Here is a 112,317-nt window from a genome sequence, read left to right as displayed (position 1 = left end):
ACGAACCGATCGCCGGTCGCGCCCGGCTCGATCGTGCTGAGTACGAGGTCGGTCTCGAAGGAGGCCCAGTCCGGGTCGACGTTCGTGACGACGCTGGTGACCTCGATCGCCGATCCCAGCGAACGGTCGACGCTGGAGCGCAGCAGCTCATGCAGCTCGTAGTAGCCGGGGCACACGATCGTCGCCGTGAGGATCGACTCGGCTTTGCGACTGCGCTCGAGCCGTCCGCCGACGTGCATCGCGATGTAGGCGATCTCGTCGTCGTGGATCGGCGTTCCGAGACGGTCGTGCAGGCCGCTCGCGATCGACACGGCCACCTCGAAGATCATCGGATACGACGTCTTGAGAGAGCGCGTGAGCGGATTCCGGGTGAGGGCGCTCTCCTCGGCGCGGCGCAGCAGGTTCTGCACGTGCAGGGCAAGGCGCAGCACGAAGGTCTCATCGACCAGGTCGACCTGGAAGTCGTCGGCCGCTCTCGTGATCTCGGCGCGGACGGCTGCCTCGACGTCCGGGTCGACACCGCTGCGAGCGACGTCACCCGCGGCGTCCTCTCCCGGCGCGACGATGCGGGTGAGCACGAGAGACGCGAGGTGGCCGCTGTCTCCGTCGCCGAGCGCGACGGAGAAGTGCTCCTGGGCGAGGCGGGCGATGACCGCACCGACCCTCGGGATCTCCTCCCTCGCGCCGGTGGGCCCGGCCTCGAGAGCATGCCCCGCGGCGACCCGCTCGGCGGCGATCGCGATGTGGAGCAGCACGTCCGAGATCGCGAGCTCGTTGACGTAGTAGCCGAGTTGTCCGAGTTCGCGCACCAGCTCGGACTTGAAGGGTCCGACCGAGCGCGCGGCGACGGCGCTGCCGGAGAGTGCTCGGCGGAAGGTCTCGGGGTGGAACGACGCGGCATCCATCTCGTCGTGCGCCAGCCGGCTGAGGAGTCGACGCTGCGCCGTCTCGTTGCCTCGCAGGCGCACGATCTCGCGATCGCGCTCGAGGGTCAGCTCGGTGCCGTCGAGCAGGCCGCGGACCCGGGCGAGGTCGGACTCGAGCGTCGCCTCGCTGACGTGCAGCTCACCGGCCATCTCGAAGACGTCGACGCCCTGCGGCACATCGAGCAGAGTGCGGACGATGCCGTGCAGCCGATCCCGCGGCGCCGACTCGCCTCCCTGGCGGGTGCGCAGCGCATCACGCGCCGCTGACCCCGCGCGATAACCGGCCGGTCCCGACTCGACGGCATCCGCACCTCCCGTGCGGGCGTTCAGCGCCACGACATACGAGCGGATGCTGCGCGGGGTGACCCCGAGCTGATCGGCGAGGCTCGCGGCCGTCGCCCAATCGCCCTGTCGGAGGAGGGTCGAGAGGAGCTGGTCCTGGCGCTGACGCGACATGATCCTCCCCCTCCTCCGTGCCGACTGCACTGTCCTGACGTGACTTCCATGATGTCAGTAAGCGCGTGGCCCCGCTCCGAAACCGATGTTCCGCAGGGGCGGAAAGGAACCTGTTGGCGAGAGCGAGCGCCAGTTCCCAGACTGTTCTCAGGAAAGGTAGTGGGCATCGATGAAGATCCTCGTGGTGTGCGGCGCCGGCGCGTCGAGCACATTCGTCGCACAGCGACTGCGCAGAGCAGCCTCCGACGCCGGTCTCGAGTGGGACGCGGCGGCCGGCATGGAGTACTCGGTCACCGGCGGCGATCACGATCTCATCCTCGTCGGCCCTCACCTCGCCGACCGTCTCGACGCGATCCGTGACGCGACCCTCGTGCCTGTGGCCGTCCTCCCGGAGGACGTCTTCGCCGACCGCGACGGCACCCGCACTCTCGCGCTCGCCCGCTCGATCCTCGCCGACGCCAGGACCACCCCGAAAGGAACATCATGACCGTCTCCCGCACCGTACGCATCGGCTCATCCCACGGACTCCACGCCCGCCCCGCGAAGCTGTTCGCACAGGCGGCCAAGGACTCCGGCATCCCGGTGACCATCGCGAAGGACTCGGGCAAGGCTGTCAACGCGGCCAGCATCCTCGGCGTGATCGCCCTCGCGATCGAGCACGGCGACTACGTCACCCTCACCGCAGACGGCGACAGCGCCGAGAACGTGCTCGACACGCTCACCGAGCTGCTGACGACCGACCATGATCAGGACGCCGGCGCGTGAGCGAGCTGCGAGGAGTCGGCATCGGTCTCGGCGTCGCCCAGGGCGTCGTCGTGCGGATGACCGAGGCGCTGCCCGCTCCGGACAACACACCCAGCACGCAGGGCGTGGATGCCGAGCGCGCCAGGGTGCGTGAGGCGGTCGCCGCGGTGGCTCAGGAGCTGACCGCCCGAGGCGAGACGGCCGGTGGCTCGGCGCAGGAGGTGCTGGAGGCTCAGGCGATGATCGCCGAGGACCCCACACTGCAGGACGAGGTCGACGCCAGGATCGATGACGGCGCCACCGCCGAGTGGGCCGTGCACGATGCGTTCGCCGGCTTCCGCGCGACGCTCGAGGCGGTCGGCGGCTACCTCGGCGAGCGCGCGGCCGACCTCGACGACATCGCCCAGAGGGTGCTCGCCCGTCTCCGCGGCGTCGACGCGCCGGGCGTGCCCGACCCCGGGCATCCGTTCGTCCTCGTCGCCCGCGACCTCGCTCCGGCCGACACGGCTCTGCTGAACCTCGACCAGGTGCTCGCCCTCATCACCTTCGACGGCGGGCCCACCTCGCACACGGCGATCCTCGCCCGCGAGAAGGGCATCGTCGCGATCGTCGGCGCCGCCTCGGCATCCGCTCTCACCACCGGCCAGTCCGTGATCGTCGACGCGGCCGCCGGCATCGTGACGCTGGATCCGACCTCTGACGAGAAGGAGCGCGCCGAACAGCGCGCCGCCGCCCGACGCTCCGCGGACGACGCTCCACTGACTCCCGGCGCCCTCGCCGACGGCACGCTGATCCCGCTGCTGGCGAATCTGGGGAAACCTGCAGACGCATCCGATGCCGTCGAACGCGGGGCTGAGGGCGTCGGGCTGTTCCGCACCGAGTTCCTGTTCCTCTCGTCGGCCCAGGCGCCGACCGTCGAGCAGCAGCGCGAGTCGTACCGCGAGCTTCTCGCGGCCTTCCCGGGCAAGAAGGTCGTCGTGCGGATGCTGGATGCCGGGGCAGACAAGCCTCTGGCCTTCCTCAACGACGCGCACGAGGAGAACCCGGCGCTCGGGCTCCGCGGCCTGCGCGCCCTCCGCGCGAGCGAGGACATCCTGCGCGAGCAGCTGACCGCTCTCGCCGAGGCGGATGCCGCGACCGAGGCCGACCTGTGGGTCATGGCGCCCATGGTCGCGACCGTCGAAGAGACCGAGTACTTCACCGCGCTCGCCCGCGAGTACGGCCTCAAGACCGCCGGCGTCATGGTCGAGATCCCGTCCAGCGCGCTGCTCGCCGACCGGATCCTCGCGCATGCGGACTTCGCATCGATCGGCACGAACGACCTGACGCAATACACGATGGCCGCCGATCGCATGCTGGGTTCCGTCGCCGGATTCCAGGACCCCTGGCACCCGGCTGTACTCCGACTCGTGCGCGAGGTCGGTGCCGCCGGCCAGCGCCTCGGCAAGCCCGTGGGCATCTGCGGTGAGGCCGCCGCCGACCCGATGCTCGCGGTCGTGCTCGTCGGCCTCGGCGCGACGAGCCTCTCGATGGCCCCGTCCGCGCTCGCGGACGTGCGGCACACGCTCTCCACCCGAACCCTCGACGAGGCCCGCAACCTCGCCGAACTGGCACTGGCTGCAGACGACGCCGCCGGAGCCCGCCTCGCCGTGGCCGATGCCACAGCAACCCTCCCCCCTCACCAGAAAGAGACGACATCATGACGACGACGTCACCGGCCGCCACGAAGGCAGGCGGCCTCCGAACGGGCGTGCAGCGCTTCGGCACGTTCCTGTCCGGAATGATCATGCCCAACATCCCTGCGCTGATCGCGTGGGGCATCATCACGGCGTTCTTCATCCCTGTGGGCTGGACGCCGAACGACCAGCTCGCGACGTTGGTCGGACCGATCATCCACTACCTGCTGCCGATCATCATCGCCTACACCGGTGGAACGATCGTCTACAAGACCCGAGGTGGCGTCGTCGCGGCGATCGCCGTCATGGGTGCCATTGCGGGATCGGACTACCTGATCGCCCAGGTGAACGCGACCCTCCCGGACGACAACCAGCTCGGCCAGATCCACATGTTCATCGGCGCGATGATCATGGCTCCACTGGCTGCGTACACGATGAAGTGGCTCGACTCGCTGTGGGACGGCAAGATCAAGTCGGGCTTCGAGATGCTCGTGAACATGTTCTCGGCCGGCATCTGGGGCTTCGTCATGGTCGTCATCGGCTTCTACCCCGTCGCATGGCTCGTGAACGGGCTCATGAACGTCCTCTCCACCGCCGTGAACTGGCTCGTAGAGACGAACCTGCTTCCGCTCACCAGCATCCTCATCGAGCCGGCCAAGGTGTTCTTCCTGAACAACGCGATCAACCACGGTGTGCTCACGCCGCTGGGCACGCAGCAGGCGGCGGAGGACGGCAAGTCGATCCTGTTCCTGCTCGAGGCCAACCCCGGCCCCGGCGTGGGTCTGCTGCTCGCGTTCACGCTGTTCGGCATCGGCGCTGCGCGCGCCTCCGCTCCGGGCGCCGCGGTCATCCAGTTCTTCGGAGGCATCCACGAGGTCTACTTCCCCTTCGCGCTGATGAAGCCCGTCCTGATCCTCGCGCTCATCGCGGGTGGCATGACCGGCGTCACCACGAACATGCTGTTCGGAACAGGTCTGATCGCTCCAGCCGCGCCGGGAAGCATCATCGCGGTGCTCGGGCAGACCTTCCGAACGGACTATCTGGGAGTGATCCTGTCGGTCGTGCTGTCTGCGGCCGTCACCTTCATCATCTCGATGCTGATCCTCCGCGCGAGCCGCAAGAAGGATCTGGCCAAGGAAGACGCGTTCGCCGCAGCAGTGGCACAGACCGAGGCCAACAAGGGCAAGTCCTCGGACGCGCTGAGCGGACTCGCCGCGGGCGCGGCAGCCACCGGCGCAGGCGTGGCCACCGACCGCCGTATCGCGAACATCGTGTTCGCCTGCGACGCCGGCATGGGCTCGTCGGCGATGGGCGCGAGCGTCCTGCGCAACAAGTTCAAGAAGGCCGAGATCGACGGCGTCACGGTCACCAACCAGGCGATCGCGAATCTCGACGGCAGCGCCGATCTCGTGATCACGCAGCAGCAGCTGACCGACCGCGCGAAGGCGCAGTCGCCGAACTCGATCCACGTGTCGGTCGACAACTTCATGAACTCTCCGAAGTACGAAGAGGTCGTCGAGATGGTGCGCGAGCAGCGCGACTCCGACGCGTGACAGACCGGGCGGGGCGGGTGCCACGGCATCCGCCCCGCCCCCACATTCTCAGAAAGAAGGAATCACCATGAGCGTTCTCACCCTCGGCCAGGTCCGCATCCACGCAGGCTCCGCCACCCAGGAGGCAGCACTCCAGGAGGCGACCGACATCCTCGTGTCTGCCGGTGCCGTCACTCCCGCCTACGTCGACGCGATGCGTCAGCGCGAGGCGACCGTGTCGACCTACATGGGCAACGGCCTGGCGATTCCGCACGGCACGAACGACACGAAGGATGCGATCCTCGGATCCGCCCTTTCGGTCGTGCGCTACGACGGAGGCGTCGACTGGGCGGGTGAGCCCGCGACGTTCGTGGTGGGCATCGCCGGTCGCGGCGACGAGCACCTCGAGATCCTCTCGCAGATCGCGATCCTCTTCTCCGATGAGGATGACGTCGCCAAGCTGAACGCCGCGCAGACCCCGGACGAGCTGTACGCACTCCTCTCGGCGGTGAACGACTGATGAAGGCCGTCCACTTCGGAGCGGGCAACATCGGCCGCGGTTTCGTCGGCCTGCTGCTGCACGAGGGCGGCTACGAGGTCGTCTTCTCGGACGTCGCCGACGCCCTGGTCGACGCGATCAATGCGGTCGACTCGTACACCGTGCACGAGGCCGGTCCCGGCGGCACCGATCACGTCGTGACCGGGTTCCGCGCGGTCAACAGCAGGACGGACCCGGATGCCGTCGCCGACGAGGTCGCGACCGCCGACGTCGCCACCACCGCCGTCGGGCCGACCGTGCTCCGTTTCGTGGCTCCGACGATCGTCGAGGGCCTTCGCCGACGCTCCCCCGATGCCGCCCCTCTGCAGGTCATGGCGTGCGAGAACGCGATCGGCGCGACCGACACCCTTCGCGGCGAGATCGAGAAGGCGGCCGGAGCGGATGCCGCCGAGCTGCTCTCGCGCGCCGTGTTCGCGAACACGGCCGTCGACCGCATCGTCCCCGGCCAGCCCGCGGACGGCGGCGTCGACGTCACGGTCGAGCCCTACTTCGAATGGGCGATCGAGTCCGGCGGCTTCGGCGGCACGCTGCCGAGCATCCCCGGTGCGCACTTCGTCGACGACCTCGCTCCGTACATCGAGCGCAAGCTCTTCACCGTGAACACGGGACACGCGGCCACGGCGTACTTCGGTGCCCGCGCCGGCATCGAGCGCATCTCGGATGCCCTCGCCGACCCCGACATCGCGGCTCGCGTATCGGCGGCCCTCGAGGAGACCTCCGCGGTCCTGGTGGCCGAGCACGGGCTCGACCCCGCCGACCTCGCCGAGTACCGCGCGACGATCCTCGACCGGTTCCGCAATCCGTTCCTCGTCGACACCGTCCAGCGGGTCGGTCGCCAGCCGTTGCGCAAGATCTCTCGACACGAGCGGTTCATCGGACCCGCCGCGATGGCCGCCGAGCGGGGGCTCTCGACCATCGCCCTCGTCGGCGCCGTCACCGCAGCACTCGAGTTCGAAGAGCCCGACGACGAGCAGGCCGTCGAGCTGCAGGAGCTCCTACGCACCGAGGACGCTCTCGCGTTCACCTCGCGCGCGACGGGCCTCGACCCCGAGCATCCGCTGTTCCCCGCGATCCGCGACGCGGTGGTCTCGCGCCAGACGGCACTGCACGCCTCCTGACGAACGGCCGGCGGCCGACCGCCGCTCGCTCTCTCCTGCGCCCCCTGCCGATACGATCGGCAGGGGGCGCAGGAGCAAGCACGGAGAGGTGCGAGGCAGCATGAGCAGGTACGCGATCATCGGCGCAGGACCGTCTGGGCTCGCCGCCGCGCGGGCTCTCACCAGACGCGGTATCGGCATCGACGGCTACGAGGCCTCGCGCGGCGTCGGCGGGCTGTGGGACATCGACAACCCCCGCAGCACGATGTACGAGTCCGCGCATCTGATCTCGTCACGCACCACGACCGAGTTCGCCGAGTTCCCCATGCGGACGACGGTCGACTACCCCGGTCACCGGGCACTGCGGCAGTACTTCGAGGACTACGCCGAGCACTTCGGCCTGACCGGTTCGTTCCGGTTCGAGACGACGGTCACCCGACTCGAACCGCGCGACGGCGGCTGGGATCTCACCAGCGTGAGTCCAGACGGCGAGCACACGCAGTGGTACGCGGGGGTCGTGCTCGCGAACGGCACCCTCGCCCGGCCGAACATCCCGACCTTCACCGGCTCCTTCAGCGGCGAGTCGATGCACACCAGTGCCTACAAGTCGCCCGCGCAGCTCGCCGGCAAGCGGGTTCTCCTGATCGGCGCAGGCAACTCCGGGTGCGACATCGCGGTCGATGCCGTGCACCATGCCGCCTCTGTCGACATGAGCGTGCGGCGCGGGTATTATTTCGTGCCGCGCTACCTCTTCGGCAGGCCGAGCGACACCCTGAATCAGGGCCGCCCGCTGCCCGCCCGTCTCAAGCAGGCCGTCGACAGCAGGGTGTTGCGGGCCTTCACGGGCGACCCCGTGCGCTTCGGCTTCCCGAAGCCCGACTATCGCATCTACGAGTCGCACCCGATCGTGAACACAATGGTGCTCAACCATCTGGGCCAGGGCGATCTGCGCATCCGGCCCGACATCGACCGCTTCGACGGACCGACCGTGCGTTTCCGCGACGGCACGGCCGACGACTACGACCTCGTGCTCCTCGCGACCGGCTACACGCTGGACTACCCGTTCGTCGATCGGAAGCACCTCCAGTGGCAGGGTGCCGCTCCCCGACTGTTCCTGAACGTCTTCCCCGCCTCGTTCAACGGCCTGTACGTGATGGGCATGATCGAGGCCTCGGGCATCGGATGGCAGGGCCGCTACGAGCAGGCTGACCTTCTCGCCGGCTACCTGGATGCCGTGGAGCACGACGCGACGAACGCGGCACGCTTCCGCGAGCGGGTGACCACCCAGCCGTGGCCCGACCTCACCGGCGGTTACCGGTACCTGGGTCTCGATCGGATGGCCTACTACGTGAACAAGGACGCCTACCGAGGTGCCGTGCGTCGCGAGCGGCACGCGCTCGAGAACCCCGCGCCGCGCAGTCGCGGGTGATCGACGACCCCGAGGCTGTTCACATACACAGGCCCTACCCTTGATCACGTGCAGAAGAAGCGTGGCCGTCGCGTCGTCAAGGTGATCCTCTGGGGGCTCGTCGCAGTCCTCGTCCTCGGAATCGGCGGCATCGTCGCCTGGAGCCAGATCGGCGTGATGCCCGCCGAGAAGGCGCCTCTGGCGAGCGTTCGCGAGAACTCCGCCATCCACGTCGAAGATGCCGAGCAGGGCATCGTGATGACCCCCGCCGACGGCGAGTCCGAGGTCGGCCTCGTCTTCATCCCCGGGGCCAAGGTCGATCCCTGGGCGTACGCGCCGATCCTGCAGAGCCTCGCCGAGGAGGGCGTCACCGTGGTGATCACCCGCCCGTGGCTGAACCTCGCATTCTTCGACCTGCGCGGGCTCGACGCCTTCACCTCCGCTGCGCCCGACATCGACGACTGGGCGATCGGCGGACACTCGCTGGGCGGCGTGCGCGCCTGCCAGCTCGCGGCCGACACCGAAGCTCTGGTGCTCTTCGGGTCGTACTGCTCGAACGATCTCTCCGACACCGACCTCGCCGTACTGAGCATCTCGGGCAGTGAGGACGGGCTGTCGACCCCCGAGAAGATCGCTGCGGCCCGCGACATGCTCCCCGCCGACGCCGAGATGGTCGAGATCGACGGGGCGTCGCACGCCTCGTTCGGAGACTACGGTCCACAGGCCGGTGACGGTGAGCCGACGATCACCAGCGACGACATGCACGCGCAGGTGGCCGAGATCCTCGACCCGTTCCTGGCGGGGATCCCCCAGGGCTGATCCGCCACCGCACATGCTGTCGTGCGCAGCAGGTGATCACCCCAGGATGCGGTCCAGCAGCGGATGCAGGTGCCTGGTGCCGAGCACCCGGGATGCCGTCTTCGCGCCCGCGGTGAGCGACGCAGCCACGTCGAGACCGGCCAGGCGGGCGTCGAGGACACCCGCGAGGAACGCATCACCCGCGCCGTTGGTGTCGACCACATCGACGGGCACCGCTGCCACCCGGTGTTCCACGCCCTCCGCATCGACCGCCAGCGCTCCCTCGGCACCGAGGGTGCAGACAGCCAGCGAGGCTCCCCCGCTGATGCACGCCCGGAGGAACGCCACGGGGTCGGAGAGGCGGTCCGCGTTGCAGAACACTGCGTCTGCGGCCGCGAGGAACGGCCGGTGGAACTCGGCCGCGCCGTCGTAGTCGTGCACGTCGACCCAGATCGGCTTCCCTGTGCCACTCGCCAGGGGCAGGATGCGCAGAGGTTCGGCGGCGAGATCGAGCACGATGACGTCGGACGCCCCCATCGCGGACTGCAGCGCCGCGTCGTCGGCGCCATCCGTCGCCGACGGAACCGCCACATAGAGCGATACGCGTCCGCCCTGTCGCGTCATGAGGTTCAGATGCCGCTCGGTGGCATCTCCCGCGACCCACCGAGCGTCCACCCCCGCCTGTTCCAGCGCGGCGCGCACCCTCTGCCCCGGCTCGTCAGCGGCGGTCAGGGCGTACAGCGTCGTCGGGCGACCGAGAGCCGTCAGGCTCAGCGCCTTCCCCGCGCTCGTTCCTCCGACGGTCTCCCAGCTGTCTTCCGCGAACTGCATGTGCGGCACCGGCTCGGGGAGCCGATCGAGCACGACGATCGAGTTCCACGACGCAGGGCCCGCGATGAAGACGGAGGCGGTCACACGGATCCTGGGCTCTCGCAGATCAGACGTCGAAGCCCTCGGCGATCATCTCGACGAGCTCCTCGCGCTCCTCGACGGGCAGGAAGGCTCCCGCCGCGGCGTTGAACTGGAAGGTCTCGAGATCGTCGAGGTCGTACTCGAACGTCTCCACCAGATTCGCGAGCTCGCGCGTGAGCGACGTGGCGCTCATCGTGCGGTTGTCGACGTTCACCGTGACGGCGAAGCCGAGCTGGTACAGCAGATCGAACGGGTGGTCGGCGAGCGTGTTGCCCCACGCGGCGATCGCCCCGGTCTGCAGGTTCGACGACGGGGAGAGCTCGAGCGGGATCTCGCGGTCGCGCACCCAGCGCGCCAGGTCACCGAACTGCACCTGCACCTCGTCGCCCTCCTGGGTGATGACCTGCAGATCCTCTGCGATGCGCACGCCGTGACCGAGGCGCAGCGCACGCCCGTCGATGAGCGCCGAGCGGATCGAGTCGAGTCCGGCAGCCTCGCCCGCGTGCACCGTGACCGGGAAGAAGCTGTCGGCGAGATGGTCGAATGCCGCGCGGTGGTTCGACGCGGGGAAGCCGTCCTCGGGACCGGCGATGTCGAAGCCGACGGCTCCGCGTCCGCGGAAGCTCACTGCGAGCTCCGCGATCTCACGTGACCGGTCGGTGTGGCGCATGGCGGTGATCAGCTGGCCGACGCGGATGCTGTGACCGGCCCGATCCGCGGCATCCTCGCCCTCTTCGATCCCCTGCTGCACGGCCTCGACGGTCTGCTCGAGCGTGAGCCCACGGGTCAGATGCTGCTCGGGAGCCCAGCGCACCTCGCCGTAGATCACGCCGTCCTTGGCGAGGTCCTGGACGAACTCCCGGGCGATGCGGGTGAGCCCCTCCGTCGTCTGCATCACGGCCGTGGTCAGATCGAACGTCTTGAGGTACTCGACGAGCGAGCCGGAGTCGCTCTTCTTCGCGATCCAGGTGCCGAGCGCGGAGGGCTTCGACGCCGGCACCTCGAGGCCGATCGCATCCGCCAGCTCGATGATCGTCGACGGGCGCACGGCGCCGTCCAGGTGGTCGTGCAACGACACCTTGGGCAGGCTGCGCAGGGATGCTCCCTGGATGGTGACATCACCGTTCGCGTCGATCGACATCGGGTTCCTCTCGGTCGCGGAGTAGCTCAGTCCAGGCTACCGGTCAGCGGATCACGCCGTGATGCGCTCCCGCACGATCGGCCCGCGCTCCGGAGCCACGTCGCCGACCGCCCACGAGCCCTCCAGCGCCTCGAGCGCCCGGGGGAACCGCGCCTCGTCTGCCGCGGAGAGCGTGAACAGGGGCTGTCCGGCCACGACACGGTCGCCGGGCTTCGCGTGCAGGTCGATGCCCGCCTCGAAGACCACCGGGTCCTCGGCCCGCGCGCGTCCGGCGCCGAGACGCCAGGCGGCGATGCCGAACGGCAGCGCATCCATCTGCGAGACCACGCCGTCGGCCGGGGCCGTGACGACGTGGGTCTCCCGAGCCGTCGGCAGCGGTGCATCGGGGTCGCCGTCCTGCGCGCGGATCATGGCCTTCCAGCTGTCCATCGCTCGTCCGTCGTCGAGAGCGGCCTCGACATCGGCATCCGGCTGCCCCGCGAGCGAGAGCATCTCGCGTGCCAGGGCGATCGTCAGCTCGCGGACGTCCGCGGGGCCTCCACCGGCGAGGACGTCGACGGACTCGCGGACCTCGTTCGCGTTGCCGATGGCGAAGCCGAGCGGCACGTTCATGTCGGTGAGCAGGGCCGTGGTCGCCACGCCGGAGTCGGTGCCGAGCGCGACCATGGTGCGCGCGAGCTCGCGGGCGCGATCGATGTCCTGCATGAAGGCGCCGGAGCCGAACTTCACGTCGAGCACGAGTGCGTCGGTGCCTTCGGCGATCTTCTTCGACATGATGCTCGAGGCGATCAGCGGGATCGCCTCGACTGTGCCGGTGACGTCGCGCAGCGCGTAGAGCTTCTTGTCGGCGGGGGCGAGACCCGAGCCCGCCGCGCAGATCACGGCGCCCACGTCGCCCTGCATCTGCGCGAACATCTCTTCGTTGCTGAGGGCGGCGCGCCAGCCGGGGATCGACTCGAGCTTGTCGAGCGTGCCACCGGTGTGACCCAGGCCGCGTCCGGAGAGCTGAGGCACCGCGACGCCGAACACGGCGACGAGCGGCGCGAGCGGCAGGGTGATCTTGTCGCCGACGCCTCCGGTGGAGTGCTTGTCGACGGTCTTCTTGCCGAGTGTCGCGAAGCTCATCCGCTCCCCCGACGCGATCATCGCGTCGGTGAGCACACGGATCTCGTCACGCTCCATGCCCCGCTGGAACACCGCCATCGCGAACGACGCCATCTGCGCATCCGACACGTAGCCGCGGGTGTAGGCGTCGACCATCCAGCGCAGCGCCTTCTCGGGCACCACGCCTCCGTCACGCTTGGCACGGATCACATCGACGGCGTCGAAGGGCTCAACGCTCATCGGGCGTCCTCCAGGTCTCGGGGGCCGAACGCATCCGGCAGTACTTCATCGATCGTCCGGATGCCGGAGACGGTCTCCAGCAGCATCCCGGGCATCGCGTGTTCGTAGAGCAGCTGACGGCAGCGGCCGCACGGCATGATCGTCTGCCCGTCGTTGTTGACGCACACGAAGGCGACGAGCTGGCCGCCGCCCGACATGTGCAGATCTCCCACGAGCGCGCACTCGGCGCACAGGGTGACTCCGTACGAGGCGTTCTCGACGTTGCAGCCGGCGACGATGCGTCCGTCCCCCACGAGGGCGGCCGCGCCGACCCGGTATCGGGAGTACGGCGCGTACGCCTTCGTCATGGCGTCGGTGGCGACCTGACGGAGCTCGTCCCAGTCGATGTCGGTCATGTCTCTCCTAGGACTTGATGTACGGCTTGCCGCTGGCCGCAGGCCCGCGGATCTGACCGGCGAACCCGGCGACCGCGAGAAGCGTGACGACATACGGCAGCATCAGCATGAACTCGCCCGGGATCGGGGTCTTGAGGATCGACAGCAGGTTCTGCAGGTTCGTCGCGAAGCCGAAGAGCAGAGCGGCGAGTGTCGCGCGGATGGGATCCCATCGTCCGAAGATGACCGCGGCGAGGGCGATGAAGCCGAGCCCCGCCGTCATGTCCTTGCCGAACTGCGGCACCGACACGAGCGTGAAGTACGCGCCTCCGATGCCGGCGATCGCGCCGGCGAGCAGGACGTTCCAGAACCGCGTCGCGTTCACCTTGATGCCGACGGTGTCTGCGGCCTGCGGGTGCTCGCCCACGGCGCGAAGACGGAGTCCCCACTTGGTGCGGTAGAGGCCCCATGCCACGACGGCGACGGTGATGAACATGAGGTAGACGATGAACGTCTGGTTGAACAGCACGGGTCCGATGATCGGGATGTCGCTGAGCAGCGGGATCTCGATGCGGCTGAAGCGCACGGGCGTGTTGAGCGCGGCCTCATTCGGTGCGAGGAGCGCGCCGTAGAGGAACCCGGTGAGACCGCTGACGAGCACGTTGAGCACGACACCGACGATCACCTGCTCTACGAGGTACTTGATGGCGAACGCGGCGAGCACCGCGGCGACGAGGACACCGCCGAGCATCGCGCCCAGCAGACCGATGAACGGGCTGCCGGTGATGCTCGAGAGCAGCGCGGCCGAGAACGCACCGAGCAGCAGCTGACCCTCGATCGCGACGTTCACGACACCGGCGCGCTCTCCGATCACACCGCCGAGGGCGCCGAACACGAGCGGCACCGACAGTGAGACCGCGCCGAAGAGCAGGCTGCTGACGGGCACGAGTCCTCCGGCACCGGCCCACACGAGGAAGCCGAAGACCGCGATCACGCTGAAGGCGATGACGAGCCAGATCGACGGCTTGCGATACGACCACGCCCGCAGGAACGCGAGAACCGACAGCACCGCCAGAATCGCGATGACGACCCAGCTCGTCGGGCCCGTCGGCAGCGCCACGTCAGGAAGCGCGAACGGCGAGGACGGGTCGTTGAGTCGGAACGCGCTGGTGCCGCTGCGGGGCACGAGCAGGAACAGGAGCGCCAGCAGCACGGTGGCTGCGGCGAGGACGATCGGCGCCTTCAGGTGCCGCTCGCGCACGGTGGCGAGCTGCACGGTTCCGTCGGCGGCTTCACTCTGGACGAGGGAGGTCATGCGGTCACCGCCTTCTTCGCGGCCTTGGCTCTCGCCTTGGCTGCCTTCTCCGCATCGGTCTTGGGCAGGAAGAACACGGCGCGCAGCAGCGGCGGCGCGGCGATGAACAGGACGACGAGCGACTGCACGACGAGCACGATGTCGACCGGGATGTCCTGCGCCTGCATCGAGAACGATCCGGCCTTCAACGCTCCGAACAGGATGCCGGCGGCGAACGTGCCCCAGGCGCGACTGCGTCCGAGCAGCGCGACGGTGATGGCGTCGAAGCCGATGCCCGCGTCGATCGTCTCGGTGATGCCCGTCGTGACCGCACCCTGGATCTGGTTCATACCCGCGAGGCCCGCGAGCCCACCGGCGAGGAGCATGGCGTACACGTAGACACGCTGCACGCTGATTCCGGCCGCGCGGGCGGCGTGCGGGTTCTCGCCGACGGCGCGCATCCGCATTCCGAGCGACGACCGCTCGATGAGCCACCAGACGAACAGCGTGGCGATGATGACGATGACGAATCCGAGGTCGAGCAGCGGGAACTGCGGGCCGAGCAGTTCGGGGAACTGCGCGCTCTCGGGAGTGGCGTAGCCGAGAGCCTGGTTCGTGCCCGGCTTCTGGAGCAGACCGGGGGTGCGGATCATCCACAGCAGCAGGTAGTAGGCCACGTAGTTGAGCATGATCGTGAGGATCACCTCGTGGGCGCCGGTCCGTGCCTTGATCAGACCGGCGATCGCTCCCCAGAGCGCGCCACCGGCGATGCCGGCGATCAGGGTCACGGGGATGTGCAGCCAGAACGGCAGGTCGAGCTGGAACGTCAGGAGACCTGCGACCGCGACACCGATGAGCATCTGGCCGCGTGCACCGATGTTGAACAGGCCGACGCGGAACGCGAGCGCCACGCCGAGACCTGCCGCGATCAGAGGCGCGGCGAAGCCGAGGGTGTTCGTCAGCGGGCGGATCTGCGCGGCGAAGTCGGCACCCCGCGCGTTGAAGATCGCGCCGCGGAAGAGCGCCTCGTATCCGTTGTAGACGGCGTTCCAGACGGCCGCGATCGTGTCGCTCGGCCTCTGGAAGAAGTAGCCGGAGGCAGCGAGCACGTCCTCATTCGTGAGGGCGATGAGGATGCCGCCGACGACCAGCGCGAGGAAGATCGCCAGGATCGTCGTGACGGCACTGCCTCGGAGCATCTCCTTGAGGATCACGTTGCCGCGCGGGGGCGGCGGCACATCGACGGGATCGCGGAGGGTCGTGGTGGTGTTCACCGAGAGCTGGTCGCCCGGATCCCCGGTGCCCTGGCCGCCGGCCTGTGGCGTCGTACCGCTCATGCGGCCACCTCTCCCTCGGCGGCGCCCGCCATCATCAGACCCAGCGTCTCACGCGGGGTGTCGCCGGGAACGATCCCGACGATCGTGCCTCGGTACATGACCGCGATGCGGTCGGCGAGAGCTGCGACTTCGTCGAGCTCGGTCGAGACCACGACCACGGGGATGCCCGCGTCGCGCGTCTCGACGATGCGCTTGTGGATGAACTCGATCGAGCCCACGTCGACTCCGCGGGTCGGCTGAGCCGCCACCAGCAGTCGGAGTTCGCGGCTCATCTCACGAGCGATCACGACCTTCTGCTGGTTTCCGCCGGAGAGAGTCCCGGCCGGTGTGTGCGGACCCTGCGCCCGGATGTCGTACTCCTTGATGCGCGCGTGTGCGAACTCCTCGAGTGCTGCGCGGCGCAGTGTGCCGCCGCGGCTGAACTCGGGGTCGCCGGAGCGATCGAGGATGAGGTTCTCGGCGACGGAGAAGCCGGCGACGAGGCCGTCTTCCGTGCGGTCCTCGGGGACGAAGCCGACACCGGCGTCCAGGATCGCTCGTACGCTCTTGCCGACGAGTTCGGTGCCGTCGAGGGTGATCGATCCTTCGACGCGCGCGGCCAGGCCGACGATGGCCTCGACCAGCTCGGTCTGTCCGTTGCCCTGCACGCCGGCGACGGCGAGGACCTCGCCGGGGCGAACCGTGAAGTCGACGTCGTCGACGACGATCGCTCCGGCAGCGGTCAGAACCCGCAGCCCCTTCACCTCGAGGCCGCCGTCGCCCAGACGCGGCGCTTCCTTGTGCACGGTGAGCTCGACCGCACGGCCGACCATGAGGGAGGCCAGCTCGGCGTTGGTCGCGGTGGGCGATGCCTCACCGACGATGCGCCCGAGGCGCACGATCGTGATGGTGTCCGCGACCTCGCGGACCTCCCGCAGCTTGTGGGTGATGAAGACGATCGCGGTGCCCTCGTCGCGGAGCTGGCGCATGATGCCCATCAGCTCGTCGGTCTCCTGCGGGGTCAGCACGGCGGTGGGCTCGTCGAAGACGAGCACCTTCGCGTCGCGCGACAGCGCCTTGATGATCTCGACGCGCTGCTGCACGCCGACGGGCAGGTCGCCGACGACGGCGTCGGGATCGATGTCGAAGCCGAAGCGTGCGGCCACCGAGCGCACGTGCTCCCGCGCCTTCGCGATGTCGAGCGTGCCCGCACCCTTCGTCTGCTCGTGGCCGAGCATGACGTTCTCAGCGACGGTGAAGACGGGCACGAGCATGAAGTGCTGGTGCACCATGCCGATGCCGGCGTTCATGGCGTCGCCGGGGCCGCGGAACCGCTGGACGACGTCGTCCAGCAGGATCTCGCCCTCGTCCGCCTGGTACAGGCCGTACAGGACGTTCATCAGGGTGGACTTGCCTGCGCCGTTCTCGCCGAGCAGAGCATGGATCTGCCCCGGTTCGACGACCAGGTCGATGTGGTCGTTGGCGACGAGGGTACCGAATCGCTTGGTGATGCCGCGAAGTTCGAGCTTCATATCTGCACCTTATCCAGAAGTGTCATCCAGAAGAGTCTGAAGAATCCGGGCGCATCGCGCGGGGATCGCCCGGGTGCGCCGTGAAAGTCGTCATGGTCCGTCCACGGCGCGGGGNCTGATTGCACCACTCGCCCCGCGCTGGAACTGTATGACTTACGGGGAGTTCGGGGACTCCACCGTGATGTCGCCGGCGATGATCTGCTCCTGCAGAGCGGCGATCTCGTCGAGCAGGCCGTCGGGCAGGTCGCCCTCGAACGAGCCGAAGCCCGAGAGCTTCACGCCCTCGTTCTCGAGCGTGCCGATGTACGGAGCCGGGTCGAAGTCGCCCTTGGAGGCTGCGATCGTCGCATCCTCGACGGCCACGTCGATCGCCTTCATGATCGAGAAGAGCGTGACGTCGGCCACCGACTCGTCAGCGACGGCGAGGTCGCTGTCGACGCCGACCATCAGCGTGTCCTTGCCGCTGTCGGCGATCGCCGCAGCCGCGCTCTGGTAGATCGGTCCACCGACCGGGAGGATCACGTCGACGCCCTGGTCGAGCACGCCCTGAGCGGTCTGCTTGGCCGTGTCGTTCGCGTCGAAGCCGCCGGTGAAGGAGCCCTTCTGCGTGGCGGTGTCCCAGCCGAAGACCTCGACGGAAGCGGACTTGTCCTCGTTGTACTTCTCGGCACCGAGCTGGAAGCCGTCCATGAACACGGCGACCGACGGGATCTGCATTCCGCCGAAGGTGCCGATCTTGTTCACGCCCGCCTGAGCCGACCATCCGGCCGCGGCGTAGCCACCGAGGTAGGCGGCCTGAGCGGTGTCGAAGACGAGAGGCTTGATGTTCGGAGCATCCGTGGTGCCGTCGAAGTCGTTGTCGGCGTAGTCGTCGATGATCGCGTAGTTGATCTTCGGGTTGGCGAGTGCCGACTCGACCGTCGCGGCGGACAGCTTGAAGCCGACCGAGACGATGAGGGAGCAGCCCTCGGAGACCGCGGTCTCGAGGTTCGGTGCGTAGTCGTTGTCGTTGGCCGACTCGAACTCGAGCGGCTTGACGCCCAGCTCGTCGGCGGCACGGTCCATGCCCTCCTTGGCGGACTGGTTGAACGACTTGTCGTTCCATCCGCCGGCGTCGGAGACGAGGCAGGGCAGGAAGTCGGAATCGACAGCCGCGTCCCCGTCGCCGCCCGATTCGGTCGGAGCCTGGCCACAGCCGGCGAGTGCGAAGACGACGCCGGCGGCGATGGTCGCGCCGAGCAGCTTCTTGGTGGTGGAGATGGTCAACTCATGCCTCCTGAACGGTGCCGCGGCCCTCGCGGATCGATCAAAGTTACCCAGTGTTTCGACTTTTGTGCATGCCCGCAGGCGAGCGGCAATCGAATGGTTACAAACCTGAAACCAAGACGGCGGATGAGCGGGCGGCCGTGCTCATCAGAGCACGTCGCCCTGTCCCGTGAGCTTGAGCGACTCGACGACGCCCTTGACCCGTTGCGCGTGCTCGACCGTGGTGACCAGCAGCGCGTCGGGGGTGTCGACCACGACGATGTCCTTGACGCCGACGAGGCTGATCACCCGTGAGGTCTGGCTGACGAGGATGCCGCTCGCCGCATCCGACAGCACGCGCGCGTTCGGCCCGAGAACGGCCAGGTCGTTCTTGCGCCCGTTGTTGATGAGCTTGGTCAGCGATGCGAAGTCACCGACGTCGTCCCAGTCGAAGTGGCCGGGCACGACGGCGAGGCGTCCTCGGCGGGCGGCGGGCTCGGCCACGGCGTAGTCGATCGCGATCTTCTTGAGCCCCGGCCAGATCCGATCGACGGCGGGGCCGCGGAGCTCGCGGTCGTCCCATGCCTCTGCCAGCTCGATCAGCCCGGCGTGCAGAGCGGGTTCGTTCTCGGCCAGCTCCTCGAGGAGCACGCTCGCCTTGGCGATGAACATGCCCGCGTTCCAGAGGTAGCCGCGGTCGGCGAAGTACGCCTTGGCCGTCTCGAGGTCGGGCTTCTCGACGAAGCTCTCGACGAGCGCGGCTTCACGGGCGCCGTCGACGACGAGCTCCGGCCCTTTCTTGATGTAGCCGAACCCCACCGCGGCCTCGGTCGGCGAGATGCCGATCGTGCAGATGTACCCCTCCCGCGCGACCTCGACGGCATCGCGCACGGCGAACTCGAACACCCGGGTGCTGCGGATCACGTGGTCGGCGCTGAACGAGCCGATGATGACGTCGGGGTCGCGGCGATGCAGGATCGCCGCGGCGAGCCCGATGGCCGCGGCGGACTCGCGCGGCTCCGACTCGAGGAAGACATTCAGATCAGCGATCCCCGGCAGCTCGGCCTCCACCGCGGCGCGGTGCGCCCGACCTGTGACGACGGCGATGCGGTCTGGGCCCGCGAGCGGCTCGAGACGGTCCCAGGTGTCGCGCAGGAGGGAGTGGCCCGAGCCGGTGAGATCGTGCAGGAACTTCGGTGCGTCCGCCCGTGAGAGCGGCCACAGCCGACTGCCGATCCCGCCCGCCGGGATCACTGCGTAGAAGTCCTGGATCGGCTGGCTCATGCAGCCCAGCGTATCGGGGTGTTGCGACGGCCACGCCGAGCCCCAGTATGGTCATGCCATGGCCCCCTCCCCCACACGGCGCCCCGCTCTGCTTCGTCGCGCCACCGCCGCCGTCGTCATCGTCCTGGCCGCAGCCGTCCTCGTCCCCACCTCCGCATCCGCCGCCGGCGGCGTCGCAGGCGAGGTGTTCTCCCTCACCAACGCACAGCGCACGCAGGCCGGCCTCCGCCCTCTGATCTCTGATCCGGCGCTCGACGCCGCGGCAGCCGAGTGGGCACGGCATCTCGCGTCGACGTGCACCTTCGAGCACAGCACCTCGCAGTGGCGCAGCACCCGCGTCGCGGCATCCGGATGGATCGCGACCGGCGAGAACATCGCAGCGGGGCAGCCGGATGCGTCGTCCGTGATGACGGCGTGGATGGGCTCCGCAGGGCACAAGGCCAACATCCTCGACAGCCGCTACACCGGCCTCGGCGTGGGATACGCGACCGGATCGTGCTACCGCTCGTATTGGGTGCAGATCTTCGGGATCGGATCACCCGTCAAGAAGCTCCCCGGTGGCGCCGGCGACCTCACCTCCGATCGCAACGCCGACATCGTCGCGCGTACAGCGAGCGGCTCACTGGTCCTGTATCCCGGCACCGGGAAGAGCGGCCTGGCGAGCCCGATCACTCTCTCGGCGACGTGGGGCGCACGGACCTTCACGACGCTCGGCGACTTCACCGGCGACGGCATCCCCGACCTCGCCAGGGTCGAGGCGAACGGCAGGCTGATGCTCTACGCCGGCGACGGCCGGGGCGCGTTGCGCACACCGACGCAGATCGGCACGGGGTGGTCGGCCTTCACGCAGCTGATCGGCGGGATCGATTTCAACGGCGACCGGCTGCCCGACATCATCGCCAAGACGACGACGGGTGCGCTGAAGCTCTACAAGGGCAACGGCAAGGGCGGCTTCCTGTCCGGAGGCGGAGCGCAGATGGGCAGCGGCTGGAACGCGTTCGACTCGATCTCGCACGCGGGTGACTTCTCCGGCGACTCCCGCGGCGACATCATCGCTCGCAAGACCTCGGACGGGACTCTGTGGCTCTACCCCACCACGGGCAAGGGGACCTGGGGCAAAGCGGTGCGCATCGGCACCGGGTGGCGGTCCTTCACCGCGATCTTCGGCGGCGGAGACCTCAACGGCGACGGCGCTCCCGACGTGGTCGGCCGAGCGTCCGACGGAACCCTGTGGCTCTACCCCGGCAACGGACGCGGCGGGTTCCTGGCGCGCCAGACGATCGGGAGCGGCTGGAGCACGATGGCTCAGATCGGCTGATCGCGGTCATCCGAAAGTCTCGACATCGAGATACTTAGGTTCCCCTTCGTCGCCCACCGGCGTCTCCCGGGAATAGGATGGTGTCCGATCGGCCGTGCCTGAGACAGCAGGCTCACGCTTGGAAGACGCATCGCACGCGACCGAGTCACATCGATCCAGGGAGGACGACCGTGTCCACAAGCGCTCGCTTGACACCGTCGATTTCGGAAACCACTTCCAAGACGCCCCGCGGCACCCTCTACCGGGGCCGCGAAGGCATGTGGTCGTGGGTGCTTCACCGCATCACCGGAGTCGCCATCTTCTTCTTCCTGTTGGTGCATGTGCTCGACACTGCACTCATCAGGGTGTCGCCCGAGGCGTACAACGCCGTCATCGGAACCTACAAGAACCCGGTCATGGCCCTCGGTGAGGTCGTGCTGGTCGCGGGCATCGTGTTCCATGCGATGAACGGCCTGCGCATCATCGCGGTCGACTTCTGGTCGAAGGGCGCCAAGTACCAGCGCCAGCTGTTCTGGGGCGTGCTCCTGGTCTGGGGCATCATCATGGCCGGCTTCGTGCCGCGCCACCTCATGCTCGCGTTCGCCGGCTTCGGAGGAGGACACTGATGACCGCTCAGACCGTCGCAGCCCCCGTCCGCCGTCAGCGCGGATTCAACCTCGAGAAGTGGGGCTGGCTCTTCATGCGCGGCTCCGGCGTCGTGCTCGTCGTGCTGATCTTCGGCCACCTGTTCATCAACCTCATGGTGGGCGAGGGCATCCACGCGCTCGACTTCGCGTTCATCGCGGGCAAGTTCGCCACGCCGTTCTGGCAGTGGTGGGACGTCATCATGCTCTGGCTGGCACTGATCCACGGCGCCAACGGCATGCGGACGATCGTGAACGACTACGTCACGAACACCACGGCTCGCAAGGCGCTGACCTGGGCCCTCGGCCTGGCCGCAGCTCTGCTCATCATCCTCGGCACGCTCGTCGTCTTCACGTTCGACCCGTGCCTGGGAGTGGAAGAGACGAGCACGCTGTGGGACACGTGCCAGGCGCTGGGCAAGTAGAAGAGAAGGCATACGAGAAGTGACTACCGAGACCCAGGATTCCGTCGTGCGCGACGGAGTGCACTACCACCAGTTCGACATCGTCATCGTGGGCGCCGGTGGCGCCGGCATGCGGGCGGCCATCGAGGCCGGCCCCGGCGCGAAGACCGCGGTCATCTCCAAGCTCTACCCGACGCGTTCGCACACCGGTGCGGCGCAGGGCGGCATGGCGGCTGCGCTCGCCAACGTCGAGGAGGACAGCTGGGAGTGGCACACCTTCGACACGGTCAAGGGTGGCGACTACCTCGTCGACCAGGATGCTGCGGAGATCCTCGCGAAGGAGGCGATCGACGCGGTCATCGACCTCGAGAACATGGGTCTGCCCTTCAACCGCACCCCCGAGGGCAAGATCGATCAGCGTCGATTCGGCGGCCACACCGCCGAGCACGGCAAGACCCCGGTCCGCCGTGCGTGCTACGCGGCCGACCGCACGGGCCACATGATCCTGCAGACGCTGTTCCAGAACTGCGTCAAGCTCGGCATCAACTTCTTCAACGAGTTCTACGTGCTCGATCTGCTGACGGTGAAAGATGCCGACGGCAAGACGCAGGTCTCGGGCGTCGTCGCCTACGACCTGTCGACCGGCGAGCTGCACGTCTTCCAGGCCAAGGCCGTGATCTTCGCGACCGGCGGTTTCGGCAAGATCTTCAAGACGACCTCGAACGCCCACACCCTCACGGGCGACGGCGTCGGCATCGTCTGGCGCAAGGGCCTCCCCCTCGAGGACCTCGAGTTCTTCCAGTTCCACCCCACCGGACTCGCCGGTCTCGGCATCCTCCTCACAGAGGGCGCTCGCGGTGAGGGCGCGATCCTGCGCAACGCCTCGGGTGAGCGCTTCATGGAGCGCTACGCCCCGACCATCAAGGACCTCGCTCCCCGCGACATCGTCGCTCGCTGCATGGTCCAGGAGGTCGCAGAGGGCCGCGGCGCCGGACCCCACAAGGACTACGTGCTGCTCGACTGCACGCACCTGGGCGCCGAGGTGCTCGAGACCAAGCTCCCGGACATCACCGAGTTCGCCCGCACGTACCTGGGCGTCGACCCGGTCGTCGAGCCCGTGCCGGTCATGCCGACCGCCCACTATGCGATGGGCGGCATCCCCACCAACAACAACGGCGAGGTGCTCGCCGACAACGACACGGTGGTCCCCGGTCTCTACGCCGCCGGCGAGTGCGCCTGCGTCTCGGTGCACGGAGCCAACCGACTCGGCACCAACTCGCTGCTCGACATCAACGTGTTCGGCAAGCGCTCCGGGCGCAACGCGGTCGAGTATGTCAAGACCGCGGAGTTCGTGCCGCTTCCCGAGAACCCCGCCGGGTTCGTCTCGGGGATGCTCGAGGACCTGCGCAACAACCAGGGCACCGAGCGCATCGCCGTTCTCCGCAAGGAGCTGCAGGACGAGATGGACAAGGGCGCGCAGGTGTTCCGCACGCACGACTCCCTCCAGCACGTCCTCGGAGTGATCGCCGAGCTGCGCGAGCGCTACAAGAACGTGCACGTCGACGACAAGGGCAAGCGCTTCAACACCGACCTGCTCGAGGCGGTCGAGCTGGGCTTCCTGCTCGACATCGCCGAGGTCGTCGTCTACGCCGCGCAGAACCGCGAGGAGAGCCGCGGTGGTCACATGCGCGACGACTTCCCGACGCGTGACGACGAGAAGTACATGAAGCACACCATGGCGTACCTGACCGGCGACCCGCACTCCTCCACCCCGAGCGATCACATCAAGCTCGACTGGAAGCCCGTCGTGTTCACGAAGAACGAGCAGGGCGAACTCAACTACCCGCCGATGGAGAGGAAGTACTGAGCATGTCCAACGCCATCGCTGAGGCCCCCGCCGACACGACGGAGGAGGCTGCGATCCAGTCCTTCATCGTCACGTTCAACATCCGCCGGTTCGACCCCGAGGTCGACGCCGAGCCGCACTGGGTCGACTACGACGTGGAGCTGTACTCGACCGACCGCGTGCTCGACGCGCTGCACAAGATCAAGTGGGAGGTCGACGGCTCGCTCACGTTCCGCCGGTCCTGCGCCCACGGCATCTGCGGTTCCGACGCCATGCGCATCAACGGCCGCAACCGGCTCGCCTGCAAGACGCTGATCAAGGACCTCGACATCTCGAAGCCGATCTACGTCGAGGCGATCAAGGGTCTGCCGCTCGAGAAGGACCTCGTCGTCGACATGGAGCCGTTCTTCGCCTCGTACCGCGAGGTGCAGCCGTTCCTGGTCGCGAACTCGGCGCCCGCGAAGGGCAAGGAGCGCGTGCAGTCGATCGCCGATCGCGAGATCTTCGACGACACGACCAAGTGCATCCTCTGCGCCGCGTGCACGTCGTCGTGCCCGGTCTTCTGGACCGACGGACAGTACTTCGGCCCCGCCGCGATCGTGAACGCGCACCGCTTCATCTTCGACTCCCGCGACGACAACGCCGCGGTGCGTCTCGACATCCTCAACGACAAGGAGGGTGTGTGGCGCTGCCGCACCACCTTCAACTGCTCCGAGGCATGCCCGCGTGGCATCGAGGTCACCAAGGCCATCGCCGAGGTCAAGCAGGCGGTTCTCCGCGGTCGTCCCTGATCTCCGCGCACTGACGACGACGGGCGGGCTCCTTCACGGGAGCCCGCCCGTTCTCGTCATGTGGATAGGGTGAGGATGTGTCTGATCCCGCCGGTGCCGAGAGCGAGCCCCGCCGCCTCGACGCGGCCGTCGAACGGGCCACCGCGCTGACGCAGCGCACACTCGGGCTGTTCCCCGTGCGGGTCTGGCGACATTTCCTGCAGCACAACGGCTTCCTGCTCGCTGCGGGTGTGAGCTATCAGGCCCTCTTCGCGATCTTCGCGGCGATCTATCTCGCCTTCGCGATCGCGGGCCTCTGGCTCGGCGGCAGCACCGAAGCGGTCGACGCGATGATCGACATCATCAACAGCTACATCCCGAACCTGATCCAGGACGAGGGCGGGGTGTTCACCCCGCAGCAGGTGCGGGAGATCGCGGTCAGCACCACCGGGCTCCTGAGCATCACCGGTCTGATCGCGCTCGGAACCGTGATCTGGACGGCCATCGGCTGGGTCACGTTCTCGCGCCGCGCGACGCGCGACATCTTCGGTCTGCCGCCCGACCGCCGCAGCTACGTCATCCTGAAGGCGCGGGACCTGCTGGCCGCGCTGATCTTCGGGGCCTCACTGCTCGCGGGCTCCCTGCTCAGCTCCGCCAGCGCGGTCGCACTGAGCTGGATCCTCAGCCTGCTCGGATGGGGATCCGCGCTCGACGGCCTGACCAGCATCCGCATCGGCACCGTGCTGGTGTCGTTCGCGCTGCTGTCGGGCGCACTCGCGGCGATGGTCCGATTCCTCACCGGCACGTCCCTCCACTGGGGAACGATCTGGCCCGGCGCCCTCCTCGGCGGCGGCGCGATGACGATCCTCCAGTTCGGTGCGGGATTCCTGCTCAGCTACACGCCGACGAACCCCCTGCTCGCCACGTTCGCGATCTTCATCGGCCTCCTGCTGTGGTTCCGCGTCAACGGCGTGGTGATGCTGGTGGCGTCCTCGTGGATCGCGGTCGCCGCTCAGGACAAGGAGATCCCGCTGCTGTCGCAGACCGAGGCGGAACGACGGCTGGCCGAGCATCAGACTCTGCTGTCGGCCGCACGGATCCGCATGCGCGACGCGCACGCCGCCCGCGAGGCCGCCCCGTGGTATCGGGCCTGGCAGGCGGAGAGAGCTCTGCGTGCGGCTGAGCGAGAGCTCGCGGAGATCGAAGCATCCGCTCCCCCGCCCATCGACGAGAGCTCTCCCCTCGCCCAGCGTCTCCTCGCGGAGCTGCAGCGCCCGTCGAAGGATGTCGGCGGCCCTCGTTAGGCTTGTGATCATGCCTCATCTGCGTATCGCCTCGGTCAATGTCAACGGAATCCGAGCGGCGGCTCGCAACGGCATGAGCGGCTGGCTCGATGCGGCCGACGTCGACATCCTCACACTTCAGGAGGTCCGCGGTCAGGACGAGCATCTCGAGGCCGCCCTCCCCGGCTGGACGTTCGTACACGACGAGGCCACGGCCAAGGGCCGTGCCGGTGTGGCGATCGCGAGCCGTACTCCTGCCCTGGCCACCCGCACCGACTTCGGCGACCCCGACTTCGATTCGAAGGGCCGCTGGATCGAAGCCGACTTCCTGATCGGCGACCGCCCACTCACGGTGGTCAGCGCCTACGTGCACAGCGGCGAGGCCGACACTCCCAAGCAGGACGAGAAGTGGAAGTTCCTCGACGCGTTCGGTGTGCGGTTGGCCGAACTCGGCCACGACGACGACGCGCTCGCCCTGGTCACCGGCGACCTGAACGTCGGGCACCGCGAACTCGACATCAAGAACTGGCGCGGCAACCGCAAGAAGGCCGGCTTCCTGCCCCGCGAACGCGGGTACTTCGACCGGTTCCTCGGTGCAGCCGGCGAGACCGTCGAAGGCGTCGACGGCTCCACCGGCACCGGACTCGGCTGGGTCGACGTCGGACGAGCCTTCCACGGCGAGGTCGAGGGTCCGTACACCTGGTGGTCGATGCGCGGACAGGCGTTCGACAACGACTCCGGCTGGCGCATCGACTATCACCTCGCCACGCCGTCGCTCGCAGAGCGCGCCACCGCTTACCATGTGGCTCGTGCGGCCGCCTACGACCAGCGGTGGAGCGACCACGCGCCGGTCGTCGTCGACTACACCTACTGAGAGCGCCCCGGCGGGCGTCAGGCGGTGAGAAGCGACACGACCAGCACGGCCGCCACCGCGAGGTATCCGAGCATGCACCACAGGTAGGCCGATCCCCGGCGTGCACGAGGAAGAACGAGCGGAAGCGCCACGGCGAGAAGCAACCCGGTGCCGAGCGCGAGCACGGTGCCGAAGATCAGTCCGTACCCGTGCGGATCAGCCGATGCCGACCCGAACCGGCTGCTCAGAGCCACCCAGACGAGAGCCACGAAGGGGATGCCGAAGAAGACGGCCAGCACCAGCCCGATGATCCGGGTGATCGCCTCACCCCGTGTCATGGGGTCCGCAGAGCGACTCGTCATGAGGCGAGTCTGCCCGGCGGGCTCACCGACCACCACCGCCCGCATAGGATTGATACCGTGACGAAACCTCGCCTCTACTCAGGAATGCAGCCCTCCGCCGACTCTCTGCAGATCGGCAACTACATCGGGGCACTCCTGCAGTGGCGGGACCTGCAGAGTTCCTACGACGCCTACTTCTCGGTGGTCGACCTGCACGCGCTCACCGTCGCGCAGGACCCGGCAGAGCTCCGCGAGAAGACGCGACGCACCGCCGCCCAGTACATCGCCGCAGGCATCGAGCCGTCGCTGTCGACGCTCTACGTGCAGTCGCACGTGCGCGCCCACGCCGAGCTCGCCTGGATCCTCTCCACCATCACCGGTTTCGGCGAGGCCGGACGGATGACGCAGTTCAAGGACAAGTCGGCGCGATACGGCGCCGACGCCACGAGCGTCGGCCTGTTCACCTATCCCGTGCTGATGGCTGCCGACATCCTGCTCTATCAGACCGACGTCGTTCCGGTCGGTGACGACCAGAAGCAGCACGTCGAGCTCACCCGCGATCTGGCCGAGCGCTTCAACTCGCGCTTCGGTGAGACGTTCGTCGTGCCGCGCCCGGTCATCCAGAAGGACACCGCGCGCATCTACGATCTGCAGAACCCGACCTCGAAGATGTCGAAGTCTGCCGAGAGCGACGCGGGCGTGCTCTGGATGCTCGACGATCCCGCCAAGTCGGCGAAGAAGATCATGCGCGCGGTGACCGACAACGAAGGCTCGGTGCGCTTCGACCGCGAGAACAAGCCGGGCGTCTCCAACCTGCTGACCATCTACGCCGCCCTGTCCGGGCGCCAGGTCGCCTCGATCGAAGACGAGTACGCGGGTCGCGGGTACGGTGACTTCAAGAAGGGGCTCGCCGAGGTCGTGGTGAACGAGTTCGAGCCGGTCCGGGCTCGCGCACTCGAGCTCTTGGATGACCCGGCCGAACTCGATCGGATCCTCGCGGCCAACGCCGCCAGGGCGGATGCCGTCGCCGATGCGACCCTCGCCGCGGTGTACGACCGGGTCGGACTGCTTCGTCGCGTCTGACAGCGGCCCTAGGATGGGGGCGTGACTGATCCGCAGCTGCCCCCGTCCGGTGCCGTTCCTCCCGTGCCCCCCGCACCCGAGCCCGCCGCCCCGCAGCCGCCCGTCGCACCGCCCGCAGGCGCGCCGGCACCGCCGACGTATACGCCGGCGCCGCCCGCATACCCGCAGGCTCCGCCCGCGTCCGAGCCGACACCTCCCGCGTACCCGCAGGCTCCCCCGACGACCGAACAGGCACCGCCGGCTGTCCCGCAGGCTCCCCCGGCATACCAGCAGGCGCCTCCGACCTATCAGCCGGCATCGCCCGCCTACCAGCAGGCTCCCCCGGCGTACCAGCAATCACCTCCGGCGTACCAGGTCGGCGCGCCGGCTCCGCAGGCCGCCCCTCCCGGCGCCTACCAGGTACCAGTGGGCGGGTATGCGGCTCCGTCAGGCAGCTACCAGACGCCGCCGACCGAGCAGAAACGTTCAGGACTTCTCGGCATCCTCGCTCTGGTCTTCGCGATCATCGCCGCCGTGGTCACGCCGATCATCGCCGGTGCCGCCGGGTTCGAGATCGGCCACCGGATTCCCGGCGGGCTCGACACGACGGATCCCGACTTCCTCTCGATCCTCTCCCCCGCACGCGATCAGGTGCTGTGGGCCGAGATCGCGTTCTGGACCGGCACCATCCTCGGCATCGCGGCGATCGTGATCGGCATCGTCGGCATCCGCAAGAAGCAGGGGCGCGGCGCGGGCATCGCGGCTCTCGTGGTCGCCGTGCTCGGTCCGATCTTCTTCTGGGTCGTGTTGCTGGTGACGATCTCGGCGGGTACCGCGGCGGGTTTCCTGCCCTAGCTGCAGCACCTCGCGGCAGACGCCGTCGCTCCGGCGTGGATCAGCGCGGAGCGTGGTGCTTCTGCTGCGCGGCCAGCAGCCCTTCGGCGACCAGGAGCTCGACGGCATCCGCCGCATCCGACACGAGGATCGGCAGGTTCGCGCGCTCGTCCTTGCCGAAGGGCGAGAGCACCCAGTCAGCCGGATCCTGGCGTCCGACCGGTCGGCCGATGCCGACGCGCACTCGGGGGAAGTCGGGAGTGGTGATCGCGCGGGCGATGTCGCGGACCCCGTTGTGCCCTCCGTGGCCGCCGCCCGTCTTGAGCTTGACGGTGTCGAAAGGGATGTCGAGCTCGTCGTGCACGACGATGATCTGCTCGGGCGGCACCGAGTAGAACCGTGCCAGCGCGGCGACCGGGGTACCGGAGACGTTCATGAAGGTGTTCGGCTTGGCGAGAACGAGCTTGTCGCCCCCGGGGCGCAGCCAGGTCTCGACGACGCGAGCCCCGCCCTTGTGTTCGCGGAAGCTCTCTCCACGCCGCGATGCGAGCTCGTCGATCACCATCTGACCGATGTTGTGCCTCGTCGCCTCGTATCGCGGGCCGGGGTTGCCGAGCCCCACCACGAGCCAGGTGGATGCCATGTCCTCGTCCTCTCGGATGCGGGCACCGTGCGGTTCCCGGGTCAGAATACGACAGAGGGGGCGCGATCTGCTCGCGCCCCCTCTGTGATGCAGTCAGCTGTGAGCTGCGCCTGCGGAGATCACTCCGCGGCGGGCTCCTCTTCGGCAGGAGCCTCGTCGGCTCCGGCCTCGTCCTCTTCGAGCGACTCCTCGGCCGGGATCGCGATCGCGACGACGAGCACCTCGGGGTCGGTCAGCAGCGTCGAGCCCTTGGGGAGCGTGACGTCGGCGGCCGTGATGTGCGCGCCCTCTTCGAGACCCTCGACCGAGACCTCGACGTTCTGCGGGAGGTGCGTGGCCTCTGCCTCGATCGACAGGGTGTTCGCGTCCTGGTTGACGATCGTGCCGGGAGCCGGCTCACCGGTGACGATGACGGGAACGTCGATCGCGACCTTCTCGCCCTTCTTCACGACGAGCAGGTCGATGTGCTCGATGATCTGGTGCACGGGGTCCTTCTGGACGTCCTTGACCAGGGCGAGCTGGGCCTTGCCCTCGATGTCGAGCTCGAGCAGCGCGTTGGCGCGGCGGATGATGAGCGAGACCTGGTGGCCCGGCAGTGCGACGTGCACGGGCTCGGTGCCGTGACCGTAGATGACGGCGGGGATCTTGCCTGCAGCGCGCAGACGACGGGCGAAGCCCTTGCCGAAGCTCTCGCGGAGCTCGGCCTTGACCTTGGTGTCTTCAGACATGGGGTTCTCCTTCGGGACACGCAGCGACAGCTACGCGGTGGTCTTGGAATTGTTCTCGAACGCAGACACGTGAGGAAAGCCACCGGGCTTGCTTCGCCGCGTCGATAACGGATGCCAGCGCACGCGCGGAAGCATCCCTCGCCGAGGTACTCCTCTCATGGTACCGGATGAGCCGGTAGGCTGAGGACACCGATTCCCTCTCTGCAGAACACGGAGTTCCCTCATGCTCGACGGCGTCTTCTTCTCCCACGCGATCGCCTGGCTCATCGGTGCGATGACCGTGTGCGCCGCCGGATTCACCTTCGCCGCGCTGTTCATGCTCGGCCGCTCGGGCTACCGCAAGGACTGATCAGTCCGGATCGGGGATCATCGTCGGGCAGCGATGCGCCGTCCGGCGACACACGGGAGCAGCACCCCGTGGGCCGCGATAATCTGGATGCATCCCTTTCTTCTCGATCTAGGAGCCATCTGTGCCCGAAGCATCAGCGAACATCGGAGTCGTCGGACTCGCCGTCATGGGGTCGAACCTCGCCCGCAACCTCGCCAGCCGCGAGGGCAACACGGTGGCGATCTTCAACCGCAGCTACGAGAAGACCGAGACCCTCGTCTCCGAGCACCCTGAGGCCGGCTTCATCCCGGCCACGACGTACCAGGAGTTCGCAGACTCGCTCCAGAAGCCGCGCACCGCGATCATCATGGTCAAGGCCGGCCGCCCCACGGATGCCGTGATCGACGCGCTCGTCGAGGTCTTCGAGCCGGGCGACATCATCGTCGACGGCGGCAACGCCTACTTCCCCGACACCATCCGCCGCGAGAAGGCCGTCCGCGAGACCGGCATCAACTTCGTCGGCGCCGGAATCTCCGGTGGCGAAGAGGGCGCACTCACCGGCCCCTCGATCATGCCCGGCGGCTCGGACGAGTCCTGGATCACCCTCGGCCCGATCCTGAAGTCGATCGCCGCGGTCGCCGAGGGCGAGCCGTGCGTCACGCACGTCGGCCACGACGGCGCCGGCCACTTCGTCAAGATGGTGCACAACGGCATCGAGTACGCCGACATGCAGCTGATCGCCGAAGCCTACGACCTCATCCGCCGCGGTACGGGCAAGTCCCCCGCCGAGATCGCCGAGATCTTCGCCGAGTGGAACAAGGGCGAGCTCGAGTCGTACCTGATCGAGATCACCGCCGAGGTGCTACGCCAGGTCGATGCCGAGACCGGCAAGCCGCTCGTCGACGTCATCCTCGACCAGGCCGGCGCCAAGGGCACCGGCGCATGGACCGTGCAGACCGCGCTGTCGCTCGGTGTTCCCGTCTCGGGCATCGCCGAGGCCACGTTCGCCCGCTCGCTGTCGTCGCACCCCGAGCAGCGCGAGGTCGCCGGTTCTCTCCCCGGTCCCGACGACGCGTTCACCGTCACCGACGAGGCCGCCTTCATCGAAGACGTGCGTCTCGCGCTCTACGCCTCGAAGATCGTCGCCTACTCGCAGGGCTTCGACGAGATCCGTGCGGGTGCGGCCGAGTACGGCTGGAACATCGACCTCGGCGCGATCAGCAAGATCTGGCGCGGCGGCTGCATCATCCGCGCCCAGTTCCTCAACCGCATCGCCGACGCGTACGCCGCAGAGCCGGGCCTTCCCGTGCTGCTGACGGCTCCGTACTTCACCGAGGCCATCACCCGCGCACAGGCGCCGTGGCGTCGCGTCGTGGTCGCGGCTGCGCAGGCCGGCATCCCGGCCCCGGCGTTCTCGTCGTCGCTGTCGTACTACGACGGCATCCGCGCCGACCGCCTCCCCGCTGCACTCGTGCAGGGCCAGCGTGACTTCTTCGGTGCGCACACCTACAAGCGCATCGACAAGCCGGGCACCTTCCACACGCAGTGGTCGGGCGACCGTACCGAGATCGAAGCCGAAGACACGCACTGAGCGCGTCCGAGACATGACGAAGACCCCGGCGATCGCCGGGGCCTTCGTCGTCTCATGTGCCGTCCGTCACCTCGTGATGTCCTGCACCGTGCCCTTCGTGAGCCTGAGCCGTCGCGTCGCCCGGCGTGCGACGGCCGAGTCGTGCGTGACGACGATCATCGTGATGCCCTCGGCGCACAGCCCTTCGAGCAGGGTGAGGATCTCGTCGCGCATGCTCTCATCGAGGTTGCCCGTCGGCTCGTCGGCGAGCAGCACGCGAGGGCGCTTCACGATCGCCCTCGCGATCGCCACGCGCTGCTGCTGACCGCCGGAGAGCTCGGTCGGCAGGTGGTCTCCGCGGTCGTCGAGACCGACGTGGGCGAGCGCCTCGACGACGCGCGCAGCCCGCTCGGCGCGGGTCAGATCGGTGGGCTCCAACGCCATGTTCACATTCTCGGCGGCCGTCAGCGTCGGGATCAGGTTGAACCCCTGGAAGACGAAGCCGATCTCCTCGGCGCGGATCCGACTCAGTTCCCGCGCGGATGCCGAGGCCAGCTCGATGTCGCCGAGCTTCAGCGAACCGGACGACGGCTTGTCGAGCGCGCCGAGCATCTGCAGCAGGGTCGACTTACCTCCTCCCGTCGGGCCCTGGATCGTGACGAACTCGCCCGGGTCGATCGTCAGGTCGACGCCCGTGAGCGCCTTCACCGTGCGCCCCTTCTGCGTGTAGGTGCGGGTGACATCCTGCGCGCGGTGCAGCGGCGCCGTGGCGTCCGTGCCGTTCGCGGCAGGAGCGATATCTGCGATGGTCATGTCCGTGTCTCCTTGTCTGTGACGTGTGTTCGCGAGTCCGTCAGGCGACGGAACGCAGTGCCTCGGCCGGGCTCAATCGCGCCGCCCGCCATCCGCCGAACGCTCCGGCGACGAGGCCGCCGAGCACGGCGAGGCCGACCGCGGCAACGAGCACCCACGGGGTGAACGGCGCCTGAAGCACGATGTCGGCCGCCTGCTGCGTCTGGAACATGCCGCCGCCTCCCGTGGGGCCGCCACCCATTCCTCCGGGGCCGCCTTCCGCGTTGCCTGCGGCTGCAGCGGCGACCGTCGGCTTCACGAGGTTGATGACGACGATCCCGGCGATTCCGAGCACCAGGCCGACGGCGCCGCCGATCAGGCCCTGCACCATCGACTCACCGGCGACCTGGCGCACGACGCGCCCGTTCGACCAGCCGATCGCCTTGAGCGTGCCGAACTCGCGGGTGCGGCGAGAGACGCCCGACAGCGTGAGCAGCACCGAGAGCAGCACCGCCACCGCGAGGACGATGATCGAGAGCCAGGTTCCGAGGTTCGTGATCAGCGACGTCGCGCTCGAGAGCGAACCCGAGACGGTCGAGGCGAGCTCGGACTGCGACGTGATCGTGGCATCCGGGAGCTCGTCGCTGAGTGCCGCTTGCACCGCGTCGATGGATGCCGCGGACTCGGCCTGCACGTACACGGTCGAGATGACGTCACCCGCGCCCGAGAGCTCCTGGGCCGTATCGAGGGGCAGGTACACGTTGGCCGCGGTGTCGGCGGAATCGGACGTGGATGCCACGATGCCGACGACCTCGACATCGGAGCCTGCGACGTCGATCGTGTCGCCGACGGTGATCTCGTTCGTGGTCGCGTAGGTCGCGTCGACCAGGGCGACGAGCGCCCCGGAGTCATCGCTGTCGAGAGCACGGCCGTCGCTGACCGCGACAGAGGCGAGGGGCCCGACGGAGGTCACGGCGGGGTCGATGCCGAGGACCGTGAACGAGTCGACGCCGAACGAACCGCCGCCGGCACCGTCCGTGCCGCCCTGAGGAGGAGCCTGACCCTCGGTCGGTGCGGTGCCCTCGGTCGCGCCGTCCTGTGCGCCGAACCCGCCGCTGGGGAGCTCACCCGAGAACGTCGAGTTGGTGAGGCTGAGTGCTGCGGATGCCGCAGTGACCCCATCCGTCGAGGTCACGGTGTCGAGCACGGACGACTCGAGCGTTCCGCGCATGAAGTCCGTCATCAGTGTCGACTGGCTGAGCGTCGTCGTGTCGCCCTCCGTGGCGCCGTCGTCAGAGCCGAAGTCGAAGCGCTGTCCGCCTCCCTCCCCCGGTTCCGCCGCGGCACCCGTGACGGTGAGGTCGGTGCCGACGCCGTAGACGGATTCCAGCGCCTGCGCCTGCGCGTCGCGCACACCCGCCGTGAGGGCGTTGACGATGATCACCAGGGCGATCGCGATCGCCAGTCCGATCGCGACGATCCACGTCTGTTTCTTGCGGCCCGCCAACTCTCGCCGCAGATATGTCCCGTACATGTGTCTCCTTCCGCCGCGCCGTTCGCGGGCCGATCATGACGCTAAGAAGCGGAGTTTTGCGAGATCGAGGGACGAGTGATGAGAAACCTATGCGGCGAGAACCTCACAGGAGACGCATAGCGCGCTCCATAGAAACCCCATAGGTGATTCCGCAGAATGTACTCATGAGCACCGATCTCCCCGAACTGCGCCGCCCCGACGGCTCGCCCCTGCGCATCCTCGCCGTCGATGACGAGCAGATGCTCACCGATCTGCTCGCGATGGCTCTGCGCATGGAGGGCTGGGAGGTGCGCACCGCGTCCTCCGGCCTCGAGGCTCTGCAGGTCGCGCGCGAGTTCGAGCCGGATGCCCTCGTCCTCGACATCATGATGCCCGACCTCGACGGCATGGCCGTGCTGCGCCGCCTCCGTGAGGCGGGCAGCCTCGTGCCCGTGCTCTTCCTCACCGCGAAGGATGCCGTGGGCGACCGGGTCGCCGGCCTCACCGCCGGCGGAGACGACTACGTCACGAAGCCGTTCAGCCTCGAGGAGGTCATCGCTCGCCTGCGGGCGATCATCCGCCGCACGGGCCACGCGACCGCCGACGACGGCCAGTCGATCCTCCGCGTCGCCGACCTCACGCTCAATGAGGACAGCCACGAGGTCGTCCGCGACGGCACCGAGATCGAACTGACCGCGACCGAGTTCGAACTGCTCCGCTACCTCATGCGCAACGAGCGACGGGTGCTCTCGAAGGCGCAGATCCTCGACCGCGTCTGGAGTTACGACTTCGGCGGCAAGTCCTCGGTCGTCGAGCTGTACATCTCGTACCTGCGCAAGAAGATCGACGCCGGACGCACACCCCTGCTGCACACGGTGCGAGGCGTCGGATACATGATCAAGGCGCCTCAGTGAGCAACACGGGGATGACCCGACGGCCGATGAGTCTGCAGACCCGGCTGATGACGGCCGTGATCGGGTTCGTCTCGATCATCCTCGTGATCGTCGCCGTGATCACCAGCGCGACGCTCGGCGCGACCCTGGAACGCCAACTGGAAGATCGACTGAACGGCTATTCCCTCGACGTCGCGAAGCTGGTGAGCCGGGTGCCGGCCCAGATCGCGACCATCGACTACGTCGTCGACGGCACAAACCCTGTGCCCGGCATTCTGCTCGCCGTGTCCAGCTCCGAAGGCGGCACCGGCGGGGTCGTCTTCCCCGATACGAAGGGACAATGGAGTGGAGTGTCTCAGACGCTGACGAGCGCCGACCTCGACCGCATCGATGCGGCGCTCGGCGGGCGCGCGAGCGCTACCGTGACCTTGGACGACTTCGGTTCGTATCTCGTCGTCGTGAGGCAGGCCCCCAACGGAGTGAACGTCGTGACGGGCCTGCCCCGCACCGAGATCCAGAACCAGTTGGCGACTCTTCTCACCGTGATCGCTCTGGCGACCATCGGCGGATTGATCCTCCTCGCGCTCACGACGGCGATCACGATCCGCGTCGGACTCAGACCGCTGAGGGCGGTGGCTGCGACCGCCACGCGCGTCGCGAACCAGCCGCTGGACCGAGGCGAAGTGCAGATCACCGAACGCGTGCCGGCAGCCGAAGCCGACCCTCGTACCGAGACCGGTCTCGTGGGGGCGTCGCTCAATACCCTCCTCGACCATGTGAACACCTCGCTGGCCGCCCGCCAGAAGAACGAGGAGCGGATGCGGCGGTTCGTCGCCGATGCGAGCCACGAGCTGCGCACGCCGCTGTCGTCGATCCGCGGATACTCCGAGCTGTCGCTGCGCGCTCTGAAGCAGCAGGGCGGGGAGGCGGCGATCGAGGGCACCACGACGTCGCTCGAGCGCATCCAGGCCCAGTCGCTGCGGATGACCCGCCTCGTCGAGGATCTGCTCCTGCTCGCCCGTCTCGACGAGGGTCGGGAGCTCGTGTACGGCACGGTCGACCTGACCCAGCTCGCCCTGGAGGGGCTCTCCGACGCTCGTCCGACCGCTGTGGACCACCACTGGAACATCGAAGCGCCGGACGAGCCCATCGTCATCGTCGGCGACGCCGGACGGATGCACCAGGTCGTCGCGAACCTCCTCGCCAACGCCAGGACGCACACCCCCGCCGGAACGTCGATCACCCTCAGTGTCGCCCGCGAAGGCGACGAGGCCGTGCTGCGGGTGCACGACAACGGGCCGGGCATCGACCCCGGAGTGCGCGACGAGCTCTTCGCCCGGTTCGCCCGAGGAGACAGCTCACGAGCCCGTCAGACCGGAGGAACCGGCCTCGGCCTCGCCATCGCGAAGGCGATCGTCGAGGGTCACGGCGGTCACATCACCGTAGCCAGCGAACCCGGCGACACGACCTTCACCGTGCGCATCCCGGTCAGCCCCGCTGCGGGCGCAACCGACTGACGTCACGGCCTGATCGCGCGTACCTCCCGCCCGTCTCAGTAGCCGGCGAAGGCGTCCGTCGTGAGGGAGCGGGCCTTCTGCAGGGCAGGGGCGAGGTCGGCGATCAGCCGCGGTGGGCCTGAGATGAACGAGTGACGCGTGGCCAGATCGGGCACGTAGCGCTCGAGGTGCTCCGCGTCGAGGCGCGCTCCCTGAGCCCAGGTCCAGTGGGCGGGAAGATCCGCAGGCTCGTCGCGGGTGAAGACGATCACACGGGCTCCGGTGGCGGCCAGCTCGTCGCGGAAGGCGAGCTCGGAGCTGTCGGATGCCACATAGACGAGCACCACGTCGCGCTGCTGCGCGGTGACCTGAAGCTGACGCAGCTGTGACACGAAGGGCGTCACACCGATGCCCGCGGCCACCATCAGCACCGGCGTCTCGGCGCGAGGGAGCAGGAAGTCGCCCCAGGTGCCGGTCACCGCGAGCGCGGCCCCGGGCTCTGCTGCGGCCAGAGCGCGCTTGTAGCTCGATGGATGCTTCTGATCGCCGTTCTTGTAGGCGATGCGCAGCGTCGGCAGGTCGGCCGGAGCCGAGACGATGCTGAACTCACGACGGGTGCCTCGTGCATCCGGTCGGTGGTGCGGCACGTCGAGTTCGAGGTACTGACCGGGGAGGAAGCGCACCTTCCCCTTCGCGCGGAACGTCAGCTCCTGCGCGGTCGGGGTGATGAACTGCCGCTTCTCGAGCACGAGGCGCACGGATCCCCGCAGGGCGAAGGCGAAGGCCAGCAGGTTGCCGATGAGCAGGGCGCGCTCCTGGCCGAGCGTGAAGAGCCCGGCCACCTCGATCGGCCAGCCGGCGAGGATGCCGACGAGGGCGGCGACCGAGAACTGCTGCCAGCGCCGTGGCGGCAGCGTGAGGGGCTCCGACAGCATGAACGCGCCCAGGAACAGGAACGGTGACTGCAGCACCGCGAACGAGAGCGCGGATCCGAGGTCGAACGCGATCGCGAACTCCTGCGCCTGCACCGCCTGCCGCAGCACCGACACGGCGATCGCGACGACGAGGAAGATCACGACGATCCGCACCTTCTCGGTGCGCCACAGCACGGCGAGTCCGAGGATCGCCACGGGGATGAAGAGCGACGGCGTGCCCACCCACCACGACGAAGACGTGCCGAGCCACTCGAAGGCCCCGAACGAGCCGAGGATCGACACGACGGCGGCACCGAAGGCCGCCGGGTTGAGGATGTGGCGTCCGCGCCATGCGATCAGGTACTTCGACAGGCTCGCGACGGCGCCGGCGATCGCGAGTCCGAGCAGTGCTGTCGGTTCGAGCCCCGGCCTGAGCACGAAGAGCAGAATGAGCGCAGTGACGAGCGACGATTCGATGCGCCAGGGCAGACTCAGGATGCGCTGAGCCACCGCATCCACCAGCGAGATCACCACCGCGAGCACGACGAACGACGCGACGATCTCGAGAGGTGTCGGCGAGACGATCACGCCCAGCGCCGACAGCACGAGGGCGATGAGCGCGAGGGCCGCGAGGGAGAACAGCACCAGGCGGTACATCGACATGCCGCCGAGCAGTGCGAGCACGCGCTGCCGGAGGGCGGTGAGGGAGGTGATCACGGGTCTACTCTTCCCTAGTTCTGACGGGTCAGGGGCGTGCGGTGAACAGTTGTGCGGGGCATCCGGGCGAGCGTTCTGCGCGGCCGTCGGTCGACATTCGCACCCACTCCACTCCCCAGGATGCGGCGAGCTCAGGCCCGCCGTCGAAGAACAGGGCGGTGGCGACGGCATCCGCTCTCATCGCATCGGGCGCGATGGCCCAGGTCGCCGCCCAGGTGCGCACGGGGATTCCGGTGCGGGCGTCGAGCACATGGTGGAGTCCTTCGCCCCATGCGCGGCGGTTGACCGCCGAGGCGCACAGAGCCGCATCCTGCAGCTCGATGACGCCGATCGCCTTGGTCGCGTCATACGGATGCTCGAGACCGATGCGCACCGCGCTTCCCCGCACCCGCATGTCACCGCCCGCGTCGACGACGAGGTCGCCCGGCACGTGGGCGAGCGTCTCGGACACGAGGTCGACGAGGCGGCCCTTGCCGAGTGCGCCGACGTCGAGGAGCACCGGATCGGATGCCATGGCCTCCCCCGCCGTCCAGCGGAGGCGTTGCGTCCAGCCGGCCGGCGCTGCGACCGGATCGCCGGCGATGAGCGAGTACGACGCGTCATAGCCGAGCGCTGAGAGGCTGTCGGCGACGAGCGGATTGACCGCGCCTGCGGTCGCCTGAGAGAGCTCTCGATAGGCATCGAGCATCGCTCCGGCATCCGGCGACGAGATGGATCCGCCGTCGCGTCCGACGCGGGTGACCGCGGAGTCCTCCCGGAACCGGGACCACTCCCGATCGAACCGAGAGATCTCGGCGACGACGAGCTGTCGTTCGTCGGCGCCGAGCTCAGCCGATGTCTCGATCTCCCAGGTCGTGCCGATCGCGTCGAAGCGCCAGATCGCCATGGCCGTGTCAGGCGCCTCAGGCGGCGGCCTGCTCCTTGATCGAGTCGACGGCCTCGTTGAACCCGCCGCTCGTGAGCGACGAGCCGGCGACGCGGCTGACGTTCAGGTCGTCGAGCGACTTGCCGACGACCTCATCCGAGATGCCGTCGATGAACTGTCCCTGGTACTGCTCGGTCTCGCGGGCCTTGGGGTCGCCCGTCACCTCGACCTCGGTCACGACGCCGTCGGCGATCGTGAGGGTCACGCTGATGGATTCGACGGTCTCAGGCGTCTGGTACGAGCCGTCGGCCGTATAGGTGCCGTCGGTGTAGTCGCCGGTCGATGCTCCCGAATCGGTCGACCCGGTGCTCGTGCCGCTGCCGGTGTCGGTGGACTGGTCTTCGGCGTCGGCCGTGCCGGAGCATCCTGCGAGGACGAAGAGTCCTGCGATTCCGGCGAGGGCTGCGCCCTTGCGAACAGAAGTCGGTACAGTCGTGCGGATCATGATGGTCCTCCCGGCCTTGATCGGTGTGTTGATTCGACCGTAGGGACAGCATCTATGTGCGGGCTGTGCCCGATATATGGGTCGCCTACGCGTCTCCGCCGAACATGCTCGTGACGGATCCGTCCTCGAAGACCTCGTGGATCGCGCGAGCCAGCAGCGGGGCGATCGGCAGGATCGTCAGCTTGTCCCAGCGACGCGACTCGGTCAGGGGGATCGTGTCGGTGATGACGACCTCGTCGATCGAGGCGTCCTGCAGACGCTCGGATGCCGGGTCGCTGAAGATCGCGTGCGTCGCCGCGACGATCACGCGGTGCGCGCCGTTCGCCTTGAGCGCCTGCGCGGCCTTCACGATGGTGCCGCCGGTGTCGATCATGTCGTCGACGAGAAGGCAGGTGCGTCCTTCGACGGCACCCACGATCTCGTGCACGGAGACCTGGTTGGCGACCTTCGGGTCGCGGCGCTTGTGGATGATGGCCAGCGGCGCTCCGAGGCTGTCGGACCACGTGTCGGCGACGCGGACGCGACCCATGTCGGGCGAGACGACGGTGAGGATCTTGCGGTCCTCGGCGCTCAGCGTGCGCTGGAAGTAATCCAGCAGCACGGGCTTCGCGAACAGGTGATCGACGGGACCGTCGAAGAAGCCCTGGATCTGCGCGGCGTGCAGGTCGACGCTCATCACGCGGTCTGCGCCCGCGGTCTTGAGCAGGTCGGCGACCAGTCGGGCGCTGATCGGCTCGCGGCCACGGCCCTTCTTGTCCTGACGCGAATACGGATAGTACGGGGCGACGACCGTGATGCGCTTGGCCGATGCGCGCTTCGCGGCGTCGATCATGATCAGCGTCTCCATGAGCCACTCGTTGACCGGCTCACCGAAGGTCTGGATGAGGAAGAGGTCGCAGCCTCGGATCGACACCTCGAATCGGGCGTAGATCTCCCCGGATGCGAACGTCCTGTGCTCGGTCGGCACCACCTCGGTGCCGAGGGATGCAGCCACCGCAGCGGTCAGCTCGGGGTGCGAACGGCCGCCTGCGACGACGAGCCGCTTCTTGGTCTTGGCGACGAGTCCGGGGGCGATGCCGTTGTCCCGGTCCAGATCGACAGTCTTCTTCTTGCGCGCCATCGTTTTCGCCTATTCCGCCACTCGGGATCGGGCTGCGGCGTCTGCCGCACCCGTGCCTGCCCTGTTCTTCTCGACCCAACCCTCGATGTTGCGCTGAGGGGCGACGCTCATGGCAAGGGAACCGGCGGGGACGTCCTTGCGGACCACGGCGCCGGCACCTGTCTTGGCGCCTGCTCCCAGCCTAACGGGCGCGACGAGGGTCGTGTGCGAGCCGGTGTGCACCTCGTCCTCGACCACGGTGCGGTGCTTGTTCACGTCGTCGTAGTTCGCCGTGATGGTGCTCGCACCGAGGTTGACGCCGCGGCCGATCGTCGCATCGCCCACGTACGACAGGTGCGGGACCTTGCTGCCCTCGCCGATCTCGGCGTTCTTCGTCTCGACGTACGCGCCGATCTTGCCCCTGGCGCCGAGCACGGTGCCGGGGCGGAGGAACGAGAAGGGGCCGACCGTGGCCTCGGCGCCGATGACGGCGAGTGTGGCGTCGGTACGGCGGACGATCGCGTCCGCACCCACCTCGCAGTCGACGAGCGTCGTGTCCGGGCCGATGATCGCGCCCTCTGCGATCGTCGTGGCACGCAGGATGTGCGTGTTCGGGAGGACCGTGACGTCGGGCGCGAGCGTCGCGTCGTCGTCGATCCAGGTGGTCGTCGGGTCGATGACCGTGACCCCCTCGAGCTGCCAGCGGCGCACGATGCGCCGGTTGAGCAGACGACCGACCTCGGCGAGCTGGGCGCGGTCGTTGACGCCGAAGGTGACGGTGACGTCGGAGACGACGGACGCGGCCACCCGGCTGCCGTCACGGCGGAGGAGCCCCGGCACATCGGTCAGGTACATCTCGCCCTGCGCGTTGTCGACACCGACCGAGGGAAGGTACCTGCGCAGCGTGCCGATCCGGAACACGTACATGCCCGCATTGATCTCACGGACGCTCGCCTCGTCGGCGCTCGCGTCCTTCTGCTCGACGATGCGGTCGACGCCGCCGTCCGCATCGCGGATGACGCGGCCGTAGCCGGTCGGGTCGTCGACGACGGCGGTCATCAGCGTGGCTTCCGCGTCGGCGTCGCGGTGGGCATCGAGGAACGACCGCAGCGTGTCGGCATCCGCGAGGGGGCAGTCGCCCGAGAGCACGAGGACGTCGCCGTCGAACTCGGCGGGCAGTGCGTCGACCGCGACCTGGACGGCGCGTCCGGTGCCGGGGACCTCGTCCTGGTCGATGAAGATCGCGTCCGGGTAGTCGGCGGTGAGCGCCGCGACGACCTGGTCTCGTTCGTGTCGCACGACGACCTCGACGTGCTCGGCGCCGAGGCGACCGGCGGTCGTCAGAACGTGCCCCACGAGTGGTCGCCCCGCGATCGGATGCAGCACCTTGGGCAGGCGCGAGCGCATGCGGGTTCCCTGGCCTGCGGCGAGGATGATGATGGCGAGATTGTTCCCAGTCATGCTCCGCCGCCAGGACTCGAACCTAGACCTAACAGCTCCAAAGGCTGTCGTGCTGCCATTACACCACGGCGGACCGCGGCCCCCGAGAGAGCCGCGGGTCAAGTCTGCCACGTCCGCCTGCGTGCTACCGGCGATAATGGACGGATGACTGAGGCGGATGAGGTTGATCGGATCGTCGGCGCCTGGAACACCCAGCGCCCCGACCTCGACTTCTCACCCCTCGAGGTGCTGTCGCGGATGGACCGGCTGACCCGGCTGCTCGATCGCGCCCGTCGCGACGTGTTCCGCCGCAGCGATCTGGAGGCCTGGGAGTGGGACGTGCTGTCGGCGCTGCGCCGGGCGGGCGCGCCCTTCCAGCTCTCCCCCAAACAGCTGCTCCAGCAGACGCTGGTCTCCAGCGGCACCATGACCAATCGCATCGACCGGCTGGTCGGACGACGTTTCGTGAGGCGCGAGGACGATCCGGCCGACGGACGCAGCGTCCTCGTCACGCTCACGGACGACGGACGCATCCGAGTGGATGCCGCGATCACGCGGCTCGTCGACGTCGAGGACGACCTGCTGCGGGCTCTCTCCCGCGGCGATCGGGACCGTCTCGCCGCGCTGCTGCGCAAGCTGAGCCTGAGCTTCGACGCGTGAGGTTCTGACGACATGGCGATGCTCTCCCCTCTTCCGGTGCGCGACGGCGTCGGCGCGACGCGCCTGCACGTCCCGATGAGCGGCGAATGGCCGACCGTCGGGGCGTACATGATCGAGCGCTTCTTCCACCTCGATCCGGAGGGGCTGCTCAGCCGCTTCGATCGAGGAGAGATCGTGGCTCGCGACGGCACTCCCCTGGCTCGTGACACGCCCCTGGGCGTCGAGGAGTTCATCTGGTACTACCGCGACCCCCCTGTCGAGACCCGGCTCCCCGTCGAGATCGAGGTCATCCATCAGGACGACGACCTGGTCGTCATCGACAAGCCGCACTTCCTGCCGACCATCCCCGGTGGGAAGTTCCTGCAGAACTCCGCGCTGATCCGCCTCCGCAACCTGCTGGGCAACGACGAGCTCGCGCCGATCCACCGCCTCGACCGGGCGACCGCCGGGGTGCTCATGTTCTCGGCGCGCCCGCAGACCAGGGCGCCCTACCAGCTGCTGTTCGAGACCAGGCAGGTGCGGAAGGTCTACGAGGCCGTCTCCGCCCGACCGGACGACTGGGACGCGTCGCGATTCCCCCTCGTGTACCGCAACCACATCGTGAAGCTCCGCAACGAGCTGAAGGTGCAGGTCGACGACGAGCGGGAGCCGAACGCCGAGACGGCGATCGAGGTGATCGACGCCGACGAGCGCGTCGTGCACACCCTGCTGCGCCCGCACAGCGGCAAGATGCATCAGCTGCGGGTGCACCTCGCCGCACTCGGCCTCGGCATCCTGAACGACCCGTTCTACCCCGAACTCCGTGGCGAGCGACCGGACGACTTCGCCCACCCGATGCAGCTGCTCGCCCGAGAACTGCACTTCGTGGATCCGCTGAGCGGCGCGCCGCGGATGTTCTCCACGACGCGCACGCTGCAGGAAGCGCCCGTCAGCGGCGCATGATCTTGCGTGCGAGCCTCGTTCCGAGGATCTGCACGAGGTGCACGAACACCACGATCAGCACGATGGCCGTCCACATGACGACAGGCTCGAACTGCCGGAAGCCGTAGATCTGGGCGAACGCGCCGAGCCCGCCGCCGCCGATGAGACCGGCCATCGCCGTCATGTCGATGAGCGCCACCACGATGAAGGTGTAGCCCAGGATGAGCGGCCCGAGCGACTCGGGGATCGCGACGGTAAAGAGGATGCGCCACGGGCCGGCACCCATGGCACGAGCGGCCTCGATCACGCCCGGCGAGACCGACACGAGGTGCTGCTCGACGATGCGTCCGATCGCGAAAGCGGCCGCCAGAGCGATCATGAATGCCCCGGCGGTCGTGCCGATGCCCGTTCCGACCACGACACGAGCAAGAGGCTGGGCGACCGCCACGAACAGCACGAACGGGATCGGCCGGAAGAAGTTGACTCCGAGGTTCGCGATGACCGCGACCGCCCGGTTCTGCGCGAGTCCTCCCGGCCGGGTGACGTAGAGGATCACACCGATCGCGAGGCCGAGGATGCCGCCGAGCACGAGCGCGAACGACGTCATGTACAGGGTCTCGAGCGCGGCCTTCCACAGCTCGGGCCACAGTTCGTTCAGACGGTCCATCAGCGCGCCTCCTCTCCGGCGATCTCGGTCACTTCGACACGTTCGCCGATTCCTGCGAGCGTGCGGTCGACGACCGCATCCTCGCCGCGGATCGCGAGCGTGAGGTGCCCGAAGGCCCGCCCGCGGATGTCATTGATGCCGCCGTACACGAGCTCGAAGTCGAGCCCCGCGGCGGCGAGGTCGAGGAAGACCTGCGCCTGCGACGAGTCGCCGTCGCGGAACGAGAAGGTGACGAGGCGCCCCCGGTGGCGCTCGCGCAGCACGGACAGCTCGGACGGCGACGGGATGCCCTTCACGACCGTGCCGACGAAGCGCTGCGACGCGGGGTTCTGCGGGGCCGAGAAGACGTCGAACACGTCACCCTGCTCGATCACCCGACCGTTCTCCATGACTGCGACCTTGGTGGCGATAGTCTGGATGACGTCCATCTCGTGCGTGATGACCACGATCGTGACACCCTGCTCCCGGTTGACACGTTTGAGGAGGTCGAGCACCTCGTGCGTGGTCTGCGGGTCGAGCGCACTGGTGGCCTCGTCGGCGAGCAGGATCGCGGGGCCGGTGGCGAGAGCACGGGCGATGCCGACGCGCTGCTTCTGTCCACCCGAAAGCTGCTCGGGGTACGCCTTGGCCTTGTCCGCCAGGCCGACGAAGCTGAGCAGCTCGGTGACGCGAGCCTCGATATCGGCCTTCGACCAGCCGGCGAGTTTGAGCGGATAGGCGATGTTCGCCTTGACACTGCGTGAGGCGAACAGGTTGAACTGCTGGAAGATCATGCCGATCCCGCCGCGCACCTTGCGCAGCTCGCTCTCCTTGAGCGCCGTGATGTCGACGTCGTCGACCGTGATGGTGCCGCTCGTCGCCGGCTCGAGGGCGTTGATCAGGCGCACGAGGGTCGACTTGCCCGCACCGGAGTATCCGATGATGCCGAAGACATCGCCCTTCTCGATCGAGAGGGTGACGTCGTCGACGGCCACGACCTCTGCGTCATCACGCGTGCGGGAGGGGTATGCCTTGGACACGTTGGTCAGGCTCACGATGGGCATTGTGCTGCTCCGGTGGGTGTCGGGAGACGACGAATCGGGTGACGCGCGATGCGCCACCCGATTCTCGCATCAGTCGGCAGTGATCCTCCCGACAGACCTATTTCTTGTCTGCGGCGTCCTTCTGAACCTTCGCGAGCGACTCGACCAGATCCGCCACCGGAACCTGGAGGGGAACCGCGACATCGCCGGACGACTCCTGAAGGCCCGCCTGCACGTCCTCGTTCGTCTGGAAGATCTCGACCAGCTTGAGGTACGTCTCGTTGTCGGCATCCTCGGCGCGGGCGGCGAAGATGTTCACGTACGGCAGCGCACTGGCATCCTCAGGGTCATCCTGTGCGATCGCGTCATCGAACGACAGGCCTGCGTCCTCGACGAAGTCGTTGTTGATGATCGCCGCGGCCACGTCGGGCAGCGAAGTCGGGATCAACGCGGCCTCGAGCGCGGTGATCTTGACCTTGGACTTCTCGGTGTCGACCTGCGCCAGGTCGGAGTAAGGCGTGCCGCCATCCTTCAGCTCCACCAGACCGGCCTGCTGCAGCACGTTGAGCGCGCGCGCCTGATTGGACGCGTCGTCCGGAACGGCGACGGTCTCGCCCTTGGGGATGTCTTCGACATCGTCGTACTTCTGCGAGTACAAACCCAGCGGGTAGATCGCGGTGGAGCCGATCGGCGTCAGGTCAGAGCCCGAGGCGTTGTTGTACTCGGCGAGGTAGACGATGTGCTGGAACTGGTTGAGGTCGATCTCACCTTCGGTCAGAGCGGGGTTCGGCTGCTCGTAGGAGCCGAAGTCGACGAGTTCGACCGTGATGCCCTCGTCAGCGGCCGCCTCCACGAAGGGAGCCCACTGGGCGTCACCCTTGCTGACGACTCCGACCTTGACGGTCTCGTTCTCGGAGTCACCGCCGCCGGAGCCTGCCTCGGAGGATGCCGTCGCGCAGCCTGCGAGCGCGACGAAGAGCGGGACCGCGGCGAGCGCGGCGATGACGGATGTGGTCCGACGGGATGCTGTGATGGACATGAGTGTTCGGGTTCCTCTCTTGGGGGACTCGAATACGTTAGGCAGCCCGATGCCGCTCGTGACAATCGAGTGTCACAGAGCGTCACAGCTCTCAGTCGTAGTCTTCGATGCCCTGCAGCCGCACCTGCTCGAGATCGAGCCGCGCCGAGATGCGCCGCACGACGAGATCGTCGACCGTGCCTTCCCGACGCAGCCCCAGCAGCACTTCGCGCTTGCGATCGATGAGCGCGAGCTTCAGCCGGGTGTGCTCCTCGTGCCGCAGCAGCGGCGAGCGCTGCATGACGTCGACGTCGGCCGACGTGGCGAGCATCTGCAGGGTCCTGACCTCGCCGTCCGCGCCCTCGCCGTCGGCACCGATGCGGGTCGCGTCCGGCAGTCGCAGCATCGTCTGCGCAGCATCCGATCCACCGCCATCCGATCCGCCGTCGCCTGCCGCCTCCGACATCGTGTTCCCGCTGCCGAGCGGATCCGGCTCGTCGAGCAGCACGTCCAGTGCCTGAGCCTCAGCGTCGACGATGGCCTGCTCTCGGGCCAGAGCGCGGGCGTTCGAGAACTCGAGCATCTGGTAGCCCTCGGCGCGCACCTTGTCGCGGATCTCCTGTCCGACGCCGTGCTCTGCCGCGAGGTCGTCGAGAGCGGCGAGTGCCGCACCCGAGATCGTGCGCTCGGCGAGCTCGTACTCCTCGTCTTCGACGTGGTCGACCGGGAATCGCGCCCATCGCACGATCGCGGGCAGCAGCGGACCCTGCACGAGCAGGCTCAGCATGATCACGCCCGCGGTGACGAAGACGATCTCGTCTCGGCCGGCGATCTCGCCCTCGGTCGCGCTCGCGGCGGGAACCGACAGGGCGATCGCGAGCGACACCGCTCCCCTCATTCCTGCGACGGTCGACACCGCCATCGAGCGCGCCCGCGCTCCAGGAGACGGTCGCGCGCCCGTCCTGCGCTGGAACGGCATGTTCATGAGCTGGAACAGGTAGCGCACGACCAGCAGCGTCACCCAGACGCCGAGGGTGATGAGCACAAGGCGTCCGATCGCGGCGGCCGAGATCTCGTGCGCGACGAACTGCACCTCCAACCCGATCAGCACGAACAGGGCTCCGTTGAGCAGGAAGACACCGAACGGCCAGGCCGCGTCGGCTTGTCTCCGGGACGATGCCGTGGTCACGCGCGGCGACACGTACGCGACGATGAGACCCGCGACCACCACGGCGAGGACGCCGGACGCGTGCACGATCTCGGCGAGCAGGAACGCCGAGAACGGGATGAGCAGCAGCGTCACGTTGATGACGATCGTCGACGACGTGCGACGCAGCAGCAGGTAGCCGAGCGCCGCGACGACGACACCGGCCGCGATGCCTCCGATGTACGAGGTGAGCACAGACATCGTCACCGAGAGCGGCGTGATGTTGCCGCCGAGTGCCAGCGACACGGCGATCGCGTACAGCACCAGAGCGGTGCCGTCGTTCGTCAGGCTCTCGGCCTTGAGCTTCATGAACATGCGCCTCGGCAGCAGCCGGCCGAGCGCGGCGACGGCCGTCGCATCCGGCGGAGCGACCGCGGCACCCAGGATCAGCGCGGTCTCCCACGGCATCCCGAACAGCAGCCCCACGCCTGCGACGGCGAACGCGGATGCCACGACGAGCACCGTGCTCATCGGCAGGATGTAGCGGAAGTCACGTCGGATCGAGCGCAGTGATGTCGTCAGGCTCTCCCAGAACAGCATCACGGGGAGGAACAGCAGCAGCACCGTCTCCGGGGGCAGCTGGATCTCGCGCAGCTGCGGCACGAAGCCGAGCAGCAGGCCGAAGATCACGAGCACGAGCGGCAGCGCCAACCGGACGCGCGGCGCGATCACCGTGCCCACGAGGATCGTGAGTCCGATCAGGACGGTGACCTCGAGTCCTTCCATCTGAACCTCCCGGGTACCGCAGGATCAAGCTGTGCGATCCCGGATGGCATCGAACCCCGCCCAGAGCACAGCGCATCGCACTGCCACCGTATTCCCACGAAGGCTAGATGGCGAGGGTCAGGTCAGTCGAGTTCCTCGGTCAGCTCGAACCAGCGGAGTTCGAGCTCCTCGATCTCGGCCTGCTGGTCACTGATCGCCTTCATCTTGTCGCCGAGGCCGGCGAAGTCCGACTGGTCGTGATCCGCGAGAGCGGTCTTCGCCTTGTCGACCTGCTGCGTGAGCTTCTGGATGCGACGCTCCAGCGACGCGACCTCCTTCTGCGCGGCGCGCAGGGCGGCGCCGTCGAGGCTGGGGGCCTTCTTCTCGGTGTTGACGGCGGTCTGCGACTTGCCCGGCGCCGAGGTCTGCAGCTGGCGCAGACGCAGATACTCGTCGACCCCTCCGGGGAGGTGTCGCAGGTGACCGTCGAGGATCGCGAACTGCTGATCCGTCACGCGCTCGAGGAAGTACCGGTCGTGGCTGACGACCAGCAGGGTTCCCGACCACGAGTCGAGCAGGTCCTCGATCGCCGCGAGCATGTCGGTGTCGAGATCGTTGGTCGGCTCGTCGAGGATCAGCACGTTCGGCTGGTCGAGGAGCACGAGCAGCAGCTGGAGTCGACGCTGCTGCCCACCGGAGAGGTCCTTCACCGGCGTGGAGAGCTGCGCGGAGTCGAAGCCCAGGCGCTCGAGCAGCTGCCCGGGGGTGAGCTCCTGCGCCTTGGATCCTGCACCCATCGTGTAGGACGTGCGCAGACGCGAGATCACGACGCGCACCGGCTCGCGCCGCACGTCCTCGAGTTCGTCGAGGCGCTGGGTGAGGGTCTTGACCTTCACGGTCGTGCCGCGCTTCACGCGGCCGACGGTGGGCTCGACCGTGCCCGAGATGAGCCCGAGCAGCGTCGACTTGCCGGCACCGTTGACGCCGAGGATTCCGGTGCGCTCGCCCGGCGCGATGCGCCACTCGACGTCACGGAGCACCTCTCGCGTGCCGCCGTCGGCGGTGGGGTACGTCACTCCGACGTCGAGCAGGTCGACGACGTCCTTACCGAGGCGCGAGACGGCGAGAGACTGCAGCGAGATCTTGTCGCGGATCTCCGGCACGTCGGCGATGAGCTCGTTGGCCGCGTCGATGCGGAACTTCGGCTTCGCGGTTCGGGCCGGGGCGCCTCGTCGGAGCCAGGCGAGCTCCTTCTTGGCGAGGTTCTGACGCTTGGCCTCGGTGGCGGCCGCCATCCGGTCGCGCTCGACGCGCTGCAGGATGTAGGCCGCGTAGCCACCCTCGAAGGGCTCGACGATCCGGTCGTGCACCTCCCAGGTCTCGGTGCAGATCTCGTCGAGGAACCACCGGTCGTGCGTCACGACCATGAGTGCTCCGGAGTTCGCGCTCCACCGCTTCTTGAGGTGACCGGCGAGCCAGGTGATGGCCTCGACGTCGAGGTGGTTGGTGGGCTCGTCGAGGGCGATGACGTCCCAGTCGCCGGTGAGCAGCTTGGCGAGCGAGACACGACGACGCTGGCCACCGCTGAGCGAGCCGATCTCGGCATCCCACGGGAGGTCTTTCAGCAGACCCTCGATCACGTCGCGGATGCGGGGATCGCCGGCCCACTCGTATTCAGGGGTGTCGCCGACGACCGCTGCGCTGATGGTGAGGTCGTCGCTGAGCGTGTCCGCCTGGTCGAGGACGCCGATGGTCGTGCCGCCGCGCACGGTCACCCGACCGGAGTTCGGCTCCTTGATGCCGGCCAGCATGCCCAGCAGACTCGACTTTCCGTCGCCGTTGCGGCCGACGATGCCGATGCGGTCACCTTCTTCGATGCCGAGGGTCACGGAGTCGAAGACGACCCTCGTCGGATATTCGAGGTGAAGGGCTTCTGCCCCGAGAAGATGTGCCATGTTGCATCCCAGGGTAGTCGGGCATGCTGTACGGCTCGGTCAGGCGGAGGCTGCACCGCATCTGTCACGTCAGCCGAACACCGGTCGCGTCATCCGACGAGTCGTCGCGTCAGCCGAAGAGTTCGGGGACCGACGCGAGGAACTCGTCGAAATGGCTGTACCAGACCGTGTGCGCGGCGCCGGAGATGCTCCGCACGTCGATGCCGTGCCGCGCGAACCGTTCTGCATCGGCGTCGCTCACCCACGTGCTCGGGTCTGCACGGACGACGATCGAGACCGCATCCGGAAGCCACACATGATCGGCTCCGCACGAGACGGATGCCATCGTCGCCGGGTCGAACCGCGACGCGGCGCGTGCCTCGACCGCCGCGTCCGTGTCGGAGTAGTAGGACCGGGAGGCGCGCAGGCTCTCCGCCGACGATCGGGCATGTCGGTCGTCGGCGTACTGCGCGGCGAGGCGCGCGCGGTCGTGACCACCGATCAGCCTGAGCGACGCGTCGACGTAGACGGCGACCTCCGGGCGGAGCTCGCTGGCTGCCGCTGCGAGGACGCTCGCGCCGTAGGAGTGTCCGATGGCTGCGACCGGATGCCCGCTAGAGAGTTTCTGCACGGTCTCGACGACGGAGGCCGCGGCCTGCTCGATGGTGAGGTCGGGGTCTCGCGGCGACAGGCCGTGACCAGGCAGGTCGAGTGCGAGCACACGGTATCCCCGAGCTGTGAGACGCGGGATCACACGCCACCAGCTCTCGGATGATCCAATCATTCCGTGGAGCAGGACCACGGTGGTCGCGCCTGCATCCGTGACGGCGTCGGCCGGTGCATCGATCGCATGGAGGAGCATCCCGTCAGTGTGGCACGAGCCGTTATCGATTCGTGACCATGTCCGCATCGGAATAACTCGAAGCTTAGTTCGAATGTCGGTGGTTGCTGATCTACTTATTGCATGACAGCACTGCTCGACGCGACGGACTCCCAGATGGCGACACTCGCCGATCTGGTGACGTCGCTGCAGATCGCGGAGGCGACGCTGAGCAGCATGATGGCTGCTCGCGACGGTCTTCTCGCGATCGCGGCACGACTGGCGATCGACATCGCGAAACAGGGCGACCATCCCGACCGCGGCGACCACTCGATCCGCACCATCGCAGCCGAGATCGCCACGGTGCAGCACGTCAGCGATCGCACCATCGAGCGACGGATGGCAGCGGCGGGGATGCTGGTCGACCTCTTCCCGACCGTCTGGGAGGCACAGGGGCAGGGTCGCATAGGCGCCGCGCACTCCCGAGTCATCGTCGATGCGGGCTCGCACATCGAATCGCCCGCTGCCCGTGAGGCGTACGCGGCGATCATGCTGCCCCTGGCCGAGGCGGAGTCACCCAACCGGCTGCGCGCGCTGGCGCGTCGGGTCGCCGAGAGATTCGCTGCCACGACCGTGACGGAGCGGCACCGCAAGGCGCGCGCTCAGCGGCGCGTCTGGGTGACCGACGGCGAAGACGGGATGGCCGCGCTGCACGCGCACGCCCCCGCGGCCCTGATCCACGGCATGTTCGACCGCCTCTCGCAGATGGCGCACGCGCTGCGCGAAGAGACTCTTCGCGCGAAGCGGGAGGCGAAGCGAGACGGGCGGGAGTTCGACGCCGACGATCGCACGGTCGACGAGATCCGCGTCGATCTGCTCACCGACCTGGTGCTCAGCGGTGCACCGAGCGGTCACGACACCGAAGACGGGCTGTTCTCCGAGATCACGGCGCGTATCGAGGTCACTGTGCCGGTGACGACCCTGATGGAGGATGACGACTCTGACCGCGCGGATGGCGCCGACGGTGGGTCCGACGCAGGCTATGCGGGCGATGCGCCGGGCGACCCGCCGTCAACCGACGAAGCCCACATGAGTCCGCCCGCTGAACTCGACGGCGTGATCCCCATCGACACAGATACCGCCCGAAAGCTGGCTGGTATCGCGACGGGGTGGGATCGGGTGTTGACGCATCCGATCAGCGGTCGGGTTCTCGCGGTCGACCGATACCGCCCGAGCAAACACCTGCGACGACATCTACGAGCGAGAGATCAGCGATGTCGATTCCCCGGCTGCGGGATCGCGGCGCGCAAGTGCGACCTCGACCACAATCACGCGGCCTCCGCGGACGGAGCGACCTGCGAGACGAACCTCGCCTCATTCTGTCGGCGGCACCACGTTCTGAAGCACAACTCCCCCTGGCACGTCGAACAGAAGCCCGGTGGAGTCATCGAATGGACGAGCCCGACCGGCCGCACCTACAGAGACACTCCCCCTGCACCGAACACGGTCACCTTCACCGAGTCGGATGCCGTGCGCGCGCCGTTCTGACGGTCGGGGTGCGGCTGTAAGACGATCGAGGCGCAGCTGCGCGCGTGGACGTGTGGAACTGTGGATAACGCCGACGCGGCACGCAGTGGTTTCATTACGGTGGCGCGGTGACTCCTCCTCAACCTCCTCTCCCTTCTACGCGCTCGCGGCTCGCTTCTGTGCTCGGCATCTTCCTCATGACCAGCGTTTTCGTCGGCTGCGCGCCGGCCACGACTGATGCTCCGGCACGCAGCGCTCGCCCCGTTGAAGAGCGGGAATCCGGCACAGCCGAAGAGGTATACCGGTCTTACATCGACGCCTCGAATGCAATCGACTTCGCGGACCCCGCGACGTTCACCCCTGCGGCAGAGTTCACAAGTGAGGGGCTGTACGCAAGCCTGTCGGAGTCGTGGAGATTCCGGCATGACCAGAAGCAGGTCGTCGACGGGAACGTCGTGGTTAAGTACTTCGAGGTCGTGACACCGAGTTCCGATCCGAGCGTCGAGGCCATAGCCTGCCTCGACGTGTCCGACCTCACGATGGTCGATCGCTACGGTGAATCGGAGTTCCCAGAGGACTCGCCGGACTTCCTTGTCGCGTATCTGGGGTTCATATCGGTCCATGGCGAGCTACTCCTCGACAGTCAGATGCTGGAACCCGCCTCGCGATGCCGTAGCTCAGAACCGAAGCACACACTGATCGCCCCGTCGCCAGGGGTTCCTGCAGATCCGGCCGCTGACCGCGCCAAGCGAGAGCAGGCCGCAAGTTGCGCCTCCTGCCCCGACCTCACGAGCTGCGGGTGCTGAGCGTGCGCGGTAGAAAGAACCTCGCAGTCGGTGCGTACGTAGTGTCCACGCTGATGGTGCTCGGAACGGCGCAGCTCGTCGGATGCGCGCCCGAACCGGCGCCGGCCCCCTCGCCGACGCCTGCATTCGCCAGCGAGGACGAGGCGTTCGCCGCCGCGGAGGAGGTGTACCGGGCTTACAACGATGCTGGCAACGCGCGGCGGGCTGAGTCGAGGGATGCGGATCCGCAGCGCTACCTGACTGGGGTGGCCCTCGAAAGCGACTTGGACGCGGAACGCTACTTCGAAGAACACCACCTCCACATTCTCGGAGAAGCAATGATTGATGGATTTCGAGGCGAGTCCGCCAACTTGAGCGACAGCCCCATCGAGGTCGTTGCACGTGTCTGCATCAACGTCAAGAACACCCGTGTGGTCGACGACAAGGGCGATGACGTTACCCCGGCCGATCGGCCCGCGCGGCTGCCGCTAGAAGTGACGTTTGTGGGCTCGAAGGACACCTTGCTGATCGCCGACTCGGTCTTGATCGAAGGAGAAGAATGCTAGTCGCCACGCTAGTCACATTCGGGATGATGCTCGTGCCCGCGATCTCGGGTGCCGCGACGTCATCCTGTGATTCTCAGTGGGCTGCAGGGGGCCTTTGCGGATCGACCAACGGCTCGACCCTGACCGTCTCCGGCACGCGACAACAGCCCGGCGCCAAACCCAAGACGAACGCACCACGAGGCGACGGCGGCCCCGACACGTCGACGACACCCGCCGGACCGAGCAAGCGAGCGCTGGAACTCGCGGCCTGTATGGACGACGCGGGAACGACCCGGTGCGCACCACAACCGGGTCGACCCGTTCCCGAGGCGACCACTCCCCCGACACCGGGCACGCCGACGATCACGATCAGCGACCTGGCGAAGTTCGCCCCCGCGCCCGTTCGCGCGGAATCCGAACCGGGCAATGTCGGGGTCGCCGGGATGCCGACGAACTTCGTCGCCAGCGCGACGACCCAGATACAGAGCGGCGCACTCTTCGGCATCCCGCTGCGGGTCCGTTTCACCCCCGCCGGCTACGACTACACCTACGGCGATGGCGACTCAGCGACGGTGACCCGTCCCGGGCAGACGTGGGCGGCACTGGACCAGGCCCAGTTCACCCCGACTCCCACGAGCCACGTCTACGAGGAGACAGGTGTGTACTTGGCCGAAGTCGATGTCCGCTACGCCGCCGAGATCGATCTCGGCGACGGCTGGCTGCCTGTCGACGGGCAGCTCACGACCGACGGACCCGACCAGGAGATCCGGATCCTCGAAGCGCACACCGCGCTCGTCGCACATACCTGTCTCGAGAAACCCACCGGCGTCGGCTGCTGAAGAACGCATCACAGCAGCACGCCAACAAGAAGGAGCTCCTCGAGAGGCAGCCGCCGACCGACCCCCTCCGGCTTAAACTAGACAGGTGCCATGGAGTCGCCGGGTGTTCACGCTCTCACTAGCCGACCGCAGGGCAAAGCTGGTGCAGTCGAGAAGGCGACCCGGTCGCTTCGAGCTCAGTGTGGATGGAGTTGCGCAGTCCGTCGTCTCGATCACCGAACCCACCGCCCTCGAGTACAGCTACACCCAACACATCGCCCGCGCAATGGATGCCGCCGCCGAGCCTGGTGCGCCGCTGTTCACCGTGCATCTGGGGGCCGGAGCACTCACGCTGGCACGCTACGTACAGGCGACGCGCGCCGGATCACCTCAGTTGGTGGTGGAGTTCGAACCCGCGCTCTACGCCGCCGTCATCGACGCGCTGCCATTGCCTCCCGGCTCCGACATACGAGTCATCTTCGGCGACGCTCGGACGGTCGCAGACGCGGCGCTCCCGAATGAGAAGCCATCGCCGGTGCAGTCATCTCCGTCCCCCGGACTCGACGACGCAGCGAGTGGTCCCACCGCAGCCGACACCGATTGGGTGGATGCGTTCTTCACCGTCGTCGATCTCTGGGATGCCGCTGTCATCCGGCATCGTGTGGCCAGCCAGGAATTCTACCGCCGGGTCGCCGCGCGCTCTGCAGCAGCGGGCGTGGTCGCCGTGAACCTGCTCGACGGGCATCCGTTCGAATACTCACGACGACAGGCCGCCACCCTGAGCACCGTGTTCGATCACGTCGCTGTCGTGCTCGACGCAGAGCCGGACGATACGGAAGGGCCGCTCGGCAACGTCGTCATTTTCGCGAGCGATGAGCCGCTGGACCACGTGAGGGCCTCCGTACTCCTCGACACACCGCGACCACATCTCCTCCACGACGCCCCTCTGACGTCGTGGATCGCTGAAGCGCGCATCATGACCGACGCCGACGGCACAGACTCTCCCGACCCCGACGACCCGATCTGGGGGTAGCGCACGGCGTGCGGAAAGCTTCCGACAGCACGTTCGCTTCCCGCCAGCGGCTCACCCGCGCGCGGTGTGGCAGTCGACCCGACTCAGCGAAGAGCCGCCCGGACCCGAAGGTCCGGACGGCTCGTCGCTGTTCGAGCGGAAGCGCTTACTGGTACGACTTCACGATCTCGAGGAGGCTCGGCACGTTGGCGTAAGCTTCGGCCGCGTTCTCCTTGGTGACGATGATCGGGTCGAGCAGGTATGCCGGAACGACCTTGGCACCGTTGTCGTAGGACTCGGTGTCGTTGACGTCGACCTCGTCGCCCTTCTGGAGCTGGCCGACCATCTTGATCGACTGCTCGACGAGCAGCGCGGTGTCCTTGTTGATCGTGGAGTACTGGATGCCCTCCATGATCGACTTCACCGACTCGACCTCGGAGTCCTGACCCGTGACGACCGGAACCGGCTTGCCGGCCTGCTGCACCGAGGTGATGATGGCGCGAGCAAGGGTGTCGTTCGGGGACAGAACGCCGTCGATCACGGTGTCACCGCTGTACGACGAGGTGAGGATCGTGTCCATGCGGTTCTGCGCGTTCTCGGGAAGCCAGCCCTCGGTCGCGGTCTGCGCGATCTCGGTCTGACCGGAGACGACCTTCAGGGTGCCGTCGTCGATCTTCGGCTTCAGCACGTCCATGGCGCCGTCGAAGAAGACCTTCGAGTTGGCGTCATCGGGCGAGCCCGAGAAGAGCTCGATGTTGTACGGAGCCTCGTGACCCGCACGCTCGGCGAGGCCGTCGAGCAGAGCCTGGCCCTGCAGCTGACCGACCTTGAAGTTGTCGAACGCGACGTAGTAGTCGACGGCCTCGGTGTTCTCGATGAGGCGGTCGTACGCGATCACGTATGCGCCGGCGTCCTTGGCCGCCTGCACCTGCGTGGCCAGCTGCTTGCCGTCCTTCGCGCCGATGATGATGACCTTGGCACCGTTCTGGACCATGGCCTGGATCTGGTTCTGCTGCTCGGCGACGGTGTTGCTCGCGGGAGCGTACTGGACGTCAGCCTTGAATCCGGCCTTCTCCAGTCCGTCGGTGAACAGCTGTCCGGCAAGGACCCAGTTCTCACTGGTCTTGTCGGGAAGAGCGACGCCGATCGAGGAGTCGGCTGCGAAGCCCGCTGCGGCCTCGTCGCCGGATCCCGTGTCGGTTCCGCCGCCACGCTCGGCCGAGCAGCCGGTGAGCGCGAAGGCAGCCGTCGCGACGAGCGCTGTCGCTGTGACGATGATCTTCTTCATGTGATCTCTTTCTGTGTGATGTGACGGATCCTGCGTGCGAGCACTGCGCGCAGAGCCCGCTTACTCGGCCCGCGTCTTGTCGACGGGTGGGGCTTGGTAAGTCCTGTTGGGTTCGAAGGTCGCGGTGGCCTCCGGGTCGCTCTTGCGACCCGAGCGACGGGTCATGAATCCGATGAGCGACGGACGACCCTGCTGCTTGTTCCAGACGTCGATGCCGACCGCGAGCAGGAGCACGAGGCCCTTGATCATCGAGACGACGTCGGCGCCCTGTCCGAGCAGTGCGAGGCCGTTGTTGAGGAAGGCCATGACGAGACCACCGATGATCGATCCGATCACGGTACCGATGCCACCGGCGACCGCGGCGCCACCGATGAACACCGAGGCGATGGCATCCAGCTCCCAGCCGGTGCCGTCGTTCGGTCCGGACGCCTGCGAGCGGGCCACGAAGATCATGCCCGCGAGAGCGGCCATCATCGACATGTTCATCATGACGAAGAAGTCGACCCAGCGGTCCTTGACACCCGACAGGCGAGCGGCCTGACGGTTGCCACCGACGGCGTAGATGTGACGACCGAACACGGTGTTGCGCGTGAGGAACGAGTAGATGATGACGAGCGCGAGCAGGATCAGACCCGGAACCGGGAAGCTCGTGCCGGGGCGTCCGGTCGCGAACATCCATGCGGCCACGAGGACGACCACGGAGAGCAGCACGACCTTGACGACACTGACCCACACGGGTGCGCTGTCGGAGCCCATCTTGTGCTGCACGCGACGGGTGCGGATCTCCCAGAAGATCAGCCATGCCACGGCGACGAGCGCGAGGATCATCGTCGGGACGTTGAACGGGAGGGGAAGCCCCACCTCCGGCAGGTAGCCCGTGCCGATGATCTGGAATCCCTTGGGCACCGGGATCGTCTGCGCGTCACCGATCCACTGCTGAGCCCCGCGGAAGAAGAGCATGCCGGCGAGCGTCACGATGAACGCGGGGACCCCGACGTAGGCGACCCAGAACCCCTGCCATGCACCCACCAGGGCGCCGACACCGAGACCCAGCAGGATCGCGAGCGGCCAGGGGAGGTTCCAGTCGGTCATCGACTTCGCCACGATGATGCCGGTGAACGCGGCAACCGAACCGACGGACAGGTCGATGTGACCCATGATGATCACCATCACCATGCCGATCGCGAGGATCAGGATGAACGAGTACTGGTTGATGACGTTGATCAGGTTGCCCGACGTCAGCGTGGCCCCGTTCGGACCGTTGCGCAGCAGCGTCAGGATCTCGAAGAGGACGATGATGACGATGAGGCTGCCCAGGATGCCGAACTGGCGCAGCGACGAGGTGCCGTTGCTTCCGAACATCTTGCGGATGTCGCCGAAGTGGAAGCCACGCTTCGTTGTCGTGAGGTCGGTGGTCATGCTGATGCTTTCTGGTTCGCGGAGGTCATGCTGCGCATGAGGGCCTCGGGTGTCGCCTGGTCGGCCGGGATGCAGTCGGTGACCCGACCTTCGAAGACGGTGTAGATGCGGTCGGAGATGCCGAGGAGCTCGGGCAGCTCGCTGGAGATCACGATGACGCCCTTGCCCTGGGAGGCGAGCTCGTTGATGATCGCGTAGATCTCGTACTTCGCTCCGACGTCGATGCCACGGGTGGGTTCGTCGAGGATCAGCAGATCGGGATCGGTGAACATCCACCGCGCCAGCACGACCTTCTGCTGGTTTCCGCCCGAGAGCTTGCCGACTCCCTCTTCGACGCTCGGCGTCTTGATGCGCAGCGCCTTGCGGTACTGCTCCGCGATCACGAACTCCTGCCGCTCGTCGACGACGCCTCGGCGCGAGATCTTCGAGAGCTTCGCCGCCACGACCGAGCGCTTGATCGTGTCGAGCAGGTTGAGCCCGAGCACCTTGCGGTCCTCGCTGACGTACGCGAGTCCGTGCTTGATCGCGGAGGAGACGTCGGGCATCGAGATCTCCTGTCCGTCCTTGAAGACCTGTCCGCCCAGGAAGGTGCCGTAGGAACGGCCGAAGAGGCTCATCATGAACTCGGTGCGACCGGCGCCCATGAGTCCGGCGATGCCGACGACCTCGCCGCGGCGCACGTTGAGGTTCGAGCCCTTGACGACCATGCGCTCGGAGACCGTGGGGTGCTGCACCCACCAGTCCTTGACCTCGAAGAACACTTCGCCGATCTCGGGGGTGCGGTCCGGGTAGCGGCTCTCGAGCGAGCGGCCGACCATGCCGCGGATGATGCGGTCCTCGTTGATCTCGCCACGAGAGATGTCGAGCGTCTCGACCGTGCGGCCGTCGCGGATGATCGTGATCTCGTCGGCGATCTGCTCGATCTCGTTGAGCTTGTGGCTGATCATGATCGACGCGATGCCCTTGGCCTTGAGGCCGAGGATCAGGTCGAGCAGGTGCTGCGAGTCGTTCTCGTTCAGCGCGGCAGTCGGCTCGTCGAGGATCAGCAGCTTGACGTCCTTGTTCAGGGCCTTGGCGATCTCGATCAGCTGCTGCTTGCCGACACCGAGGGTCTTGATCGCCACATCGGGGTCTTCGCGCAGACCGACGCGGGCCAGCAGCTCGACGGTGCGCTGACGCTGCGCGCGCCAGTCGATGCGCCCGAAGTGTCGGATCTCGTTGCCGAGGAAGATGTTCTCGGTGATCGAGAGCTCGGGGATCAGCGCGAGCTCCTGGTGGATGATCGCGATCCCGGCCTGCTCGCTGGCCGCGATGTCGCGGTAGCGCTGTTCCTCGCCGTAGAGCAGGATCTGCCCCTCGTAGGTGCCGTAGGGGTAGACGCCGGAGAGGACCTTCATCAGGGTCGACTTCCCCGCGCCGTTCTCCCCGCAGATGGCGTGGATCTCTCCTGCGCGGACAGTGATGGACACGTCGGACAGCGCTTTGACACCCGGGAACTCCTTGGTGATGCTGCGCATCTCCAGGATGGGGCCTGACACGACCGGCAACGTTGCTGTGGTGCTCACAAGATCTTCCTCGCGACGGGCGGTCACCTTCTATGTGACCGTTCACATTGGATTACATAGTCTACGCTCGCTGAGTCGGTGTCAAGACCACGAGCCAAATTGTGGCTCTATCGAGGTGCGGACGATTCCCTGGTGCGCAGGGTGGTCTGCAGCGGCCCGAACTCGGGCACCCGCTCTCCTCTGATCTGCGCGAGGAGCAGGCGCACGGCCCTGCGCCCGAGCTCGGGGAAGTCCTGATGCACCGTGCTCAGGGTCGGCGCGACATGGGCGGCGACCGGGATGTCGTCGAACCCGACGACGCTCACATCCTCCGGCACGCGGATGCCGGCGTCGCGGAACCCGTGCAGCAGTCCGATCGCCATCTGGTCGTTCGCGACGAACACGGCGGTGAAGTCGCGGCGGCGCGACAGTTCCTGCCCCGCGAAGTAGCCGAAGTCCGCCGTCCAGTCACCTCGGATGGGCGGGAAGGTCGGCAGGTCGGCCTCGCGCAGAGCATCCAGGTACCCGCGCATGCGAGACTCCGCCTCGATCCAGTCCTGCGGACCGGCGATGTGGATGATGTCGCTGTGCCCGAGACCGATCAGATGTTCGGTGGCCGTGCGCGCACCGGCGACCTGGTCGGCGGACAGGCTCACTCCGTCGGAGCCGGATGCCGTCTGCAGCGAGACGAACGGGATCTCGACCGCCATCCCGCGCAGCACGTGGAACGCCCGCACCTGCGGGGCCAGCACGACGATGCCGTCGACCTGCTCGCGGGCCAGCTGACGCAGAGCATTGCCGATGGCCTCCGGAGTCGTCGCCGAGAGATTCAGCGTCGAGACCGAATACCCCTCCTCGCGGGCGGCGTCCTCGATGCCGACGATCGACGATGTGGGACCGAACTCACCCACGGTCGCCGCCAGGATGCCGAGCATGTTCGACTTGCTCGTCACCAGCGCTCTGGCCGCGAGGTTGGGCCGATAGTCGAGCACTGCGATCGCGTCGAGGACCTTGGCCTTGGTCTCGGGGCGGATGCTGGGGTGGTCGTTCAGCACGCGCGAGACCGTCTGATGCGAGACGCCTGCGAGACGGGCGACGTCGCGGATGCTCGGCATCCGCGCGCGCTCAGAGGCGGTCGACATCACAGACCTCCTCGTATGTGCACGGTCACATCGTCTCTACATTATGTACGCCAGGCGCACCGAGCGCACGTCGAGCCGGTGCAGCGACCGCTCAGGAGATGATGCGCGCGCCCTGCACCGGGCCGTGCACGTGAAGCGACTCGAGGCCGTGCTCGCGCAGCAGCGACTGCACCTCCTGCGCACCCTCGGGACTCGCGCACAGCAGAGCGACCGTGGGACCGGAGCCCGACACGATGCCCTGGAGCGCTCCGGCGTGGATGCCGCGCAGGATGGTCGTCTCCAGTTCCGGGCGCTCGTACAGAGCGGCCTCCTGCAGATCGTTGTAGATGCTCTCGGCCAGCAGATCCGGGTCTCCCGAACGCAGCGCCTGGAGGACAGGCGCCGGCACTTCCAGGGAGAGGGGCGGATCATCGGCGAGAGCGCCCTCGTCGTCGCGCAGGGCGTCGAGCCGGGCATAGACCACCGGCGTCGAGAGCCCCTCATCGCTAGGGACGAGCACCCAGTCGAAGCGGCCGCGAGCGAGCGCCGGGTTCAGCTGGTCTCCCCTGCCGGTCCCCACCGCCGTGCCGCCGTGCAGCGCGAACGGCACGTCAGCGCCGAGACGCGCACCGAGCTCGTGCAGCCGTGCGGTCGAGAAACCGGTACCCCACAGCGCATCGCACGCGACGAGGGCCGCTGCGGCATCCGCCGAGCCTCCGCCCATGCCCCCGGCGACCGGCACGCTCTTGCGGATCTCGAGCGCGACCCCGCCCTCGTAGCCGGCAGCCGAGGCGAGCAGCTTCGCTGCCCGCATGGCGAGGTTCCGGTCGTCCAGCGGCACGGAGTCGAGATCGTCGACGCCCGACACCGTGATCGAGAAGTCGTCGGCATGCCGCGCGATCACGTCCTCGTAGAGAGACACCGCCTGGAAGACGGTCGCGAGCGCGTGATACCCGTCTTCGTGACGGCCGCCCACGCCGAGATAGACGTTGATCTTCCCGGGTGCGCGGACGTGCACGGAGTCGGCGGGGGCGGCGAAGCTCATCTGGGTCTTCCCGTCACAGCTCCGTGGACGACGCCCACAGGTCGACGTCGATGGAGCCTGCGGCCTCGTCGATGCGGGTGAGCTGGTCGGCCGTGAAGGCCGGGCCGTTGACCGCGGCGATGTTCTCGTCGAGTTGCGCGGGGCGCGAGGCGCCGACCAGCGCAGAGGCGACCACGGGGTTTCGCAGCGTCCACTGGATCGCCAGCTGCGCGAGCGACTGTCCGCGCTCCTTCGCGATCTCGTTCAGTGACCGGAGGGTCTCGACCGCGGCATCCGACAGCGGAGCCTCCGGCAGCGAACCGCGCTTCTGTGCGCGCGATGCGGTGCCGTCTCCGAGGTACTTGTCGGTGAGCAGGCCCTGCGCGAGCGGCGTGAACGCGATCGCGCCCACCCCCGCCTGATCGAGCGTCTCGGTGAGCCCGTCTTCGACCCAGCGGTTGAGGATCGAGTACGCGGGCTGGTGGATCACCAGCGGCGTGCCGAGCTCGGTGGCCACAGCGACGGCCTCGGCCGTGCGCTCGGCGCTGTACGACGAGATGCCGACATAGAGCGCCTTGCCCTGGCGCACGAGCGTGTCGAGCGCGGCGACCGTCTCGGCGACCGGGGTCACGGGGTCGGCGCGGTGCGAATAGAAGATGTCGACGTAGTCGAGACCCATGCGGGTCAGCGACTGCTCGGCGCTCGCGAGGATGTACTTGCGGCTCGCGAAGTCTCCGTAGGGACCGGGCCACATGTCCCAGCCGGCCTTCGACGAGATGATCAGCTCGTCGCGGTAGGGGCGGAAGTCCTCGGCGAAGATCCGCCCGAAGTTCTTCTCGGCCGAGCCGTACGGCGGGCCGTAGTTGTTCGCCAGGTCGAAGTGCGTGATGCCGCGGTCGAACGCGTGACGCAGCAGCTCGCGCTGGTTGTCGAGCGGGATGTTGTCGCCGAAGTTCCACCACAGCCCGAGCGAGATCGGCGGCAGGAAGAGCCCTGAGGTGCCCACCTGGCGATACTCGAACTGCTGGTAGCGGCTCTCGTCGGCCGCATACGGGCGGTGCAGCTCGGGGATGTTCGGACGGAAGCGAGGAGAGTCGGTCACGGTGCCAGGTTAGTCGGTGACGACCGCGTCTTCGATCCGAGCGACCTCCTGCGCAACACGCTGGTAGTCCTCGACCGTGAGGTCCTCGCCACGGGCCGTCGGAGCGACCCCGGCAGCGAGCAGCACCTCGGATGCCGCGGCAGAGCTGCCGAACATGCCCGACAGCGCCTGACGCAGCATCTTGCGCCGCTGGTTGAAGGCGGCATCCACGATCTGGAACGTGCGTCGACGCTCCTCCTCCGAGCCGCGCTCTCCCTCCGACCGGTCGAAGCCGACGAGCAGGCTGTCGACGTTCGGCACAGGCCAGAAGACCTGGCGCGACACCGTGCCGGATAGCCTCCACTCGCCGTACCAAGCGGCCTTGACACTCGGAGAGCCGTAGATCTTGGAGCCGGGCTTCGCCGCGAGGCGCTCGGCGACCTCGGCCTGCACCATCACGACTCCGCGCTTCAGGTACGAGAAGTTCTCGAGGAAGTGCAGCAGCACGGGGACCGAGACGTTGTAGGGCAGGTTCGCCACGAGGACGGTGGGTTCGCCCGGCAGCTCGGTGATGCGCAGCGCGTCGGCATCGACGACGGTGAGCATCTCGGCCGGCACCCCGTGCTCGACCGCGGTCTGCGGCAGACGGGCGGCGAGCCGGTGATCGATCTCGACGGCGGTGACGGATGCTCCGGCCTCGAGGATCGCGAGGGTCAGCGAGCCGAGCCCCGGTCCGACCTCGACGACCCGCTCCCCCGGCTGCACCCGCGCCGCGTGCACGATCTTGCGCACGGTGTTCGCGTCGACGACGAAGTTCTGTCCGAGCTTCTTGGTGGGTGTGACATCGAGCTCGGCGGCGAGCCGGCGGATCTCGGTGGCGCCGAGCAGGGTGACTGTCATTGCTCCATTGTCCCCCACCTCCATCAGTGTCCGAACCGGCCAGTAGTCTTCTGTGATGCCCTCCCTCGGTGAACTGATCGCACCTCGGCGCATGGGCAGGGATTTCCGCTGGCTGCTCGCGTCATCGTGGACGAGCAACGTCGGAGACGGTGTCGCGCTCGCGGCCGCTCCCCTGCTCATCGCGTCGATGACGTCATCGCCGATCCTCGTCGCGGCCGGCGCCATCCTGCAGTTCCTCCCCTGGCTGCTCTTCGGCCTGCATGCGGGGGCGATCGCCGATCGGTTCGACCGTCGCCGACTCGTCATGGTCGCCAACGCGGCGCGTGCGGTCGTGCTCGCGGGTCTCTGCGCGTTCCTCCTCACCGGCACCGCGAACATCTGGATCGTGCTCGCCACCGCCTTCCTCTACGGCACCGCCGAGGTGTTCGTCGACACGGCGGGCAGCACCCTGCTGCCGATGCTCGTGAAGCCGGCGGATCTGGGAATCGGCAACGCGCGTCTGCAGGCCGGCTACCTCGTCGCGAACCAGTTCGCCGGTCCTCCGCTCGGCGCCTTCCTCTTCGCCGCGGGAACCGCGTGGCCGTTCCTGCTCGAGATCCTCTGCGTGCTGCTCGCGGTCGTGCTGATCTCGCGCATGGCGCGCACCCCCGTGCCTCCGCGGTCGGCGGGCGCGGGCGAGAGGTCGCACGTACACACCGACATCGGCGAGGGGCTCCGCTGGCTGTGGCAGAACCCGCCGGTGCGGATGCTCGTGCTCATCATCCTGGTCTTCAACGTGACGTGGGCGGCCCCCTGGGGCGTGCTCGTGCTGTACGCCACCGAGCACCTGAACATGGGCGCCGTCGGCTACGGCGCGTTGACGACGGCATCCGCCGCGGGCGGTCTGCTCGCCACGCTGTGCTTCGGGTGGCTCGAACGCCACGTGTCGTTCGCGACGCTCATGCGCGTGGTGCTGTCGCTCGAGGTGCTGATGCACCTGGCCTTCGCCCTCACGACCGCCGGGTGGGTCGCGCTCGTGATCATGTTCGTGTTCGGCGCCTACGCGTTCGTCTGGGGCACGATCTCGACCACGGTGCGACAGCGCCTGGTGCCGGCCGAGCTGCAGGGCAGGGTCGCATCGGTCAACATGGTCGGGGTCTTCGGCGGCATGGTGATTGGCCAGGCGCTCGGCGGTGTGATCGCCGAGATCTGGGGACTCACCGCCCCCTGGTGGTTCGCGTTCGTCGGCGCCGCGCTCACGCTGCTGCTGGTCTGGAAGCCGATCTCGCAGATCGTCTCGGCGAAGCCGGTGTCCGACACGCAGGCGATCGAGACTCAGTCGAACGAGCCGTAGACCCGCAGGGTGTTGGCGGCGAGCTGCGCCGACAGCTCATCGACCTCGAGGCCGAGCTCCGCCGCCATGAATCGCACCGTGATCGGCACGAGATAGGGGGCGTTCGGCCGGCCGCGCAGCGGCGTCGGTGTGAGGAACGGCGCGTCGGTCTCGACGAGGATGCGATCGAGCGGCGTGACCTTCAGGGCATCCCGCAGATTCTGCGCGTTCTTGAACGTGACGTTGCCCGCGAACGACAGGTGGTAGCCGGCATCCGCACAGATACTGGCCATCGCGTCGTCGCCCGAGAAGCAGTGGAAGACCGTCTTCTCCGGCGCTCCCACCCGGGTCAGCGTCTCGAGCACCGCATCGTGCGCGTCGCGATCGTGGATCTGCATGGCGATGCCGTGCTTCTTGGCCAGCGCGATGTGCGCCTCGAACGATTCGAACTGCGGGGCGCGACGCTCGGGTTCGGTGCGGAAGAAGTCGAGCCCGGTCTCACCGATCGCGCGGGTGCGCGGGTGGGCGGCGAGCTCATCGATCACGGCGATCGCCTCGCTGAGACCGACCCCGCCGAGACGCCCCTGCTCGGCATACGCGGGCGCGTCGTTCGGGTGGATCGCGACGGCCGCGAGCACACGGGAGTCGGATGCCGCGGCCTCGACCGCCCAGCGGGACGACTCGATGTCGCCCGAGGCCTGCACCACGCCCGCGATGCCGACGGCCGCCGCGCGGTCGAGCTGCTCGGTCAGCGACAGCGGCTCATCGCCGTCGAGGATCTCGAGGTGCGCGTGGTTGTCGTAGACAGGCACGGCGAGCGGCTCGGGCGCCGCCGGATATCGGAGGTCCTTGCGGCCGCCGCCGTCTCGCTGCTGCACGTACGTCATGCTCAGGCGGTGGACTCCACGCGCGGGAACAGCGGCGCGAGACCGTTGACGCTCGTGCCCGGGCGCAGCACGCCCCAGGCGCCCGCCTCGCGGATCGGCTGGTCCTGCAGGCGGCCGAGGCTCTCGGCGGCGCCGAGCGCGACCCACAGCTTCTCGGTCGACTGCGGCATCACCGGCGAGAGCAGAACGGCGAGGGCGCGCAGGCCCTCGGCGCACGTGTACAGCACGGTGCCGAGGCGACCGCGCTGAGCCTCGTCGCGGGCCAGCGCCCAGGGCTCGTTCTCGGTGATGTATCCGTTCAGTGCGTCGACGATCGTCCAGATCGACGAGATGGCCTCGTCGATGCGGAACTGCTCGACGGCGGCATCCGCATTCGATGCCGCATCCGCCACGATCTTCTGGATCTCGAGGTCGCGCTCCGTGTACTCGGCGGCTGCCGGCACGACGCCCTCGAAGTACTTCTCGATCATCGCCGTGGTGCGCGAGGCCAGGTTGCCGAAGCCGTTCGCGAGCTCGGCCTGGTAGCGGGCCGAGAGGTCCTCCCACGAGAACGACCCGTCCTGGCCGAACGCGATCGCCGACAGGAAGTAGAAGCGGTACGCGTCGGAGCCGAAGACGTCGGTGATCTCGGTCGGCGCGATGCCGGTGAGCTTCGATTTCGACATCTTCTCGCCGCCGACCAGCAGCCAGCCGTGCGCGAACACGCCCTTCGGCACGTCGAGGCCTGCGGCCATCAGCAGTGCGGGCCAGATGACGGCGTGGAAGCGCAGGATGTCTTTTCCGACCACGTGGTACGCGGGCCAGCGGCGGTCGAACGTCTCCTCGTCGGAGCCGTAGCCGACGGCCGTGGCGTAGTTGAGCAGCGCATCGACCCACACGTAGATGACGTGGGACTCATCCCACGGGAGCGGGATGCCCCAGTCGAACGTCGAGCGCGAGATCGAGAGATCCTTGAGGCCCTGGCTCACGAACGAGACGACCTCGTTGCGCGCCGAGTCGGGGCGCACGAAATCGGGCTGCGTCTTGTAGAGGTCGAGCAGGCGGTCCTGGAACTCGCTGAGCTTGAAGAAGTAGTTCTTCTCCTGCAGCAGCTCGAGCGGCTTCGAGTGGATCGCGCAGACCTTGAGCCCCTCGAACGGACCGGTGCCGTCGACGATCTCGGACTCGGGCTTGAACTCCTCGCAGCCCACGCAGTACAGCGCCTCGTACTCGCCCGCGTAGATGTAGCCGCGGTCGTAGAGCCGCTGGAAGAACGTCTGCACGTTCGTCTCGTGGCGCTCCTGCGTGGTGCGGATGAAGTCGTCGTTCGCCACGTCGAGGGTCTTCAGCAGCGGGAACCACGCCTCGGTGACGAGCTTGTCGACCCACTCCTGCGGGGTGACGTTGTTCGCCGCGGCAGCGCGGAGCATCTTCTGGCCGTGCTCATCGGTGCCCGTGAGCATCCACGTGTCATCGCCGCCCTGACGGTGCCAACGCGCGAGCGCGTCGACCGCCACCGAGGTGTACCCGTGGCCGATGTGAGGCACATCGGAGGGGTAGTAGATGGGCGTGGTGATGTAGAACGATTCGCCTGCGGGCATGGGGTCAATTCTAGGTGGGAAGACGGGGGTGGTTACGCTCAGGCGACCGAGACCTGGATGCGGTGCCAGCCCTGGGCGCCGTCGGGCACGACGTCCGCCGGATCGGACGTCTGGGTCTCTCCGTCGGCGCTGATCGCCCGACACTCGATCGTGTGCGCGCCGCTCTCCGCCGTCCAGGGCAGACGCCACTGCACCCACGTGTCGGCCGAGATCGCGGTCGCGAGCTCCGCGCGACGCCACGGCCCCTCGTCGACGCGAACCTCGACCCCGTCGACTCCCACATGCTGCTGCCACGCCATTCCGGCGATCACGGCGTCGCCGGCGTCGATGCGCTGACCCGGGCGCGGCACGTCGATGCGCGACTGCAGCTTGACGGGTCCGCGTTCCGACCATCCACGGTCGGTCCAGTACGCGGATGCCTGATCGAACCGGGTGACCCGCAGTTCTGTCACCCACTTCGTCGCCGACACGTACCCGTAGAGCCCCGGGACCACCATGCGCACCGGGAATCCGTGCTCGATCGGCAGCGGGTCACCGTTCATCCCCACGGCGAGCAGGGCGTCGCGATCGTCGGTGAGCGCCTCGATCGGCGTCGAGGCGGTGAATCCGTCGGACGACCGGGAGAGCACCATGTCGGCATCCGAATCGACCCCCGCGCGGGCGAGGAGCTCGCGGATCGGGTGTCCGAGCCAGCGGGCGTTGCCGATCAGATCGCCGCCGACCTCGTTCGAGACGCACGCGAGTGTCACGTGCGTCTCCGTCATCGGCAGGGTCAACAGCTCGTCCCACGTGATCACGACCTCGCGCTCGACCATCCCGTGAATGCGCAGCGACCAGTCGGCCGGGTCGATCCGCGGCACTATGAGCGCGGTGTCGATGCGGTAGAACTCGGTGTTCGGGGTGACGACGGAGGCGAGTCCGGGGATGTCGAGCTCGGCCGCGGCCGGTACCGCCGGGGCGGCGGTGGTCGGAGCGGGCAGGCGAAGCATCGTGCGCACCGCCTCGATCGACCTGGTCGCGCCGCGAGCGACGTTGCCGATCGCGAGTGCCGCGAGTCCCGTGGCGGCGACGCCGACCGTCCACAGCAGGAACCGTCTGCGCTCCTCGTGCTCGGCGCGAAGATACGGAACCGGATGCACCGTGCGCATGAGGAGCCTCAGCGCGACCACCGCGGCGACGCCGGCGACGAGACCGGGCAGCCAGGCGAAGGGCCCCGCGCCGGGGCGGATCATCGCGGCCACCAGAGCGAGCACGCCGAGCGCGCCGAGGATGGCGGAGCCCACACCCGCCCGGCGGGACTCGAGGATGCCGGCGAGCGCCGCGACGCCCACGAGCACGATCGCGATGCCGGTGATGAGCGCGACCTTGTCACCGGTGCCGAAGAGAGCGATGGCCGCATCCTTCGCCCAGCTCGGGGCGAGATCGATCAGACCGCTGCCGATCACCGCGAACGGACTCGCGCTCGGTTCGACGACCGCGGCGACCAGCTCCGCCAGGCCGACCGCGACGACCGCCGCGCTCAGCCCGGCGGCCGCCGATCGGAGCCTGTCACCGCGCGCCGTACGGGTTGCATGGCTCATGATCCGAGGGTAACCCCGGGGCAGAGCCCCGGGGTCGTCCGGCTCAGAGCCCGTTACGACGCGCGACCTCGCCGAGCCAGGCGAGCGAGGGCTTCGGGGAGCGCTCGAACGTCTCGTGGTCGAAGCCGATCAGACCGAACGTCGGACGGAATCCGCTGGCCCACTCGTAGTTGTCGAGCGCGCTCCAGTGCTGGTACGCCTTCACCTCGATGCCGTCGGAGATCGCGCGGTGGAGTCCCTCGAGGGCGCCCTGCGTGTAGGCGATGCGGCGCGTGTCGTCGCCGGTCGCGATGCCGTTCTCGGTCACGAGCACGGGCACGCCGCCGCTGCGCTCCCAGGCGCTGCGCACGCCCATCTCGAGCGCCTCGGGGAAGAACTCCCACCCGGTGAGGGTGGTCTCGACGTCATCGGCGACCGGCCGCGGGCCCTCCGGCCCGATGAAGGTGCGCGTGTACGCCTGCACGCCGACGAAGTCGTCGCCGGCCGACTGGTCGAGATACCAGTGATCGCGAGGGTCGCCGTACTCGGCGAGCATCTCGTCGGCCCCGGGCTCGCCCGTGGAGTGGAAGGCCTGCGTCGCGATCGTCCATCCGGCCCGCACACCCGAGACGGAGTGCAGGATCTCGGAGGCGCGGTGGTGCGCATCGAGCAGCGTGTCCGCGACGGCGAGGTCGGGGTTCGGCAGCCCGAACGCGACGAGGTTGGCCGCATCCTCTCCCCCGGCGAGCATCGCCGCGATGTTCGGCTCGTTGATCGTGCAGACGTACGTCACACCCTCGAGGATCGGGAGCACCGTCTCGACATAGCGCGAGAACAGGTCGACCGCGTCATCCGCACGCCAGAAGCCGTCCTTCTGGAACCACTGCGGCACCGTGAAGTGCATCAGCGTGACCGTGGGGTCGAGCCCGTTCTCGCGCGCCGTGTCGATCATGCGGCGGTAGTGGTCCAGCATCGCGCGAGACACGAAGCCGCGCTCCGGCTCGATGCGGGCCCACTCCATCGAGAAGCGGTACGAGTTCAGACCGGCGTCAGCCAGCAGACGCATGTCCTCCGGGTACCGGTGGAAGTGGTCGGCGGCGTCGCCCGAGGGCTCGACCATCGGCGAGCCCGGAGCATGCTCCATCGCCCACCAGTTGCTGGTCGTGTTGTTCCCCTCCACCTGATGGGCTGCGGTCGCAGCTCCCCAGAGAAAGCCGTCAGGGAATGTGAGCACGAGTGCTCCTTTCGTCTTGCGATGGGTCTTCGGTCAGCGCTCGGCACGTGCCGGGTTGGGCACGGCGTCGAGCAGCTGCACGGTGTACTCGTCCTCCGGATGCTGAAGCACCTGAGAGGTCTCGCCGCGTTCGACGACGCGACCGCTGTTGAGCACGAGGATGTTCTCGGTGACGAGGCGCGCGCTGAGCAGATCGTGGGTGATGTAGAGCATGCTGATGCCCCACCTCTCGCGCAGATCCTCGAGCAGGGCGAGCACACCCGCACGCAGCGACACGTCGAGCATCGACACGGGCTCGTCGGCGATCAGCACCTGCGGATCGCTCGCGAGCGCCCGGGCGATGACCACGCGCTGACGCTGTCCACCCGACAGCTGGTGCGGCAGCTTGGCTGCGAACTGCTCCACGGGCGTCAGGCCCACCGTCTCGAGGAGATCGAGCACGCGGGCCCTCGCCTCCTCGCCTCGGAGCGGCGTGTAGTTGCGGATCGGCCGGCTCAGCGCGTACTCCACCGTGTGCAGCGGGTTCAGCGCCGCATACGGGTCCTGGAACACCATCTGCACGTCCTTGCGCAGGTCGCGCAGACCCTTGCGCCTCAGGGTCGCGACGTCGACGTCTCCGAAGCGCACGGCGCCCTCGGTCGGCTTCTCGACTCCGGTGATGAGCTTCGCGATCGTCGACTTTCCCGATCCGGAGGCCCCGACGAGAGCCAGTGCCTCACCGGGTTCGAGCCGGAAGGACACATCGTCGACGGCGGTCACCGGCTTCTCCCCGCGACGGGGGGCCGGGTAGCGCTTCGACACCCCCTCGACCACGATCGCGGCATCGGCCCGTCGGGTGTCTCGCTGCGACACCGTGGGCAGGGTCTCGGTGAGGTCGGTGCGCGAGTGTCCCTCGCGGCGTCGGGTGCCGAGGTCGACGAACCCGGGGATCGAGATCGACTCGGCCCGGGGATCGGCGTAGTGGCTCAACAGCATCCGGGTGTACTCGTCCTGCGGACGGTGCAGGATGTCGAGGCTCGGCGCGTCTTCGACGATCCGCCCCTCGTGCATCACCATCACGCGGTCGGTCGCCTCGAGCACGATGCCCAGGTCGTGGCTGATGAGGATCGCGGTGAAGTGCTCGGAGCGCTGCAGATCCTTGATCGTGTCCATCACGGCGTGCTGCACGAGCACGTCGAGAGCGGTCGTCGGCTCGTCGAACACCATCAGCTGCGGCTCGAGCGACAGAGCGAGCGCGATCGAGGCGCGCTGGCGCATACCGCCCGAGAGCTCACCCGGGTACCGGGAGAGCACCACCGGGTCGAGCCTGACCTTGCCGACCAGCTCGCGCGCCCTGGCACCCCGACTCTCGCGGGCGACGTGCCCGTGAGCCGCGAAGATGTCCTGGAAGTGGTTGCCGATCGTGCGGACAGGGTTCAGCGCGTTCATGCCCGACTGCAGCACCATCGCGAATCCACCCTGACGCTGGCGGCGCAGCTCCTCGGCGTTCAGCTCGCGGATGTCGTGACCGTCGAAGAGGATCCGTCCTCCGCTGATCCGGGCCGGCGGCTTCTGCAGTCGTGTCAGCGCGAAGCCGAGCGTCGACTTGCCCGAGCCCGATTCGCCCACGAGTCCGACGAACTCGCCGCGACGCAGTGTGAACGAGACGTTCTCGACCGCGGTGACAGGCTTCGTGCCGGGCGATGCGTACTCGACGGACAGCCCCTGGACATCCAGCAGCACGTCGTCCGTGGGAGTGTTCGCTTCCATGGCGCTCATCGTCCCTTCCCCTCTCGCAGGCGCGGATTGGAGATTCCGTCCACGCCGAAGTTGATCAGTGTCAGGCTCAGAGCGAGCAGGGCGATGCAGAGACCGGGGGCGAACAGCAGCAGCCACTGCCCGGTGAGCAGCGAGTTGGAGTTCTGCGCCCAGTAGAGCATGGTGCCCCAGCTGACGATGCTCGAGTCTCCGAGACCGAGGAACTCGAGGCCCGCCTCGGCGAGGATCGCCGCGGTCGCCGCCCCGAAGAGCGTGCCCGCGATGATCGACGTCATGTTCGGCAGGATCTCGCGGAACACGATGCGCGCCCGGCTGTCGCCCGAGAACTGCGCCGAGGTGACGAAGTCGTTGCCCCGGAGCGACTGGGTCTGGCTGCGCAGCACACGCGCGCCCCACGCCCAGCCGGTGACGACGATCACCGCGATGATCATCAGGATGCCGCCGTTCTGCAGGTAGGCGGCGATCACGATCATCAGGGGAAGGCCCGGGATCACGAGGAAGAGGTTGACGATGAAGCCGACCACCTCTCCCGCGAAGCCGCGCATGTAGCCCCAGCTGAGTCCGATCAGCACCGCGACGATCGTCGAGAGGAGACCGGCGGCCATGCCGACCAGCAGGCTGATCTGCGAACCGTAGATCAGCTGACTCAGGACGTCTTCGCCCGCGGCCGTGGTCCCGAGCCAGTGCGCGGCCGACGCGTCGGCGTTGCGCTCGAACGAGTTGTCCTTCGGGCCGTAGGGCGCGATCAGCGGAGCGAACACCGCGACGAGCACGAACAGACCGAGGATGACGAGGCCCAGGCGGGCCTTGCCGTTGGACCAGAGCGTGCCCACCATCCGGGCGAACGAACGCCACGGGCTGGGAGCCGCGATCCGGTCGGAGGGAACCTTGACATTCATGGTGGAGGTCATCGGCGGGTCCTTGGATCCAGCACGCCGTACAGGATGTCGACGAGGAAGTTGGCGACGAGCACGCTCACGGTGATCATCAGGAAGAGCGCCTGCATGAGCGGGTAGTCCTGCCCGATCACGGCGTTGAAGAGCAGATATCCGATGCCGGGATACCCGAACACCTGCTCCACGAGGATCGATCCGCCGACCACTCCGCCGAGCGTGAGCCCGAAGCCGGTGAGGTTCGGCAGGATCGCGTTTCGTGCGGCGTAGCGGAGGGCGATCGTGCGACCGTGCAGACCGTTCGCCTCGGCGAAGGTCACGTAGTCGTCACCCAGCGTGTTGATCATCGCGTTGCGCATGCCGATGATCCATCCGCCGAGTGACGTCAACAGGATCGTCACCGCCGGGAGGATCGCATGCTGCACGAGGTCGATCAAGAAGTCCCAGGTGAAGCCCGGCGTGGTGGTCGCCGAGTAGGCACCCGTCGTCGGGAACCAGTGCAGCACGTAGCCGAAGAAGAACAGCAGCAGCAGCGCTGTCCAGAAGTACGGGAAGGTGCTGAGGAACGAGCCGGTCAGCGTCGGCAGCGAGTCCAACCACGTACCGCGGCGCCAGGCCGCGGCGGTGCCGATCAGCGTGCCGATCACGAACGCGAGGATCGTGACGATGCCGACCAGGCCGATCGTGTAGGGCAGCGCGGTCGAGACCATGCTCGACACGGTCTGCGGGTAGAACGTGTACGAGACGCCGAAGTCGAGTCGGGCGACCTGACCGAGGTAGGCCACGTACTGGTCCCAGATCGACCCGGTGGGAACACCGAGCTGGGCCTCGATCGCGGCGCGCGTCGCATCGGACACGGGTCCGTTCTGCGAGAGCTTCGCGATCGCGGCGTCGGCCGGGGAACCGGGCATGAGACGCGGAAGGAAGAAGTTCAGCGTGACGGCCGCCCACAGCGTGAGGACGAACAGCCCGACCTTCTGGAGGACGTACTTCATCGGTCATCCTCCTTCACGCGCTCGAGCCGGGTGAAGATGCCCAGCGGTGCCGAGTCGTAGTTCTGCGGGATCATGTACGGGTCGTCCTCTGAGGGCCATCCGGTGAACTTGGAGTCGTTGAACAGGCCCCAGATGCCGCCGTAGTAGAGACCGATGACGGGCATCTCGTCGTAGACGATTCCCTGCAGCTCCTTCACGATCTCTGCCTGACGTGCGGTGTCGACCGTCTCGCGGTACTCCTTGAGCAGCGCGTCCGCCTCGTCCGAGCGGTACCGCTCGAAGTTGTTCGCGGTGGCTTCGCCGGAGGGCACGTAGAACTCGCTCGAGAGCAGGTTGTTGTAGGCCTGGTAGACGTCGCCGTTGCCCATGCCGCCGATGGCCATCTCGAAGTCGCCGTTGCTGATGGCGCTCTGGTAGCCGGCCGGCTGCGGGAGCTTGAGCGTCACCTTGACGCCGACCTTCGCCAGCTGGCTCTGCACGGTCTGCGCCGCGCGGGTCCAGTCGGAGAATCCGTTGGCCGTGGTCAGCGCGAATTCGAGCTGCTTTCCGTCTGCTCCGACGAGTCGGTCGCCGTCGAGCGTGTAACCCGCTTCGGCGAACGCGTCGAGTGCGGCATCCGTGTCCTGGGTGATCATGCCCCCATCGGGGATGCTCGGATCCAGGTACTCCTCCTGGTTGGGGAGGATGAGTCCGGTCTGGCCAGCGGGCTGCATGTAGCCCTCCGAGGCGGTCTCGGCGATCTCCTCGCGGTCGAGCGAGAGGGCGATGCCTCGGCGCACGTTCACGTCGTCGAACGGCGCGACCTCGAGGTTCGGCATCAGCGCGATCACGCCACCGGGCGGGAACCACCAGGCGTTGTGCTCGCTGGCTGCACCCCACGTGCCCTCGACATCGGAGATGAACGAGTAGGCCCAGTCGTAGCCGCGCGTGACGGTGTCGAGCTGGGAGTTCGTGGACGGCAGGATGATGTGCTCGATCTCGATCTTGTCGGCCTGCCAGTAGTCGGGGTTCTTGTCGACCGAGTACTGCTGGTCGTTGTAGTTGCCGAGCACGAACGGGCCGGTGCCGACCGGGTTCTCGTTGCGGTAGGTCCCGGGGTCCTTGACGTCGGCCCAGAGGTGCTCGGGGACGATCATGGTCTGGCCGAGGATCGGCAGCGACGGAGCGTCATCGGTCTGCAGGTGCATGATGACGTCGTTCCCGTCGGTCTCGACGGACTCGAGGTGCTGCCAGGCACCCTTGATGTCGAGCGAGGGGTTGTCCTTGAGCAGCTGGAACGTGAACGCCACGTCATCGGGCGTCAGCTTCTCGCCGTCACTCCACTCGACGTCATCGCGGATCGTCATCACGATCGTGCGGGCGTCGGGCTGCGACCAGTCGCTCGCCAGCCACGGGTTCTGGGTTCCGTCGAGCGGGTTCACCAGGATCAGCGGCTCGTAGATCCACCGCGACGCGGTGCGCGTGTTGGTCAGATACGGGTTGAAGTTCCGCGTGAAGAACGGGTTTCCCTTGTCCGCATTGATGAGCATCGTGTCGTCGCCGATCGATGGATCGGGCTGCGAACTGATCTGGATGCTGCATCCGCTGAGCACGACGGCTGCTGCCGCCAGTCCCACGATCGCGGCTCTCCGCCAGCGTCGGAGCATGTGCGTCTTCGCCACACTGCCACCTCATGTCGTCTGTGTCATGAAGGGGGTCCCGCGAGTCGGGGGCGCCCCGCGGCCGGAGCCGCATGATTGATTGTAAGCGCATACATTCGGGAGATGCAAGGCGTTGCACGCTGGGAGCGGTGCCAGACCCGGTGCTACTCGGTGCCGCCGCGCAGTGAGTGCGTCATGCTCCGGAGCGCCCGGAATGCCGCCGCCTGCTCGGCATCCGTCATGCCCGACAGCATCCTGACCTCGACGGATCGCACCGCAGCCGTCGCCGCCGCCAGGCTCTGCCTGCCCTGCGGGGTGAGCGTCGTCGGGAGGGCCTTGCCTGCGGGAGGCTCGGCGGGCCTCGTGACAAAACCATCGCGCTCGAGCCCCTGCAGCAGAACGTTCATCGACTGCCTCGTGACGAACGCGCCACGGGCGAGTTCCGAGTTCGACAGGCCGGGGCGCTGAGCGAGCAGTTCGAGGCAGGAGTAGTGCGTGATGGTCATCCCGAGCGGGCGCAGCACCTCTTCCATCGCCGCGCGAAGCGCGCTCGCGGCCTCCTTGAGCAGATACCCGAGCGATGTGTCCAGGTCGATGCCCGCTCCGTCTTGACTCATGTCAGTAGTCTGACATAGGTTGATGCATGTCAGATAACTGACACAAACTAGCGAAAGAGTCTCATCATGCCCGTCACCGGCCCCGACTTCGTCTCCCTCCAGACCCGCGACCTCAGCGCCTCCCAGGCCTTCTACGAGAAGTACCTCGGCCTCGTCCGCTCGCAGGCCGGTCCCCCGCACGCCGTCGTCTTCGAGACGACGCCGATCGCGTTCGCGCTGCGGGATCTCGCGCCGGGTACCGACCTCGACGGAGTCGATCAGCCGGGGATCGGCGCCGCGATCTGGCTGCACGCGACCGATGTGCAGGAGATCCACGACTCACTCGCCGCCGATGGACACACGATCGTGGCGGATCCGGTCGACGGCCCGTTCGGTCGCACCTTCACGTTCGCCGACCCTGACGGCTACCGCATCACGCTGCACGACCGGGCCTGAACGGGCGGTGCCGAACTCTCGACTACCCGGGGCGCTGCGAGCTCTCGCGGACGAGGATCTGCAACGGCAGACGCACTGTCATCGGATCGGCATCCGGCTGCTCGAGGCGCCGTGCGAGCAGCTGCACCGCGGCACGACCGAGGTCGATCATCGGCTGGCGAACGGTCGTCAGAGCAGGCCGTGACAGCGCGGCCGCCTCGAGGCCGTCGAAGCCGGTGACCCTCACGTCGTCGGGCACGCGGATGCCCGCCGAGCGGAACGCGTCGATCGCCCCGAGAGCCATCTGGTCGTTCGCCGCGACCAGCACCGACGGCGCCCCGCGGGAGATGAGCTGTTCGGCGGCGGCCTGGCCCGATGCGCGGGTGAAGTCGCCGCGGAGCACGGTCACGTCGTCGATCGAGAGCCCCGCCTCGGCGACGGCGGCAGCGAACCCCTCCCACCGCTGTGCGCCGTCGGGAGAGTCTTCGGGGCCGCCGAGGAAGGCGATCCCCCCGCGGTCGGCCTGCGCGAGCACGAGACGGGTCAGCTCGGTCATCGCCTCGGCGTTGTTGACCGTCACGTGATCGTAGCTGTCGCCGCGCGCCGGCCCCGAGAGCACGACCACGGGGATCCGCTGAGCGAGTCGGGCGAGCACGTCGTCCGGCACGCTCTGCGCGAGCACCATCAGCCCGTCGACGCGACCGGCGATGTCGCGCACGGTCTCCCGTGCGGGATCACCTCGGCCGACGCCGATCATGAGCACGAAGCCCTGCTTCCAGGCCTCGAGCTCGGCACCGCGCAGCACCTCGTCGAGGAACAGCATGGTCGGATGCGGCGCATCCACGTCGTCCGATGCCCGCTCGACCGTGAACGGCGGCGCGTCGGCTTGCCCCTCGGCGAGGACGTCGAGCACCGGGGCGTCCTCCGACGCGTCGAACCCCGGGAAGTAGAGGCCCAGCACTCCGGTGCGGCGTTCGGCCAGGCCGCGAGCGCTGCCGCTGGGCACGTACCCGAGCTCCGAGACGGAGTCGAGCACCCGTTCGCGGGTGGCGGGGCGCACGGCATCCGGCTGCCTCAGCACGCGTGAGACCGTGGCGATCGACACTCCGGCGCGCTCTGCGACGTCGTAGACGGTCGCCTTCTTGCTCACGCTCGGTCCTCCTCCGGTTGCGTGTGCACCAGGGTACCCGCCGCCGCGCGGGCGATGAGCGAGCCGTGGGGGCGGGCGCTGATCTCGCCGGGCTCCCTGCCGCGGGTCTCGCTCGACACGACCTCGAGCCCCGCGTCGGCGAGGACATCGGCGAGCGCGTCGACGGACCAGAAGTACGCAGGGGCGACGGCGTGCGCGAACGCCTCGCGCGGCTCTCCGTCGAAGAACCCGATGAGGATGCTGCCGCCGGGGGCGAGCACACGGGTGAACTCGTCGAGAACCCCGGACACGTCGTGGGGCGGGGTGTGGATCAGCGAGTACCAGGCGAGGATGCCGCCGACCGACCCTGCCTCGACCGGCAGGTCGCGGAACGAACCGAGGTCGAACCGGATGCCGGGATGGTCGGCGCGCGCGGTCGCGACGAACTCCGCCGAGAGGTCGATCCCCTGCACTGCGCGCCCATCGCGCGACAGGAACTCCGTCCAATGCCCGGGGCCGCATCCCGCATCCAACAACAGGCCTGGTGTGCCGTCACGCCAGGCGGCGATGACGACCGCATCCCGAGCATCCATCTGCTCGATCGTGCCGGCCACCGCGACGTACTCCATCGCCCGCGCGTCGTACGCCGCCGCGATGTCGGCATCGGCCTCGACCGTCATCAGCTGTGAGCCGTCACGAGCTGCGGGCCGCGAGTGCTGCCTGGTAGAGGTCGCGGGACGACAGGCCTGTGGCCGCGGCGACCTCGGCGCACGCCTCCTTCAGACGCACTCCGGATGCCACGAGCTTATGCACCTGCGCGAGCGCGTCGTCCGCCGACGCCTCGCGATGGGGCGCGCCCTCGACCACGACGACGATCTCACCCTTGACCCCCGCTGTCGCCCACTCGACGAGCTCGGCCGACGTGCCGCGGCGCACCTCCTCGTAGAACTTGGTGAGCTCGCGGCACACCGCGATGCGGCGGTCGTCACCGAAGGCCGCCCCCATGTCGGCGAGCGACGAGGCGAGGCGCGCGGGCGACTCGAAGAAGACCATCGTGCGGGGTTCTGCGGCGAGCGCGCGCAGGGTCGAGCACCGCTCGCCGGGCTTTCGCGGAAGGAACCCCTCGAAGGTGAAGCGGTCCGTCGGCAGTCCCGAGATCGACAGCGCCATCAGCACGGCACTGGGCCCCGGGATCGCCGTCACCGTCACGCCCTGCGCGACGGCCTCGGCGACGAGTCCGTAGCCGGGGTCGCTGATCGCCGGCATCCCGGCATCGCTGACCACGACGACATCGGTCTCGACGGCGAGCGCCGCGAGCTCGGCGGCCTTCTGCTTCTCGTTGTGGTCGTGCAGTGCGATCAGCCGCGGCCGATTGGTGATCTGCAGCGCCTGCAGCAGCCGTCCGGTGGTGCGTGTGTCCTCCGCGACGACGACCTCGGCGTTCTCCAGCACTTCGACGAGGCGACGCGAGACATCCCCGAGGTTTCCGATCGGTGTTGCGGCGAGGATGATCACCCGCCCAGCTTAGGCGGGACCTCAGGGGCGGGTTGTCTAGGCTGGAGCGGTGACCGCGCCCGTGCCCCTGCTGCCTCCTCCCGAGGAGCGACTGACGCGCTACGGGCAGCTGCGAGACCGCATCCTGCACAACCCCGACTGGGGACGGATGCTGCGCTGGTTCGCGCCCCTCGTCGTGACCGCTCTGGCCGCGGTGCTGCGCCTGGTCAACCTCGGACATCCGCACCAGCTCGCGTTCGACGAGACCTACTACGTCAAGGACGCGTGGTCGCTGTGGACCCTGGGGTACGAGGGCACCTGGGGCAAGGACGCCAATGAGGCGTTCATCACCCTGCAGGAGCTGCCGCTGTCGGATGTGGGCTCGTTCATCGTGCATCCGCCCCTCGGCAAATGGCTGATCGCTCTCGGCATGGCCGTCGGCGGCCCCGACAACACCGTCGGGTGGCGGATCGCCGTCGCGCTGCTCGGCACCGCGACCGTGCTGCTCGTCTACCTGGTCGCCCGCCGCCTGACCGGATCGATCGTCGTCGCCACCGTCGCCGGAACCCTGCTGGCGATCGACGGCCTCAGCATCGTGATGAGCCGCACCGCCCTGCTCGACGGTCCGCTGACGTTCTTCCTGATGCTCGGAGCACTGTTCATCCTGTACGACCGCGACCGGGTGATCCCCGTGCTCGAGCGGGCGGACCCCGACTCTCCCGACCCCCTGTGGGGGCCGGTGCTGTGGCGCCGCCCGTGGCTGATCGCCGCAGGCCTCGCTCTCGGCGCCGCCTGCGCCGTGAAGTGGTCCGGCCTCTACGCCCTCGCCGCCTTCGGGCTCTACGTCGTGGTCACGGATGCTCTCGCGAGACGCCGCGCCGGAGTGGTGCTGTGGCCGACCGCCGCCGCGTTCCGCCAGGGCCCGGTGTCGTTCGTGCTGCTCGTGTTCCCCGCGCTCGGGGTGTATCTCGCCAGCTGGACGGGATGGCTGGTGACCTCGGGCGGCTATGCGCGCCAGAGCGACCCGAATCCGCTGATCGCGCTGTGGAACTATCACGAGGCGATCCTGAACTTCCACGTCGGGCTCATCAAGGGCCACCCGTATGCGAGCCCCGCCTGGGAGTGGCCGTTCCTGCTGCGCCCCACGGCGGTGTGGGTGGGATCCGACCCAGGGCCCTGCGGCGTCGATCACTGCATCGCCGTGATCTCGACGATCCCGAACCCGATCATCTGGTACGCCGGAGTCGCGGCAGCCGTCTACCTCATCTACCGGCTCGTGCGGGGCTGGTTCGACCGGACGCCGGTCGGACCGGCGCTCACGTTCCCGCTGGTCGGGCTCGCGGCGACCTACGTGCCCTGGCTGCTGTTCCCCGAGCGCACGATCTTCCAGTTCTACACGGTGGCGATGGCGCCGTTCCTCGTGATCGGACTCGCCGTCGTGCTGCGTCAGATCGCCGGGCGGCGGGAGGATCCCCTGCATCGACGGCAGTCCGGCGAACGCACGGTGTTCATCTTCCTCGCCGTGGTGGTGCTGATCTCCGCGTTCTTCTATCCCGTGTGGACCGGGATGAGCGTTCCCTACGACTTCTGGCTGCTGCACAACTGGATGCCGGGCTGGATCTGAGGCGTCCGTCGACACCGCAGCCGAGGCCTCAGTCGACGTCTCCCGCGACGTGCTCGACCAGCGGCAGCACCCGACCCGACAGGTGAGTGCGCATCGCGATCGACGACGCCGTGCGCGAGACGCCCGGCACGAGCGCGACGCGGTCGAGCACCTCCTGCAGCTGCGTCGCGTCGCGGGCGACCAGCCGCAGCTGCATGTCGCTCGCCCCGGTCACGGTGTGCATGTCGACGATCTCGGGCACCGCGTCGGCGAGCGCGGAGGCGACATCGTCATGACCGACCTTCTGGTCGATCTCGACGAGACAGAACGCCACCACGCCGTACCCGAAGCCCGCAGGGTCGACCCGCGGCACGATCGCCTCGATCACCCCGCCCTCGTGCAGACGGGCGAGACGGCTGGTCGCCGTGCCGCGGGCGATGCCGAGTCGGCGCGCGCACTCCAGGATCGGCAGCTGCGGCGACTCCGTGAGCATCCGGATGAGCTCGGCGTCGAGGCGATCGATACGCATGATCAGTCCTCGACCGCTCCCCCGCGCTCCCTGGCGACGCCGGGTCGCGAGACGTCGCGCGTGAGGCGGGCGACGACCAGCAGGACGACGGTGAGCCCGATGGTGAGCAGCAGCTGCACGCGCGCGGCGTCGTCGATCATCGTGAGTGCGATCACGCCGGCGAGCAGCGCCAGGCACAGCCACGACAGCCAGGGGAAGCCCCACATGCGCATCGGCATCCGCTCGCCCGTGCGATCGGCGCGGCGGCGGAGGATGATCTGCGACACAGCCGTTGCGGTCCAGATGACCAGCAGCGTCGACCCGACGACGTTGAGGAGCGCCGGGAGCACCACGTCGGGGAACGCCCAGTTGAGTCCCACCGTGATGAACCCGAACGCGACCGAGGCGAGGACGGCCACGACGGGCACGCCGTTGCGGGTGGTGCGGGTCGCCGCGAGAGGCGCCAGACCGCGTTCGCCGAGCGAGTAGGCCATGCGCGACGCCCCGTAGATGTTCGCGTTCATGGCCGACAGCAGTGCGATCACGACGATGACGTCCATCACGAGGCCGACGCCGGGCAGCTGCAGCGTGTCGAGCACCGCGGAGAAGGGACCGTCCTTGACGGCCGGGTCGTTCCACGGCAGCACCGACACGATCACGAAGATCGAGCCGACGTAGAAGATCAGGATGCGCACGAGAACCTCGCGCACGATGCGGCGGATGTTGCGAGCGGGGTCGTCGGACTCGGCGGCCGCGATCGCCACGACCTCGGTGCCTCCGAACGCGAAGACCACGATCAGAAGGGCGGCCGCGATACCGGTCATGCCGTTCGGGGCGAAGCCTCCGTTGTCGACGAGGTTGCCGATGCCGGTGGCGGGCACCCCGGGGATGAAGCCGACGATGGCGCACACCCCGACGACGAGGAACACGATGATCGCGGCGACCTTGATCGCGGCGAACCAGAACTCGAACGTGCCGTAGTTGCGCACACCGAACAGGTTCACGGCCGTCAGCGCCACGACGAAGACGAGCACCCACACCCACGCGGGGATCCCGGGGATCCAGGCCGAGACGATGCCACCGGCTCCCGTGGCCTCCGCCGCGATCACGACGACCAGCTGGATCCAGTAGAGCCAGCCGACCGCACTGCCGGCGCTGCGTCCCATCGCCTTCTGCGCGTACGAACTGAACGCCCCCGAGCTCGGTCGGGCGGCGACCATCTCGGCGAGCATCGCCATGACCAGCACCACGATGCCGCCGGCGACGAGGTACGAGATGAGCACGGCGGGACCGGCGATGCTGATCGCCTGTCCCGAGCCCACGAAGAGACCCGCGCCGATCGCGCCGCCGAGCCCCATCATCGAGATCCGGCGACGGGTCAGCCCCGGATGCAGCCCCTTGGTCGTCGTCGTGGTGGTGGGGACCTCGGTCATGCGCGTGCCTCCTGCGGAGCGGTCTGGGTGGAGAGCGCGGCCTGCACGCGGTCGATGTCTTCGGCGGATCCTGCGGAGATGCGCACGCCCTCACCGGGGAAGGCCCGCGTGATCACGCCGCCCTCACGCAGCAGGAGCTCGAGTTCGTCGGGGCGATCACCGGCCGGCACCCATACGAAGTTCGCCTGGGACGCGACGGCGGGCCACCCCGCCGCGACGAGCAGCGAGTGGAGTCGATCGCGCTGCACGACGACCTCATCGATGCGCACGGCGAGCTCGCCCTCGGCGTCGAGCGAGGCGAGGGCGGCCGTCTGCGCGAGGTCGGTCACGCCGAACGGCACCGCGACCTTGCGCTGGTTCTCGGCGATCTCGACGGGGGCGAGCGCGTAGCCGATGCGCAGGCCCGCGAGTCCGTAGGCCTTCGAGAACGTGTGCAGCACGGCGACGTGCGGATGCCGGTGGAACAGCTCGACACCCGCGCCGTACGACTCGGTGCGATCGAAGTGCACGTAGGCCTCGTCGATGACGACGAGCACATCGCGCGGCACTGCGGCCACGAAAGCCTCGAGCTCTGCGGCCCCGACGACCGTCCCGGTCGGATTGTTGGGGTTGCACACGAAGATCAGGCGCGTGCGAGGGGTGATCGCGGCGAGCATCGCGTCGAGGTCGTGCGCGTGGTCGGAGTTCAGCGGCACCGCGACGGGAGTCGCCCCGGCGATGCGCACCAGCGACGGGTACGCCTCGAACGAGCGCCAGGCGAACATCACCTCGTCGCCCTCACCGGCGACCGCATGGATGAGCTGGGACGCGAGCTCGACCGAGCCCGCGCCGACGGTGACGACGGCGGGGTCGACGTCGTAGCGCTCGGCCAGGCGCTCACGGAGTACCGCGGCGCTCATGTCGGGATAGCGGTGGATCGAGCCGAGCCGCTGCTGCACCGCCTCGACGACGGACGGGAGGGGCGGGTGCGGCGACTCGTTGGACGAGAGCTTCGAGGCGCCGGCCGGGGCGGAGCGCCCCTGGCGGTAGGCGGGCACGGCGTCGAGGCCGGCACGGGTGGGGAGGGGCATTCTCAGAGCATCCTTGCTGTGATCCAGCGGCGCCCCTGGTGGCGGCGCCTGCTGTCGCGCAACACTAGACCGGATATCGGAAGGTGGGCAATCGGTGCAGCATCCGGTGCGCAACGCGCGCAACCGGCGGGGTGGAATCACAGAACCGATGAGCAGACTGCACAGCCTACGCGGCTCCGCGGGCGGTCTACGATCGCAGCATGGGCAGCCCGTCAGGTTTCGAGTTCGCGGTGCGCGGCGACGACGTCGTGATCCGCCACCACGGGGTCACGGCGACCGTGCTGCGGGGTGCCAAGGCGGCCGAGTTCCTCGCTCAGGTCGAGCGGGGCGATGCGCAGCTGCTGATGGCACGGCTGACCGGCGATTACCGCCGTGGGACCGAGCGCACCGCACGGCAGCACCCGCGCAACGCTCGCTGACGAGTCAGCGCGAGAGGGGAAGCTCGGCGGGGTCGCTCGCCGGCAGCCGACACACGAACGATCGGCAGTCGAACGCCAGCTCCCCCGCGTCGCTCTTGCCCTCGAACAGCTCGAAGCCGGCCTCCGCGAACGCCCCCGCCTGTGCGGGGGTGACGATCGCGATCACGTCCGCGTCGGCCGCACGTGCAGCGGACGCGAGTGCACCGTCGGGCGTCTGCGTGACGACGACGAGCTGCCTCGGTGCATCGACGAGACCCGCTGCCACCCGCAGCAGACTGCCGTGCGCGAACGGCTGCGACACGGCCTGCGCGGCGTGCTGGCGCACGCGTTCGGCGGCCGCCTCCCGATAGCGGTCCCCCGCGCCGAGCCGCCACGCCGTGAGGGAGGCGGCAGCCACGGCCGCCGCGTCCGACGGCAGATCTCCGTCGGTCTGGTCGGGCGATGCGGCGATGCCGTGCGCGGCGAGCAGGGGGTCGCCGTCGAGTCCCTCGATCGCCGTGTCGAGCAGCGCACGTGCCTCGACGGCCCACGCCGCCTCGCCCGTGGCCACGGCCAGCGCGAACAGACCGTCGGCGAGCAGCGCGACATCGGCGGCCGTCGCGACCGCCCCCGACGCGATGCCGTCGAGAGACGTGCGCACGAGCGCTCCCGTGGAATCCCGGTTGACCCGCAGCACGAACGCGGCGGCGTCGACCGCGGCCTGCACCCACGAGCTCTCTCCGAGCGCGGCACCCGCACGAGCGAGCGCGGCGACGGCCAGACCGTTCCAGCCCGTGATGACCTTGCCGTCGACGGCCGGCGGCTCGAGCCCCGCCCGCTCCGGCACCGGCCGCAGGTAGTACCCGCCCTCGCTGCGCTGCCCGTCGATCCACGATTCCGAGTCCTGCGCGGCGCCGAAGCCGCCGCCCTCACGGCGCAGAGTGTTCAGGAGGAAGTCCGCGACACCCCGAGCGGTCGCCTCCTCACCCGCATCGAGCGCGACCACCAGCAGCTGGGCGTTGTCGGTCAGCATCCGTTCGTAGTGCGGAATCGTCCAGTCGCGCTGCGTCGCGTAGCGGAAGAACCCGCCGTCGGCGTCGCGCAGATCGGATGCCGCCATCGCGGCGAGCGCCCGACCGGCCGCCGCGCCGGCATCCGGAGCCTCTCGCCGCACCAGCGATGTCTGCAGCAGGCACAGCGTCGTCGCGACGGGGAACTTGGGTGCGCCGCCGAACCCGCCGAACAGCGTGTCCTCGCGCTGGGCGATGGTGTCGGCGGCCGCGGCGAGGGCCGCCGCATCCGGCAGATCGGAGGGCGTCGAAGCCGCCGCTCTCGAGAGAGCATCGGTCACGGCATCCGCCGATTCCTCGGCCTGCGCGCGGCGCACGGTCCATGCCTCGTTCACCGCCGCGAGCACGTCGCGGAACGCCGGCATCGGCTGCCGTGCCTCGGGAGGCCAGTACGTGCCGGCGTAGAAGGTGCGCCCTCGCGGCGTCGTGAACACCGTCAGCGGCCAGCCGAGATTCTGCGTGAACGCGGATGCCGCGGCCATGTAGGCGCCGTCGACGTCTGGGTGCTCCTCACGGTCGACCTTCACCGCCACGAAGTCGCGGTTGATCAGCGCGGCGGTGACCGGGTCGGCGAACGACTCCCTCGCCATCACGTGGCACCAGTGACAGGTCGAGTAGCCGATGGAGATCAGCAACGGCACGTCTCGGCGCTGCGCCTCGGCGAAGGCTTCGGGCCCCCACGGGTACCAGTCGACGGGGTTGTCGGCGTGCGCCCGCAGGTAGGGGCTGAGCGTGTCGGCGAGCCCGTTGGTCATGGCCCCACGCTACGCCGATCCCGAGCCCCGGAGATCAGGAGACGAGGAGCTGCTCCGCGGGCCGCGAGGCCGCGTAACCGACGAGCGGCAGGGCCCGTTCCGCCGCGAGCGCGATGCGTGCGTGAAGCACGTCGGACGCGATCACGTAGCCGTCGAAGTCCGTGTCGCTGGCGTAGACACCCAAGGGCAGGGTCAGCGCCTGGAAGAACGCGAACAGCGGGCGCAGCTGGTGCTCGATGATGAGCGCGTGACGCTCGCCGCCGCCGGTCGCCGCGAGCAGCACAGGCTTGCCGACGAGCTCGTACTGGCCGACGAAGTCGAACAGGTGCTTGAACAGGCCCGTGAACGAGGCCCGGTAGACGGGGCTGCCGACGATGAGCAGGTCTGCCGCCTCGATGGCCAGCAGCTTCTCCTCGATGCCCGCCGGAAGCTGGTCGCGGCGCAGCGCTCCCGCGAGCGAGGGGCCGATGTCGGTGAGCTCGATGACCTCGAGCTCGACCTCGGCACGCTCGGCGACGGCCGCGGCGATCGCACGGACGAGTGCCGTGGTCTTGCTGGGCTCGTGCAGAGAGCCGGACACGGCGACGACGCGATAGGGAGCTGTCATGCCGTTGACGCTACTCACGACGACGCCCCGTGTCGCGAGGAGCGACACGGGGCGTCATCTGCCGAAGCGGAGCGTCTCAGTTGACGTCGTCCGGGTGCGAGCCGACACGGCCCGACCCGTCGAGCGGGTCGAGAGCGTCGATCGAGGCGATCTCGGCATCCGTCAGCTCGAACCCGAACACGTCGAGGTTCTCGCGCAGGCGCTCGGCGCGCACGGACTTCGGGAAGACGATGAAGCCCTTCTGCAGGTGCCAGCGCAGCACCGCCTGCGCGGGGGTCACGCCGTGGGCGGCAGCGGCCTCGGCGATCGCCGGGGTGCCGAAGAGGTCGTACTTGCCCTGTCCGAGCGGACCCCACGACTCGATGCGGATGCCGTGCTCGGTCGCCCAGGAGACGACGTCGCGCTGCTGGTAGGCCGGGTGCAGCTCGATCTGGTTGACCGCGGGGGTCACGCCCGTCTCGGCGACCACGCGCTCGAGGTGCGGCACGAGGAAGTTCGAGACGCCGATGCTGCGGGTGAGACCGGCCTCGCGCAGCTCGATGAGCTTCGCGAAGGCGTGCACGTAGTCGTCCTTCGCGGGGGTCGGCCAGTGCACGAGGTACAGGTCGACGACGTCGAGCCCGAGCTTCTCGAGGCTCTCGGCGATCGCCGCGTTCGGCTCGTCGTCGTGGTGGCGGTCGTTCCAGAGCTTGGTGGTGATGAAGAGCTCGTCGCGGGCGATGCCGGAGGAGGCGATGGCCGCGCCGACGCCCTCTTCGTTGCCGTAGATGGCAGCGGTGTCGATGTGGCGGTACCCGATCTCGAGCGCCTCGCTCACGGCCCGCTCTGTCTCATCGGCCGGAACCTTGAACACCCCGTAGCCGAGCTGTGGGATGGAGTGGCCGTCGTTCAGTTCGAGTGCAGGAATCGTCATGATTCCACCCTACGACCCTGTGATGACAGGCGGGCCGGCCGGCGCCGAAGCCATCCGCGCCGCCGCCCACCCCACCAGTCGTTCGAGCGGGCCTCGACCGAACAGGATCGACCACAGCGTCGTCGCGAGGAGCAGGCACAGCGCCGTCACCGCCCAGAAGCCGTTGCTCGTGAAGAAGCCGCCCGGGCCGCCGATCAGCGCGACCGAGAGCACGTGAGCACTGTATGCCGTCAACGGCATGGATCCGAGAGCCCCCAGGGGCAGCAGCACCCAGCGCAGGGGCCCGCTGAGCAGCACGCACAGCGCGACGACGCACAGGGCGAAGCCTCCGGACCCCAGGATCTCCGCCGTGCCACCGGAATGCGGATCGACTCCGAAGATCGCTCGGAGCACCGCGCCTCCCGGATCCGCCGAGGCGAGCGCATCGGGGTACGTGCTCCATCCGGACGCCGAGGTCCAGCTGCCCTCGGACATCGAGCCGGTGAGGCCCGCGACCGCTCCGACGAGGCCGAGCCCGTAGCCGACGACCATGAGGCCGACGCCCGCACCGAGCGCGATCGCGGCGGTCTCGAGCTTCTCGACGTGCAGACGCCCGAGGGCCATGCCGGCGAGCACGAACGCGAGCCAGGCCGTGATCGGGTACGAGCCGTACAGCACCAGACTGATGCCGGCGCCGTACGGGTTGAGGGTCAGGGCGGCGAGCAGTGCCAGCACGGTCGGCGCCGCGAGCGCGAGGATGCCTGCGGCGAGCAGCAGCTTCCACGGCTGCCACCGCAGGAACGGGATGACGGCGACGTACAGCAGCCCGTACAGGGTGAGGATCACCGCGATCGGGGTGTTCAGCATCTCGAGCGCGAGTCCGATCACGAAGATCACCGCACCGCGCCCGACGAGCTGCAGACGGATCGTCGGCATGCGCTCGGGGGCGGGCAGAGTGCTGCGCCCCGTCATCAGCGCGATCGATATGCCCGCGAGCACGGCGAACAGGATCGATGAGCGCCCGTGCACGAGGTCGGTCCACGTCGACAAGTCGAACGGATCGAACGCCTCGGTCTCACCGTTGTGCGCCCCGGCCATGCCGAGGATCGCGAGACCTCTCGCGACATCGAGGCCGAGGATGCGGGGAGCCCGCCCGAACTCGTGGAACCACCGCGTTGCGGGGAGGGTCGTCGACACAGTGCTCACGGATGAATCGTACGATGGGAGGTCTATGCCCTCCCCCGTGATCATCTATCCTCCCGAGCTGCCCGTCAGCGCCGCCCGGGACGAGATCGCCGACGCCATCCGCGACAACCAGGTCGTCATCGTCGCCGGCGCGACGGGGTCGGGCAAGACGACGCAGCTGCCGAAGATCTGCCTCGACCTCGGACGCGAGCGCATCGCGCACACCCAGCCCCGCCGCCTGGCCGCCCGCACGATCGCGGAGCGCGTGGCCGAGGAACTGCAGGTGGAGCTCGGCACGCTCGTCGGATACAAGGTGCGCTTCACCGACAAGGTCTCGGATGAGACGCGCATCGCGCTGATGACCGACGGCATCCTGTTGAACGAGATCCACCGCGATCGACTGCTGCGCCGGTACGACACGATCATCATCGACGAGGCGCACGAGCGCTCCCTCAACGTCGACTTCCTGCTCGGGTATCTGGTGCGCATCCTTCCGGAGCGCCCCGACCTCAAGGTCATCATCACGTCGGCCACGATCGACCCCGAGAGCTTCGCCCGGCACTTCGCCGCGCCGGAGGGCGAGCCCGCACCGGTCATCGAGGTGTCGGGGCGCACCTTCCCGGTCGAGATCCGCTACCGCGCGCAGACGGAGGAGACCGAGGAGTCCGACGAGGTGACCGCGATCGTCGCGGCACTGCGTGAGCTCGACAGGGAAGAGCCGGGCGACGTGCTCGTGTTCCTCCCCGGCGAGGCCGAGATCAGGGATGCGGCGGATGCCGTGCGCGGCGCGTACTCAAAGGACCGCTCCCCCACCGAGGTGCTGCCGCTCTACGGACGGCTCTCGGCGGCGGAGCAGCACCGGGTGTTCGAGAAGAGCCGGGTCGCCGGCGTGCGCCGCCGCGTGGTGCTCGCCACGAACGTCGCCGAGACCAGCCTCACCGTGCCCGGCATCCGCTATGTCATCGACACCGGCACCGCGCGCATCTCGCGCTACAGCAATCGGTCGAAGGTGCAGCGGCTGCCGATCGAGGCGATCTCACAGGCCTCGGCGAACCAGCGCTCCGGTCGCGCCGGTCGCACGAGCGACGGCATCGCGATCCGCCTCTACAGCGAAGAGGACTTCGACAAGCGCGCGGAGTTCACCGAGCCCGAGATCCTGCGCACGTCACTCGCGTCGGTCATCCTGCAGATGCTGTCGCTCGGCTTCGGCGACATCACGGCGTTCCCGTTCCTCACCCCTCCCGATTCGCGCGGCGTGAAGGCCGCCGTCGACCTGCTCACCGAGCTCGGCGCGGTGACCGGCAGCGGCGATTCGCCCCGTCTCACCCGCATCGGCCGCGACATCTCGCGCATCCCGATCGATCCGCGGTTCGCCCGCATGCTCATCGAGGCGGGCCGCCCGGGCGGAGCCGACGTCACCCGCGACGTCCTCGCGATCGTCGCGGGGATGTCGATCCAGGACGTCCGTGAGCGGCCGTCGCAGGATGCCCCTCAGAGCGTGCGCGACGAGGCGGATCGGATGCACGCACGCTTCGCCGACCCGACGAGCGATTTCCTCTCGATCCTGAACCTCTGGAACCACCTCAGGGAGCAGCAGCGCGAGCTCGGCTCGAGCGCCTTCCGCCGACTCTGCCGCTCCGAGCACCTCAACTACGTGCGGGTGCGCGAGTGGTTCGACGTGCACCGCCAGCTGCGATCGCTGGTGAAGGACAAGAACGCCCGCGGTGCCGGCACCGCGGATCCGGATGCGATCCACCGCGCCCTGCTGGCCGGATTGCTCTCGCAGATCGGCATCCTCGACGAGCGCAACACCCCCGCCCGCGGCCAGAGCAAGACCCCGCCGAAGGATGCGAAGCGCCGTCAGGCCGAGTACCGCGGCGCCCGCGGCATCCGCTTCTCGATCTTCCCCGGATCGGCCCTGCGCAAGAAGGCCCCGCAGGCGGTCATGGCAGCAGAGATCGTCGAGACCTCGCGCACCTACGCGCGCACGGTCGCCGCGATCGACCCCGCGTGGGCCGAGGCGCTCGCCGGTGACCTCGCGAAACGTCAGGTCACCGAGCCGCACTGGTCGAAGGACGCAGGGGCCGCCGTCGCCTACGAGAAGGTGACGCTGTTCGGGGTGGAGATCATCCCCCGTCGCCGCGTGCAGTTCGCGCGCATCGACCGGGCCGCCTCGCGCGAGATGTTCGTGCGCCACGCGCTCGTCGAGGGCGAGTGGGATCCGACGCGCATCGACAAGCGCGTGAGCGCGTTCTGGCGCAGCAACGCCGAGCTGCGCAAGCGCCTCGAGAAGCTCGAGGAGCGCGAACGCCGCCGCGACATCCTCGCCGGCGACGAGGCCGTCTTCCGCTTCTACGACGAGCGCATCCCCGCCGGCGTCTTCGACGTGCGCTCGTTCGAGAAATGGTGGCGCGAGCAGCTCGGCACGACCCCCAAGCTGCTCGTGATGCGCGAGGCCGATCTGCTCGACGACGACAGCCGTGCCGATCAGAACGAGTTCCCCACCCGGTGGACCCAGGGAGATCAGGTGCTCGGACTCGCGTACCGGTTCGAACCGGGCGCAGCCGACGACGGCGTGAGCGTCGTGATCCCGCTCCCCCTGCTCGCGCAGATCGAGGATCGCGGTTTCGACTGGCAGGTCCCCGGTCTGCGCGCAGAACTCGTCACCGGCCTCCTCCGCGCGTTGCCGAAGGCGATCCGCCGGCACGTGGTCCCCGCCGCGGACTGGGCAGACAGGTTCGGCGCCGAGCTCACCGGAGAAGGCCCCGAGTCTCACGGAGGACTGCCCGCCCGCACGCTCAAGGAGGCACTCGCGCGCCTGATCCAGCCGCTCGCGAACCAGCTCGTCTCCGCGGCGGACTTCGAGGACGACCGGGTACCTGCCCACCTGCGCATGAACTTCCGTGCCGTCGACGAGCGCGGGCGCGTCGCGGGGTCGAACCGCGACCTCAGCGCGCTGCAGGCCGAGCTCGCCGACCGGGCACGCAGCAGTGTGGCCCGATCGATCGCGGCGCCTCCCCGCCGCCCCGGCCCCTCGAAGGGACCGCAACCCGCCGCCGTCGCCGCCTCGATCGAGAGGGACGGTCTCACCACCTGGACCTTCGGCGACCTGCCCGAGGTGCTCGACACACGCGTCGCCGGCGGCGTCGTCCGCGGCTATCCGGCGATCGTCGATCAGGGCAAGTCCGTCTCGGTGCGCGTGGAGTCCACCGCGGATGCGGCGGCCGCGGCCACCCGCGCAGGCGTCCGGCGACTCGTGCTGCTCGGCGTGCCGTCGCCGTCGTCGTACGTGCAGCAGCACCTCACGAGTCAGGAGAAGCTCGCGCTCGCCGCGTCGCCCTACCAGTCTGCCGCGGCACTTATCGAGGACTGCCGCGCCGCCGTGGTGCAGAACCTGATCGACAGGGCGCATCCGGGCGGCATCATCCGCACCGAAGCCGAGTTCGTGCGCGTGCGCGACGCCGTGTCCGCGTCCCTCGTCGACGAGCTGTTCGCCTGCGTGTCGCTCGTCGCCCGCATCCTCACCACGACGCGTGACGTCGAACGCGGCATCAAGTCGCAGAACTCGCTCGCGCTGCTCGGGCCGCTGAACGACATCCGCACCCAGCTCTCGGGCCTGCTGCACCCGGGGTTCGTCTCGGCGGCGGGCGTCGAGCGCCTCGCGCACTTCCCCCGCTACCTCGACGGGATGCTCGATCGGCTGAAGACCCTGGCGAGCGAACCCGGCAAGGATCGCACCCGGATGAGCGAGTTCGAGCGCATGGCGACGGTGTTCGAGGATGCCGGGGGCACGATCCCTCTTGCTCCGAATGCCTCGCCTGCGCTCTTCGAGACGCGCTGGCTGCTCGAGGAGTATCGCGTGAGCGTGTTCGCGCAGCGACTCGGCACGGCTCAGCCCGTCTCGCCGCAGCGCATCATGAAGGTGCTGTCCACACGGGGGTAGCCTGAGGGCATGGCTCGCGCGATCGTCTACACAGAGTTCGGTTCCCCTGACGTGCTGCACCTGATCGAGGTGCCCGATCCGATCGCCCTCAGCGGCGAGGCCGTCGTGCGGATCGAGGCCGCAGGCGTGAACCCGATCGATGCCAAGCTCCGCGGGGCCAAGCGCCCGTCGCCGCCCATCACCGAACCGCGTGGAGTGGGCTTCGACGGCGCAGGCGTGATCGAATCCCTCGGCGACGACGTCGACGCGTTCGCGGTCGGCGACCGCGTGGCGATCCGCGACACCGTCGGCACCTACTCGAGCCTGCTCGCCGTGCCGGTCGAGAAGCTCGTCGCCCTCCCCGATTCGGTGACGGCATCGGAGGGTGCCGGCGTCGGCATCCCCGCCGGCACCGCGTACCAGGCACTCCGCTCGCTCGGCGTCACAGGAGGCGACGTGCTGCTCGTGCACGGCGGCTCGGGCTCCGTCGGTCAGGCGGCCGTGCAGTTCGCCGTCGCCTGGGGCGCCACCGTGATCGCCACCGCCCGCCCCGCGCGCCATGATCAGCTGCGCGAGCTCGGCGCGATTCCGGTCGCGTACGGCGAGGGGCTGCTCGAACGCGTCCGCGAGGCGGCTCCGGGCGGCGTGACCGTCGCGCTCGACTGTGCGGGCACCGACGAGGCCATCGAGACGTCACTCGAGCTCGTCTCCGACCGCGACCGCATCGCGACGATCGTGCGCGGACCCGACGCCGCATCCTTCGGCATCCGCGCCTTCTCGGGCGGCTCCCCCGTGCCGCTCACCGACCAGGAGCTCGCCTGGCGCGCCGAGGCCCTCGCGGCGACCGTCGACCTGCTCGCGGCGGGTGACTTCACGATCGAGCTCGGTCCCGAGCTTCCCCTCGCCGAAGCGGCGCAGGCCCACGAGCTCGTGGAGTCCGGCGCCGCCTCGGGCAAGATCGTGCTGATTCCGTAGCTGGATCGGCCGTCAGGCGACCCGCTCCTCGCGCTGCGCGGCCTGTGCCTCGTCACGGAGCCGCGCTCCCTCTCGCAGCGCGGGAACGAGTTCAGCACCCCACTCGCGCACGTCGCCGAGCGGGTCGAACCCGCGGATGAGGAAGCGCGTCACGCCCAGGTCGTAGTACTTGAGCAGCGCTTCGGCCACCTGCTCGGGCGTGCCGACGGGTGCCGTCGAGTTGCCGGCCGGGCCCGTGAGCCTCGTGATGCCGAGCCATAGCCGCTCGTCGTGCACGTCTCCCCGCCGTGCGGCCTGCTGCAGGCGGTCGGCGGACACCGGAACGGGCTCCTGCTGCGCCGGACGGGCGAACGTGAGGGTGCTGCCCGAAGCCCGGCTCGCGATCACGGCCTCGGTCTCTGCGTAGATGCGCTCGGCCTTCTTCCAGGCCTCGTCTTCGGTGGCCCCGATGATCGGCCTGGTCGACAGACTGAACTCGACGGTTCGGCCCTCGCGCGCTGCCGCCGCGCGAATGGTGCGGATGTGTTCCGCAACGTCTGCGAGCGGCTCGCCGAAGAGCATGTAGACGTCGGCGCCCTTGGCTCCCACCTCGACCGCGCCCTCGGACAGCCCCCCGAAGAACACCGGGATTCCCGCATCCGTCGCGGGCTTCACGGCGGAGAACGCGCCCTCGACCCGATAGAAGTCGCCGTGATAGTCGAACGGCTCGTCGGATGCGAGCGTGCGGCGGAGCACCTCGATGAACTCGCCCGTGCGCCGGTAGCGGTCGGACTTGTCGCTGAAGTCGCCGTCCCTGCGCTGATCGGCCTCGCTGCCACCGCTGATGTGGTGGATCGCGACCCGGCCGCCGCCGGTGAGATGATCCAGAGTCGCGAGTTTGCGGGCCACGACGGTCGGTGCGACGAATCCCGGCCGATGGGCGATGAGCACCTTCAGCCGTTCAGTCGAGTGCAGCGCCGCCGCCGCGACCGCGAAGCCGTCCGGCGAGCTCGCGCTGTAGCCGATCAGGACGCGGTCGAAACCCGCCTCCTCGTGGGCGCGGGAGAACTCGCGCACATAGGCCGCATCGACGGCCGGCCCTTCCACGGCCTTCGACTCCGATCCGGCGGTCGTGGCGATCATTCCGAGCAGTTCGATGGGCATGTGTCAGCTCCTGACGGGGGCGGGCGACGGGCGGTTCGCCCGAGGCGTATGGATGAGGGGAACGGAGTCGATCAGCAGCCGGGTGTACGGATGTTCGGGGCGTGAGATCACACGGCGGGTGGGTCCGTCTTCGACGATGCGTCCATGGTCGAGCACGATCAGCCGGTCGCTCATCGCGGCGAGCGATCCGATGTCGTGCGAGATCACCAGCATGGCGAGCTCTGGTCCGCGCGCGTCGCGCAATGCGATGAGCGCCTGCACGACCCGGTCGCGGCTCGCCGCATCGAGAGCGCTGACCGGCTCGTCGAGCAGCAGCAGCCGGGGCTCGACGACCAAGGCGCGGGCGATCGCCGCACGCTGACGCTGACCGCCGGAGAGGCCGGCAGGCAGGCGCGCGATCAGCTCCTCGTCGAGACCGACCGCGGTGAGGGCCGCCGCGCGACGACGTGCGGCATCGGCAGCGGGAACACCCGCGATGCGGAGTCCCTCGACGATCGAGTCTGCGACGCGGACCCCCGGATCCAGAGATCGGAGCGGATCCTGGAACACGTACTGCACCGCACCGCCGCGCCGCCAGGCTCGCAGAGCGCCGCCGCGAAGCCGCGTGACGTCGCGACCGTCCACGACGAGGCGCGATCCGGCAGAGGGGTCGACCGCACGCAGCACGGCCTTGGCGAGCGTCGTCTTGCCGGAGCCCGATTCGCCGACCACGCCGACGACCTCACCGGGGCGCACGGTGAGCGAGATGCGATCGAGCACCCGCACGCGGCCGTAGTCGACCGTGAGGTCTTCGAGTTCGAGAATCGGAACCGTCATGCGAGGAACCTCTCGAGTCCGTAGGCGGCATGCGCACTGAGCAGCTCCCGCGTGTAGGCATGCGCAGGTGCTCGCAGAACCCGCGACGTGGCGCCCGCCTCGACGACGCGTCCGTCTCTGAAGACCTGCACGCGCTCGCAGACCTGAGCGACGACGGCGAGATCGTGCGAGACCAGGATGAGCGCGAGGTCGCGTTCCCTGCGCAGACGGCTGAGGAGCTCGAGCAGTTCCGCCTGCACGGTGACATCGAGCGCGGTCGTCGCCTCGTCCGCGATCAGCACCGCGGGGTCGGCCGCGAGCGCCATCGCGATGAGGACGCGCTGGAGCATCCCGCCCGACAGCTGGGCGACACGCTGACGCAGCACCAGGTCGACCCGGCGTATGCCGAGGTCGTCGAGCAGCTCGCGCGCGCGTTCTCTGGCCTGACGACGCCCCAGGGAGGCGGCGACCCTCAGTGTCTCCTCGAGCTGCGCGCCGACGGGGATCGCCGGGTTCAGATACGAGGCCGGGTCCTGGAACACCGCACCGATGTGGGTGCCGCGCACCCGACGCCACGCGCGTTCGTCCGCCTCGGTGAGATCGATCCCGGCGACCTGCACGGTTCCGCCGGTCACCTCGAGGCCCGCGGGCAGGATGCCGAGCAGAGCGCGGCAGGTGAGGGTCTTGCCGCTTCCCGACTCGCCGACGATGCCCAGCGCCTCGCCCGGACGGACCGACGCCGTGACGCCGTGCACGAGTTCCGTGCCGTCAGAGGCGGTGATCACGAGATCCGCGACCGCAGCCGTGGTCGGGCGAGCGAGCGAGGCCTCGTCGAAGGAGGGGTGGAGTGGCGATCCGTGCACGACGGCTGTGCGGACTTCGGTGCCGCGCGTAGCGATGATCATCGACCCGGTGTCAGACATGCGCGACCGCCTTCCGCTTCGTGGGCGCGACCGCCGCCGCTCCGAGCACGTCTCGCGCCGCGTCGGCGACCACGTTGAGAGCGCCGACGGTGACGATGATCGCGAGCGCCGGAGCCAGCGGACCCCACGGCCGCTGGCCGAGGTACCCGAGGTCGCTCGACAGCATCCCTCCCCAGGTCGGCGCCGGCGGCTGCACCCCGATGCCGAGGAAGGTGAGCGACGCGACGGCGAGGAGTGCGCCGCCGAGTGCCGAGACGGATGCGACAACCAGATTGGGCGCGACCTGCCGCCAGACATGCCGCCGCAGGATCCACCAGGCGGAGGCGCCCAGATAGCCCGCCGCGTCGATGTACGGGGAGTCGCGTACCCGCAGAGTGGCAGCGCGCGCGATGCGGAAGAATCCGGGGGCGACCAGGATGCCGATCGCGAGCGTCGCCTGCACGAGGCCGTTGCCCAGCAGCGCAGCGAAGACGATCGCGAACAGGATGAACGGCAGCGCGAGGAGCGCGTCGACGATGCGCAGCGAGAACCACTCGGCGAACCTCGGCACGAAAGCGCTGAGGGCTCCTGGCACCGCTCCGAGCACGAGACCGATGAGCGCGGCGGCGACGGCGCTGATGAGTGATGCCGGTGCCCCGGCGAACAGCCGCGAGAGCACGTCCCTGCCGAGATAGTCAGTACCGAGGAGGTGGGCGAGGCTCGGCTCCTGCAGCGCGGCCGACGCGTTCTGCGCGAGCGGATCCTGTGGTGCGAGGGCCGGGCCGGCGACGGCGAGCAGGGCCACGCCGACCAGCACGAGTAGTGCGATCCTGACGCTCCATCCGCCGCGCCACAGTCTCACAGCGGCCGACGATGCGATGACGCTCATGCGGCGCTCCTTTCGGTACCGCCGGTGCGGGAGATCACGATGTTGAGCACAGCCCCCACGATCACGATCATCGCGATCGTCACCAGGAGCACGCCCTGCACGACGGGCACGTCCCCTTGCAGGGCGGCACGGTTGGCGAGCTGCCCGAGTCCCGGCATTCCGAAGATCACCTCGGTGATGACCGCTCCGCCGACCAGGCGCGGTGCGTGCACGCCGAGAGCGGAGAGTGCGGGGCCCGAGGCGATGGGCAGCGCGTGTCGGAACACGATGCGCGCGGGGCCGAGCCCGTGGACCCGTGCCCCGATGATGAAGTTCTCCCCCAGAGTGCCGACGAGCGAAGTCCGCAGCTGCCTGGCGACGTCGGCTCCCGCGTCCAGACTCAGAGCGATCGACGGCAGGACGAGGCAGACCAGCCACGCTCCCAGGTCCTTCTCCGGTGGCGTGTATCCGGCGACAGGGAAGATCGGGATCGCGTGGGAGAAGAGCAGGATCAGTGCGATCGCGGCGACGAACGCGGGCACCGTGGCGGCGATCGTGCTGAACGCGGTCACCACCCGATCGATCGCTCCTCCGCGGGTGACGGCGGCGAGCACGCCGCCGGTGAATCCGAAGACGAGCGCGAACAGCGTCGCCCCCGCCGCGATCGACAGACTGACGGGGAAGGCCTGGGCGATGCTGTCTGCGACCGGGATGCTCGTGAACCACGAGGTGCCGAGATCGCCCGTGACAGCCCCCGAGATCCAGTCGACATATCGCACGAGGAAGGGTCGGTCGAGACCGAACTGGTGATTCAACCGGTCGACGTCGGCCTGCGTGGCGACCTCTCCCAGAGCGACAGCCGCGGGATTCGAACCGCTCGCGGCCCCGAGGGCGAAGGTCGCGAAGGTCGCGAGGAGGAAGACGGTGACCGCCGTGACGAGGGTTGCGAGGATCACCCTCAGTGCGGGCCACGCGCTGGGGCGTGCGGCCCCGTCGTCACGCTCGGGCGCTGCGAGCTTCTCGGCGGTCACTGTCGACATGGTCTGCTCAGCCCTCGACCTTGACGTCTTCCCAGCGCTGCACGTCGAGCCAGTGCCGGATGCCGGTCACCGTCTCGGGGTGCACGAGGATCCGCGGCCAGCTGAAGAGGAACGTGTTCGGCTGCAGCTCCACACCGATCTCGACGGCATCCTGGATCTTCTCGGCGTAATCGTCGGCATCCGTGGGCGTGGCTCTCGCCGCATCGATCGCCTCGGTGAGCTCGGGTGGTGTCTGGCGGCCCAGGTTCATCAGGCCCTCGGTGCCGTAGAGCACCTCGAGTCCCTGGAGCGGCGACTGGCGGCCCGAGTAGCTGTCGAGCACGAACGGCAGGGTGCGCTGCACGTAGTTCTGGGCGACGGCTGCCGCAGGAAGGACGTTCAGGGTGACATCGATTCCGGCCTCCGCCCACTGCGCCTGCAGCACCTCGGCGAGCGCCGTGTCGTCTTCGGTCAGCGACAGGGTGATCGTCAGCCCGTCAGGGTGACCGGCTTCGGCGAGAAGCTGTCTGGCGGCCTCCACATCGTGGGGGTACAGGTCGTCGAGTTCCGGGCTGTGTGCGACGTAGCCCTCGGGGAACGGCTGCCAGTTCGGCGTGCCCTGCCCGAAGTACGCGGCATCCACGAGCGCCTGCCTGTCCGTGGCATGACTGATGGCCTGGAGCACGCGCTGGTCATCGAACGGTGCGACGGTGCTGTCGACGTCGAGTGCCCTCACTGTCAGAGCCCTGATCGTCTCGACCTCCAGGTTCGCCGCCTCCGCGCCGGCGACCTGGGCCGGTGGGACCTGCGCGACATCCCACTGCCCCGAGTTCACACCGGCCACGACCGTCGCAGGATCCGTGACGGGGACGATCGAGAAGTCGTCGATGAAGATGTGCTCCGCGTTCCAGTAGTCCTCGTTCTTCTCGAGGTCGGCATGGGCGTTGGGCACGTACTCGGTGAGAGCGAACGGGCCCGAGCCCTCGGGCTGGGTCGCGAGTGTCGTGACGTCGTCGAACGCCGCGGGGTTCACGATGAAGCCCGTCTTGCCCGCGAACAGATACGGCACCTGGTAGTCGGCCTGGTCGAGATGGACGGTGACCGTTCGCTCGTCGTCGACATCGATGCCGACGACGATCCGCAGCTGGCCCGCGAGCGTGGAGTTCTCCTGATCGCGTCCGCGTTCGATGCTCTGCTTCACCGCGTCGGCGGTCACGGGCGTGCCGTCCGTGAACTCCGCCCCTTCTCTCAGGTGGAACGTGATCGCCGTGCCGTCGGCGTTGTACTCCCAGCTCTCGGCCAGACCGGGCACGACCTCCCCCTCGGTGTCGAGCTGAGTGAGCCCGTCGTAGACCAGCGCGAGCGCATGCGTGTCCCATCCGGCGGTCGAGGTCACCGGATCCCAGCTCGTGGGCAGTGCCCAGCCCCAGGTCAGCGACGTCGTCTCGGACGAGTCGGAAGGAGCGGCGGATGCGCCGGCGCAGCCGGCCAGGGCAAGGGTCGCGGCCGTTGCGGCGGCGAGCAGAGGAAAGCGAGATCGGGGGGTCATGACAGCGAACGTAGGAGTGGTGCGTGGGGGCCCACAACGCCCGCGAAGCGGAGGGTCACGTATCGCAACACTGCGAAATATCGGCTGAGGCCAGGGGCCGCCGACAACAGGATGGGGGCATGACCACGACCTCCTCCCCCGCACTCTGGACGCCTCCCTCCCGCGTTCGCGGCACGCTGGCCCTCGTCACCGGACGCGGCGAGCGCGCAGGCGTGTACGAGCGATTCGGCCGCCGTCTGAGCGCGGACGGCTACATCGTCGCCGTCTTCGACGAGGACGCCGATGCCGCGAGCGACTGGCTGTCGGAGACCGCCGACACCCCGCGGGTGCTCGTCGGCTCGGATGCCGGAGCATCCGCCGTGCTGCGCCTCATCGCGCAGGGCGCCTCCGTGGAGGCGGCGGTCGTCGCCGGCACCCTGGTGGATGCCGAACTCGATCTGCCATCGGCTGAGGAGCGCACGGCCTGCCCGCTGCACCTGGGTGTGCTGGCCGCCGAGGCCACCGCGGTCGATGTGGCGCGAGCGGAGCCGCTCCCGGCACCCGCCGACCTCGCGGCGATCGATGTGCCCGTGCTCGCGATCCACGGCGGCGCCGATGCGGTCTCTCCGCTGCCGCAGCTGATCGATGCACTGCGCGCCGTTCCCGACCTCGAGATCGTCGAGACCGTCGACGGACTCCACGACGCGCTCAACGACCAGTCGCACCGCAGCGTCGCGGCCGCGCTCGTGCAGTGGCTCGAGCGTCTGCGCGTCGGCGACGTGCATGCCGCGATCATCCGCACGCACGAGACGGCGGCGGTGGCGACCGCATGACCGAGTTCTCCACCCGTCAGATCCAGGCCGGCTACGTACCGGGCACCCCGCAGAACACCGCCGTCCCGCCGATCTACCAGACCGCCGCGTACGAGTTCGCGTCGCTCGCCGACGCCGCAGACCTCTTCGCGCTGCGCGCCGCCGGAAACCTCTACAGCCGCAACGCCAGCCCGACCCAGCAGATCCTCGAGGAGCGCATCGCCGCACTCGAGGGAGGGGCGTCGGCGGTTGCCGTCGCATCGGGACAGGCGGCGGTCGCCGTGACCCTGCTCGCGCTCGTGGGGCGCGGTGGGCACATCGTCGCCGCCACCCAGCTGTACGGGGGCACGGTCGACCTGCTGCAGGAGACCTTCGACGATTTCGGCATCCCGGTGACCTTCGTCGATCAGGACGACCCCGACGCCTGGCGCGCGGCGATCCGTCCCGAGACGCGCGTGCTGTTCGCCGAGTCGATCGCGAACCCGATCGCCCAGGTCCTCGACATCCGCGCCGTCGCCGACATCGCGCACGACGCAGGCGTCCCGCTCGTGATCGACAACACCGTCGGCACCCCGTATCTCGTGCGCCCCGGCGAGCACGGCGCCGACTTCGTGGTGCACTCCGCGACCAAGTTCCTCAGCGGCCACGGCACGTCTCTCGGCGGTGTGGTCGTCGACCAGGGCACCTTCGACTTCGGCCGCGAGCCCGCGCGCTGGCCGCACTTCACCGAGCCCTACGCACGCGTCGGCGACTTCACCCTGTGGGACCGCTTCGGCAGCGGCCAGGCGTTCGCGGCGCTGGTGAAGTCGAAGTACGTGCACGACCTCGGGCCCTCGCTCTCGCCGTTCAACGCGTGGCAGATCCTGCAGGGCGTCGAGACCCTCGACCTGCGGGTGGCGCGGCAGACGGCCACAGCGCTCGCGATCGCGCGGCACCTGCAGGCGCATCCGGCGGTCGCGACCGTGCACCACCCCGGTCTCGAGGGCAACCGCTGGCATCCGCTCGCCCAGCGCTACCTGCCGCGGGGAGGGCCCTCGGTCTTCTCGTTCGACCTCGCCGTCCCCCTGGATGCCGAGACGCAGGGCAGCGTCGCGCGCGTGGTCGACTCGCTGCAGGTGATCCGCCTGGTCGCGAACATCGGCGACGCGCGCAGCATGGTGAATCATCCGGCGTCGATGACCCATTCGCACCTCACCGCCGAGCAGCGGGCCGCCGCAGGCATCTCGCTCACCACGATCCGTCTGTCGGCGGGTCTCGAAGATCCCGTCGACCTCATCGCCGACCTCGACCGCGCTCTCGCGCTGGTCTGACGCAAGGACCATCATGGCAATCGACCTCGGCTACTGGACCCCCGTGTACGGCGGGTTCCTCCGCAACGTCACCGATGAGGGTCGCATGGCCGCGACCTGGGAGTACATCCGCGAGGTGTCGGTGAAGGCCGACCGTCTCGGATTCCACACCACCCTGGTGCCGGAGCTGTACCTCAACGACCGCAAGGGCGTCGATGCGCCGAGCCTGGAGGCGTGGTCGCTGTCGGCGTCCATCCTCGCCGTGACCGAGCGGCTGCGCGTCATGACCGCCGTCCGCCCCGGTTTCCACCTGCCGGCGGTGCTCGCGAAGACCGTGGGGACGCTGGATCAGATCGCCCCTGGGCGCGTCTCCCTCAACGTCGTCGCCGCGTGGTGGGCCGAGGAGGCCCGACAGTTCGGCGGGCGGTTCACGACCCATGACGAGCGCTACGTGCAGGCCGAGGAGTTCGTGACGGTGCTGAACGGCCTGTGGGAGCACACGCCGTACTCGTTCGAGGGTTCGCACTACTCGCTCGACGGCACGATCGTCGAGCCGAAGCCGTCGACCCACCCCGTGATCTTCGCCGGCGGAGAGAGCGAGGCGGGGCGTGAGTCGATCGCCGGCTTCGCCGACGCGTACGTGATGCACGGCGGCACGCTCGAGGAGGTGCGCGCCAACGTCACCGACATGAATGCCCGCTCCGAGCGACTGCACGGCCGCCCGATCGCCGAGTTCGGGATGCCGGCATACGTGATCGTCCGCGACACCGAAGCCGAGGCGCAGCGCGAGCTCGACCGCATCACGACCGTCGACCCCGACTCCCCCGGATACGCGTCGTTCGAGGAGTTCCAGCGCAACTCGAAGCTCTCGCTCGAGCTCACTCGTCGTGAGTACTCGGTCGGAACCAGGGGCCTTCGCCCGAACCTCGTCGGCACGGCCGAGCAGGTCGCCGAACGCATCCACGACTACGCGGATGCCGGTATCACCCTGCTGCTGATCCAGGCGTCACCGCTCGACGAGGAGCTGGAGAGGATCGCCGAACAGGTCTTCCCCCTCGTGCCGCAGCGCACGCTCGCGGCTCTGACCTGATCGTCCCGGCTGTCGGTCGCACCCTCTACGCTGAGACCATGACTGGTCTTCGTTGGGGAATCCTCGCGACCGGCGGCATCGCCGGCGCGTTCGCATCCGATCTGCGCACCGCCGGGCTCGATCTCGTCGCCGTCGGCTCCCGCTCGCAGGAGTCGGCCGACGCGTTCGCCGCCCGCTTCGACATCGCGCACGCGCACCCGTCGTACGAGGCTCTCGTCGCCGATCCCGACGTCGACATCATCTACGTCTCCACGCCGCACCCGATGCACCACGAGGGTGCCAGACTGGCGCTCGAGGCGGGCAAGCACGTCCTGGTCGAGAAGGCGTTCACCCTCAACCGGGGCGAAGCCGAAGACCTGCAGCGCCTGGCCGCCGAGCGGGGACTGCTCGTGATGGAGGCGATGTGGACGCGCTATCTGCCGCACATGGTCCGCATCCGCGAGATCATCGCCGCCGGCACACTCGGTGAGATCCGCGCGGTGAGCGCCGACCACACGCAGCTCCTCCCGTCCGATCCCGCGCATCGCCTGAACGCCCTCGAACTCGGTGGGGGCGCGCTGCTCGACCTCGGGATCTACCCGATCTCGTTCGTCTGGGACATCCTCGGCGCACCGGTCAGCATCCAGGCGGCGGGCCGTCTCATCGAGACCGGTGCGGACGCCGAGGTCGCGACGATCATGACGCACGAGGGCGGCGCGCTCTCGACCACGCTGTCTTCGTCGAGAGCGGCCGGCCCGAACGCCGCGAGCATCGTCGGCACGAAGGCCCGCATCGACATCGACCGCGTGTGGTACACGCCCACCACGTTCCGCGTCGTGCTGCCCGACGGCACGATCGCCGAGGAGTACGCCTCCGACGTCGCGGGTCGGGGCATGGAGTACCAGGCGCATGCCGCCGAGCGCCTCGTACGCGAGGGCCTGCTCGAGGGCGACATCCTGCCGATCGCCGAGAGCGTCGCCATCATGGGCACTCTCGACGAGATCCGCGCCCAGATCGGCGTGCGGTACCCGGGCGAAGGAGCACACAATGGCTGAGGCACACGACGCACGCGTTGCCGTCTATCTCGACTTCGACAACATCGTCATCTCCTGGTACGACCGGGTGCACGGACGCAACGCCTACGGCAAAGACCGTCAGCGCATCACCGAGAACCCCTCCGACCCCGAGGTCACCGAGCGGCTCGCCCGCGCGATGATCGAGGTCGGCGCGATCATCGATTACGCCGCCTCCTTCGGCACTCTGGTGCTCACCCGCGCGTACGCCGACTGGTCGTCTCCGGTGAACGCGGTGTATCGCTCGCAGCTCGTCGCGCGTGCGGTCGACCTCGTGCAGCTGTTCCCCGCCGCGGCCTATGCCAAGAACGGCGCCGACATCCGCCTGGCCGTGGATGCCGTCGAAGACATGTTCCGTCTGCCCGACCTCACGCATGTCGTGATCGTCGCCGGCGACAGCGACTACGTGCCGCTCGCGCAGCGCTGCAAGCGCCTGGGCCGCTACGTCATCGGCGTCGGCGTCGCCGGTTCCACCGCCAAGTCGCTGGCCGCCGCGTGCGACGAGTTCGAGGCCTACGACTCACTCCCGGGCGTCGTGCGACCGACCAAGGCCGCGGCCCCCGCCCCGGTGGCCGCGGAGGTCCCCGAGCCCGTCGCCGAGCCCGAGCCCGCAGTGAAGACCAAGGCCAGGCAGCCGGCCAAGACCGCCAAGGCGAAGGCCGCAGCCCAGGCGCCGGCGAAGGTCGACGAGCAGGGCGAGGGCACCGAACAGGGCGAGGCGACCGAACTGCTGCAGCGTGCGCTGCGCTTGGGCCACGACAAGGCCGACGCAGACGAATGGCTGCACAGCTCGGCCGTGAAGACGCACATGCGACGCATGGATCCGTCGTTCAGCGAGAAGGCTCTCGGCTACCGGTCGTTCTCGGACTTCCTCAAGTCGCGCGACAACATCGCCGAGCTCGAGGAGACCGGGCACGAGCGCCTGGTGAAGCTGCGCGACTCGGCCTCCTGAGCGAGGCCACGGCCCCGCGGTTCACTCCGTGAAGTCGTACTCCTGGAACGCCGCGACCTCAGGCACCCACCGCTCCGACACGAACGCGGTGTGCGCGGGGTGCTCGTTGTACGCCCGGTAGGCATCGGCGTCCTGGAACACCATCGAGAACTGATGCTCGAGGTCGCTCTTCGGACTCACCTGCCTGCGGGCCGTGAAGCCCTCGACACCGGGGATCGATGAGAGCGTCGAACGCCCGGTGTCGAGGAAGTCCCGCTCCTCGGTCGAACCCGCCTCGTGGACGAGGCGGAAGACGACGGTGTGCTGAATGGCCATGGAGCGGGTCTCCGATCTCAGAGAGTCGACTCGAACGGGTCGAAGTCGGCACCGAGGGAGCCGACGGACTCGAGCGTGCTCTCGACCTTCACGAAGCTGCGCGACTCCGCGGCCTCCTCGATCGAGAGCAGGGTGTCGAGCACGTGGTACCCGAACTCGCCGGTGGCGACGTGCGGGCGGCCCGCCGCGATCGAACGCGCCATGTCGAGCAGTCCGACGCCACGGCCCGAGAGCACGCCCTCCTGCTCGACGTCGACGACCTCCTGCACGGTCGGCTCCGGCGGAACGAAGACCCGCTCCAGCGGACGCGTGATGGTGATCGACCCGCCGAATGTGTTCGGGTCGGGGATCACGATCGTGCCCTCGGTGCCGGTGATCTCGACGATGCCCTGACGCAGCAGCGGCGAGTCGGTGCTGTACAGGCTCTGCGCCTGTCCGCCCTGCTCGAAGTCCATGAGCACGCTCAGCGTCGACGGGATCTCGACCGGGAACTCCTGACCCGCGAGCTCGCCGACCTGCACTTTGCGCGTCGGCGTGCCCTGCAGCCCGAGGGCGGCCACAGCAGCGACCGGACCGAACACATGCACGAGCGCCGACACGTAGTACGGCCCCATGTCGAGCAGCGGGCCCGCGCCCTTGGCGTACAGGAAGGCGGGGTTGGGATGGAAGATCTCCGGCCCCTGCCACTGGAAGGTGGTCTGGGCGAACAGCGGACGACCGATGTCACCGCGAGCGATCGCGCGCTTGGCCGTCTGCACTCCCGGTCCGAGCACGGTGTCGGGTGCGACGCCGACGCGGAGCCCGGCGGCATCCGCTTTCTGCAGCAGCCGCAGCGACTCGTCGCGGCTCACACCGATCGGCTTCTCGGTCCAGACGTGCTTGCCCGCGGCGATGATCGCCTCGGACACCTCGACGTGGACCGCCGGGATGGTCAGGTTCACGACGATGTCGATCTCGGGGTCGTTCAGGACGACCTCCACGCCTCCGGCCCGGGGCACACCGTACTTCTCGGCCTGCGCCTTCGCGCGGTCCTCCAGCACATCGCCGACGGCGATGACGCGCACATCCGGGAAGGTCGTGAGGTTCGAGAGGTACTGGTCGCTGATGTTCCCCGCGCCGATGATGCCGACGCCGACGGGTCCGTTGCCGATCGCCATCAGCCGGCCACCTTCTCGTCGAGGTAGATGCGGCTGCGCTCGACGGCGGCCCACAGGTCGCTCTCGTAGTGATCGAACTCGACGATCGCGAGCTCGAGCGCGGGTGCGGCGGCGATCGCCTCAACGAGAGGAACCGCGCCGTCGCCCGCAGGCACCTGGTCGGCCGGCGGGTACACGTTTCCCAGCGCCGGGTCGAGCGTGCCGTCCTTGGCGTGCACCGCGATCACACGATCACCGAGACGCTGGAGCAGCGCGACCGGGTCGACACCGCCGCGCGCGACCCAGTACAGGTCGACCTCGAGCACGACCCGCTCGTCGAGCAGGCCCGCGAGCACCTCGAGACCGGTGACGCCGTCGAACACGGCCTCGAGCTCATGCGCGTGGTTGTGATAGCCGACGCGCACGCCGACGCTCGCGCCGACAGCGGCCGCCTCATTCAGCAGACGAGCGGTCTCTTGGATCTGCTCGACCGACTCCCAGCGGGCGGGCTCGGTGTACGGGTCGATGACGGTGCCCATGCCGAGCACCTTGGCCGCGGCGAAGACCTCGGCGGGCGACGGCACCGGGAGGGTGGTGCCGCTGCCGTCGGGGTTCACGAACGACTGCGAAGCGAGGAACGCGTGGCCCGACGGCGCCGTGAGACCGGCGCTCTGCAGCGCATCGGCCATCGGCTGCGCGCGGCGCACGAAGTCGTAGGGCTCGACGGCGGTGAAGCCACGAGCAGCCACCTCTTTCAGGGAGCCTTCGAGGTCGGCCTCCAGCTGGTCCTTGATCGTGAACAGCTGGATGGAAGTCTGGATCGTCACTGGTCTCTCCTTCAGTCATCGGCGACGTGCGGGTTCATCGACCCGTCTGTCCGAGCACGTTACCACCAAATACCTCCGTGCGGAAGTTTTCATTTCGCTACACTCTCCCCATGACCGACGACCTCTCCCCGACCGACGACGAGGGCCGCCCTCGCCCCCGCGGCGCCTATGCGAAGGGGATCGCCCGCCGCCAGGAGATCCTCGACAGGGCGATCGAGGTCTTCGCGGAGCGAGGCGCCGACCGCACGAGTCTGCGCTCGATCGCGAGCGCCGTCGGCGTGACCCACTCGGCGTTGACCCACTACTTCGGCTCCCTCGAGGAGCTGCTCGTGGCGGTCTATCAGGAAAGCACGGTTCCCGAGAGGCAACGACCGAATCTGCTCCCCCCAGACGCCACCCCCGTCGAGCGGATGATCGAGTCCGCCCGCACCAACCGTGAGATCCCCGGTCTCGTGCAGCTCTACTCGACGCTCGTCGCGGCCGCTCTCGAAGAGGGCCACCCCGCGGCACGCGAGTTCGCGACGACCCGCTTCTCCCGGCTTCGCACCGACATGGCCACGATCGTCCGCGACCAGCAGAAGAGCGGACGCATGCGCGAGGACGTGGATGCCGACGCCGTCGCCGCCCTCGTCGTCGCGGCCTCGGACGGCCTGCAGACCCAGTGGCTGCTCGACGAGTCTGCGCCGCAGCACGAGGCATTGGCGCTGCTCGACAGGCTGCTCCGCCCCTGACGCTCGGTAGGGTGAGGGGGTGACAGCTGCCGAGACCGCCTCGCGGTCGCCCTACGAGCGGGCGCTCGGTGAGCGCATCGCAGAACTCCACCCGAAGACGGCCTGGTACTTCCGCACCATCCCCGACGGCCAGGTGGGCGTCGGAACGGGCGTCTTCACGACCGCGGGCTCACGGCACCGATGGCTCTGGCCCGTGTTCCGAGTCGCAGAGGCACTCGGCGTCGCTTTCGCCGGCTGGGAGCAGGATGTGCCGTTCCGCATCGAGAACCGCACGATCGGCGGCACGGCCGTGGCCGTCCGCCACTTCGAGCTGCCGGGGCGCACCTGGGTCATGCCCGACACCGTGACCCTCGGCGCGAATCGCATCTTGCGCAATGAGATCGGCCCCCACCGCACGGTGGTCACCACCTTCGACATCGACGTCCGCGACGGAGCTGTCGTGCTCACGATCCGACGGGTCGGGATGCGGTTCGGGCGTCTCCGCATCACCGCCCCCCGCTTCCTGAGTCCGCGCATCGGCCTCGTCGAGCGCTGGGACGAAGACCGCGAGCGACACCACGTGAACATGACGATCGATGCTCCGCTGCTCGGTCGCGTCTACGAGTACACCGGCTTCTTCGAATACGCGATCGAGAGCGAGACCCCGTGACGAACACCGCTCCTCTGCCCGCAGGCCCCGTGGTGATCGGCGGCTCCACGGGGTTCATGGGCCAGTACCTGATCCCGCGCCTGCGCGCGGCCGGGCGCGAGGTCGTCACGATCTCGCGGTCAGGCGCCGACATCGCGTGGGACGATCAGGACGCGATCGACCGCGCCGTCGACGGATCGTCCTTGGTCATCGGCCTCGCCGGCAAGAGCGTGAACTGCCGGTACACCCCGGAGAACCGCGCGGCCATCTTCCGCTCACGACTCGACACCACGGCGTCGCTCAGCTCGGCGATCGCGAAGGCGTCGAGCCCGCCGCCGCTCTGGGTGAACTCGTCGACCGCGACGATCTACCGTCACGCGGAAGACCGTCCGATGACCGAATCGTCCGGAGACATCGGCACGGGGTTCTCCGTCGAGGTCGCCAAGGCCTGGGAGCGCGCACTGTTCGCCGACGACCTGCCGGCCACCCGCCGAGTGGCGCTGCGCAGCGCGATCGTGCTCGGCCATGGCGGCGTGCTCGGCCCGCTCAAGAACCTGGCAAGGCTCGGCCTCGGCGGCGCGCAGCACGACGGCCCCTGGCCGATCAGTCGCGCGCGTCGGGCCGCCGGCACCGGCCACCGCCCCGGCGCACGCCGAGGTGAGCAGCGCTTCAGCTGGGTGCACGTCGAAGACGTCGCACGCATCATCGACTTCCTCGAGGTGACTCCGTCTCTCGAGGGTCCGGTCAACGCGGCCTCCCCGAATCCCTCCGACAACGCCGAGTTCATGGCCACCGTGCGCCGCGTGCTCGGCGTCGGCTTCGGTCCGCCGATGCCGCGCTGGATGCTCGAGCTCGGCGCCATCGGCATCCGTACCGAGACCGAGCTGATCCTGAAGAGCCGTTGGGTGATCCCCGAGAAGCTCACCGTCGCCGGCTTCGAGTTCGCCTACCCGACGCTCGAGGATGCCATCAGGGAGTCGTTCGACGTCGAGCAGGCCGCCTAGCCTGCCGCGGACTCCGACCCCGTGGACGAGTCGCCGTTCTCACGGCGACGCTTCTCGATCTCCTGGCGCAGCCGCCACTCCTCGATCTCACGGTCGAGATCGGCGATCTGCTGCTCGGTGCTGCGAGTGTCGACCGGCGCCGCAGCGGGCCGCGGTTCCGGCCGCCGTGTCGTCGGTCGGGCAGCCGGACGCATCCTCGGGATGCGCAGCCCCGCCTCGGAGTACTCCCTGCCGATCGCGAACCACAGCAGGCTGCCGATCAGCGGCAGGAGGATGACGATGATGATCCACGCCATCTTGGGCAGGAACCTCACCTGGGAATCGTCGCGCTTGATGATGTCGACCAGGGCGCCGACCATCAGCGTGATGACGAGGATCGAGAACAGGAACGGCATGAGTTCAGGGTAGACGACGACCGGCCGTCATGCCCGACTACGGGAGCAGATGCCCCGCGGCACGGAAGAGCTCGTACCACTCGGCACGCGTGAGCGCGATGTCAGCGCCGGCGGCGGCATCCCGCACCCGTTCCGGTGTCGTGGTCCCGAGCACCACCTGCATCTTCGCGGGGTGCCGAGTGATCCAGGCCGTCGCGATCGCGATCGGCGCGACGCCGTACGACGCCGCGAGGCGGTCGATCACCGCGTTGAGCTCGGCGTACTCGGGGTTGCCGAGGAAGACGCCGGTGAAGAAGCCGCCCTGGAACGGCGACCACGCCTGGACCGTGATCCCGTTGATGCGGCAGTACTCGACGATGCCGCCGCCGTCGCGGACGATGCTCTGGTCCTCGCCCACCATGTTCGCCGCCACGGGCTGCGCGATGATCGGCGCGTGCGTGATCGACAGCTGCAGCTGGTTGGCGATCAGCGGCTGCGTCACGGCCGTGCGAAGCAGGTCGATCTGCCGTGGCGTGTGGTTCGAGACGCCGAAAGCCCTGACCTTGCCCGCCGCCTCGACCTCGTCGAATGCCCTGGCGACCTCGTCGGGCTCGACGAGCGCGTCCGGTCGGTGCAGCAGCAGGACGTCGATGTGGTCGGTGCGCAGCGCCTTCAGCGATCCTTCGACCTGGCGGACGATGTGCTCGTACGAGAAGTCGAACGAACCCTCCGCGGGGTTGATCCCGCACTTCGTCTGCAGCACGATCTCGTCACGCTCGGCAGCACTCAGACCGAGCGCGTCGGCGAAGCGGCCCTCGCAGAAGTGCATGCTTCCGCCGTAGATGTCGGCGTGATCGAAGAAGTCCACTCCTGCGCTCCGGGCGGTGTCGTACAGCGCGCGGATCTGGGCGTCGTCCTTGTCGTCGATGCGCATCATCCCGGCGACGACGGCGGGGGCGGTGGAGGATCCGAACGGGACAGTCTTCATACGACCCACGCTACTGCGACCCGGCGCCGAGAAGCGAGCACCATCAGCCGTCGTGCACGCACGGCATCAGCTGCGAGGGCGTGACGTCGAGGGCATCGGCGATCTCGCCGAGATCCGCCACGGTGAAGTCGAGCTGCATGGCGAGCTTCTTGCGCAACTGGTGGGCGGGCATCCCGATCCGCTCGGAGAGCCATTCGGTGGTCCGACCCGCACGAACGATCTCGTACGCCACAGTCAATGCCACCACTCGTCGCACATCTGTCGTCACCCAGAGACAGTATCGCCCCATGCGGGGCGCCACAAGAGCGATCAGCACCAGTATGACGGCATCCTGGCTTCGTGCCGGTGCTATCGTGACTCACGTGAAGACACCGGGCGAGCAGTTCAATGCGGCCGTCGGGCGCCAGCTTCGGGCCGAGATCGCCGCTGCAGGCAGCAGCA

The 112,317-nt window shown here is 68.6% G+C and carries 107 protein-coding genes and 1 tRNA gene (2 of these 108 only partly in view); 43 read left to right on the top strand and 65 right to left on the bottom strand.

Features of this window, described 5'->3' with window-relative positions; translation table 11 throughout:
• Positions 1 to 1,382, bottom strand: partial view of a BglG family transcription antiterminator gene (locus tag ACTJKH_RS02825; protein ID WP_440735670.1) — the 5' portion only. It extends 541 nt beyond the left edge of the window; the window shows 1,382 of its 1,923 coding nt (coding positions 1–1,382); it begins with the start codon at positions 1,380 to 1,382; its stop codon lies beyond the left edge, outside the window.
• 169 nt (positions 1,383 to 1,551) lie between these two features.
• On the opposite strand from ACTJKH_RS02825, the gene ACTJKH_RS02820 reads away from it, so the two are divergent.
• From ACTJKH_RS02820 to ACTJKH_RS02785, 8 genes are all read left to right on the top strand, one after another.
• Positions 1,552 to 1,869 (top strand): PTS sugar transporter subunit IIB, encoded by a 318-nt coding sequence (locus tag ACTJKH_RS02820; RefSeq protein WP_210098451.1) that lies wholly within the window; start codon positions 1,552 to 1,554, stop codon positions 1,867 to 1,869.
• A complete protein-coding gene (locus ACTJKH_RS02815; RefSeq protein ID WP_210098452.1) occupies positions 1,866 to 2,147 on the top strand; it encodes an HPr family phosphocarrier protein in 282 nt (93 codons plus the stop codon). Before ACTJKH_RS02820 ends, ACTJKH_RS02815 begins: the two co-directional genes overlap by 4 nt.
• Before the next feature lie 56 nt (positions 2,148 to 2,203).
• Entirely contained in the window at positions 2,204 to 3,829 is a 1,626-nt protein-coding gene (gene ptsP, locus ACTJKH_RS02810; protein ID WP_440735745.1) for a phosphoenolpyruvate--protein phosphotransferase, read from the top strand.
• A complete protein-coding gene (locus ACTJKH_RS02805; protein WP_210098454.1) occupies positions 3,826 to 5,355 on the top strand; it encodes a PTS mannitol transporter subunit IICB in 1,530 nt (509 codons plus the stop codon). The genes ptsP and ACTJKH_RS02805 overlap by 4 nt, the downstream gene beginning before the upstream one ends.
• A gap of 67 nt (positions 5,356 to 5,422) precedes the next feature.
• Positions 5,423 to 5,854 carry a PTS sugar transporter subunit IIA gene (locus tag ACTJKH_RS02800; protein ID WP_210098455.1) on the top strand — a complete coding sequence of 144 codons (432 nt, stop codon included), beginning with the start codon at positions 5,423 to 5,425 and terminating at the stop codon, positions 5,852 to 5,854.
• Complete coding sequence (locus tag ACTJKH_RS02795; protein ID WP_440735669.1) at positions 5,854 to 7,011, top strand: mannitol-1-phosphate 5-dehydrogenase; 1,158 nt, start codon at positions 5,854 to 5,856, stop codon at positions 7,009 to 7,011. Before ACTJKH_RS02800 ends, ACTJKH_RS02795 begins: the two co-directional genes overlap by 1 nt.
• 100 nt (positions 7,012 to 7,111) lie before the next feature.
• Positions 7,112 to 8,419, top strand: a complete 1,308-nt coding sequence (locus tag ACTJKH_RS02790; protein ID WP_440735668.1) for a flavin-containing monooxygenase — start codon at positions 7,112 to 7,114, stop codon at positions 8,417 to 8,419.
• 48 nt (positions 8,420 to 8,467) lie between these two features.
• The gene (locus ACTJKH_RS02785; RefSeq protein ID WP_440735667.1) at positions 8,468 to 9,217 is read left to right on the top strand and encodes an alpha/beta hydrolase; all 750 of its coding nucleotides are present in this window, start codon (positions 8,468 to 8,470) and stop codon (positions 9,215 to 9,217) included.
• A gap of 36 nt (positions 9,218 to 9,253) precedes the next feature.
• On the opposite strand, the gene ACTJKH_RS02780 is transcribed toward ACTJKH_RS02785, so the two are convergent.
• From ACTJKH_RS02780 to ACTJKH_RS02740, 9 genes are all read right to left on the bottom strand, one after another.
• Complete coding sequence (locus ACTJKH_RS02780; RefSeq protein WP_440735666.1) at positions 9,254 to 10,111, bottom strand: carbohydrate kinase family protein; 858 nt, start codon at positions 10,109 to 10,111, stop codon at positions 9,254 to 9,256.
• A 22-nt stretch (positions 10,112 to 10,133) separates the two neighbouring features.
• Complete coding sequence (locus ACTJKH_RS02775; protein ID WP_440735665.1) at positions 10,134 to 11,249, bottom strand: adenosine deaminase; 1,116 nt, start codon at positions 11,247 to 11,249, stop codon at positions 10,134 to 10,136.
• 51 nt (positions 11,250 to 11,300) lie between these two features.
• A complete protein-coding gene (locus tag ACTJKH_RS02770; protein WP_210098460.1) occupies positions 11,301 to 12,593 on the bottom strand; it encodes a thymidine phosphorylase in 1,293 nt (430 codons plus the stop codon).
• The gene (locus tag ACTJKH_RS02765; RefSeq protein ID WP_042536471.1) at positions 12,590 to 12,988 is read right to left on the bottom strand and encodes a cytidine deaminase; all 399 of its coding nucleotides are present in this window, start codon (positions 12,986 to 12,988) and stop codon (positions 12,590 to 12,592) included. Before ACTJKH_RS02765 ends, ACTJKH_RS02770 begins: the two co-directional genes overlap by 4 nt.
• Before the next feature lie 7 nt (positions 12,989 to 12,995).
• Positions 12,996 to 14,282 (bottom strand): ABC transporter permease, encoded by a 1,287-nt coding sequence (locus ACTJKH_RS02760; protein WP_440735664.1) that lies wholly within the window; start codon positions 14,280 to 14,282, stop codon positions 12,996 to 12,998.
• On the bottom strand, positions 14,279 to 15,598 hold the full coding sequence (locus ACTJKH_RS02755; RefSeq protein WP_440735663.1) for an ABC transporter permease: 1,320 nt from the start codon (positions 15,596 to 15,598) through the stop codon (positions 14,279 to 14,281). Before ACTJKH_RS02755 ends, ACTJKH_RS02760 begins: the two co-directional genes overlap by 4 nt.
• Positions 15,595 to 17,109, bottom strand: coding sequence for an ABC transporter ATP-binding protein (locus ACTJKH_RS02750; protein ID WP_210098463.1), 1,515 nt, complete (start codon positions 17,107 to 17,109; stop codon positions 15,595 to 15,597). The genes ACTJKH_RS02755 and ACTJKH_RS02750 overlap by 4 nt, the downstream gene beginning before the upstream one ends.
• Before the next feature lie 153 nt (positions 17,110 to 17,262).
• The gene (locus tag ACTJKH_RS02745) at positions 17,263 to 18,375 is read right to left on the bottom strand and encodes a BMP family lipoprotein (protein ID WP_259161924.1); all 1,113 of its coding nucleotides are present in this window, start codon (positions 18,373 to 18,375) and stop codon (positions 17,263 to 17,265) included.
• 147 nt (positions 18,376 to 18,522) lie between these two features.
• Positions 18,523 to 19,638: a mannose-1-phosphate guanylyltransferase gene (locus tag ACTJKH_RS02740; protein WP_440735662.1), complete on the bottom strand. Its 1,116-nt coding sequence runs from the start codon at positions 19,636 to 19,638 to the stop codon at positions 18,523 to 18,525.
• A 58-nt stretch (positions 19,639 to 19,696) separates the two neighbouring features.
• Between ACTJKH_RS02740 and ACTJKH_RS02735 the strand changes: the two genes are divergently transcribed.
• From ACTJKH_RS02735 to ACTJKH_RS02705, 7 genes are all read left to right on the top strand, one after another.
• Positions 19,697 to 20,956: an FG-GAP-like repeat-containing protein gene (locus ACTJKH_RS02735; protein ID WP_440735661.1), complete on the top strand. Its 1,260-nt coding sequence runs from the start codon at positions 19,697 to 19,699 to the stop codon at positions 20,954 to 20,956.
• A 170-nt stretch (positions 20,957 to 21,126) separates the two neighbouring features.
• A complete protein-coding gene (gene sdhC / locus ACTJKH_RS02730) occupies positions 21,127 to 21,561 on the top strand; it encodes a succinate dehydrogenase, cytochrome b556 subunit (RefSeq protein WP_074731658.1) in 435 nt (144 codons plus the stop codon).
• Positions 21,561 to 22,004, top strand: coding sequence for a succinate dehydrogenase hydrophobic membrane anchor subunit (locus tag ACTJKH_RS02725; RefSeq protein ID WP_440735660.1), 444 nt, complete (start codon positions 21,561 to 21,563; stop codon positions 22,002 to 22,004). Before sdhC ends, ACTJKH_RS02725 begins: the two co-directional genes overlap by 1 nt.
• A gap of 19 nt (positions 22,005 to 22,023) precedes the next feature.
• A complete protein-coding gene (gene sdhA, locus ACTJKH_RS02720; RefSeq protein WP_194763543.1) occupies positions 22,024 to 23,850 on the top strand; it encodes a succinate dehydrogenase flavoprotein subunit in 1,827 nt (608 codons plus the stop codon).
• A 2-nt stretch (positions 23,851 to 23,852) separates the two neighbouring features.
• Positions 23,853 to 24,620 (top strand): succinate dehydrogenase iron-sulfur subunit, encoded by a 768-nt coding sequence (locus tag ACTJKH_RS02715; protein ID WP_440735659.1) that lies wholly within the window; start codon positions 23,853 to 23,855, stop codon positions 24,618 to 24,620.
• A 77-nt stretch (positions 24,621 to 24,697) separates the two neighbouring features.
• Positions 24,698 to 25,903, top strand: a complete 1,206-nt coding sequence (locus tag ACTJKH_RS02710; protein ID WP_440735658.1) for a YihY/virulence factor BrkB family protein — start codon at positions 24,698 to 24,700, stop codon at positions 25,901 to 25,903.
• A gap of 10 nt (positions 25,904 to 25,913) precedes the next feature.
• Positions 25,914 to 26,756: an exodeoxyribonuclease III gene (locus ACTJKH_RS02705; protein ID WP_440735657.1), complete on the top strand. Its 843-nt coding sequence runs from the start codon at positions 25,914 to 25,916 to the stop codon at positions 26,754 to 26,756.
• 17 nt (positions 26,757 to 26,773) lie between these two features.
• Here ACTJKH_RS02705 and ACTJKH_RS02700 read toward each other — a convergent pair whose 3' ends face one another.
• Complete coding sequence (locus ACTJKH_RS02700; protein WP_440735656.1) at positions 26,774 to 27,097, bottom strand: hypothetical protein; 324 nt, start codon at positions 27,095 to 27,097, stop codon at positions 26,774 to 26,776.
• A gap of 57 nt (positions 27,098 to 27,154) precedes the next feature.
• Between ACTJKH_RS02700 and trpS the strand changes: the two genes are divergently transcribed.
• Positions 27,155 to 28,159 (top strand): tryptophan--tRNA ligase, encoded by a 1,005-nt coding sequence (gene trpS / locus ACTJKH_RS02695; protein WP_210098474.1) that lies wholly within the window; start codon positions 27,155 to 27,157, stop codon positions 28,157 to 28,159.
• Between the two features lie 21 nt (positions 28,160 to 28,180).
• Positions 28,181 to 28,993, top strand: a complete 813-nt coding sequence (locus ACTJKH_RS02690) for a hypothetical protein (RefSeq protein WP_440735655.1) — start codon at positions 28,181 to 28,183, stop codon at positions 28,991 to 28,993.
• Positions 28,994 to 29,033: 40 nt separating this feature from the next.
• Here the strand turns inward: ACTJKH_RS02690 and pth are convergent, their stop codons facing one another.
• Together pth and ACTJKH_RS02680 are read right to left on the bottom strand one after the other, a co-directional pair.
• A complete protein-coding gene (pth, locus tag ACTJKH_RS02685) occupies positions 29,034 to 29,615 on the bottom strand; it encodes an aminoacyl-tRNA hydrolase (protein WP_210098475.1) in 582 nt (193 codons plus the stop codon).
• 119 nt (positions 29,616 to 29,734) lie between these two features.
• Positions 29,735 to 30,343 (bottom strand): 50S ribosomal protein L25/general stress protein Ctc, encoded by a 609-nt coding sequence (locus tag ACTJKH_RS02680; protein ID WP_440735654.1) that lies wholly within the window; start codon positions 30,341 to 30,343, stop codon positions 29,735 to 29,737.
• A 223-nt stretch (positions 30,344 to 30,566) separates the two neighbouring features.
• Here ACTJKH_RS02680 and ACTJKH_RS02675 point away from each other — a divergent pair, with 223 nt between their 5' ends.
• On the top strand, positions 30,567 to 30,692 hold the full coding sequence (locus ACTJKH_RS02675) for a hypothetical protein (RefSeq protein WP_259161935.1): 126 nt from the start codon (positions 30,567 to 30,569) through the stop codon (positions 30,690 to 30,692).
• Positions 30,693 to 30,813: 121 nt separating this feature from the next.
• Positions 30,814 to 32,262, top strand: a complete 1,449-nt coding sequence (gndA, locus tag ACTJKH_RS02670; RefSeq protein WP_440735653.1) for an NADP-dependent phosphogluconate dehydrogenase — start codon at positions 30,814 to 30,816, stop codon at positions 32,260 to 32,262.
• Positions 32,263 to 32,328: 66 nt separating this feature from the next.
• Here the strand turns inward: gndA and ACTJKH_RS02665 are convergent, their stop codons facing one another.
• Both ACTJKH_RS02665 and ACTJKH_RS02660 read right to left on the bottom strand, forming a co-directional pair.
• On the bottom strand, positions 32,329 to 33,054 hold the full coding sequence (locus tag ACTJKH_RS02665; RefSeq protein ID WP_440735652.1) for an ABC transporter ATP-binding protein: 726 nt from the start codon (positions 33,052 to 33,054) through the stop codon (positions 32,329 to 32,331).
• A gap of 40 nt (positions 33,055 to 33,094) precedes the next feature.
• Positions 33,095 to 34,567, bottom strand: coding sequence for an ABC transporter permease (locus ACTJKH_RS02660; RefSeq protein ID WP_440735651.1), 1,473 nt, complete (start codon positions 34,565 to 34,567; stop codon positions 33,095 to 33,097).
• A 164-nt stretch (positions 34,568 to 34,731) separates the two neighbouring features.
• On the opposite strand from ACTJKH_RS02660, the gene ACTJKH_RS02655 reads away from it, so the two are divergent.
• Positions 34,732 to 35,460, top strand: coding sequence for a response regulator transcription factor (locus ACTJKH_RS02655; protein ID WP_210098480.1), 729 nt, complete (start codon positions 34,732 to 34,734; stop codon positions 35,458 to 35,460).
• 26 nt (positions 35,461 to 35,486) lie between these two features.
• The gene (locus ACTJKH_RS02650; protein ID WP_440735650.1) at positions 35,487 to 36,956 is read left to right on the top strand and encodes a sensor histidine kinase; all 1,470 of its coding nucleotides are present in this window, start codon (positions 35,487 to 35,489) and stop codon (positions 36,954 to 36,956) included.
• Positions 36,957 to 36,991: 35 nt separating this feature from the next.
• Here the strand turns inward: ACTJKH_RS02650 and ACTJKH_RS02645 are convergent, their stop codons facing one another.
• The 6 genes from ACTJKH_RS02645 to ACTJKH_RS02620 form a co-directional block, all read right to left on the bottom strand.
• Entirely contained in the window at positions 36,992 to 38,566 is a 1,575-nt protein-coding gene (locus ACTJKH_RS02645) for a flavodoxin reductase (RefSeq protein ID WP_440735649.1), read from the bottom strand.
• Between the two features lie 28 nt (positions 38,567 to 38,594).
• Positions 38,595 to 39,452: an FAD:protein FMN transferase gene (locus tag ACTJKH_RS02640; RefSeq protein WP_440735648.1), complete on the bottom strand. Its 858-nt coding sequence runs from the start codon at positions 39,450 to 39,452 to the stop codon at positions 38,595 to 38,597.
• 16 nt (positions 39,453 to 39,468) lie between these two features.
• Positions 39,469 to 39,936, bottom strand: coding sequence for an FMN-binding protein (locus tag ACTJKH_RS02635; RefSeq protein ID WP_440735647.1), 468 nt, complete (start codon positions 39,934 to 39,936; stop codon positions 39,469 to 39,471).
• Positions 39,937 to 40,021: 85 nt separating this feature from the next.
• Positions 40,022 to 41,056 (bottom strand): ribose-phosphate diphosphokinase, encoded by a 1,035-nt coding sequence (locus tag ACTJKH_RS02630; protein WP_440735646.1) that lies wholly within the window; start codon positions 41,054 to 41,056, stop codon positions 40,022 to 40,024.
• A gap of 9 nt (positions 41,057 to 41,065) precedes the next feature.
• Entirely contained in the window at positions 41,066 to 42,496 is a 1,431-nt protein-coding gene (gene glmU, locus ACTJKH_RS02625; RefSeq protein ID WP_440735645.1) for a bifunctional UDP-N-acetylglucosamine diphosphorylase/glucosamine-1-phosphate N-acetyltransferase GlmU, read from the bottom strand.
• A 1-nt stretch (position 42,497) separates the two neighbouring features.
• Positions 42,498 to 42,569 (bottom strand) — tRNA-Gln (locus ACTJKH_RS02620).
• Positions 42,570 to 42,640: 71 nt separating this feature from the next.
• On the opposite strand from ACTJKH_RS02620, the gene ACTJKH_RS02615 reads away from it, so the two are divergent.
• Both ACTJKH_RS02615 and ACTJKH_RS02610 read left to right on the top strand, forming a co-directional pair.
• On the top strand, positions 42,641 to 43,135 hold the full coding sequence (locus ACTJKH_RS02615; protein WP_210098487.1) for a MarR family winged helix-turn-helix transcriptional regulator: 495 nt from the start codon (positions 42,641 to 42,643) through the stop codon (positions 43,133 to 43,135).
• Between the two features lie 18 nt (positions 43,136 to 43,153).
• Positions 43,154 to 44,077 carry a pseudouridine synthase gene (locus ACTJKH_RS02610; protein WP_440735744.1) on the top strand — a complete coding sequence of 308 codons (924 nt, stop codon included), beginning with the start codon at positions 43,154 to 43,156 and terminating at the stop codon, positions 44,075 to 44,077.
• Here the strand turns inward: ACTJKH_RS02610 and ACTJKH_RS02605 are convergent.
• The 6 genes from ACTJKH_RS02605 to ACTJKH_RS02580 form a co-directional block, all read right to left on the bottom strand.
• Positions 44,064 to 44,723, bottom strand: a complete 660-nt coding sequence (locus ACTJKH_RS02605) for a methionine ABC transporter permease (RefSeq protein WP_210098488.1) — start codon at positions 44,721 to 44,723, stop codon at positions 44,064 to 44,066. The two genes, ACTJKH_RS02610 and ACTJKH_RS02605, sit on opposite strands and share 14 nt — an antisense overlap.
• Positions 44,723 to 45,766 (bottom strand): methionine ABC transporter ATP-binding protein, encoded by a 1,044-nt coding sequence (locus ACTJKH_RS02600; protein ID WP_440735644.1) that lies wholly within the window; start codon positions 45,764 to 45,766, stop codon positions 44,723 to 44,725. Before ACTJKH_RS02600 ends, ACTJKH_RS02605 begins: the two co-directional genes overlap by 1 nt.
• Positions 45,767 to 45,863: 97 nt before the next feature.
• The gene (locus tag ACTJKH_RS02595) at positions 45,864 to 46,784 is read right to left on the bottom strand and encodes a MetQ/NlpA family ABC transporter substrate-binding protein (RefSeq protein WP_440735643.1); all 921 of its coding nucleotides are present in this window, start codon (positions 46,782 to 46,784) and stop codon (positions 45,864 to 45,866) included.
• A 91-nt stretch (positions 46,785 to 46,875) separates the two neighbouring features.
• Positions 46,876 to 48,696, bottom strand: coding sequence for a Na+/H+ antiporter (locus ACTJKH_RS02590; protein WP_440735642.1), 1,821 nt, complete (start codon positions 48,694 to 48,696; stop codon positions 46,876 to 46,878).
• A 122-nt stretch (positions 48,697 to 48,818) separates the two neighbouring features.
• A complete protein-coding gene (locus ACTJKH_RS02585; RefSeq protein ID WP_440735641.1) occupies positions 48,819 to 50,630 on the bottom strand; it encodes an ABC-F family ATP-binding cassette domain-containing protein in 1,812 nt (603 codons plus the stop codon).
• Between the two features lie 109 nt (positions 50,631 to 50,739).
• Positions 50,740 to 51,471: an alpha/beta fold hydrolase gene (locus ACTJKH_RS02580; protein WP_440735640.1), complete on the bottom strand. Its 732-nt coding sequence runs from the start codon at positions 51,469 to 51,471 to the stop codon at positions 50,740 to 50,742.
• A 102-nt stretch (positions 51,472 to 51,573) separates the two neighbouring features.
• Here ACTJKH_RS02580 and ACTJKH_RS02575 point away from each other — a divergent pair, with 102 nt between their 5' ends.
• From ACTJKH_RS02575 to ACTJKH_RS02555, 5 genes are all read left to right on the top strand, one after another.
• The gene (locus tag ACTJKH_RS02575) at positions 51,574 to 52,977 is read left to right on the top strand and encodes a DUF222 domain-containing protein (RefSeq protein ID WP_440735639.1); all 1,404 of its coding nucleotides are present in this window, start codon (positions 51,574 to 51,576) and stop codon (positions 52,975 to 52,977) included.
• Positions 52,978 to 53,135: 158 nt separating this feature from the next.
• The gene (locus tag ACTJKH_RS02570; protein WP_440735638.1) at positions 53,136 to 53,762 is read left to right on the top strand and encodes a hypothetical protein; all 627 of its coding nucleotides are present in this window, start codon (positions 53,136 to 53,138) and stop codon (positions 53,760 to 53,762) included.
• A gap of 53 nt (positions 53,763 to 53,815) precedes the next feature.
• Positions 53,816 to 54,307 carry a hypothetical protein gene (locus tag ACTJKH_RS02565; protein WP_440735637.1) on the top strand — a complete coding sequence of 164 codons (492 nt, stop codon included), beginning with the start codon at positions 53,816 to 53,818 and terminating at the stop codon, positions 54,305 to 54,307.
• A gap of 23 nt (positions 54,308 to 54,330) precedes the next feature.
• Positions 54,331 to 55,125: a hypothetical protein gene (locus ACTJKH_RS02560; RefSeq protein ID WP_440735636.1), complete on the top strand. Its 795-nt coding sequence runs from the start codon at positions 54,331 to 54,333 to the stop codon at positions 55,123 to 55,125.
• Positions 55,126 to 55,306: 181 nt separating this feature from the next.
• The gene (locus tag ACTJKH_RS02555) at positions 55,307 to 56,137 is read left to right on the top strand and encodes a hypothetical protein (RefSeq protein ID WP_440735635.1); all 831 of its coding nucleotides are present in this window, start codon (positions 55,307 to 55,309) and stop codon (positions 56,135 to 56,137) included.
• Between the two features lie 145 nt (positions 56,138 to 56,282).
• On the opposite strand, the gene ACTJKH_RS02550 is transcribed toward ACTJKH_RS02555, so the two are convergent.
• From ACTJKH_RS02550 to rsmA, 7 genes are all read right to left on the bottom strand, one after another.
• The gene (locus ACTJKH_RS02550) at positions 56,283 to 57,404 is read right to left on the bottom strand and encodes a substrate-binding domain-containing protein (protein ID WP_210098498.1); all 1,122 of its coding nucleotides are present in this window, start codon (positions 57,402 to 57,404) and stop codon (positions 56,283 to 56,285) included.
• Between the two features lie 60 nt (positions 57,405 to 57,464).
• The gene (gene mmsB, locus ACTJKH_RS02545) at positions 57,465 to 58,823 is read right to left on the bottom strand and encodes a multiple monosaccharide ABC transporter permease (protein ID WP_440735634.1); all 1,359 of its coding nucleotides are present in this window, start codon (positions 58,821 to 58,823) and stop codon (positions 57,465 to 57,467) included.
• A complete protein-coding gene (gene mmsA, locus ACTJKH_RS02540) occupies positions 58,820 to 60,340 on the bottom strand; it encodes a multiple monosaccharide ABC transporter ATP-binding protein (RefSeq protein ID WP_440735743.1) in 1,521 nt (506 codons plus the stop codon). The genes mmsB and mmsA overlap by 4 nt, the downstream gene beginning before the upstream one ends.
• Positions 60,341 to 60,495: 155 nt before the next feature.
• On the bottom strand, positions 60,496 to 61,509 hold the full coding sequence (locus tag ACTJKH_RS02535; protein WP_210098500.1) for a LacI family DNA-binding transcriptional regulator: 1,014 nt from the start codon (positions 61,507 to 61,509) through the stop codon (positions 60,496 to 60,498).
• Between the two features lie 91 nt (positions 61,510 to 61,600).
• Positions 61,601 to 62,533, bottom strand: a complete 933-nt coding sequence (locus ACTJKH_RS02530) for a 4-(cytidine 5'-diphospho)-2-C-methyl-D-erythritol kinase (protein ID WP_440735633.1) — start codon at positions 62,531 to 62,533, stop codon at positions 61,601 to 61,603.
• Positions 62,534 to 62,546: 13 nt separating this feature from the next.
• Positions 62,547 to 63,614 carry an aldo/keto reductase gene (locus tag ACTJKH_RS02525; RefSeq protein ID WP_440735632.1) on the bottom strand — a complete coding sequence of 356 codons (1,068 nt, stop codon included), beginning with the start codon at positions 63,612 to 63,614 and terminating at the stop codon, positions 62,547 to 62,549.
• A 9-nt stretch (positions 63,615 to 63,623) separates the two neighbouring features.
• Positions 63,624 to 64,493, bottom strand: coding sequence for a 16S rRNA (adenine(1518)-N(6)/adenine(1519)-N(6))-dimethyltransferase RsmA (gene rsmA / locus ACTJKH_RS02520; protein ID WP_440735631.1), 870 nt, complete (start codon positions 64,491 to 64,493; stop codon positions 63,624 to 63,626).
• A 55-nt stretch (positions 64,494 to 64,548) separates the two neighbouring features.
• Here rsmA and ACTJKH_RS02515 point away from each other — a divergent pair, with 55 nt between their 5' ends.
• Positions 64,549 to 65,826, top strand: a complete 1,278-nt coding sequence (locus ACTJKH_RS02515; RefSeq protein ID WP_440735630.1) for an MFS transporter — start codon at positions 64,549 to 64,551, stop codon at positions 65,824 to 65,826.
• On the opposite strand, the gene ACTJKH_RS02510 is transcribed toward ACTJKH_RS02515, so the two are convergent.
• The 9 genes from ACTJKH_RS02510 to ACTJKH_RS02470 all read right to left on the bottom strand — a co-directional run bounded on the left by ACTJKH_RS02510 (position 65,808) and on the right by ACTJKH_RS02470 (position 76,968).
• Positions 65,808 to 66,692, bottom strand: a complete 885-nt coding sequence (locus ACTJKH_RS02510) for a TatD family hydrolase (protein WP_440735629.1) — start codon at positions 66,690 to 66,692, stop codon at positions 65,808 to 65,810. The genes ACTJKH_RS02515 and ACTJKH_RS02510 overlap by 19 nt on opposite strands.
• A gap of 2 nt (positions 66,693 to 66,694) precedes the next feature.
• Positions 66,695 to 68,272: a methionine--tRNA ligase gene (metG, locus tag ACTJKH_RS02505; protein ID WP_440735628.1), complete on the bottom strand. Its 1,578-nt coding sequence runs from the start codon at positions 68,270 to 68,272 to the stop codon at positions 66,695 to 66,697.
• Between the two features lie 38 nt (positions 68,273 to 68,310).
• Entirely contained in the window at positions 68,311 to 69,852 is a 1,542-nt protein-coding gene (locus ACTJKH_RS02500; protein WP_440735627.1) for a molybdopterin-dependent oxidoreductase, read from the bottom strand.
• A gap of 43 nt (positions 69,853 to 69,895) precedes the next feature.
• Positions 69,896 to 71,065, bottom strand: coding sequence for a glycoside hydrolase family 1 protein (locus ACTJKH_RS02495; RefSeq protein ID WP_440735626.1), 1,170 nt, complete (start codon positions 71,063 to 71,065; stop codon positions 69,896 to 69,898).
• A gap of 33 nt (positions 71,066 to 71,098) precedes the next feature.
• Positions 71,099 to 72,814, bottom strand: coding sequence for an ABC transporter ATP-binding protein (locus ACTJKH_RS02490; protein WP_440735625.1), 1,716 nt, complete (start codon positions 72,812 to 72,814; stop codon positions 71,099 to 71,101).
• 5 nt (positions 72,815 to 72,819) lie between these two features.
• Positions 72,820 to 73,734: an ABC transporter permease gene (locus tag ACTJKH_RS02485; protein WP_210098510.1), complete on the bottom strand. Its 915-nt coding sequence runs from the start codon at positions 73,732 to 73,734 to the stop codon at positions 72,820 to 72,822.
• Positions 73,731 to 74,711 carry an ABC transporter permease gene (locus ACTJKH_RS02480; protein WP_440735624.1) on the bottom strand — a complete coding sequence of 327 codons (981 nt, stop codon included), beginning with the start codon at positions 74,709 to 74,711 and terminating at the stop codon, positions 73,731 to 73,733. The genes ACTJKH_RS02485 and ACTJKH_RS02480 overlap by 4 nt, the downstream gene beginning before the upstream one ends.
• Positions 74,708 to 76,372 (bottom strand): ABC transporter substrate-binding protein, encoded by a 1,665-nt coding sequence (locus tag ACTJKH_RS02475; RefSeq protein WP_440735623.1) that lies wholly within the window; start codon positions 76,370 to 76,372, stop codon positions 74,708 to 74,710. Before ACTJKH_RS02475 ends, ACTJKH_RS02480 begins: the two co-directional genes overlap by 4 nt.
• Before the next feature lie 143 nt (positions 76,373 to 76,515).
• Entirely contained in the window at positions 76,516 to 76,968 is a 453-nt protein-coding gene (locus ACTJKH_RS02470) for a MarR family winged helix-turn-helix transcriptional regulator (protein WP_440735622.1), read from the bottom strand.
• A gap of 66 nt (positions 76,969 to 77,034) precedes the next feature.
• Between ACTJKH_RS02470 and ACTJKH_RS02465 the strand changes: the two genes are divergently transcribed.
• Positions 77,035 to 77,403 (top strand): VOC family protein, encoded by a 369-nt coding sequence (locus ACTJKH_RS02465; protein ID WP_440735621.1) that lies wholly within the window; start codon positions 77,035 to 77,037, stop codon positions 77,401 to 77,403.
• Positions 77,404 to 77,425: 22 nt separating this feature from the next.
• Here the strand turns inward: ACTJKH_RS02465 and ACTJKH_RS02460 are convergent, their stop codons facing one another.
• From ACTJKH_RS02460 to rsmI, 3 genes are read right to left on the bottom strand one after another with little or no spacing between them, the layout of a single operon-like run.
• Positions 77,426 to 78,532, bottom strand: coding sequence for a LacI family DNA-binding transcriptional regulator (locus ACTJKH_RS02460; RefSeq protein ID WP_440735620.1), 1,107 nt, complete (start codon positions 78,530 to 78,532; stop codon positions 77,426 to 77,428).
• Positions 78,529 to 79,191 (bottom strand): class I SAM-dependent methyltransferase, encoded by a 663-nt coding sequence (locus tag ACTJKH_RS02455; protein WP_440735619.1) that lies wholly within the window; start codon positions 79,189 to 79,191, stop codon positions 78,529 to 78,531. Before ACTJKH_RS02455 ends, ACTJKH_RS02460 begins: the two co-directional genes overlap by 4 nt.
• Before the next feature lie 13 nt (positions 79,192 to 79,204).
• Entirely contained in the window at positions 79,205 to 80,026 is an 822-nt protein-coding gene (gene rsmI / locus ACTJKH_RS02450) for a 16S rRNA (cytidine(1402)-2'-O)-methyltransferase (protein WP_440735618.1), read from the bottom strand.
• Positions 80,027 to 80,075: 49 nt separating this feature from the next.
• Here rsmI and ACTJKH_RS02445 point away from each other — a divergent pair, with 49 nt between their 5' ends.
• On the top strand, positions 80,076 to 81,629 hold the full coding sequence (locus ACTJKH_RS02445; protein WP_440735617.1) for a dolichyl-phosphate-mannose--protein mannosyltransferase: 1,554 nt from the start codon (positions 80,076 to 80,078) through the stop codon (positions 81,627 to 81,629).
• A gap of 28 nt (positions 81,630 to 81,657) precedes the next feature.
• Here ACTJKH_RS02445 and ACTJKH_RS02440 read toward each other — a convergent pair whose 3' ends face one another.
• The 3 genes from ACTJKH_RS02440 to hisC are packed head-to-tail and all read right to left on the bottom strand — an operon-like array spanning position 81,658 to position 84,619.
• On the bottom strand, positions 81,658 to 82,137 hold the full coding sequence (locus tag ACTJKH_RS02440) for an Lrp/AsnC family transcriptional regulator (RefSeq protein ID WP_210098517.1): 480 nt from the start codon (positions 82,135 to 82,137) through the stop codon (positions 81,658 to 81,660).
• A gap of 2 nt (positions 82,138 to 82,139) precedes the next feature.
• The gene (locus tag ACTJKH_RS02435) at positions 82,140 to 83,549 is read right to left on the bottom strand and encodes an amino acid permease (protein ID WP_440735616.1); all 1,410 of its coding nucleotides are present in this window, start codon (positions 83,547 to 83,549) and stop codon (positions 82,140 to 82,142) included.
• Positions 83,546 to 84,619 carry a histidinol-phosphate transaminase gene (gene hisC, locus ACTJKH_RS02430; RefSeq protein ID WP_440735615.1) on the bottom strand — a complete coding sequence of 358 codons (1,074 nt, stop codon included), beginning with the start codon at positions 84,617 to 84,619 and terminating at the stop codon, positions 83,546 to 83,548. The genes ACTJKH_RS02435 and hisC overlap by 4 nt, the downstream gene beginning before the upstream one ends.
• A 200-nt stretch (positions 84,620 to 84,819) precedes the next feature.
• Between hisC and ACTJKH_RS02425 the strand changes: the two genes are divergently transcribed.
• Complete coding sequence (locus ACTJKH_RS02425; protein ID WP_440735614.1) at positions 84,820 to 85,038, top strand: hypothetical protein; 219 nt, start codon at positions 84,820 to 84,822, stop codon at positions 85,036 to 85,038.
• A 4-nt stretch (positions 85,039 to 85,042) separates the two neighbouring features.
• Here the strand turns inward: ACTJKH_RS02425 and ACTJKH_RS02420 are convergent, their stop codons facing one another.
• The 4 genes from ACTJKH_RS02420 to ACTJKH_RS02405 all read right to left on the bottom strand — a co-directional run bounded on the left by ACTJKH_RS02420 (position 85,043) and on the right by ACTJKH_RS02405 (position 89,547).
• Entirely contained in the window at positions 85,043 to 86,842 is a 1,800-nt protein-coding gene (locus tag ACTJKH_RS02420) for a thioredoxin domain-containing protein (RefSeq protein WP_440735613.1), read from the bottom strand.
• 34 nt (positions 86,843 to 86,876) lie between these two features.
• Complete coding sequence (gene msuE, locus ACTJKH_RS02415) at positions 86,877 to 87,449, bottom strand: FMN reductase (protein WP_440735612.1); 573 nt, start codon at positions 87,447 to 87,449, stop codon at positions 86,877 to 86,879.
• A 76-nt stretch (positions 87,450 to 87,525) separates the two neighbouring features.
• A complete protein-coding gene (locus ACTJKH_RS02410; protein WP_259161987.1) occupies positions 87,526 to 88,362 on the bottom strand; it encodes an aldo/keto reductase in 837 nt (278 codons plus the stop codon).
• Between the two features lie 9 nt (positions 88,363 to 88,371).
• Positions 88,372 to 89,547 carry a heparan-alpha-glucosaminide N-acetyltransferase domain-containing protein gene (locus ACTJKH_RS02405; protein WP_440735611.1) on the bottom strand — a complete coding sequence of 392 codons (1,176 nt, stop codon included), beginning with the start codon at positions 89,545 to 89,547 and terminating at the stop codon, positions 88,372 to 88,374.
• 25 nt (positions 89,548 to 89,572) lie between these two features.
• Between ACTJKH_RS02405 and hrpA the strand changes: the two genes are divergently transcribed.
• Positions 89,573 to 93,469: an ATP-dependent RNA helicase HrpA gene (hrpA, locus tag ACTJKH_RS02400; RefSeq protein WP_440735610.1), complete on the top strand. Its 3,897-nt coding sequence runs from the start codon at positions 89,573 to 89,575 to the stop codon at positions 93,467 to 93,469.
• A gap of 9 nt (positions 93,470 to 93,478) precedes the next feature.
• Complete coding sequence (locus ACTJKH_RS02395) at positions 93,479 to 94,423, top strand: quinone oxidoreductase family protein (protein ID WP_440735609.1); 945 nt, start codon at positions 93,479 to 93,481, stop codon at positions 94,421 to 94,423.
• Between the two features lie 12 nt (positions 94,424 to 94,435).
• On the opposite strand, the gene ACTJKH_RS02390 is transcribed toward ACTJKH_RS02395, so the two are convergent.
• Genes ACTJKH_RS02390 through ACTJKH_RS02365 form a run of 6 tightly spaced genes read right to left on the bottom strand, consistent with a single transcriptional unit; the run spans position 94,436 to position 100,699 of the window.
• A complete protein-coding gene (locus ACTJKH_RS02390) occupies positions 94,436 to 95,566 on the bottom strand; it encodes an LLM class flavin-dependent oxidoreductase (protein ID WP_440735608.1) in 1,131 nt (376 codons plus the stop codon).
• Positions 95,567 to 95,569: 3 nt separating this feature from the next.
• The gene (locus ACTJKH_RS02385) at positions 95,570 to 96,382 is read right to left on the bottom strand and encodes an ABC transporter ATP-binding protein (RefSeq protein ID WP_440735607.1); all 813 of its coding nucleotides are present in this window, start codon (positions 96,380 to 96,382) and stop codon (positions 95,570 to 95,572) included.
• Positions 96,379 to 97,284: an ATP-binding cassette domain-containing protein gene (locus ACTJKH_RS02380; RefSeq protein ID WP_440735606.1), complete on the bottom strand. Its 906-nt coding sequence runs from the start codon at positions 97,282 to 97,284 to the stop codon at positions 96,379 to 96,381. The genes ACTJKH_RS02385 and ACTJKH_RS02380 overlap by 4 nt, the downstream gene beginning before the upstream one ends.
• A complete protein-coding gene (locus ACTJKH_RS02375) occupies positions 97,277 to 98,152 on the bottom strand; it encodes an ABC transporter permease (RefSeq protein WP_440735605.1) in 876 nt (291 codons plus the stop codon). Before ACTJKH_RS02375 ends, ACTJKH_RS02380 begins: the two co-directional genes overlap by 8 nt.
• Positions 98,149 to 99,171 (bottom strand): ABC transporter permease, encoded by a 1,023-nt coding sequence (locus ACTJKH_RS02370; protein WP_210098531.1) that lies wholly within the window; start codon positions 99,169 to 99,171, stop codon positions 98,149 to 98,151. The genes ACTJKH_RS02375 and ACTJKH_RS02370 overlap by 4 nt, the downstream gene beginning before the upstream one ends.
• A 7-nt stretch (positions 99,172 to 99,178) precedes the next feature.
• A complete protein-coding gene (locus tag ACTJKH_RS02365; RefSeq protein ID WP_440735604.1) occupies positions 99,179 to 100,699 on the bottom strand; it encodes an ABC transporter substrate-binding protein in 1,521 nt (506 codons plus the stop codon).
• A gap of 119 nt (positions 100,700 to 100,818) precedes the next feature.
• On the opposite strand from ACTJKH_RS02365, the gene ACTJKH_RS02360 reads away from it, so the two are divergent.
• Genes ACTJKH_RS02360 through ACTJKH_RS02340 form a run of 5 tightly spaced genes read left to right on the top strand, consistent with a single transcriptional unit; the run spans position 100,819 to position 105,873 of the window.
• A complete protein-coding gene (locus ACTJKH_RS02360; RefSeq protein ID WP_440735603.1) occupies positions 100,819 to 101,511 on the top strand; it encodes an alpha/beta hydrolase in 693 nt (230 codons plus the stop codon).
• Positions 101,508 to 102,800, top strand: a complete 1,293-nt coding sequence (locus ACTJKH_RS02355) for an O-acetylhomoserine aminocarboxypropyltransferase/cysteine synthase family protein (RefSeq protein ID WP_440735602.1) — start codon at positions 101,508 to 101,510, stop codon at positions 102,798 to 102,800. Before ACTJKH_RS02360 ends, ACTJKH_RS02355 begins: the two co-directional genes overlap by 4 nt.
• A gap of 13 nt (positions 102,801 to 102,813) precedes the next feature.
• On the top strand, positions 102,814 to 103,869 hold the full coding sequence (locus tag ACTJKH_RS02350) for an LLM class flavin-dependent oxidoreductase (protein ID WP_440735601.1): 1,056 nt from the start codon (positions 102,814 to 102,816) through the stop codon (positions 103,867 to 103,869).
• Positions 103,870 to 103,907: 38 nt separating this feature from the next.
• Entirely contained in the window at positions 103,908 to 104,903 is a 996-nt protein-coding gene (locus ACTJKH_RS02345; RefSeq protein WP_440735600.1) for a Gfo/Idh/MocA family protein, read from the top strand.
• Positions 104,896 to 105,873, top strand: coding sequence for an NYN domain-containing protein (locus ACTJKH_RS02340; protein ID WP_440735599.1), 978 nt, complete (start codon positions 104,896 to 104,898; stop codon positions 105,871 to 105,873). The genes ACTJKH_RS02345 and ACTJKH_RS02340 overlap by 8 nt, the downstream gene beginning before the upstream one ends.
• A 21-nt stretch (positions 105,874 to 105,894) precedes the next feature.
• On the opposite strand, the gene ACTJKH_RS02335 is transcribed toward ACTJKH_RS02340, so the two are convergent.
• The 3 genes from ACTJKH_RS02335 to ACTJKH_RS02325 are packed head-to-tail and all read right to left on the bottom strand — an operon-like array spanning position 105,895 to position 108,151.
• Positions 105,895 to 106,188, bottom strand: coding sequence for a Dabb family protein (locus ACTJKH_RS02335; protein ID WP_440735598.1), 294 nt, complete (start codon positions 106,186 to 106,188; stop codon positions 105,895 to 105,897).
• A 17-nt stretch (positions 106,189 to 106,205) separates the two neighbouring features.
• Positions 106,206 to 107,345 (bottom strand): Gfo/Idh/MocA family protein, encoded by a 1,140-nt coding sequence (locus ACTJKH_RS02330; protein WP_440735597.1) that lies wholly within the window; start codon positions 107,343 to 107,345, stop codon positions 106,206 to 106,208.
• Positions 107,345 to 108,151 carry a sugar phosphate isomerase/epimerase family protein gene (locus tag ACTJKH_RS02325; protein ID WP_440735596.1) on the bottom strand — a complete coding sequence of 269 codons (807 nt, stop codon included), beginning with the start codon at positions 108,149 to 108,151 and terminating at the stop codon, positions 107,345 to 107,347. The genes ACTJKH_RS02330 and ACTJKH_RS02325 overlap by 1 nt, the downstream gene beginning before the upstream one ends.
• 110 nt (positions 108,152 to 108,261) lie before the next feature.
• Here ACTJKH_RS02325 and ACTJKH_RS02320 point away from each other — a divergent pair, with 110 nt between their 5' ends.
• From ACTJKH_RS02320 to ACTJKH_RS02310, 3 genes are read left to right on the top strand one after another with little or no spacing between them, the layout of a single operon-like run.
• Complete coding sequence (locus ACTJKH_RS02320; RefSeq protein ID WP_440735595.1) at positions 108,262 to 108,882, top strand: TetR/AcrR family transcriptional regulator; 621 nt, start codon at positions 108,262 to 108,264, stop codon at positions 108,880 to 108,882.
• Between the two features lie 19 nt (positions 108,883 to 108,901).
• Entirely contained in the window at positions 108,902 to 109,531 is a 630-nt protein-coding gene (locus ACTJKH_RS02315; protein ID WP_440735594.1) for a DUF4166 domain-containing protein, read from the top strand.
• Positions 109,528 to 110,514, top strand: a complete 987-nt coding sequence (locus ACTJKH_RS02310) for an epimerase (RefSeq protein WP_440735593.1) — start codon at positions 109,528 to 109,530, stop codon at positions 110,512 to 110,514. The genes ACTJKH_RS02315 and ACTJKH_RS02310 overlap by 4 nt, the downstream gene beginning before the upstream one ends.
• Here the strand turns inward: ACTJKH_RS02310 and ACTJKH_RS02305 are convergent.
• Genes ACTJKH_RS02305 through ACTJKH_RS02295 form a run of 3 tightly spaced genes read right to left on the bottom strand, consistent with a single transcriptional unit; the run spans position 110,511 to position 112,144 of the window.
• Positions 110,511 to 110,909: a PLDc N-terminal domain-containing protein gene (locus ACTJKH_RS02305; RefSeq protein ID WP_440735592.1), complete on the bottom strand. Its 399-nt coding sequence runs from the start codon at positions 110,907 to 110,909 to the stop codon at positions 110,511 to 110,513. The two genes, ACTJKH_RS02310 and ACTJKH_RS02305, sit on opposite strands and share 4 nt — an antisense overlap.
• A gap of 37 nt (positions 110,910 to 110,946) precedes the next feature.
• On the bottom strand, positions 110,947 to 111,876 hold the full coding sequence (locus ACTJKH_RS02300; protein WP_440735591.1) for an aldo/keto reductase: 930 nt from the start codon (positions 111,874 to 111,876) through the stop codon (positions 110,947 to 110,949).
• A gap of 43 nt (positions 111,877 to 111,919) precedes the next feature.
• On the bottom strand, positions 111,920 to 112,144 hold the full coding sequence (locus ACTJKH_RS02295) for a hypothetical protein (protein WP_440735590.1): 225 nt from the start codon (positions 112,142 to 112,144) through the stop codon (positions 111,920 to 111,922).
• A 94-nt stretch (positions 112,145 to 112,238) separates the two neighbouring features.
• Between ACTJKH_RS02295 and ACTJKH_RS02290 the strand changes: the two genes are divergently transcribed.
• On the top strand, positions 112,239 to 112,317 hold the start of the coding sequence (locus ACTJKH_RS02290) for a helix-turn-helix transcriptional regulator (RefSeq protein WP_307803618.1). The gene runs 299 nt beyond the window's last position; 79 of the gene's 378 nt are visible here — the first part of the coding sequence; the start codon lies at positions 112,239 to 112,241; its stop codon lies beyond the right edge, outside the window.

Source organism: Microbacterium sp. 22215 (assembly GCF_052045655.1).
GTDB classification, from domain to species: Bacteria; Actinomycetota; Actinomycetes; order Actinomycetales; family Microbacteriaceae; genus Microbacterium; species Microbacterium phyllosphaerae.
Note: the sequence above shows the minus strand (reverse complement) of the source record. Positions and strands in the feature narration are given on the sequence as shown.

What these genes read in the sequence shown, in the direction of transcription:
- ACTJKH_RS02590 (WP_440735642.1), bottom strand. Translation starts at nt 48,696, where the DNA reads ATGGAAGGACTCGAGGTCACCGTCCTGATCGGACTCACGATCCTCGTG.
- ACTJKH_RS02605 (WP_210098488.1), bottom strand. Translation starts at nt 44,723, where the DNA reads ATGGACCGTCTGAACGAACTGTGGCCCGAGCTGTGGAAGGCCGCGCTC.
- ACTJKH_RS02530 (WP_440735633.1), bottom strand. Translation starts at nt 62,533, where the DNA reads ATGAGCTTCGCCGCCCCCGCCGACTCCGTGCACGTCCGCGCACCCGGG.
- ACTJKH_RS02650 (WP_440735650.1), top strand. Translation starts at nt 35,487, where the DNA reads ATGAGTCTGCAGACCCGGCTGATGACGGCCGTGATCGGGTTCGTCTCG.
- ACTJKH_RS02795 (WP_440735669.1), top strand. Translation starts at nt 5,854, where the DNA reads ATGAAGGCCGTCCACTTCGGAGCGGGCAACATCGGCCGCGGTTTCGTC.
- ACTJKH_RS02335 (WP_440735598.1), bottom strand. Translation starts at nt 106,188, where the DNA reads ATGGCCATTCAGCACACCGTCGTCTTCCGCCTCGTCCACGAGGCGGGT.
- ACTJKH_RS02700 (WP_440735656.1), bottom strand. Translation starts at nt 27,097, where the DNA reads ATGACGAGTCGCTCTGCGGACCCCATGACACGGGGTGAGGCGATCACC.
- ACTJKH_RS02805 (WP_210098454.1), top strand. Translation starts at nt 3,826, where the DNA reads ATGACGACGACGTCACCGGCCGCCACGAAGGCAGGCGGCCTCCGAACG.
- ACTJKH_RS02575 (WP_440735639.1), top strand. Translation starts at nt 51,574, where the DNA reads ATGACAGCACTGCTCGACGCGACGGACTCCCAGATGGCGACACTCGCC.
- ACTJKH_RS02490 (WP_440735625.1), bottom strand. Translation starts at nt 72,814, where the DNA reads ATGGAAGCGAACACTCCCACGGACGACGTGCTGCTGGATGTCCAGGGG.
- ACTJKH_RS02725 (WP_440735660.1), top strand. Translation starts at nt 21,561, where the DNA reads ATGACCGCTCAGACCGTCGCAGCCCCCGTCCGCCGTCAGCGCGGATTC.
- ACTJKH_RS02330 (WP_440735597.1), bottom strand. Translation starts at nt 107,345, where the DNA reads ATGGCGATCGGCAACGGACCCGTCGGCGTCGGCATCATCGGCGCGGGG.
- ACTJKH_RS02480 (WP_440735624.1), bottom strand. Translation starts at nt 74,711, where the DNA reads ATGAAGTACGTCCTCCAGAAGGTCGGGCTGTTCGTCCTCACGCTGTGG.
- ACTJKH_RS02600 (WP_440735644.1), bottom strand. Translation starts at nt 45,766, where the DNA reads ATGCCCATCGTGAGCCTGACCAACGTGTCCAAGGCATACCCCTCCCGC.
- ACTJKH_RS02770 (WP_210098460.1), bottom strand. Translation starts at nt 12,593, where the DNA reads ATGAGCGTTGAGCCCTTCGACGCCGTCGATGTGATCCGTGCCAAGCGT.
- ACTJKH_RS02760 (WP_440735664.1), bottom strand. Translation starts at nt 14,282, where the DNA reads ATGACCTCCCTCGTCCAGAGTGAAGCCGCCGACGGAACCGTGCAGCTC.
- ACTJKH_RS02305 (WP_440735592.1), bottom strand. Translation starts at nt 110,909, where the DNA reads ATGCCGTTCCTGTTCTCGATCCTCGTCATCACGCTGATGGTCGGCGCC.
- ACTJKH_RS02815 (WP_210098452.1), top strand. Translation starts at nt 1,866, where the DNA reads ATGACCGTCTCCCGCACCGTACGCATCGGCTCATCCCACGGACTCCAC.
- ACTJKH_RS02680 (WP_440735654.1), bottom strand. Translation starts at nt 30,343, where the DNA reads ATGTCTGAAGACACCAAGGTCAAGGCCGAGCTCCGCGAGAGCTTCGGC.
- ACTJKH_RS02550 (WP_210098498.1), bottom strand. Translation starts at nt 57,404, where the DNA reads ATGAAGAAGATCATCGTCACAGCGACAGCGCTCGTCGCGACGGCTGCC.
- ACTJKH_RS02425 (WP_440735614.1), top strand. Translation starts at nt 84,820, where the DNA reads ATGGGCAGCCCGTCAGGTTTCGAGTTCGCGGTGCGCGGCGACGACGTC.
- ACTJKH_RS02565 (WP_440735637.1), top strand. Translation starts at nt 53,816, where the DNA reads ATGGTGCTCGGAACGGCGCAGCTCGTCGGATGCGCGCCCGAACCGGCG.
- ACTJKH_RS02410 (WP_259161987.1), bottom strand. Translation starts at nt 88,362, where the DNA reads ATGACGATTCCTGCACTCGAACTGAACGACGGCCACTCCATCCCACAG.
- ACTJKH_RS02640 (WP_440735648.1), bottom strand. Translation starts at nt 39,452, where the DNA reads ATGGCGATCTGGCGCTTCGACGCGATCGGCACGACCTGGGAGATCGAG.
- ACTJKH_RS02655 (WP_210098480.1), top strand. Translation starts at nt 34,732, where the DNA reads ATGAGCACCGATCTCCCCGAACTGCGCCGCCCCGACGGCTCGCCCCTG.
- ACTJKH_RS02775 (WP_440735665.1), bottom strand. Translation starts at nt 11,249, where the DNA reads ATGTCGATCGACGCGAACGGTGATGTCACCATCCAGGGAGCATCCCTG.
- ACTJKH_RS02385 (WP_440735607.1), bottom strand. Translation starts at nt 96,382, where the DNA reads ATGACGGTTCCGATTCTCGAACTCGAAGACCTCACGGTCGACTACGGC.
- ACTJKH_RS02755 (WP_440735663.1), bottom strand. Translation starts at nt 15,598, where the DNA reads ATGAGCGGTACGACGCCACAGGCCGGCGGCCAGGGCACCGGGGATCCG.
- ACTJKH_RS02340 (WP_440735599.1), top strand. Translation starts at nt 104,896, where the DNA reads ATGGCTGAGGCACACGACGCACGCGTTGCCGTCTATCTCGACTTCGAC.
- ACTJKH_RS02375 (WP_440735605.1), bottom strand. Translation starts at nt 98,152, where the DNA reads ATGAGCGTCATCGCATCGTCGGCCGCTGTGAGACTGTGGCGCGGCGGA.
- ACTJKH_RS02320 (WP_440735595.1), top strand. Translation starts at nt 108,262, where the DNA reads ATGACCGACGACCTCTCCCCGACCGACGACGAGGGCCGCCCTCGCCCC.
- mmsA (WP_440735743.1), bottom strand. Translation starts at nt 60,340, where the DNA reads ATGCGCAGCATCACCAAGGAGTTCCCGGGTGTCAAAGCGCTGTCCGAC.
- ACTJKH_RS02820 (WP_210098451.1), top strand. Translation starts at nt 1,552, where the DNA reads ATGAAGATCCTCGTGGTGTGCGGCGCCGGCGCGTCGAGCACATTCGTC.
- hisC (WP_440735615.1), bottom strand. Translation starts at nt 84,619, where the DNA reads ATGCCCCTCCCCACCCGTGCCGGCCTCGACGCCGTGCCCGCCTACCGC.
- ACTJKH_RS02740 (WP_440735662.1), bottom strand. Translation starts at nt 19,638, where the DNA reads ATGAGCCAGCCGATCCAGGACTTCTACGCAGTGATCCCGGCGGGCGGG.
- ACTJKH_RS02500 (WP_440735627.1), bottom strand. Translation starts at nt 69,852, where the DNA reads ATGAGCCATGCAACCCGTACGGCGCGCGGTGACAGGCTCCGATCGGCG.
- msuE (WP_440735612.1), bottom strand. Translation starts at nt 87,449, where the DNA reads ATGACAGCTCCCTATCGCGTCGTCGCCGTGTCCGGCTCTCTGCACGAG.
- mmsB (WP_440735634.1), bottom strand. Translation starts at nt 58,823, where the DNA reads ATGACCACCGACCTCACGACAACGAAGCGTGGCTTCCACTTCGGCGAC.
- ACTJKH_RS02675 (WP_259161935.1), top strand. Translation starts at nt 30,567, where the DNA reads ATGCTCGACGGCGTCTTCTTCTCCCACGCGATCGCCTGGCTCATCGGT.
- ACTJKH_RS02380 (WP_440735606.1), bottom strand. Translation starts at nt 97,284, where the DNA reads ATGTCTGACACCGGGTCGATGATCATCGCTACGCGCGGCACCGAAGTC.
- ACTJKH_RS02455 (WP_440735619.1), bottom strand. Translation starts at nt 79,191, where the DNA reads ATGACGGTCGAGGCCGATGCCGACATCGCGGCGGCGTACGACGCGCGG.
- ACTJKH_RS02610 (WP_440735744.1), top strand. Translation starts at nt 43,154, where the DNA reads ATGCTCTCCCCTCTTCCGGTGCGCGACGGCGTCGGCGCGACGCGCCTG.
- ACTJKH_RS02705 (WP_440735657.1), top strand. Translation starts at nt 25,914, where the DNA reads ATGCCTCATCTGCGTATCGCCTCGGTCAATGTCAACGGAATCCGAGCG.
- ACTJKH_RS02440 (WP_210098517.1), bottom strand. Translation starts at nt 82,137, where the DNA reads ATGCGTATCGATCGCCTCGACGCCGAGCTCATCCGGATGCTCACGGAG.
- ACTJKH_RS02485 (WP_210098510.1), bottom strand. Translation starts at nt 73,734, where the DNA reads ATGACCTCCACCATGAATGTCAAGGTTCCCTCCGACCGGATCGCGGCT.
- ACTJKH_RS02435 (WP_440735616.1), bottom strand. Translation starts at nt 83,549, where the DNA reads ATGACCGAGGTCCCCACCACCACGACGACGACCAAGGGGCTGCATCCG.
- ptsP (WP_440735745.1), top strand. Translation starts at nt 2,204, where the DNA reads ATGACCGAGGCGCTGCCCGCTCCGGACAACACACCCAGCACGCAGGGC.
- ACTJKH_RS02765 (WP_042536471.1), bottom strand. Translation starts at nt 12,988, where the DNA reads ATGACCGACATCGACTGGGACGAGCTCCGTCAGGTCGCCACCGACGCC.
- ACTJKH_RS02560 (WP_440735636.1), top strand. Translation starts at nt 54,331, where the DNA reads ATGATGCTCGTGCCCGCGATCTCGGGTGCCGCGACGTCATCCTGTGAT.
- rsmA (WP_440735631.1), bottom strand. Translation starts at nt 64,493, where the DNA reads ATGACAGTCACCCTGCTCGGCGCCACCGAGATCCGCCGGCTCGCCGCC.
- ACTJKH_RS02515 (WP_440735630.1), top strand. Translation starts at nt 64,549, where the DNA reads ATGCCCTCCCTCGGTGAACTGATCGCACCTCGGCGCATGGGCAGGGAT.
- ACTJKH_RS02510 (WP_440735629.1), bottom strand. Translation starts at nt 66,692, where the DNA reads ATGACGTACGTGCAGCAGCGAGACGGCGGCGGCCGCAAGGACCTCCGA.
- ACTJKH_RS02300 (WP_440735591.1), bottom strand. Translation starts at nt 111,876, where the DNA reads ATGAAGACTGTCCCGTTCGGATCCTCCACCGCCCCCGCCGTCGTCGCC.
- ACTJKH_RS02360 (WP_440735603.1), top strand. Translation starts at nt 100,819, where the DNA reads ATGACCACGACCTCCTCCCCCGCACTCTGGACGCCTCCCTCCCGCGTT.
- ACTJKH_RS02350 (WP_440735601.1), top strand. Translation starts at nt 102,814, where the DNA reads ATGGCAATCGACCTCGGCTACTGGACCCCCGTGTACGGCGGGTTCCTC.
- glmU (WP_440735645.1), bottom strand. Translation starts at nt 42,496, where the DNA reads ATGACTGGGAACAATCTCGCCATCATCATCCTCGCCGCAGGCCAGGGA.
- ACTJKH_RS02355 (WP_440735602.1), top strand. Translation starts at nt 101,508, where the DNA reads ATGACCGAGTTCTCCACCCGTCAGATCCAGGCCGGCTACGTACCGGGC.
- ACTJKH_RS02395 (WP_440735609.1), top strand. Translation starts at nt 93,479, where the DNA reads ATGGCTCGCGCGATCGTCTACACAGAGTTCGGTTCCCCTGACGTGCTG.
- ACTJKH_RS02800 (WP_210098455.1), top strand. Translation starts at nt 5,423, where the DNA reads ATGAGCGTTCTCACCCTCGGCCAGGTCCGCATCCACGCAGGCTCCGCC.
- ACTJKH_RS02580 (WP_440735640.1), bottom strand. Translation starts at nt 51,471, where the DNA reads ATGCTCCTCCATGCGATCGATGCACCGGCCGACGCCGTCACGGATGCA.
- hrpA (WP_440735610.1), top strand. Translation starts at nt 89,573, where the DNA reads ATGCCCTCCCCCGTGATCATCTATCCTCCCGAGCTGCCCGTCAGCGCC.
- ACTJKH_RS02365 (WP_440735604.1), bottom strand. Translation starts at nt 100,699, where the DNA reads ATGACCCCCCGATCTCGCTTTCCTCTGCTCGCCGCCGCAACGGCCGCG.
- ACTJKH_RS02465 (WP_440735621.1), top strand. Translation starts at nt 77,035, where the DNA reads ATGCCCGTCACCGGCCCCGACTTCGTCTCCCTCCAGACCCGCGACCTC.
- ACTJKH_RS02615 (WP_210098487.1), top strand. Translation starts at nt 42,641, where the DNA reads ATGACTGAGGCGGATGAGGTTGATCGGATCGTCGGCGCCTGGAACACC.
- ACTJKH_RS02635 (WP_440735647.1), bottom strand. Translation starts at nt 39,936, where the DNA reads ATGATCCGCACGACTGTACCGACTTCTGTTCGCAAGGGCGCAGCCCTC.
- ACTJKH_RS02735 (WP_440735661.1), top strand. Translation starts at nt 19,697, where the DNA reads ATGGCCCCCTCCCCCACACGGCGCCCCGCTCTGCTTCGTCGCGCCACC.
- metG (WP_440735628.1), bottom strand. Translation starts at nt 68,272, where the DNA reads ATGCCCGCAGGCGAATCGTTCTACATCACCACGCCCATCTACTACCCC.
- ACTJKH_RS02715 (WP_440735659.1), top strand. Translation starts at nt 23,853, where the DNA reads ATGTCCAACGCCATCGCTGAGGCCCCCGCCGACACGACGGAGGAGGCT.
- ACTJKH_RS02665 (WP_440735652.1), bottom strand. Translation starts at nt 33,054, where the DNA reads ATGACCATCGCAGATATCGCTCCTGCCGCGAACGGCACGGACGCCACG.
- ACTJKH_RS02420 (WP_440735613.1), bottom strand. Translation starts at nt 86,842, where the DNA reads ATGACCAACGGGCTCGCCGACACGCTCAGCCCCTACCTGCGGGCGCAC.
- ACTJKH_RS02750 (WP_210098463.1), bottom strand. Translation starts at nt 17,109, where the DNA reads ATGAAGCTCGAACTTCGCGGCATCACCAAGCGATTCGGTACCCTCGTC.
- ACTJKH_RS02790 (WP_440735668.1), top strand. Translation starts at nt 7,112, where the DNA reads ATGAGCAGGTACGCGATCATCGGCGCAGGACCGTCTGGGCTCGCCGCC.
- ACTJKH_RS02345 (WP_440735600.1), top strand. Translation starts at nt 103,908, where the DNA reads ATGACTGGTCTTCGTTGGGGAATCCTCGCGACCGGCGGCATCGCCGGC.
- ACTJKH_RS02370 (WP_210098531.1), bottom strand. Translation starts at nt 99,171, where the DNA reads ATGTCGACAGTGACCGCCGAGAAGCTCGCAGCGCCCGAGCGTGACGAC.
- ACTJKH_RS02470 (WP_440735622.1), bottom strand. Translation starts at nt 76,968, where the DNA reads ATGAGTCAAGACGGAGCGGGCATCGACCTGGACACATCGCTCGGGTAT.
- ACTJKH_RS02660 (WP_440735651.1), bottom strand. Translation starts at nt 34,567, where the DNA reads ATGTACGGGACATATCTGCGGCGAGAGTTGGCGGGCCGCAAGAAACAG.
- ACTJKH_RS02630 (WP_440735646.1), bottom strand. Translation starts at nt 41,056, where the DNA reads ATGGCGCGCAAGAAGAAGACTGTCGATCTGGACCGGGACAACGGCATC.
- ACTJKH_RS02535 (WP_210098500.1), bottom strand. Translation starts at nt 61,509, where the DNA reads ATGTCGACCGCCTCTGAGCGCGCGCGGATGCCGAGCATCCGCGACGTC.
- pth (WP_210098475.1), bottom strand. Translation starts at nt 29,615, where the DNA reads ATGGCATCCACCTGGCTCGTGGTGGGGCTCGGCAACCCCGGCCCGCGA.
- ACTJKH_RS02595 (WP_440735643.1), bottom strand. Translation starts at nt 46,784, where the DNA reads ATGTCCATCACAGCATCCCGTCGGACCACATCCGTCATCGCCGCGCTC.
- ACTJKH_RS02390 (WP_440735608.1), bottom strand. Translation starts at nt 95,566, where the DNA reads ATGCCCATCGAACTGCTCGGAATGATCGCCACGACCGCCGGATCGGAG.
- ACTJKH_RS02585 (WP_440735641.1), bottom strand. Translation starts at nt 50,630, where the DNA reads ATGGCACATCTTCTCGGGGCAGAAGCCCTTCACCTCGAATATCCGACG.